This window comes from Pseudomonas sp. BSw22131 (assembly GCF_026810445.1).
Taxonomy (GTDB): Bacteria; Pseudomonadota; Gammaproteobacteria; order Pseudomonadales; family Pseudomonadaceae; genus Aquipseudomonas; species Aquipseudomonas huanghezhanensis.
Genome location: NZ_CP113949.1, coordinates 173,015 through 288,112, shown reverse-complemented (window position 1 = coordinate 288,112; position 115,098 = coordinate 173,015). Strand labels below are relative to the sequence as shown.

The following is a 115,098-nucleotide window of genomic DNA, read 5'->3' as shown; positions in this document are numbered from 1 at the left end:
AGCCCTCAAGCTCGCCTATCATGCGACTTAGTCGCTCGCGGGCAAGGGGTTCGTCATCAACGATCAGGACATTCATATTGCTCTGGCTTCCTGCGTGAGTCTCGCACAAGGATAGCGTAGACAGGTGAAGTGACGACCGTCACGGCGCTCCACGCTCAGACTGGCGTGAGGACCAAAAAGTGCCGTGATTCGAGCTCCGATGTTTGTCAGGGCCTGCTGTGTACCATTTGAAGTCTGACGCCCGGCCACCTCGTCGTAGGGATTACTGACACGCAATATGAACACCCCTCTCTCATAATCAGCTTCGACTCTGACGATCCCGCCCTCAACTCTAGGCGCAATGCCGTAGATCAACGCGTTTTCCAGTAATGGCTGCAAGGTTAGCTGGGGAATCGGCAAGTCGTCGGGAATTGCACTGACGTCCCAGTCCAACTGTAGACGCTCGCCAAGTCGATATTGCTCAATCGATAAATAACGTTTAGCCAACTCCATCTCTTCTCGCCAAGTGGTCAGGCTGCCGGGCTTGCCCAGGCTGGCTCGAAACAGGTCGGATAAATCCATGACCGCCTGCTCGGCCTTGACCGGATCGCTCGTCACCAGACTGGCGATGCTGTTGAGGGTGTTGAACAGGAAATGCGGACGGATGCGCGCCTGCAGCGATTCGATTCGCGCGCCCAGCTCCGCCTGTTGCTGTTTGCGCCACTGACTTTGCAGATAGAAGTAACGCAGCATCAGCGCCGACATGATCACAGCGATCAATGAATAACGCGCATAGCGCTCGACGTCGCGATCAACCGGCAGCTCACCGCTCAACTGGCAATAATCAGCCACCGCCGTACACGCCAGCGTCACACCGACCACCAACAGGCATCCCAACGCGCCGGCGAGGCCCGGGTGCAGCCGCGCAAGCCAGGGACGAAGCCCGCACAGCAACGCAGCAGACAGCAGCACGATCCATTGCACGAACAGCGACATCAGCGCCATGCGCACCCAATCGAAGCCTGCTTGCATAGGCTCGACCAACACCAGCACAAGCACCATCAACTCCGCCAGGACGACGAGCACGAGCAAGGCCTGGGGCAGGCACAGTTCGGGCAGGAAGAATTCTTTGGCGGCGCTCTGGCCCGGTTTTGTTCGCTGTTTTCGCATCGGCTCAGTCTCTGCCCTCGCCCCCTCAGCGGCAAGCTGTCGGGGATAAAAAAATGGCAATGCTGTTATTATCGCCGGCGCCTTTTTTCGAAATCGGCGCACGTCAATTTCCCCGTACAGCAACCAGCAGAGCAGCGAGCGAATCCATGAGCACCGACAAGACCAACCAGTCCTGGGGCGGCCGCTTCAGTGAACCCGTCGACGCCTTCGTCGCGCGCTTCACCGCCTCCGTCACTTTCGATCAGCGCCTCTACCGCCACGACATCCTGGGCTCCATCGCCCACGCCACCATGCTGGCCAAGGTCGGCGTGCTGACCGATGCGGAGCGCGATACCATCGTCGACGGCCTGAAGACCATCCAGGGCGAAATCGAAGCCGGGAGCTTCGACTGGCGCGTGGACCTGGAAGACGTGCACATGAACATCGAAGCGCGCCTGACGGACCGCATCGGCATCACCGGCAAGAAATTGCACACCGGACGCAGCCGTAATGACCAGGTCGCCACTGACATCCGCTTGTGGCTGCGTGACGAAATCGATCTGATCCTCGCCGAAATAACCCGCTTGCAAGAAGGCCTGCTGGGCCTGGCCGAGTGGGAAGCCGAAACCATCATGCCCGGCTTTACTCACCTGCAGACCGCACAGCCGGTGACGTTCGGTCACCACATGCTGGCGTGGTTCGAAATGCTCAGCCGCGATTACGAGCGTTTGATCGATTGCCGCAAGCGCACCAATCGCATGCCGCTGGGCAGCGCTGCGCTGGCGGGCACCACTTACCCGATCGACCGGGAATTGACGTGCCAGCTGCTGGGTTTTGAAGCCGTGGGCGGCAACTCGCTGGACAGCGTGTCCGATCGCGACTTCGCCATTGAATTCTGCTCGGCTGCAAGTATTGCGATGATGCACCTGTCGCGCTTCTCCGAGGAGCTGGTGCTCTGGACCAGCGCGCAATTTCAGTTCATCGACCTGCCTGATCGCTTCTGCACCGGCAGCTCGATCATGCCGCAAAAGAAAAACCCCGACGTTCCCGAGCTGGTACGAGGCAAAAGCGGTCGGGTGTTCGGGGCGCTGATGGGGCTGCTGACGTTGATGAAAGGCCAGCCACTGGCCTACAACAAAGACAACCAGGAAGACAAAGAGCCACTGTTCGATGCGGCCGATACGCTGCGTGACTCACTGCGCGCCTTCGCCGATATGATCCCGGCAATCAAGCCAAAACACGCGATCATGCGTGAAGCTGCGCTGCGCGGGTTCTCTACCGCCACCGATCTGGCTGACTATCTGGTTCGCCGTGGCCTGCCGTTCCGCGACTGCCATGAAATCGTTGGCCACGCCGTGAAATACGGCGTGGAAAGCGGTAAGGATCTGGCAGAAATGACCCTGGAAGAATTGCGCCGTTTCAGCGACCAGATCGAGCAGGACGTGTTCGCCGTCCTGACGCTGGAAGGCTCGGTCAATGCACGTGACCATATCGGTGGCACCGCGCCCAACCAGGTCAAAGCTGCCGTCAATCGGGGCCGGTCGTTGCTCATCCATCGCTGAACACTCAACGCCACCAAACAGACGCGCTACCCGAGGGTGGCGCGGTTTTCATTGCCAGGACATCGAGAACATCATGAGCGACATAATCGAAAAAAATGAAGAAGATGAAGAACAGTTCGCTGAAGCGACCCTGATCGAGGCAATCGAGAATCAGATCGAGAGCGACAACCCGCCAGCCGCCAAAGCGACGTTCAACAAGCTGACGCTGGTGGGCTACGAGCGCGATGACATTCTGGAAATGATGGCTCACGTACTTGCCGTCGAGATCGACGGGATCCTCAAGGAAGACCGACCGTTCAACACACAATGGTACGAGGCCGCCCTGCGTGCACTGCCGGAAATGCCGCCCGGCGTGAAGACCGACGAAGAATAAACGACGCTGCCTCTGAGCCAACTTGTTGGCGAAACGTCTTGCGCGTCGAATCAGTCATGCCGCCGCGCGTATGAATTCGCGCCTACAGATTGGGAACGCAGCAAAGCGCGATGTAGTCGGCTAGTGCTAGTTCTGTAGTAGCCAACGTGTTGGCGAGATGGCGTCATGGGCTGAATCAATCCCGACGTCTCGCGAATGAATTCGCTCCTACAGGGGCTCCATCCCCGCCCTCGCAACATTCCCCCTGCAAATCCTCCAGACGCTACTACACTTGCAAACGTCCCGCTGCCGCTTGACCAACGGGGCTTTCACGCCTGTCGATTTACATCGTCGCGTATCAACTAAAAAGTCTGGAGCGCCTATGTCGTTTACACCTGAATTGGTAGCCGAACTGGAAATCCTGTCGCTGTTCAATCTGGCCAATACCCAGGAGGGTCTCAAAGTCCATCACGTGGCCGCACCGTCGGCCATCGCCGCAGCAAAAAGGCTTCACGACAAAGGGCTGACGACCCAGGTCGACGGCGGCTATCTGACCAGCCTGGGGCTGGAAGCCGCAAAACATGCGCAGTCGTTGCTGACCATTCTGGCCATTACCCAGGAAGCGGCCTGATACAGGCCATCTCGCGAAACCTTCGCCCGGACGCATGAAATAAAGGTTTCGCGACCCCTTCATTTTCCGAGTGGCACGCCGATACCCATTGGCGCCACCTTAATAACAGCCGGTCGCCACGCCCCCAGCCAGCGCCGTTACTGTCGTCGCCCTGCCCGCCCCCTGCATTGCCGCTCGCCGGCCTGAGTCGCGATGAAGCGTAGTTTTGAAATTCGACCCGATCTGGACCAAGGCATCGACCGCAAGGTGCTGAGCCAGTTGCGAAACCGATTTCTGACCCTCAACGAAGGGCGGCTGTCTCGCGCCAATGAAGGCCTGTCGTCGCGCCAGCAATCGGTGCTGGCACTGCTTGCGCTGTTTTTTCATGTTAATCATCCCTTGCTGCCAGGCTATGTGTCGGGCAGCACGCCGGCGGGGGTTTGCGGCTATGACCCCGACGCTCATGCGCTCACCGAAGCACAGCGGCTGACGCGCTCATTCTCCTACAAGCCTCGACGCGGTAACGCGCCTGCGCCTATTCATGGTCTTTTCCTGATGGGCAGCCTCGGCACGCTGGCTCAGGCAGACCAGAGCGACATGGACGTGTGGGTGTGTCACGACTCAACGCTTTCAGCCGAGGCGGTGCAGGAACTGCGCAAGAAATGCCACGCACTGGAAGCCTGGGCCGCAACGATGGGCGCCGAGGCGCATTTCTTTTTGATCGACCCGCAACGCTTTGTCCTTGGCGAGCGGGATGCGCAACTCAGTGGCGAAGACTGCGGCACCACTCAGCATTATCTATTGCTCGACGAGTTTTACCGGACGGCCATCTGGCTGGCCGGGCGGACGCCGCTGTGGTGGCTGGTGCCCGTGTACGAGGAAGCACGCTACAGCGAGTACACGCACACGTTGCTGTCCAAGCGGTTTATTCGCGAGGACGAGATTCTTGACCTGGGTCCTATGGCGCACATCCCGCCCGGTGAATTTATCGGCGCCGGGCTCTGGCAATTGTTCAAAGGCATAGAGTCGCCCTACAAATCGGTGCTCAAGCTGCTGCTGACCGAGGTTTACGCCAGCGAGCATCCGCAGGTTCAGTGCCTCAGTCTGCGGTTGAAGCAAGCGGTGTTCGCCAATCAGGTCGACCTCGACGAATTGGACCCGTACATGATGGTCTATCGCCGGATCGAGGAGTACCTGCACGCTCGCGGCGAACCGGAACGCCTGGAGCTTGTGCGCCGCAGTCTTTATCTGAAGGTCAACAAGAAGCTGACCGGGCCCTCACGGGCGCGCAGCAGCAGCTGGCAGCGCCTGTTGCTGGAACGGCTGGCCAAAGAATGGCAATGGGACGAGCGACAATTGACGCTGCTCGACAGCCGCAGCCAATGGAAAGTGCGGCAGGTTTGCGTCGAGCGAAGAGCGTTGGTGACTGAGCTCAACTACAGCTATCGCTTCCTGACGCAGTTCGCGCGTACGCAAAATGCGGTCAGCTCGATTACCCGACGCGACCTCAATGTGCTCGGTCGTCGGCTGTACGCAACATTTGAACGCAAGGCGGGCAAGGTCGAATTCGTCAATCCTGGCATTGCGCCGGATTTGGCCGAAGACACGCTGACGCTTGTGCAATCGCCCAATAAACGCGAGCCCGGCCAGACGCAGTGGGCACTGTATAACGGCAATCTGGGCGTGCACGAGTGGGTGAACTTCTCGCCAATCAAACGCAGCCGTGAGCTGCTGGAACTGCTCACCTGGTGCCACCGCAACAGCGTGATCGATACCACTACGCGCCTTGCGCTGCATCCCGGCACCAGCGATTTAACCGAATTCGAACTGTTCAACCTGCAAGGCGCGCTTCAGCAAAGCGTCGCCTTGCCGCTTGAGCCCGTCAGCGAAGTCGCCTTGCTCAGCCCAAGCGCACCACGCGAAATCCTGTTGCTGGTAAACGTGGGTGTCGATCCGCTCAAGCACCACAAAGACCTGAACATCTTGATGACGACCGAGCGTACGGATTCGCTGAGCTACGCAGGCGTCAGGGAGAATCTGGTGCTGACGTTCGACCAAGTGACGCTCAACAGCTGGAATGAGGTGCTGGTCAACCGGTTCGATGGCCCCTATGCCCTGCTCGACTGCATGGTTGACCTGCTCAATGGTCAGGTGCCCAATCGACCAGAACCTGTGGTGCGCGTACGCTGCTTCTGCCACAACCGCGCTCATGCCATTGAGCAACGCGTCGAGGAGTTGATCAATACCGCGCAATTACTGCTCAAACGTGGCCTCAATCATCGGTATCTGATTCAGGTCCAGCAGCGCTATCACGTCCTGGAAATCATCCCCGGGCACGTCAGTCATGTCGTGCTTGACAGCCTGCCCGCGCTGTTTGACTACCTGAGTGAAGAACTGCCGTCGTACAGCCCGCTGCACCTCGATCCGCAGGCGTTGGACGACAGCGACCTGTCACTGCTCATCGCGCACGGGCAGCCGGAGTGCATACAGGTGTTCTACCGAATCAACGAATCGCAGGCTGATCTCTACGTGCTCGATGAGCACAATGCGGTGTGGCATCAGCACTTGCCCTATTACGATGAATCCAGCCTGTTGCTGCCGCTTCAACGGTTTCTGAACTCGCTCATGTACCGTCGTGGCGCCACGCTGCACCTCGAAAACCCGCTTGAGCCGTCCGCGCTGGAAATCCTGTATTACCGGCTCACCCCGGAAGGCGCCGGTCGCGCCCGACACGTCGAACGGCGCCAAGCGCCTGCGCTGACGGTGGACAGGGCTTTTTATGATGTGCAGGCGATTGTTGAAGAGGCATCACCAGGGCAAGTGAGCGTCACGCTGTACTGCAACAACAAAGAGTTTTCAGAGCTGGAGTTTGGCGAGCAGTTGTTCGACGTTGTCGCCAGAGAGATTCTTGACCGACGCACAGAGCCTGCGCGCTACCGCTGCTACATCACGGATCTGGACTTGTCCGGCTTACTCAGCGAAAAACGGGGCCAGACCATTCTGTTTCTGCGCTACAAAGCGCAATTGGAAAAGTCGCTCAACGAGGCAATGGACGGGCCTGAAGCCATCAAACCACTTTAGTAGCGAATTCATTCGCGAGACGGTGGCAATGGTTCACCCTTTGACACTGCCTCGCCACGACGTTGGCTCCTACAGGGTGTAAGTGGCGCGCCGGGCTTCGGACTCCGCCACAATCGCCCGACGTCGTTCGTCCGTCGCGGCGCGCCACTCGCGAATGTCTTCGACGTGGCGATAGCAGCCGGTACAAACTTTCTGCTCATCAAGCCGGCAGACACTGATGCAAGGCGACTTCACGGCCGGACTGACATTGCTGAACAGCGGCTTGGGAGCGCGGGGCGGGGTCGTAGCAGTGGCGGTCACGATCAATTTCCGTCGATGAGCTCAAAATCTATGTCGGCTCCGGCCTGGCTCTTGGCCAGACGCTGAAGCATTTCGCCCAGCAATTCCTCGCTCTTGTCGCATACCCAGCGCTTCTCTTCTTCGTCGTAATAGAAGCGGAAGCCACCGGCCGGCGCTGCCAGCCACAACTGACGCAAAGGCTCCTGACGACTGAAAATCAGCTGACTGCCGTTTTCGAATTTGACTGTCAGCACACCGGCCGAACTCTCAAGGTCCAGATCCAGGCCGCTATCGTCGAAGATATCCTCAAGCTTTTCTTGGGTGGCATCGACCAGGTCGTGAAAACGGGCTTCGGTCAAACTCATTGCAGGAACCTCGAAAGTGTCTACTGATGGCGCAGCGACGCAAGATACGGTCGCTCCGCAGCAATTGCAAAGCTTACCCGCCCAACTGCGGGTCGCGCCGCCAAAAATCCGCCCGATCAACGCAACATTCTCGCCAATCGCGTCAAAGCCCCGCCAGACGGGAAGTTCGGCACATAGGCAATCAGTCGGGTGGTCGGTATACTCGGGCGCAATTAATGCTTATACAAAGGATTTCGCCATGAAGCGCCTGATCTCTTCCTTAGCTGCGCTCCTAGCGGTTGCGTGTCTTGTTACTGCCTGTGGTCAAAAAGGCCCGCTGTACTTGCCGGATGACGACTCGTCTAACGCCAGCAGCGCTGAAGCCAAAACGCACCCGGCTCCGCACAAGCACACGACCAACTAGGGATTATTCATGGACGCCTTCAACTACCGCGACGGTGAATTGTTCGCGGAAGGGGTTTCGTTGTCTGCCATCGCCGAACGCTTTGGTACGCCAACCTACGTTTACTCCCGGGCTCATATCGAAGCCCAATACCGTGCATTTACCGATGCGTTGAGCGGCATGCCGCATCTGGTGTGCTTTGCGGTCAAAGCCAACTCCAATCTGGGCGTACTCAATGTCCTGGCGCGGATGGGCGCTGGTTTCGACATTGTTTCCCGTGGCGAGCTTGAGCGTGTGCTGGCCGCTGGCGGCCACGCCGATAAAATCGTGTTCTCCGGCGTAGGCAAAACCCGCGAAGACATGCGTCGCGCCCTCGAAGTCGGCGTCCATTGCTTCAACGTCGAATCCACCGACGAGCTTGAGCGCTTGCAAGTGGTGGCCGGGCAAATGGGCGTTCGTGCCCCCGTCTCGCTGCGCGTCAACCCTGATGTCGATGCCGGCACCCATCCTTACATCTCCACTGGCCTCAAAGAAAACAAATTCGGCATCGCCATCGCGGACGCCGAAGACGTTTACATACGTGCCGCACAGTTGCCGAACCTCGACGTTATTGGCGTCGATTGCCACATCGGCTCGCAACTGACCACGCTGGAGCCCTTCGTCGATGCGCTGGATCGCCTGCTGGCACTGGTTGATCGCCTTGCCGATTGTGGCGTTCTGCTGAACCACATTGATCTGGGCGGCGGCCTCGGCGTGCGTTATCGCGACGAAGAGCCACCGCTGGCCGGCGACTACATCAAAGCCGTGCGCGAGCGCCTTGAAGGACGCGACCTGACACTGATGTTCGAGCCGGGTCGGTTCATCGTTGCCAATGCCGGCGTGCTGCTGACTCGCGTCGAGTACCTCAAGCACACCGAGCACAAGGATTTCGCCATCGTCGATGCGGCCATGAACGACCTCATTCGTCCGGCGCTGTATCAAGCCTGGATGAACGTGACAGCCGTGCAGCCGCGCGAGGGCGCAACGCGCAGCTATGACATCGTCGGGCCGATCTGCGAAACCGGCGATTTCCTCGCCAAAGAGCGTGAGATGTCTCTGGCTGAAGGCGATCTGCTGGCGGTGCACTCTGCAGGCGCATATGGCTTCGTCATGAGCTCCAACTACAACACGCGCGGCCGTACTGCCGAAGTACTGGTAGATGGCCAGGCCGCTTTCGAAGTACGTCGCCGTGAAACCGTGACTGAGTTGTTTGCCGGCGAAAGCCTGCTGCCGGAGTAACCCCATGCTGCTGCGTTTTACCAAGATGCATGGCCTGGGCAACGACTTTATGGTGCTGGACCTTGTGAGCCAGCACGCTCACATCTTGCCCAAGCACGCCAAACAGTGGGGCGATCGCCACACCGGTATCGGTTTCGATCAACTGCTGCTGGTAGAAGCGCCGAGCAATCCGGATGTGGATTTTCGCTATCGAATCTTCAACTCCGACGGTTCCGAAGTCGAGCAGTGCGGTAACGGTGCGCGCTGCTTTGCCCGCTTCGTGCTCGACAAGCGCCTGACCGCCAAAAAGCAGATTCGCGTCGAGACCAAGAGCGGCATCATCGAGCTCGATATCCGCAATGACGGCCAGATCAGCGTCGACATGGGCGCTCCCCGGATGGTGCCTGCGGACATTCCGTTCGACGCGCCGGCTCAGGCAGACAGCTACATCGTTGAGGTAGACGGCCAGAATCTCCAGTTGGCGGCCGTGTCGATGGGCAACCCGCATGCGGTGGTGCGCGTTTACGACATCAACAATGCGCCGGTCCACACGCTTGGGCCCAAACTCGAACACCACCCGCGCTTTCCCGCTCGGGTAAACGTAGGCTTTTTGCACGTAGTCGATCGTCAGCGCGCGCAATTACGCGTCTGGGAGCGCGGTGCAGGGGAAACCCAGGCCTGCGGTACCGGCGCCTGTGCTGCCGCAGTCGCCGCAATCAGCCAGGGCTGGATGGATTCGCCGTTGCTGATCGATCTGCCTGGCGGGCGCTTGTCCATCGAGTGGGCAGGCCCTGGCCATCCCGTCCTGATGACCGGCCCGGCAGTGCGGGTTTACGAAGGCCAAGTACGTCTATGAGCGAGATCATCCAATGACCGACCAGCCTCAGGCTTCAACCGATACGCCTAGCGAATCGCCTGCCGATAACGCAGTGCCAAACCTTGAAGCCGAGGCGGTCGCGGCTTATCTGCAACAGCATCCGGAATTTTTTGCCGAGCACGATGAACTGCTGTCGGCCATGCGCATTCCTCACCAGCGTGGCGACACGGTGTCGCTGGTCGAACGCCAGCTCAAGCTGCTGCGCGAACGCAACATCGAGATGCGTCATCGGCTGTCGCAATTGATGGATGTGGCCCGCGACAATGACCGGCTGTTCGACAAGACCCGGCGCCTGATCCTCGACCTGATGGATGCAACCAGCCTGGAAGAGATCGTCATCGCCGTCGAAGACAGCCTCCGCCTGCAATTTCAGGTGCCGTTCGTGAGCCTGATCCTGTTCAGTGATAACCCGATGCCGGTTGGCCGCTGGGTCAGCAGCGAACAAGCGCATAAAGCCGTCGGCGGTCTGATCTCGGGCGGCAAGACGATTTGCGGCGCACTGCGTGAACACGAGCTCGAGTTCCTGTTCGGCGCCGAACAAAGCAAGGAAGTCGGCTCGACCGCGATCGTCGCGCTTAACCACCAAGGCCTGCATGGCCTGCTGGCCATCGGCAGCCGCGATCCGCAGCATTACAAAAGCTCAGTGGGCACGCTGTTTTTGAGCTACATAGCCGACGTGCTGGCACGCCTGCTGCCACGCCATACCAACGCCCTGCGCTCGGTTCGCTAGTCATGGAACGGCATCTGGACGCTTACTGCATGCACCTGCGCAGTGAGCGTCAGGTGTCGCCCCACACGCTCGAAGCCTACCGCCGTGACTTGAGCAAAGTGCTCGCCTTCTGCCAGAAACAAAACCTGACGACCTGGGCCGCGCTGGATATTCAGTCCATGCGCAGCCTCACTGCGCGCCTGCATCAGCAGGGTCAATCATCACGCAGCCTGGCACGGCTGCTGTCGGCAGTTCGCGGCTTCTATCAGTACCTCAATCGCGAAGGGATTTGCGAGCACGACCCGGCCAACGGTTTGTCCCCGCCGAAGGGCGAGCGACGGCTGCCCAAAACTCTGGATGCCGACCGCACGCTGCAACTGTTGGAAGGTGGCGTGGAGGATGATTTTCTGGCCCGCCGTGATCAGGCGATTCTTGAACTTTTCTATTCTTCTGGCTTGCGGTTATCCGAGCTCACGGGCTTGAACTGCGAGCAACTTGATCTGAGCGACGGCCTGGTCCAGGTGCTTGGCAAAGGCAGCAAAACCCGTGTGCTGCCGGTTGGCAGCAAGGCCCGTGAGGCGCTGACACAATGGCTGAAGCTGCGTGCCCTGGCCAATCCTGCGGACGATGCGGTTTTTATCAGCCAACAAGGCCGACGCCTGGGGCCGAGAGCGATTCAGGTGCGGGTCAAGGCGGCTGGCGAGCGCGAACTGGGGCAGAATCTGCATCCGCACATGCTGCGCCATTCGTTTGCGAGCCATCTGCTGGAGTCATCCCAAGACCTGCGCGCCGTGCAGGAACTGCTCGGGCACGCCGACATCGCGACCACACAAATCTATACCCATCTGGATTTTCAGCACCTGGCAACCGTGTACGACAGCGCCCACCCGAGGGCCAAACGCAAAGGTTCTTCTGACCATGAGCATTAAGCTGATTACGTTCGACCTGGACGACACGCTGTGGGAAACCGCTCCGGCAATTGTCGGTGCCGAGGCCATGTTGCGAGACTGGCTGGCTGCCCACGCACCAAAGCTGGGCCCTGTTGCGGTCGAACATCTTTGGGAAATTCGTTCGCGACTAATCGAAGCTGATCCCGGCTTCAAGCACCGGATCAGTGCGCTGCGGCGCCGTGTGCTATTTCATGCGCTGGAAGATGCAGGCTACGACCATGCGCAGGCGCAAGATCTGGCCGATCAGGCATTTGAGGTGTTTTTGCACGGCCGCCATCAACTGGAGATTTTTCCGGAGGCGGTGCCGACACTGGAGTTGCTAGCCAAGACCTACACCTTGGGCGTGATCACAAATGGCAATGCCGATGTACGTCGTCTGGGCCTGGCCGATTACTTTGCTTTTGCCCTGTGCGCAGAAGACATCGGCATCGGTAAACCTGATCCCGCGCCATTCGTGGAAGCTCTCAGGCGTGGCAACGCAGACGCTCGGCACGCCGTGCATGTCGGCGATCATCCGGGTGACGACATCGCTGGCGCGCAACAGGCCGGCATGCGGGCGATCTGGTACAACCCCAGTGGTAAGCCATGGGAAGCAGAAAAAGCCCCAGACGCCGAAATCAGCAGCCTGACCCAACTGCCAGAAGTCCTGGCGCGCTGGAGTTAAACGCACCGCTCGCTTACTGCACACTCATCACTGTGATCCTACGGAATAAAGTCTGTCGGATTTAACTCAGCAATTCCAGAGACTAGTCAGTGGGCTAATCAGAAATAAAGTCTGTCGCAACGCCATTTTTTAAGATTTTGAAGCCAGACCTACTAAATAAAGTCTGTCGTTAACATGCAAGCTATTGATTAAAAAGCTTTTTCAATAAAAGCCAGCAAATGTTCCGAGCGCAAGCACAATGGCGCTACGACGACCCAGAATGCCTTACGCCGTTAGGTGCCTAATGGAGAGTCTAACAACAAGCCATCCGACTACTCTTTTGGCCGATGTGAGGCTGTGATGACGGGCGGCAGTCGGCCAAAAGTGGACGGTGGACACGGTGATGGCAAATGGATAGCTTCGTTCGAGGGCTGCAGTCCTTGCCGTCAACCATGCTGCGTTTCTCCCAGAGCAATGTCTCATTTGCCGTGACCACTTCTAAACTACCTAACCGTTACGGAGCATATAAGACATGTCAAACATCGTCGCATGGACCCTGTTCTCCTTGGGTGTGCTCCATATTCCATTCGGTATTTTCAAGTTCAAAGCAGCATTCGCCGCCGCTGTAAATACTGGCTTCGTTGACCAGTTCAGGGCGCACGAAGATCGGCGTGCAGCCCTCTGGTTTACCATGCTGGGGCCGCTTTTTATGCTCGCAGGGCAGACAGCGATCCACGCCGTAGCCGTTGGCGATCTCGCGCTACTTAAAATTGTTGGCATCTATGTGCTGATGATCTCGATCATTTGCGTCATTGCTGTTCCAAAATCTGGGTTCTGGGCAACGCTCCTGGTTTCTCCGCTGATCATCGCGGCAGGGTATGGCTTGTATGCCTGACAAACGGTTCATCCTTCACGACAGGCAACAATCGACCCAGGCTGTGTGAAAACTCCCGCAATTGTCTAATCTTCTGATCGTCGAGATCGTAGCGGGGGCGATCATGAAGCGATTTATTGAAGGTGAGGCTCGGACGCAAGTCACCTTGCTGCCGGAGTGCCTGGACGATTACGTGACCCAAGAAAATCCAGTCCGTGTGGTCGACGTTTTCGTCGATGAACTCGACCTGGGCGCACTTGGTTTTGAGGGCGTCGATCCTGCCGCAACGGGTCGTCCAGCCTATCACCCAGCGGTGTTGCTGAAGATCTATATCTACGGCTATCTCAATCGGATTCAGTCCAGCCGCCGACTTGAACGTGAGGCCGAGCGCAACGTCGAGTTGATGTGGCTAACGGGGCGTTTGGCTCCGGACTTCAAAACCATTGCCGACTTTCGCAAAGACAACGGCAAAGCCATTCGCAGCGTATGCCGCCAGTTCGTAGTTCTTTGTCGCAACCTCAATCTCTTCTCCCAATCGATCATCGCCATCGACGGCAGCAAATTCAAAGCCGTCAATAATCGCGACCGCAACTTCACTCAGGGCAAGGTGAAGGCTCGCATGCAGCAGATCGAGCAGAGCATTGATCGATATCTGGCGGCGATGGATTCGGCGGATCGGGCAACGCCCGAGGTGGCCGAGGCCAAAGCAGAGCGGCTTAAAGAAAAGATAGAAACACTGAAAAAGCAGATGCAGAAACTCAAGGACATCGAGGCGCAGCTCCACGACAGTCCAGACCAACAGATCTCCCTCACCGATCCAGATGCACGCTCAATGGCTACGAGCGGCCGAGGCACCGGAACGGTTGGTTACAACGTACAAACCGCTGTCGACGACAAACACCATCTGATCGTTGCCCATGAGGTGACCAACGTTGGTAATGATCGTGGGCAACTGAGCAATATGGCGAACCAGGCGCGTGAAGAAATCAAGGCTGAATCGCTAACGGTGGTGGCCGACCGAGGCTATTACAAAGGTCTGGAAATCCTTGCTTGCGAGCAAGCTGGCATCACTACCTTCGTACCCAAGCCCCTCACATCTGGCAGCAAAGCCGAAGGCCGATTTGGCAAGCAGGACTTCATCTATCTTGCGGCGTCGGACGAGTATCGATGCCCTGCAGGGCAGTTACTAACCAGGCGACATTCGTCGACGGAAGACGGCATGTTATTGCATTGTTATTACTTCTCAGGCTGCCAGTCCTGCTCAATGCAAAAGCAATGTACGACGGGTAAGGAGCGCCGTGTGAAGCGCTGGGAACATGAGTCGGTAGTCGACGCGATGCAGGTTCGGCTAGAACATGATCCAGCGATGATGAGGGTTCGTCGACAGACCGTTGAACATCCTTTTGGAACGCTCAAGTGCTGGATGGGAAGTACCCACTTCCTGACCAAAACCCTGCCGAGGGTGAGCACTGAGATGAGCCTTCACGTGCTCGCCTACAACCTCAAACGAATGATGAGCATCTTCGGCATCGCAGGACTGCTTGAGGCGATCAGGGCGTGAACCCAGCCGCTTGGCTCGCAAGTTAGAAGCCGTTTGGGCCGCTGACGCGGCCCAAACGGCATTACGAACGTCTATGTCACTGACTAAGCTAATTCGCGCTTCCGCCCGCTGATTCCATAGGCAACCTTCGCGACTCTCAGTTTTCTAGGTGTTTAGCGCGTTTTCACACAGCCTGGACCCAAAGCAGCCATTCCCGCAACCGTTTGTGGTCGATGACCTTTTCCTTCGCGGATGCAAGTAGCATCTCCGGAGCACAGTCAGAAACTGACGGTCCACTCTTCTGCTAAGCTCGTGACCATACCGTTTCAAAGAGATGACCGGATGTCATTCGTAGACAAGTTTGTTGCTGAAATATTGTCTCTACAGGTTGCGTTGTATCATTCGCGTGCTCGATTGGAAGCGCGGACTGATAGCGAAGCTTTGCACGATCTCCGGATCGCAGTGAGGCGTATCAGGAGTTTGCTGCGGCCGATGCGCACCATGAGCGAGGTGGCGGCGCTGAACATTGCGGCAGCTGAGGTGGGAAGGATAACCACACCCACTCGCGATATGGAGGTGATGGTTCAGGAGCTGGAGACCAGGGGCTTTCTTGCCGAAGCTCAGTTCAGAAAAGCGCGCTTAGCATCTAACTACTCCAAGATTCTAAAAAGCCCTCATCTCAATAACTTGTTCATTCAATTGGACGAGTGGCCTACTATTTTTCGGTCAGTTGAAGTCAACGGCGGTTTGAAGCACGTCCAGCCTCAAATTGAAAAAGCGCTAAAAAAACAGATCGACCGGCTGCATGCTGCTGTGGATGACGCTGGATTTGATCGACATGAGTTGAGAATCCTGGTCAAGCGGACTCGCTATCTGACAGAGGCTTTTCCAAAACTGTCACCGCTTTCGGGTAAAGCGGCGAGTTCTCTCAAAGCCCTGCAATCGGCTTTGGGTGCCTGGCATGACCATTACCAGTGGTGCCAAAAGGCACTGATCGAATCTGATCTACTCCCGCTGGAAAAGGTATGGCAGCGCTGCGCAGCCACCGCACTCGATAAAGCAGAGGCCCAATTGGTCGATCTGGCGAAGCTGTTGCCAAAATCATCAGGCAAAAAAAAGCTGCCTGGAGGCAGCGGAAGAAACGAACACGCGTTGAATGACCTGAGTATTACTGGCGTAAGATTTCAAAACGATGACGATGTGTAGCCGCATCGAAGACAACGCCTTAAGAGATCTCTAATACAGGTCTATTTATGCTGATCGGCAAGGGATGGGCTGCGTTTACGCGATCTTCCAGTCTTTTCACGAAGGCTTCAGCTTCTGCATAGCTGCGAAATTTGACGCACCACGCGTCCATCCAGACCAGCCAGCCTTCGGGCGTGTTCGCTTCTTCGATTCTAATCTGCATCACTAGAGTCCCTTCGTGTGGTGGTTCAGGTCCACTACGAGTCTAATCAGTAAAGCTCGTACCCTTTCGAAATCCGAGTATTGAGTCGGACGCGATATGGGGAATTGATGAATCGGGTTCATCGAATGGTTTTTCTCAGCGAGTCAATGCCCTTTCTAATGGACTCGGCGTTCACGTCGAGCGTGGCTATGGCTCCTAGAGCTGTACTTGATACTCCCGTGGCCCCTCTCTGGTCTATCCACATCGCTATCGATTCGATGGCGTCGGCAAGCGCGAGCTGGTTCTCGTGAAGTTTTTCGAGAATCTCCGGCAAATGCGTGTTTGCTGGCATGGCGACAATTCCTCAACGCGAAGGGTAAGCGTAGCAGGGTCGCGCCAACTGCACCGGAGCATACCGGCAACATAAATCGTCTGGCCTGCCTGATAGAGGCAGTCGACTGTGGCGTGAACCGGCTTTGGAATTATAGACTTTCCCGAGTGACTGCTTTTGGCCGATTACTGCCCTCGCGAACGGTTGAATCTACACCCCATACGTACTTTCGCCGCCGGCAATCAATGCCCAAACGCCGCCACCCAGATGTGCCGTTCGCCCGTTTGAAGATTAGATAAAGCGCTCCGGTGCGATTCAGGGTGTAGGTGAGTCGCTCGACTTCGGCGTTAGAACTATCGCGCCGCCGATCACTTCAGTGGTCAGTACGTCGCCGATGCTCAGTCCTAAACTGGTGTGTAGGTCCGGACGCAAGTTAATGATGACGTCGCCACTTCCATCCGCAGGATCTTGGCATTTCACTGTCCAGCGTTGGGCTTCGGTAATGAAGTTACTCAGATTTTGGTCTTGGCGGGCAGAGGTCGCAGTCGTCGTGCTTGTTCGACCTGTAGCTATCTACGCTCGGATGCATTAATGCCCTATCCGTGGTCGAGGAGATCTTGCGGCTTGGAGCGACCCAGCACCGTAGACAGGTATGCTCTGGACTCGGGGTATTGGCACCGGTTTTCCAGGCAAGTCGAGAGTATGGGGATCATGGCGTACAGCTGGGCCATTGTGACCGGACCGCGCTGCGGTAAAGCGATCGAATCGCATGCCATTCGTAACATGCTCAGTAGCCGATAATCTCGGGCCTCCCAGTCAACATGGTGCTTGTTCACGTGCGCAGGTTTGGCGAAGGTTTGGCCTTCGGCTATCAGCCAGGTTTTGTCGTTTCGGTAAAGCCAGGCGTAGAGAGGAGGCATTTTGTTCCTCAAAGCCTGGACTCCCAGTTCAGGATACAAACCGTGCAGGTGTTGCCACTGACTCCTGTGCTCATCAGTCTCGCGGCGGTGCCTAGCTTTAAGTGCTATGGCGTAGGTCGCTGGATAGGCACGTAGCAGCTTATTGATCGTGGAGACAGTGATTTGAAACTCTTCACAAAGCACCTGTTTCGATACGCCCTCAGCCAGTTTTAAAAGCAGATCCTCTCTGAGCCGGCCTTTTAGTCGTTTTGGCCTGGGAGCGTTTTTGGCTGGAGCCCCAGAGCTTGATAGCGAGACTCGCTTATCAGGTAACCGCGATGGAGTGCGTGCCACTTGCTGGGCTGATCTGGCCACTTCGGCGTTGTAGGCCTCTAGAAACGAGTGCAGGTCATCAAATAGCCAATCAATCAGAATCAGATGTTTCAGAGGATGAATGCTTCTGCGGGGGGTACGGACAAACTGGTTCACAAATGACTCTGAGCTTCTTTTGTCTGTCGGCAATGATTCAAAGAGATGAAAGCGGCGAAGCTGCTCGGTGCGGTCGAGCAGTGATGCAGATCTGCTCCCCTGGAGTACAGCTGTTCGATAGGCCCTGGCGACGGCGCAAGGTTCGAAGGACGTCGCTCGGCCGATGGACGCAAGGTCGATGACATTGTCCGCCAAGGCCAAAAAAACTGGACGTGACCAGAGTTTCTGAGATGAGGCCTGTTCGATCAAGAATTCGTTGGCAGGTAGCGACCATTCAAACCGACCCGACCACCGTCTACTTTTGGTGGATGCCATGAGCCAAGCTTGATGGCGTGGACAGATCAGCACACCTGGATATTGGTGTGTGAGGTGCCAGTAAGCTATGCCATGGGCGTGCACATCCTCGCACATACAGTACGGACATGCTTTCAACGGGTGTTCAGCGCCGAAGCCGCTTGATACCAGGCCAAGTCGATATTTAATTGAATCAAGGCGATCGCTTTTTACAGTCATTAACGCGTCTTCAATTTTAACTTTATTTTGAAATGGAACAAATAGTGGGAATATTGTGTGATTAAGAAGAATAGATTCTGCACTGCCCAAGTATTCGAACCCAGTTCGTTCTAACGCTGAAATTCCGCAGGGAATATCATGTTTTATAAATTGCTGACGCAGTCCCAACACAGCGGTGGATGTCGTCGCAGGGTTTAAGTTACCCATTACCAGATGCTGTCGACTGCACAAACTGAACAGTGTTTCGTCGGGTAGCCAGTCCAGCCGAGGGAATGGCCTTGCCACCCACTCCTGCCCTGAAGCGGCGCTCATGCGGCCTCCTAATCGGGGTCAGAGGAGATTAGTATAGCGGCCGGCACCTCGTGCTTCGTATCCATTCCACCTAAACAGCGGATGGTTATTCACGAATCTGAGCTCTCATAACCGTAGGCATTTACCGTTAGTTTTTAATTTCTTTATCGTCTAGGTGGGCCAGTTTTTAGCCGTCCAAGCACCGAAAATACTGGAAATTCTGCATAAATCCGCCGTCGGAGGCGGAACATAGCTGATTTATTCCGGTTGTCAACTGCCATTTTTCGGCGTTACCATGCTGCGTTAAGTAACGGTTACTAAAGGCATTACTGGAACTGAAAGTGCACGACAAACAAGCGATGAAACTCTGCCTAATTTAGGGAGAGGCAGCTGCCAAAGTGCAGACAGCTAGAATTATATAGTTGCCGGCCTATTAATCAGGCCTGAGGAAAACAAAATGGAAACTGGATAGAAAACCCAGGAGCCAGATAGACAAAGGCCCAAGTGTGACCTTGGGCCTCTGAGGATAAGTCAGCTTTCGACTCCTGACGAATCCATTGTCCATTCACTAGCGTAGGGCGTCAAGCCCTGCACGGCTCCTCTCATCCCGAGAAAAGTAAATTGCGCGTGGGTGTAGCCCTTGGCGTGCCAACGCGTTATTGGACTGCATATTCATCCGATACAGGTGGACTGTTATACGTTGCCTGCTAAGGATTGAATGGACGATGGATAAAATTAGTGGATCTTAAAAAATCGTTGTTTCGCATTATGGCTCGACAAGGCCGCTTCAAGTGGGGAGATAGCTATGTAGCAGGAATTTACGCAGTTCCTGGTGAAGCCCCCAAGGGCTCTCGTATTTGCCGCCTTAACAGCAGGAAGCTTGGCCGAGCACTGCATCTTCTTTCTACACCTGAAAGGATCTTCGCCCAACTGGCTCTTTATAATCCCGACGTATTTGAGTTGCACGAGCAGAAAATGCTCAGCCCTATTCCACACGTTCATCCACTTCAAGGGCACCCCTTAGCTGCAGGACTGGAACTTCTGCCAGTGAAGGGAACCTCATTAGTAGCTGAGGAAGTCGGGCTTAAACACGCGACTGTAGTCGTGACCTACGGTGATGGTGAACGCCAGAGGGTTCCCCATCCCTACCTGGGCGATCTGCTTCTCTATATCCAACCGCAAAGCTCAGTTCCCTACGCTGTGAACTGGACAGTGAAGTTGAGTGCGATGGATTTTGATGAGGTCGCTCGGGGAAGCTTGAAGAGCTTGGCGAAACAGAAAGAAGACCGCGAGAAAGCTCGCTCGCGGCATGCCTTGGAAGAGGCGTACTACCATAGTGCAGGTATCAGGACTGTGAGGGTTTCTAGGGACCTGCTGGACCCAGTTTTGGTGGCCAACATGGATCTTTTATATGGCTATCATGATCGCGAAATCAGCCTCGAATCTAATCTTCTCGAGGACTTCTCGCACGACGTCGGTGACTGTGTCGCTCATGGGAGGCCAGTAGCGTCTGTTGCCTTAGCGTACGGACAGCGGTGGGGCCGGCGCGATCTGTTTTTGACGAAGATCTACAAAGACATATGGGAGCGTAAGCTACAGGTCAGTTTGTTTGACCCGATTCTTATCGATCATCCATTGGTGACGGATGCGCCGGATGTTCTGCAAGTCTATGGCTCACTTTTTGCCGGACTGCCCGAATGATAACTGGCTCCAAGCTGAAAGCACCTGAGGGATTTAGAGGGCTGACGAAGGATGTCGAATACTATTTTCTTGCAAGTGACGGCAAGGCGAATAGGGCGCGCCTTGTATTTTTTGATGAAAAAGGCACCACTGCGAGTTTGCTAACGTTTTCCCGGCCTGAATTTGATCTGGCGTTGACCAATGGTGATCTTTTGGAATGTGGCAGTGACGCCACACCTCCCTGGTTGCAGGCCATCAGGGGTATTTCAGTGGATCAATTGGAAAAGGATCGGGTAAGGCCAACGAAAAGCTACGATGAAATGGTAAACAAGCGTTACCTCGCCATAGCGGATTTGGTAGACGATGCTGAGGAGATCCTCTCCAGCGACAATCCCGAGTCGATCATCAATGCCTATGCCGCCAACCAGTCTCCCTCTCAGAACGCCGCCCGGTTGAGGTTTTGGTTTTTTACCTATCTGGTATTCGGCCGCTCGAAGTGGGCGCTTATGCCTAAGTTCGACCGTTGTGGGACAGGCAAGAGGGAACAGGCCGCAGACGGGCAAATGTTGGGACGGCCGCCTAGGTCGGGACGCAAATCCCGATTCCCCGCTACGCCCGAAATGCAGGCTTCTATTATCAATGGGTTCATCAATTACAATGATAAAACAAAATCTGACGCTGAGATTTTTGGTGCCGTGCTAGTAGGTGAGTTCGGTTGTATTCCTCTAACAACTTCAGAGGGAAGTAAGAAGTTCTATCATCCTGAAGGGAAGCCATTTCCCACAAAAGGACAGTATGACTACTATCTTGGTCAGGTGATAAGCACCAAGGCGTATAGGAAAGCACGCAGAGGTCCCAGCGGTGCTCGAGCAAAGTCTGGCATAGTTGGAAGCTTCGCTCACGATCTGGTCAATGTTAACCAACTTGTTGAGTTCGATGGTTATAACCCCAAAGGAAAGATATCTGGTTTGCTCGAAGGATCCGCTATGGATTCGGCTTGTATAGTTCGAGGGGTGTGTGGCCAGTCTGGAGCCGTCATTGCCTTGGGGTTTTCCGAAAACAAAGAGAGCATGGAAGCTTACCGTATGGCTTTGTTTTCGACGGCTGTAGGCAAGGTCAAATATGCCTCGTTATTCGGATTGACGCTCAGAGAAGGTCAGTGGCCCACTTTCGGACTGCCACAAAACATCGTCTTCGATCGTGGACCTGGCTCTACCATGGGCGTACCGACTCGTTCCGAAGCGGTCGCTCGTGACGAAATGATGAGTTGGTTATCCAGGCTTGAGCTAACTCCTACCCACTCGGGTCAGTCGAAAGCGACGGTTGAGTCGTCACATCCTCGGACCAAGTCTAATAATGATCAGCCAACACATTTTCATAGCTCGCTAAACTTCGTGGAGATGTGCAAGCGGCATATTCTGCAAGCTATTTACGATAATGACGCTTCTGATGCTGAGGGGAGGATGACGCCTGAGATGTTGGAGGTGGGCTTCAGTCCGACCCCACATAATATTTACAAGTTCTATAGTAATCTTGGTTACGATGCGGGAACGGAGGTTAGTTTTGACTACGCCGTACGAGAGTTCCTGACTCCTCATCCGGCGCAAATCAAAAGGAGTGGAGTTTATTTTTATGGCCGTAAGTACAACTCTTCAAAGCTGATTGATACCGAAGTTTTTGACAGGATTGCGCTCAATGGCCAGATACTTGTCACAGCTTATGTGATGACCATGTGTGTCAGACATATCTGGATCGAGTTAGAGGGTGTCTTGTACGAACTCGATTTTGTAAAGCCAGCGAGCGTCCATCCCAGCAGTGTCGACATTTCGCTCTCGGATCTTCAAGTGCTCAATGAGAATCGGCTGCGCGGAAAGGCGCAGCTTCGTGAAGAACAGCCCGCGATACTCCAGGATCGCAATGCCCAGTTTCTTCACGCAACAAGCAAAGCCTGGGACAGTGGTACTCGCAAGCTGGGGCGTCCTGCAAAGGGCGGAGCGGCCGAGCGTGATGCCACCGACCAGAAGCGGTTGATGGGGAAAGGCCATGACTAACATCTTTTCCACGCGCTTTGACGGACCGGACACGCCGGCTGATATCCGGCGGTTGGTTACAGTGCATCCTGACCCGGTGACCGGTCTTGAGGAGTTGAGCCCCGCATTGGCAGCTGAGCGTCTGTCAGAGGTCTTGAAGACGATTTTCCTTCCCAACCAGTTTTCTTTGGACTTCATCAAAGACAGTGTTGATCGTGCGCGCAGCTTTTCCGCCGATAATTTCTCCACCGATCGGCAATATCAGCAGCGGCTGTATAACCCCCCCGAGGATGAGGCGTTTCCTATATGCCTCACCGGCCTTGCTGGCGTTGGGAAGAGCCAAACTATCAGTGCGCTGATGAAAGTGATGCCTGGAGGTGCACCTTATACATCCGCCCATTTCCATGAACCACACATCCTAACCTCGCACTGGTACGCCAGCGCAAGGGGGAAGGCTGGCGGCAGGCAGTTGCTGGAAGACTTCCTAGGCGGTGACGCGACAGGAGTTAGAGCGAATACATCAAAGCTGCTCACGGAGTGCCGGCGTAGAATCAATCGTGATGGTGTATCACTAATGATGCTCGAAGAGATGCAGCATCAGAGCACCGGTCAAGGCGTAGCCCGGGTCACGGATATTCTCCTCACAGTGGCCGGGCTTGGGATTCCAATGATCTATGTGGCCAACTACAGCCTGGGTCACAAATTGCTGACAAGGAACAGTGAGGACAAGCAACGGCTTCTTTCCGAACCTCGCGTAATGCTGCCGGATCATCCTGACTCGAAGGCTTGGGAGGAATACGTTCGTGAATGTATCCGAGTGAGTGGACAGCGTGTATCTGCAGATCCAGCCGCCCTCATGCATGAGCTGTATCGGTGTACGTTCGGTATAAAGCGTTTGACGGTGCATCTGATCAAAACGGCTTATCTTGAAGCACGCGCAGACCGTCGCCATACGTTCGGTATTGAGGACATCACCAAGGCATACCTCTCCGCCTCCTACTCCAGCAGCAGACGCGACGTCGAAGATCTATTCCTCCTCAACCTTCAGAAATGTAAACCCGGATTCAGGCCCGACCTTCGTTGTCCGTTCCCCGTGCCGGTCCAATCGAACGTCTTGACCTTCACTAAGCAAGATCGTGCCGCACGGGTCAGCGAGAAGGTTTTCGTCGCAGCGTTGACGGCCGAGGAGCGCAAGAACTTCGAGCAGATCTATCCGCTAGGTTCAGCTTCCAATCCTTCTTTGAAGCCCGAGCGTGAGAAGAAACCGGCTTTACCCAAGCAGACTCGGGAGGGCTTGGAGGATGCGTACAGCCGACTGCTATTCGAGTCTAAGGGATCGCCTAAGCCTCGAGGGCCTGCAAAGTAAGCGCTATGAAAGCACTCGCACATCTGCTGAGCTGCTGCCAGCTTTATCTCAAGGGTATCGCCTGCAATAGCGCAGGCAACACCTGCGCTGCCGAGCCCATTAGCATCAATTCGTATGGGACCCTCAGGCAAACGTCTGCGATGATGACGTGGATACCGGCCGCTGACACGGACGTCCGCGGCATGGTCGCGCTGGTCCTCAGGCCAACTCAACAAGTGAAAGGAGTATGGCTTTGCCAAAAAATCTGAGCGTTCGCTACGTTGATGCGCTTCGTCAGTTGCCCCAGTTTCAGTGCAATGTCGCCAGTAGGGGTCCGCTGGTGCACGTACTAACGGGAGCGCGCGTATCCCCCTTAGGCAACCTTGCTGATGAAGAGGATACGGCCGGGATAATTGAAATCGAGTTTTCCAGTGGGCACAAAATCCAGGCTCACGGGCGTGCCTATTTTCAAATGGCCTTAAAGGAGGCTGCTGAAATCGAGATATGCATATCTCCATCCGATTTCGATATTCGGGATGGTCAACTGACAATGGTTCAAAGGCGTGCGGTGGATCTGGACGAGCACCTGCGGCGTAAACACTCCTTGGACAATTGACCATGTGCCCAAATCTTTCTGAAGAAGAAATGCGTCGAGCCTTGTTTGGACCTGCCGGAGCGGTTTCATCGCCGGCTCCTGAGGAACAGGACGAGACCCTTGCCTCAGCTCCATCGCCTCGCAAGCCGGTAACAAAACGTAAAGCGTCAGGATCGGCTGGCCCCAAAGTGGTGGTCACCTTGCGCGTTGGTAATGAATTTGAAGGGAAGACAGAGCTGTTCATCCATGAGGCGCACACCTTGAGCACGCTCCAAGCCGAGCTAGATGCAACGAAAACCGCTCGCAAGAAATTCAGATACATAGAGCTGGTGTCGGTTAAACCCGCGAGATAACAAGATCCTCGACGGATTCATATGAACAGTTCCCCCGACATCGCGGGATGTATCTATGATGGGTTAAGGCAAATGGCCATTCCGATGCGTTCCTGGGAGCCAGGGGAGGCGCTATAAACGGGTTTCGCCGTTACTCATATATGACGTTCAGAAGGATGCTGGCCGGTGAAAATCAGAAAGATCGTGATCAAGAACTTTCGTGGAGTGAAAACGCTTGATTGGAACGTGCCAGCTGCTGACATTTTTTGTCTCATAGGGAAAGGAGACTCCTCCAAGTCCACAATTTTGGAAGCCATCCGTTACACATTCCATCCCCAGTGGAATCTGGCCCTGAGCGACTCAGATTTTTACCAGTGCAAAATCGCTGATCCCATCATCATTGAGATCACGATTGGGCATTTAGCCGCAGACTTCTCCGCACTTAATAAGTATGGGCTGTACCTTCGGGGCTGGGATGCGGTAGCTCAGAAGCTGCTTGATGAGCCAGATGATCATCTGGAAAGCGTATTGACCGCCCGGCTAACCGTTGAGAAGGACTTGGAGCCGAAATGGGCAGTGGTGTGCGATCGCAACCCGGACGGGGTGCCCTTTAAACAGGCAGACAGAAACAAGGTCGGGGTTGGCCTCATCGGCGTATTCAGCGAACGAGAGCTTTCCTGGGCAAACGGAACTGCTCTTGCCAAGCTTACTGCGGCGCAGAGCTTGAGCGAGCTATTGGCCAATGCATCGAGGACCGCCAGGAGTTCGCTCGATGTCGACCGGGCTGTCACCCTGACAAACTTCGACACTGCAGCAACCAAATCGCAAGAGATTGCGAAGATCCTAGGTGTCCCTGTACTTGATGCCTATAAGGCCCATCTCGACTTGGCGTCCATCAACCTGAAAGTCGGCGGTCTTTCCCTGCATGACGGCGAAATCCCGTTGCGCCAGTTAGGTCTGGGATCTCGTCGCATGCTTCAGTGTGGAATCCAGAAAGCGGGTCTGGAGGAAGGCCATATCACCTTGTTCGATGAGTTGGAGTTCGGCCTCGAGCCCCATCGCATTACGCGTCTCATCAAGCACATAAGAGAGGACAAACGCGGGCAGTATTTCCTAACCACTCATTCGCCCATGGTGCTCCGCGAACTCACGGTGCAGGACCTTCATATCGTTCACAGCAAGGGCGGGGTCGTGACGATCGTCTCCGCTGCCGAGAAGGGCCTCGAAGAACATGAGGTTCAGGGGAAGATTCGCTCAAGCGCTGAAGCGTTTCTGGCCAAAAAGGTCGTCGTATGTGAGGGCGCTACCGAGGTGGGCTTCCTCAGGGGCTTTGACGATCACCAGCTCGAGAATGGGAAAGATCCATTGTCGTATCACGGTGTGGCGTTGTTGGACGCCAAAGGGGCCAGTAAAGTTAAGGACATGGCCATTGCCTTCAAAAAGCTTGGCTATGACGTGTCGGTGCTAGCTGATGGTGATGCCGAGAAACAGTTCTCAACCGCTGATGCTGCTGGTCTTGTGGCGATGGGAATCCCGACCTACGTCTGGAGCGACAAATTTTCGCTTGAGGAACGGGCGTTTGTGGATCTGCCCTGGGCTTACGTACTTGCTAGTTTGACGCTTGCCCAGGTCGAACTCTTCTACCCGTTATACGATCAAGTGCGGTCGAAGTATCAGGACGTGTTGGACCCAGACATCCGCGAGTGGCCGGATAGTCCCAAGTTACGAACTGCTATCGGTGCTGCAGCAAAGAGCGCGGGGTGGTTCAAGGACACCACTAGAGGCGACCTTTGGTTCAAGGTTGTGGGTGGAGCTTTCAATGATCCCGTGTTCGGGAGAACAAATCTCGCCGTAAAGATGGGAAAGCTTTGGGAGTGGGCGGAGCGTGTCTGAAGACCTCGCAATCAAGCTCAACGACTGTACCTCTAAGGGCTATGTAATCGCGCCAGCGGGGTTTGGAAAGACTCATCTCATCGCAATGGCGGTGCGAGCGTCCAGTGGCCGGCAGCTTATCCTGACGCACACTTTTGCCGGCGTGAATTCAATCAAAACCAAAATGGCGAGCTTGAGCGTTCGTGCTTCCCAGTACCAGGTCGATACGATCGCTAGCTGGGCACTTCGACTCTGTCTAGCGTACCCGAAGGCATCGGGGTGGAAAATTGAAAACCCGACTAGCAAGCAGTGGAGTAAGTTGTACGAGTGCTGCTCCCGTTTGCTGGGGAAGAGGTTCATTCGTAAGGCCGTGTCGTCCAGCTACATAGGTCTCTACGTCGACGAGTACCAGGACTGCTCAGACGTACAACATGATCTCGTCTGCAACCTGGCAGAATTTCTTCCAAGCCGACTGTTGGGAGACCCCCTCCAATCCATATTTGATTTTGACGATGGCAAGCCCGTTGATTGGGAAGTCAGCGTTTACCCCAAATTTGATTGCTTGGGACAGCTGGAGGTCCCTTGGCGGTGGGTCAAGGCGAAGAGTCCGGAACTTGGCGAATGGCTCAAAAATGTGAGGCGGAAGATCGAGCTAGGCCAAAAGATTGATCTGTCAGCCCATCTGCCACCGAGCGTAATTCGTGCATACACCCAGCCCGACTATCTCGCAGCTAAACAGTACTCAGCGCTCTGTGGGCTGTTGAACCATAATGAGAGCGTCATCGCCCTGCACGGTGGCGATCAGCAGTCCAAGAACAAAACGCATCTCTTGGCGAAAACCATGGCCGGACGTTTTTCCTCAATCGAGGAAATCGAAGGTAAAGATCTGCATTCGTTTATCAAAAAGCTTGTTGCCGTCAAGACTGTTCAGGCGGGGTTTCTCCTTGTAGTGAAATTTGCGATGAAATGTCTCACTGGTGTACCCAGTGCGTTGACGGCCGGAACCAGACGAGGCGAAGTAACCAAGCTGCGCAGGACCACTAAATACCCTTTGGTCCTTCAAGCTGCAAATGACTATCTGACTGACCCGTCCAGCAGCCATCTTAAGGCCTTCTTCGAAACATTGAAGAGCAACCCCGAAACATCAGCCTATCGCCGTGACTTACTCTATCGTTTCTTAAACGTGCTCAAGATTCATATTGATGGTCAAGCCACGACGCTCGTTGAGGCTGGCATTCTTTATCAGCGTGAGATGAGGCATTCGGGCCGACCGATCAACCACCGCAAGCTGATTGGTACTACGTTGCTGGTTAAAGGCCTTGAGTATGACCACGCCGTCATTCTTGATGCCGACTCGCTTGATGCGAAGGATTTGTACGTCGCGATGACCCGAGGAGCGAAATCTCTCACCATCATCGGGACAGTTCGACACTTGCCGGCATAAGGTATGGCTAAGGGCAATCCGGTAGTTGTTGAGGGAATCGAAAAGGGGCCAACCAAGCCACGCTTGGTTGGAGGTGCATTCGTGAGTTTCGTGGGCCAGCCCTCATCGGTTCGATCAGGGCCAGTTTCGCGTCATATGGCGTGGGCGTAGCACGAGACGGCTACCCACGACCTACCCCTTACGACAGTGAACTATACTCTCGCCAGTAATGCGAAATAACCTCCTGCCTTTTATATGTCCTTTTTCAATACCAAGACACATAGAAAAAGCGTCGCCTTAATAATGTGGTTCACATTATGAACCTCTCTGAATAGGAGCAGTGACTTTCTAATGAAACTCATGAATTGGATTTCATAGCACTTCTCCCGGCTCATGCCTTCCTTGCTCGGATAATACGTGATGCGTTGACTTGATTCCTTGTAGTCATACTTGTAGTGAGCGATCGCATTCCTAAGTTTGTTATCGATGGCATCAAGGTCTATTGCATAAAATGATTTGTCTATAAAATCGATTTTGTTGCCCAGGTCGACGTTGGCAAAGGCGTCAAGGCTTTCCAGCCCGGGCCTAGTACCCTTTTTGGTTTGCTTTAAAGATGGTTCGAACTGGTTGCAGTCACCACGTTTCAGTAGATTGTTAATACCAGCAATAAGTGTTATTTGACGTGAGAATACTTCAGCAAGGTCTTTGTAAAAGTTATTGCAAGTTTCAAAGTCTGCAGTCGACATCCTGGCTGGAATATCACCCAACTCTTCTGTATCTGCGTAGTCATAGAAGAGGGCGGGCCGAAACGCGAGGTCCATCGAAACTAATTTTGGATATAAAGACAGGCAATCGTTGTGTAAATTCTTAAGGAAGCCATTGCTCAAAATACTGTCGATGAACTCAATGGTTTTGTCGCGGTGATTGTCAAGTAGCCAGTAATAAATTTTAGGAGCCACATCACTGATCTCAGCGTTATGCTCATGTATTGTAAATGGCGAGGACATTATTGAAGTCGCAGAATACAGTGCTGCCAAAACATCTTGCTTATTTCTGGATGTTAAAGTTACTCCTGGAATCCTTGCACAAACTTTTTCAAAATTATCAAGATCACCTCTTTTGTACTGGGTAATGAGGCTGAACAGATCTCGTTGAACTGGATGGAGGTAATTCAGCATATGCAGTCGCTGATTAAGATGTGAGTACGCTCCCATACCGAGCTCTTGAGTCACACGAAGAAACGTAGTCATCCCCATCTTGTACTTCCCAACATAGACAGGAAAATCTAGGTGGAGGTCTACGAAAGGCTTTTCACCCTTGAATGGAGCCTCAAAACCCTCGACCTTCTCAGCCCCCTGCAGTTCGGCGTCAGCTTGCCCGAATACAAATGAAATCCTTTCCTCACATTTGGGGCAGGCGAACTGGAAGGGTTGGACGTCACGATTTGACATCCCTATCCGACAGTCGATTTCAGTCCCGCAGGTGATACACCTAAAACACTCACAAAGATTCATCTTGGCTCCCTATTATTCCCAAGACATGCCTCATTCCTAACTGGCGCATTCAGCCGGAGGTTAAAGGCCATGCCAGTGCCCAGCAGCTGAGCCTTGCTTATGAAAGTAGCTGCTCACTTTGCTTTGGAGTCATATAGGTGTGCTGCTGCGTCCAGTCAATGCTGGAAGGCGATCTACCAGCGCGCAGTGGGTATAGCCAAGACGCCTGACTGCAATGCTTGAGATCAAGGTAGTAGTTGGGGTGGTGGTCCCACATCGCAGATTCGTCAATCGGCGCCGTGCAGTTGTATTCGCTGAATTGCAAGTTTTTACTCTCATTGAGAAATTTGACGAAACCTTCTAGGCAACTATGGCCACCACCACCCATATGGCCATTGAGATAAAAGCGACCGCTATACCCCGCGGCAATGCTTAGTTTGTCGTCCTTGCATCTGAACATCAGCAAGGTACCGTCATGTCGGCCTGGATTACCTTCGGCATCCTCAGAGATGCAGAGCCGGACCAGCTTGATACTGATACCGGTGCCTCTGATAGCTGGCTCGAAAAACTCGCGATAGTCACCGCCAATTTCTGGGTAAGGGAACATAGAGCTAGAGCCGTTGATAAGCCACTCCAGGTTGCACCCATAGCGGTCGGCAATACGTATGGCCAGATCAAATGGCAACGCTTCACGACCGTCGACGCAGTTCATCAGCGTTGCCGGCGACGGTTCCCCCAAGGCCAAGGCCAAGTGAGGCAAATCGCTGCGCTCGCCCCAAGAAAAAACGTTGTCTTCGCGCAAGCGCGCAAATAGCGCTAGCAAGCGCTGGCCTGTAGAGCGCTGCCAGGATTCACACAAGGACGCCGCCTCAGGTTTGGGTGCTTTGAGAGATTCAAGGTAGCGCGCCAAACCAAACCGGGTTTCCCCCTCTAGCGAGCGTTCATGCCTGGCAGCTGACTGGAGCAGCAGTTGGTGCAAGTTATCAGGAAAGTCGCGAACGCTTAATCTGGCCATGGACGATACTCGCTGTCATTTTGAGGGCATTTTGCAGGCGTGGCGGCATAATAGCGACAAAATGACAGCAAGTGCTACCTATTACGGTTTGATCTGGATAATCACCTTACTAAGTCGATAATTGCATGGACTTGACCACTCATTTGCATTGCCACTGACCAGCCATTTGCATCCGTGCTGACGAACCGTTTGCTTTCGACTGGACCAGCACACGCCGTTGTGACGATCGGCAGAGAGCGGCCAGAAGCTGACCTTCAGACCAGGGAACATAAACTCGCTCCCGATTCTCGAGGCCATTGCAGCGAGTTCGAATAGGCCATATCCTCACGACGGTTTTGAAAGCTCCTGCCTCCCCTATCGCACATACGTGCACGGTAAATGCTTTCTCCTCCTCCGCTTGCGGAGGCGCGACAAATTCATGCATGGCCCTACATCAGCTTGATCTAGTGTCTGTAACCGGGGGAACCAGATGCACATGGATCGCTAATCTGGTGCCTCGTATGTCGATACCCGCGCTCTCCTCGCACGATGTAAAACTGCTATCGCAGATTCTTCACTCCACATCCAAATCTCTCGGCTGCGTCAGCAAGCTCGCCTCTCAGCGAGAAATGCTCAGCCAACTTCTCGGTTTCCATGATTGGAATGGGGCATGCGCAATGCTGCCTGCGCACCCACACGAGACTACGCATGTTGCTTTTGCCTTACTTGAGATACCGTCAGTAGTACCGAAGTCGTTCTTGAGCGTCGGCAGCGACGCGCCATGGCGCTTGCCCGAGAAGATTCGCGATTACCTGATCAACCAATCCTTCAATCCGACAAGCCTCACCGTCTCACACTACTCAAGACCTGATCCGGTAGGGTATGTGAAACCACGACACTGGTCTTACCTGTTCGCTCCGTTCCCCGGCCGTCTCCTGGAGCAGAAAGTGGCATTTGCTCCTCACGAGCCCGACTACGGCAACGGCAATCACACTCCTACCGTGATGACTTTTGCCAACGCTCAGGGCCAAGGTGCATTCACGGTCACTGTCTGGTCAATTACCCTTCACCCAGCCTCCCTACAGGCCACGAACTTCACCGGAGCGGTATCGATGCCGCTCTACAACACCTTCATTGAATCCATAACTGGCCGCACACCCGAACTGCGCCAGGCCTTCTGCCTGGTAAACAGCAGACAAAACGGCTTTGCATACGCAATCGCCAAGTGCGATGAAAGAGGCCACGAGCTAAGTGTCGTCGAACATATTCCGCACATGAATGGTGCCGAGGCCTGGGCAATGCTCGCACCGCACAACAAGGCGCTTGGCCTATCCCTACTGGATGTTGCCGATATCACAAGCGCGTGCATTGATGCGGACAGTGACTAGGTCGTGAATCTCCAAGCGGGCCCAGGCAATGGCAACCATCAACAATCGGCCATGTTCTGTAAGTCCGCTTCTGGTCGATTGCTATTTTTCGCGAATGACTGCAATGGGTTGTGGATTTCGTTCAGTCTTGAGAGTCAGGAATTGGCCGTTTTCTGACTGTGGCGACCAACTGAAAGCGACCAAAAGCCGACATTGGCGAAATCCCGGACTCAGCTCACATCGGTGGCCGCCGCGTTTCAAATAGCAGCCACCTCACACATCAAGAATATCCGTCAGTTATTCAAGAATTTGACCACCAGAGGATTCAATTCAGCGGAGCATTCCTCCGGCAACCACCCCCGGTGTCAGGATAGTTGTCGCCTCTCCGGTTTTTCCTAAAAAAGTATATCGGGGGCGGAAAGAGACTGGTCGTGCCGTACTATTCACCTGAACGCAGAGCCGCATTACTCAAGATGCTGCTTCACCCGCTGAACCTGTCGATGGCCGAGGTTTCCCGGCGCGAAGGGGTCAGCGAAATGTCTTTGTCCAACTGGCGCAAACAGCTCAGTTCTGAAGGAAGTGCAGTGTCCGAAAACAAGCCGTTGACCGAGAACTGGTCAGCCGAAACCAAGTTTGCTGTCGTGCTTGAAGCCGCCGGTTTGTCCGAGATCGACCTGGGTGAATACTGCCGCCGCAAAGGCCTTTACCCCGAGCAAATCACGGCCTGGCGACAAGCCTTCATCACCGGCCAGAAATCGGAAAAGGCCCTGCAAAAAGAAGAACGAGACCAGGCGCGCAAAGACAAGAAACGCATCCAGGAACTTGAGCGCGAACTGCGCCGCAAAGACAAGGCGCTCGCTGAAACAGCCGCGTTATTGGTGCTGCGAAAAAAGCTCAACGACTACTGGGGAACGACCGACGACGAGGCCAACTAACGTCTCTGCCAGAGCGGCAGTTACTCGTGGCCTGGCTGGGCGAAGCGGTCGCGGCGGGAGCCAGAAAAATCAGGGCCTGTCGGGAAGTTGGTCTGTCGCTGCGCACCTTGCAACGGTGGACTCAAACAGACGCTATCCAGACCGACGCCCGTACGACGGTCACACGGCCAACGCCACGAAATGCGCTGACCGAGGCAGAGCGACAGGCCATTGTGACGCTGTGTAACAGCCCGCAGTATGCCCACTTGCCGCCAAGCCAGATCGTGCCGCGACTGGCCGACCAAGCCTGTTATCTGGCGTCGGAGTCGACGTTTTATCGCGTCTTGCGCGCAGCGGGCCAGCAGCAACATCGAGGCCGTAGCCTGCGGCCCAGAAGACACGCAGCACCGACAACACACGCAGCCAACGCACCCAATCAGGTGTGGTCGTGGGACATCACGTATCTGCCGTCGCCGGTACGCGGCAAGTATTACTACCTCTATCTGATCGAGGATATTTACAGCCGCAAGGCCGTGGGCTGGGAGGTCTACGACGTGGAGAGCGGCGAGAAAGCCGCCGCACTGCTGCAACGCAGCGTGATAGGCGAGCAGTGTTTACGCGAACCGCTGGTGCTGCACTCGGACAACGGTGCACCGATGAAGTCGGTGACACTGCTGAGCAAAATGTACGACCTGGGCATCACCCGTCACGTGGCCGACCGCGTGTCAGCAACGACAATCCGTACTCGGAGTCGCTGTTTAGAACCCTGAAATACTGCCCGCAATGGCCGCAGGATGGTTTTGCCAGTTTGGATGCTGCTCGGGCTTGGGTGAGGGGTTTTATGCGCTGGTACAACAACGAGCACCGACATAGCCGCATCCGGTTCGTCACACCGGCTGAGCGGCATCGAGGACTGGATCATCAGGTCTTGGCCCAGCGACATGAGCTGTACGAACGAGCGAAGGAAAACAAACCGGAGCGTTGGTCAGGTCGGACGCGTAACTGGAAGCCGATTGGCACCGTGCTGCTGAATCCGGATCGAGAGCAACAGGTCGAGAAAAGAGCAGCATAGTTAGACGGTGACGCGACAACTACCTTGAAAAACGCCGACCAGTGCCCACAATTAGGCAAGACTTGGCCTTCTACATTGGTCGCGTACTCTTTCATTTGATCCACTTGAAACTGCCCCATTCCACCGTGCCCTCCACCGCCGATTGCCAGCACAGGCATGTTCAGTGGAGTCTTTGACAGCTCGACGTTTTCAGCGACCGATTGGTTAAGCGCTCGGTAGTATTCGAACGACGCGTTCAGCGTACTGGGCTTGGCGTATGACTTGGCGTACAGATCGAGCAGCTCAGGCGTGAAGACATCCTTGTTGGTCGCGTGTTCTTTGATGAAGTGCGAGAGGAACAGCTTTTCATGCCCTGTGATCAACTTTTCGGCCAACTGGTCGCCAGTGGCGAAGAAGCTAAAATGCCAGACCAGTGACTCACCCTGTGGTGAGAATGCCGGGAAATCGTAGATGCGCTTGTCGGGAATCGGTGCCTCCATGTAGACCAGTTTCTTTATCTGGCTTTGGTGGGTTACTGCCATGGGATAGGTGTTCCAGATACCGATGTCATGCGCAACCAAGTCAAACGGCTGGTTGCCGCTTAGCTGTGTCGCTAGGGCGAACAGATATTTCGAGACGTCAGTGCCGGTGTAACTGGTCTTGGGCGGTTCCGACTCGCCCAGGCCCGGTAAATCCACCGCAACGACGGTGTGAGTCTTCGCAAGTTCGGGCATCAAGCTGTGCCACTCATACCAGGCTTGACCAAATCCGTGGACCAGGTAAACCAAAGGCCCGGAACCGCCCTTCACATAGTGGAGCCTGACGCCGTCTACGGTTTTGAATTCACTCTTGAATCCCGCTGGAACAGGAAACTCTGCCGCTTGAGCCACGCATGGTAAAGCCAGGGTGATTGCGACTGCGGCGAGGGCCAATCTAATGCGCTTTTTCATTTTATTTCTCCATCGAGTTATGGCTGAAAATTACGACTATGCGAAGGCGTGCTATCCCCAGATCAATGACCGTGGATCTCCTGGGTGGTGTGCCGTTGACCTTGGGGAAAACCATGCGCCCGTGCCCGAAATGCAATGGCCAGGCTGATCAATAGCAACGCCAGCAACACGCCAGCAAATGCACTCGTTCCCCATTGGCCGAGTAACACGCCACCCAGCAGTCCACCGCCGGCAATAGCGCTGTTCCAGACCACTACGTTCATGGAGAGCGCAACGTCAGAGCCCTTACCTGCGGCGTCGGCGAGTGCTGTTTGCAGCAGGGTGGCCGCGCCACCAAAGGTCAGCCCCCAAATGAAGACACCCACGTAAATGGCGGCGGCGGAGCTTGAGAACACTCCAAGGAAAATCGAAACCGCTGCGAATGTCGCAAGGCTGGCCAGCACGGTTGTCCGCAGGTGCCGGTCTACCAGTCGGCCCGTGAGCCAGATACTCGCCAGCGCCGCGACACCGAATGTGAGCAATACCAAATCGACGTCACTGTTCAGCCCAGCCTTGGAAACGAAGGGCGCGACATAGGTGTAAAGAATGTTGTGGGCCAGCATCCAGGTGAAGACGACAGCCAATACCGAGCGGACGCCTGGGGTGAAAAACACCTGACGTAACGGCATGCGCTGTGAGGATGATTGGCCTGGGTAATCTGGCACTTTGATCAGCACCCAAACGATCAACACCAGGGTCATGCCGGACATCAACCCAAAGGCCATGCGCCAGCCCATGAATCCACCCAGCCAGGTTCCCATCGGCACACCCAACGACAACGCGATGGGCGTACCCACCATAGCCACCGCCAATGCGCGCCCCTGCAAATGAGGGGCGACCATGCGCCGTGCATAGCCCGTGATAAGGCTCCAGGCCAGCCCCGCTGAAACCCCGGCGAAAAACCGTGCGATCAGCGTCAGCCAGTAATCGGAAGACAGCGCTGTGAGGGTGTTGAATACCAGGAAGCCGACAATCGTCAGCAGCAGTACCGTCCTTCGGCGCCAGCTTTGCGTGGCAATGGTCAGCGGGATTGCCGCCAGCAACGACCCCAACGCATAGACAGTCACCATCTGTCCGGCCAGAGACGCAGAGACACCCAGGCCACTGCCAATTTCGGGCAGCAAGCCCGCTGGCAAGGTCTCGGTGACAATGCAAATGAAACCCGTCATCGCCAGTGCAAGTAAGGCCCCAAGCGGAAGCTTTCCGCCCTGTCGCTCATCTGTAGTCATTTGCCACCTCACATATATACCGATCGGTATAATATGGGGGCTATACCGCGATCTAGTCAACGACTTATATATCGATTAGTATTTAAGTGATCGAAAAGGAGGTTCATATGGCACAGATGGGACGTCCACGCACCTTTGACCGTAGCGTGGCGATTACTCAGGCGATGCATTTGTTCTGGGAGCACGGCTATGACGCAACATCACTCAGCCAGCTCAAGGCAAATATCGGCGGCGGCATCACCGCACCCAGCTTCTACGCTGCATTCGGCTCAAAGCAGGCGCTGTTCAATGAAGTGATGGAACGTTATCTGAACACCCACGGACGGGTGACCGATAGCCTGTTTGACACCACGTTCCCCCCGAGAGAGTCGATCGAACTCACGCTGCGGCGCTCCGCGAAAATGCAGTGTGAGCCCGACCACCCGACAGGATGCCTAGTGGCGCTGGGTCTTCTGAGTGCCTGCACGGATGAAAGCAAAGCCATCTCCCAGCCGCTGGCTGACGCAAGATCCTTGAACCGTGCAGGGATCGTGGCGTGTGTCGAACGCGCTATCGCATACGGGGAGCTGCGACCAACGGTTGTGCCCGAGGCATTGGCCACGGTGTTTGACAGCTTTCTTCTGGGAGTTTCGGTACTGGCCCGAGACGGTGTGCCACTCAAACAAATAGACGATGCCGTGACGCAAATCATGACTTTATGGGATGCGTCATGTATCGATCGTCCGGCTATTGGTTGATCGTACTTTGCACCATGTCGAAACCAATTCCGAATATAGCGTCCAGCGCTGGTTCCGGCGCATGAACAATATTGGTCGGGACTCGACGCACGCTTTTACTAACGATGGTTCGCTTATTTGTTTGCTCAACCCGCAGAAGGCGTAAGGCCTCCCTTGCGCTTGGCAAGATGAGCAACGGTGAACCAGCCTGAAGCCAACGCCAGCAGCAATGCACAGGTTGACAGAATCCCGCCTACCCAATTCGGCGCTGCATAACCGAAGCCTTGGGCGATCACCCAACCGCCCAGCCAGGCGCCGATCGCGTTGCCTAGATTGAACAACCCAATGTTCACGGACGCCGCGAGGTTGGGCGCCCCAGCGGCACGCGCCTTGTCCATCACCAGACGCTGAATCGGCGACACACTGGCAAAGCCGAATCCGGCCATCAGGAACACACACAAAGCCGACGCAACGCGGCTTTCCACGACGAAGAAAAACGCGAACAGCACCAGCGCCTGCCCCGCCAAGGTCACGTACAACAACGGCATTAAGGCGCGGTCGGCCAGTTTGCCGCCCAGCAAGTTGCCTATGAACAGTCCCAGGCCGAACAGAAAGAGGACACCGGTTACACCGTGGTCGGTGTAGCCCGACAACTCCGTCATCATGGGTGATATGTAGGTGATTGCTGTGAAGAATGCGGCAGGCCCGAGCACGGTAATGCCCATCGCCAGCAAAACTTGTACGTCTATGAAAGCTGAAAACTCGTGACGCAAACTGGGAGCCTTGTGTTGCTTACCCTTCGGCACCAGCAATGCCACGGCTAGCATCGCCACGACACCGATCACTGTGATCGCCAGGAAGGTTGCGCGCCAGGACACCATCTGCCCCAGCCAGGTGCCGGCGGGCGTGCCGATCAGATTGGCCAGCGTAAGGCCGCTGAACATGAAGGCAATGGCGCCGGTTCGTCGGTTAGGTGCCACTAGCTCTGAAGCGAGGATCGAGCCGATGCCGATAAACGCGCCATGGGTCAGCGAAGTGACGACTCGACCGGTCAGGGCCCAGGCAAAGGTCGGCGCAATCGCGGTCAGTAAATTGCCCACGATGAAGAATCCCATGAGCGACACCAACATGGTTTTCTGAGGCAACCTCGCGCCCAGAATGATCAGCAGCGGCGCCCCTACAAAAACCCCCAATGCATAGCTGGTCGCCATATAGGCAGCAGCGGGTATGGAAAGGTCGAACTCGACAGCGATCCCGGGTAGCAAACCGACGATGACGAACTCGGTGACACCAATGCCGAACGTAGCAATGGCCAGAGCCCAAATGGCAGCAGGCATGAAAAGTCCCTCTCAATTGAAGTGCAAAGTTGATAGAGAACTCTATAGGCATAGAACCTAATAGGAAATTAGGTACTATCAAGGGACATAGATACCAATTGGTAACCATAAAATGCCGAAAATCGATGATATTCACTTGGTGTTTGACGCCAACTGCGCGCCACGCAGGGTCATGGGCCTATTCGCCGTCAAGTGGGTCAGTATCGTGCTGCACGCACTCGATCGCTGGCCGGGTGGACGTTGTCGCACTGGGCAATTACAGAGGGCGTTGCCCGGTATTTCCAAGAAAATGCTGGTGCAGACACTGCGCGACGTGGAGGCGCGAGGACTGGTAACGCGCCACGTTCATAGCGTGGTGCCACCCAAGGTGGAATACGCATTAACGCCGCTTGGCAAAACTTTCGCCGAAGCAGTGGAAATGCTTTATCGCTGGGGAGAGGAACACCAAGAAGCCCTGGACGAACTGGAAACCAATATGGCCAGCGCTCAGGCACTTATCGAAGCATCTGGCGACGAGCCAGTGTCGGAGGAAAACTGACCAGCGATGTCCTGAATTTCTTAGCTGAGCGCAGAAGGCCTTCGTAAACCTCACAACCCATGGCCTTGCGGCTGTAAATATCCTCGATGTAGAGGGGCGTGCGCTGGGCTGTTGCCCAGCGTCTTGCCGTTCGATCGCACTCAAGGCATAGCACAGCAGTTCACGTTCAAGCTGCTGGATGCTTTTTTGTCATTTCAAGACTGTTCGCGTCCAACCCTCCACTGGTTCTGAACACGTTGCCCCCCCACTCCCAACCTTCCCCTGCTGCGGCTTATGCAGGGACATACGGCATGCATGCAACTTGACATGCGGAGCGTATGCCAAATAATATAAACACATACGCCGCGTATGAATTGCCTGGCGCACGGACAGATATCTTCAACCGAAGACAACCCACCCAACGCGCAAGCAATCAGGAGTATTTATGATCGACAGCCTCGCGGGATACCAGTCGCCGTCCATGATTACCGACCCGGCAACCCGGGAATCTCTCAATGCGTTTATCAAGAAGGTTCTGCAGGGGTTTTCCACCACTGGCTCGGACGTCGCCAAGTACTTCGCCGATCCGGACGTCGCGATCGCCGGCTCCGGCCTGGACGAGTACTTCATGGGCGCCGAGGCAGTGCAGAATGGAGTGACTTGGGTGACCACCTTGAACATCCGCTGGGAACCACGTCTCGTGGTGTCCTGGATGCGCGGAGACATTGCCTGGGCACAGATTCGCATCGACGGCCACACGCTTGAAAACGAAGAGCCAACGATCGTCCAATATGTGGCGACCGGAGTCTTTCAGCGCAATGCTGACGATTGGACCTGGCTGTATTGGGGCGGCGGCGAACCGCAGAAAGCAGCGCGGCTGTAATCAGCCAGACCTGCGGGTCCAAAAGGTCCCCAAGCCCTTTGCTGCAGCCCGTTGATTGTTGATCGCTGTCCTCAGTCGTCAATCAATCGAATGGATTGCGGCGAACGGTTCAATCAACTGCTGATTTTCCGCCCCTGTTTATCAGCCCGCCATCGGGATTGCACCGGAGGCCACAGATGCCTTTTTTCAGAACATATCCCTTCCATCTCGACAATGCTGCTCTCGAGAAGCATTGCCGACCCGCCGATTTTTTTGCCTGCGATACCTTGTTGCAAGAGGATGCCGGCGCGCCTGACGCTACGCAGTCCAATGAACCCTGCGAATTATCGACCTCCCCCGCCCGACCACGACAAGGTCCACAAGCAGTATCACCTGATTGCGGCTGAACGATAGCGGGATGTTCCGGACACTCGGGGAACCCTGAGAGCCGAGCCGGCATGTCCCCAGCCCTGCTCCGTTGCCATACCGGCGTGGGCCGATTCCGGCGATGGGCAACATACGATCCACGCAGGTGATTCCAAGGGGCGCTCTTTTCAGAGTGCCTTGGCCGTATCGCGCAGCAAATACTTCTGGATCTTGCCCGTCGAGGTTTTCGGCAGCTCGCCGAACACCACGGTTTTGGGCAGCTTAAAACCCGCCAGATGCTCACGGCAGAACTGAATGACGTCAGCCTCTCGCGTGTCCTCATGCCCGACTTTAAGCGTGATAAACGCGCAGGGTGTTTCGCCCCATTTGTCATCCGGGCGCGCAACCACTGCCGCTTCCAGGACCGCCGGATGGCGATAGAGGACGTCTTCAACTTCGATGGTGGAAATGTTCTCGCCACCGGAGATGATGATGTCCTTGAGGCGATCCTTGATTTCGACATAGCCGTCGGGGTGTCGAACCGCCAGGTCGCCGGTATGAAGCCAGCCGCCCTTGAAGGCTTCGGCCGTGGCTTCGGCGTTTTTCAGATAGCCCTTCATTACCGTATTACCGCGCATGAAAATCTCACCCAGGCTGGTGCCGTCGCAAGGCACGGGTTCCAGGGTTCGCGGGTCGGCGACCATCAGCCCTTCGAGGGTCGGGTAGCGTACGCCCTGGCGTGACTTGATCTTCGCTCGCTCGTTCAGCGGCTGTTCATCCCACTGCGCGTGCCAGGCGCAAACCGTCACCGGACCGTAAACCTCGGTCAGGCCATAAACGTGGGTGATCTTGATGCCCATTTCCTCGACCGCGCCAATCACCTTGGCCGGTGGCGCCGCGCCGGCCACCATGGCGCTGACCGGATGATCGATGGCGGTCTTGGCCGAATCCGGCAGGTTGACCAGCGCGTTGAGGACGATGGGCGCACCGCACAGATGGCTGACCCGATGCTCGTGAATCAGTGTAAGGATTTTTTGCGGATCGACCCGACGCAGGAACACATGCGTGCCGGCCAACGCGGTGACGGTCCACGGATAGCACCAGCCATTGCAGTGGAACATCGGTAAGGTCCACAGATAAACCGGATGGTTGCCCATGGCCCAAGTCATCTGATTACCCAAGGAATTGAGGTAAGCGCCACGGTGGTGATAAATCACGCCCTTGGGGTTGCCGGTAGTACCGGAGGTGTAGTTGAGGGAGATGGCTTGCCACTCGTCCTCGGGCCATTGCCAGGCAAACTGCGGGTCGCCTTCAAGGAGGAACGCTTCGTAGTCCAGTGCGCTGACGGCACTGCCTTCGCCGTACTCCGGATCGTTCACATCCACCACCAGCGGCGGATTGGAAAGCCCACTCAAAGCCTCAAGGATCACCGCGTGGAACTCACGGTCGGTGATCAACACCTTGGCCTCGCCGTGTTCCAGCATGAAGGCAATGGCCTGCGCATCCAGGCGTATATTCAGGGTATTGAGCACCGCGCCGATCATCGGCACACCGAAGTGCGCTTCGAGCATCGCCGGGATGTTGGGCAGCATGACCGCCACCGTATCGCCCTTGCCAATACCTCGCCCACTGAGCGCGCTTGCCAGGCGTCGACAGCGTTCATAGGTTTGTTGCCAGTTGCGCCGTACAGCGCCGTGGATCACCGCCGGATACTCGCCGTAGACAGAGGCCGTACGCTCGATGAAGCTCAGCGGCGAGAGGGCAATATGGTTAACTGACGAGGGCGCCAGGCCCGTTTCGAAAATCGACATGACGTTTTCCTGTGGGGAAGCGGCCAGCCGTGTAGCGATGCTGGCAACCTCCGATGGCTGATTGTTAGCTCTGATCAGGTTTCGATAACGTCCCCGCCTTATCCACGGGGACGCTGCAACGGCTCAGGCAGTCTGCTTGCTGTTTTTGCGCAAAAATGAGCGCCAGGTCATGGCCCAGTGTTGCGGGTCTTCCAGTGGCGCGCTTTTCATCCGGTGAATCGCTTGGTTATGCGGCGAGGTCTTGACGATCTCCGGGTTCGAGTAGGCCTCGTCGGAAATGTGCGCGAGCACGGCGATCCAGGTATCCAGCGCCTCCTTGCCATACATCTCGCCCGCCTCGGGCGTGAAAGGCTCCGGCACCAGCCACGGGTGATGGCTGCTCCACATCGGATCAATGCCGAAATCGCTCATGCGATTCTGCACGTCGTGGACGTCGACCCCGGTGTCCTCCTTGAGTTGCTCAAGGCTATAGCGCGTCATCTCCATCCGCGGGCTGGTGGCCTCGGGGTGGGAACGGGTGACGCCGCGTATCGCCAGTAAACCTTTTTCCATGTAGTTGTTGGCCAGAACCGAGATATCGGACGCTTCGGCCATGCCTTGCGCACCCATGGCGCGCGACCAGGCATAGGCCTTCAGAATCACCGGAACGTTGCCCCAGAACTCACGGATCTTGCCGGCGCTCTGCGGACGATCGTAATCCAGGCTGTAGCGCTCACCGTCGAACGCCACCACCGGTGCAGGCAGGAACGGCGCGAGTTCCGCCGAACACCCATAAGCCCCCACCGCCGGGCCGCCGACTCCACTTTTTGGTGCGCCAAACGTCTTATGCAACATGAACATGCACGCATCGAAACCGAGTTCGCGTGCCCGAATCTTGGTCATCGCACCGTTGAAATTGGCGTGGTCGTAGAAGCACAGACCACCCGCCTCGTGCACCACCTGCACCCACTCGCGGATTTCCGGGTTGTAGACGCCCATGTCATCGGGGTTGTTCACCATCAACGCGGCGGTGCGATTAGACACGGCGGCTTTGAGGGATTCGAGGGACGGGTAACCGTTATCCTCGATCATCAACGTGATCACTTTGAACCCGGCTGCAGCGGCGGTCGCCGCACTGCTCGGGTGAGTTTGGATCGTGGTGATGATTTCGTCACGCTGCGCCAGTTCGCCACGGGACGCGTGATAGGCACGGGTCACGGCGCAGTTGGTGTAAGCCGCGTCGGCACCGCCTCCAGCCTGGAAGATGAACTGATCCATCCCGGACAATTCACGCAGGATCGTGTCCATTCCATGCACCACTTCCAGCGCGCCTTGCAGGGTATCTTCGTCCTGATACGGATGTACGTGAGTGATTTCCGGGCGCCAAGCCATCGCCTCGTTGATCTGCGCGTTGTACTTCATGGTGCAGGTGCCGAACAGGCTGATGTTCATCATGCCCAGGGTCTGTTGCGACAAACGCAGGTAGTGGTAAAGCACCTCGGGCTCGGACATTTCCGGCAACGCCGGTTTGCGCGTGCGGCGCATATTTGCGGGAATCAAGCCGTCGGCACTGCCGACAGCGGCTTGCACCTCGGCTTCCACGTCAGAAAAAATCACGCCGCGACGGCCAGGATAGCCCATCTCCAGAATGACCGGTTCGCTCCAGACGGGGGCGTGGTATTCCTTGAGTGTTGTGTTCATTGTGCGATTACCTTTTTGAATGCAGCGGTCAGACGCTCAAGGTCTGCCTGGGTGTGAATCTCGGTGACGCAGTAAAGGGCGCTGGCGCCCAGCTCCGGGAAGTCCTGTGTCAAGTCTTTGCCGCCGAAGATCCCGAGAGCGAGAAGCCGCTTGTTGATGTCCTTCACACTGAGTCCGGTCGCGTCGAAATTCACCACGAATTCCTTGAAGAAACCGCTTGGAAACGTCACACGCACGCCTGGAATCTCAGCCAGCAGCCTCGTGGCATAGTGAGCCCGCTGCAGGATGACATTGCCCACGTCTTCAAAGCCTTGGGGGCCCATCATTGCCATGTACACGGCATTGGCGATGGCCCACATGTACACCGAGTGCCCGGTCCAATCGTTTCCCTTGTCACGCAAGCCGTATGAAGATTGCTCGAACAGGCTCAGGCCAAAACCATATTCACCAGGCTTGGTGGTCTCGCCGATGCTGATGAACAGCGTCGGGTACTGGTGGGCGTAGAGTTCTTCGTCGCGGGTCGCAATGAAGCCGCTGACGCCGCCGCCGCAATTCATGTGTACGCCGAGCGGCTGCGTGGTACCGACCACGATGTCGGCGCCGAAATCGATCGGTGCCGCCAGCACGCCCAAGGAGATAGGGTCGACGCCGACGATCACTTCCGCGCCCACCGCATGGGCAATCGCCGCAATCTCGGCACCTTGTTGTTCGATCACCCCGAAGTAGGACGGGGTTTCGAAATACACGGCAGCCGTTTGCTCGCCGATCGAGGCGCGAAGGTGATCAAGGTCGAGCAAGCCGGTTGCCGGATCATAGTCGACGAGGCGTACGACAATGTGGCTCGGCATGTCGACCGGTTCGCAGTAGTTGCGAATGATCGAAAGCCGCTCCGGGTCGATGGCGCGGACCACCGCCACTTCGTTGCGCCCGGTGATGCGTGTGGCCATGCGAATGGCGTGGCCCGCGGCGCAGCCCCAACTGCGCACCGGCAGGCCCACCAGGTCCATGTTCAGCAACTCGCCGAGCTGACTGCAGAACTCAAACCAGGCCTGGTTGCGCCCATGATCGGAGCTTGGCTCGCCGAACACCGACGTCAGCCACTCGTTGCGGCGCACAACCTCGTCGCACGCCGCCGGAACGTGGTGCTGCCAACAGCCGGCGCCCAGAAAGTTGAGATTTTGCTCGCACGTTTTGTTCTTCGATAGCGTACTGACCAGGTGCCGACGCAGCTCGCTCTCGTTGAGTGCCGGCGGCAGGTTGATCGGACGTTGCAGGCGATGGCCTTCGGGAATTTGCTGGAACAGTTCCTCGATGCTGGCGACGCCGATTGAATCGAGCATCTCCTGCTTGAGGGCGGGAACGGAGTTCGCCATGTAGGGGTGGGCAACATGATTACTCATGGGGTTATCCTCGTTTTTCGGATGGAACAAATGATCAGGATCGAACCCTGAAAAAGACGGACCGGTCGGGTCCTGTGTGCACGCGTATATGGCCACTGAGCATGGCGTCGATTTCGGCGTCGCCGGTGTCGACGCGCAGGCAGCCGGCGTCGAGGGAGATGAGCTTGTCCATCGAGGTGATCACGATGATGTTTTCGCGCCCGGTGCGGCGGATCACCTCGGCGCTGAGCTGTTGATTGCCGCGTCCGAACAAGCTGCCATGGCCGCCAAGCACGCCGACGATGATCCGTGTCTCATGGCCTTCCATCAGGCTGATCAACGCTTGCTCGTTGAGGTCGGCGCCTATCAGCGCGCCGTCCATGACCGCATCGACGCCAAGCAGCGTCGACGGCAGGCCGAGTTCGGTCATCACCCGCCGTGTCGTGGTGCCGGGCCCCAGCAGGTAAAGGCAGCCGACTTTCATCTGGCGGACGACCTGCCGGGCCACGGCGTCGAGCGCCAGGTTTTCATTGAGGACGGAACCGGCCTTGGCGTTTTGCACCAGGTGACGCTCGCGCGGACTGAGCGCGTAGCCATACAGGCGCGCCGACATCTGATCAGTGCGCATGGCGGCCTCATCAATGTCCATGACCTCGGCCTCGCGAAAGCGCACCTTGGACTCGCCGGCCATGACACGTGCCGCGAGGCTCCCTGCGTTCTCGGGATTGGTGGCGAAGACGGCGGAATACATTTTCACGCCCGTCGGGATACCGAGGATGGGCACTCGATCGCTGACCATTTCCAGCACATCACGCGCAGTCCCATCGCCCCCGGCGAACAGCAACAGATCGACGGCGGCGTCTGCCATGACGAGCGCAGCCTTGCGAGTGTCTTCGGGCCGGCTCGATCCTGGTGAGGGGCGGTAGACGACGACAGGTTCAAGACCGGCGGCGCGGGCGATGTCTTCGCCCAGCGCCCCAGCGCCGGTGATCAATAGAAATGGTGTGGCCGAGGTCGCCAGACGCTTGAGCGCGAGAGCAGCCCGTTCGCTTGAGACCGGCCGCGCGCCACGGCGTATCGCTTCCTGCAGAACCTCAGGACCATCGGTGCCCTTCAAGCCCACACGCCCGCCCATGCCGGCGACTGGGTTGACAATCAGTCCGATGGTTTTGCGCTGGTTGGTGCTGAGGCGTGAAATATCGGAGTCGCGCTGCCCACGCATTGATCAGTATCCTGTGCTGAATGAAGGCGTTTCAGCGCCTGAGCAGTACACTGCCAAGACACATTGCATACGCCGCGTATGTCAGTCACAATACGACATGCACAGCGTATGTCAACTCACATACGCAATGAATGTTATTTTTGATAAGGAAGAGGACTGATGGCGCAGAAGCGTGCGGACATGATTACCGAGACCCGCGGCAAGCTGATCAAGGCGGCGCGGGACGCATTCGCTGCGAAGGGCTATGCGGACAGTTCGATGGATGATTTGACCGCTAAAGCCGGGCTGACCCGTGGCGCGCTTTACCATCACTTTGGTGACAAGAAAGGCTTGCTACAGGCCGTCATCGCCCAGATTGATGAAGAAATGGTGGCGCGACTGTCGGTCATCATTGCGAAGGCCAACACCACATGGGACGGCTTTATCGATGAATCCATCGCTTACATCAAGATGTCTCTTGAACCTGAAATCCAGCGAATTGTGTTCCTCGACGGCCCGTCGGTCTTGGGCGATCCATCGCAATGGCCAAGCCAGAATGCCTGTATCCGCAGCACTCAGCGCAGCGTCCAAAAGCTGATCGATGAAGGCACGATCCGAGCGGTCAACACCGAAGCGACCGCACGCCTGATCATGGGCGCGCTGCTCGGCGCGTCCTTGTGGATTGCCAATGCCGAGGATCCGCAAAAGGCTTCCGAACATGTAGCCGAAAGCTTCCTGGCATTGGCTTGCGGATTGCTGCTGGAAAATAAAACGGCGCATCAGAAGTAATCTGGCAGTTCGGCGGACGCCGTTTCTGCGCAAAACGCTGCCGCTGACGAAGCCTTTGCAAAACTGGGCGAAATATTCACAAACGCCCGAGAGCTTCGTTACTCACTCTGGATCGATAGCGAACCTTTGTGACAGGCGGAAACCAGACAGAAGCCGTCATTCACTTTCGATGTAAAGCCTTGCATGGCCTAGCCGATGATCATCGCAATGCAGTTCATTCATGTCGCCTTGATCTGGGGATTCAATAGAGGCGGCAAGGAGATAAATGCTCTTTTCCTATTCCGTCTAGAATTCCTGACGTAAAGTGCTTTTTTGCCAGTTAATGTCTAGGAAAATAGATGCTATGCGACTCAACATTCTATCGGATCAAGTGCTCGCCGCCACAGTAGGGGCACACCTTCAAACGCTGCGGTTGAAGAGGAACATCAGCCTTGAGACGGTAGCGGAGAACGCGGCGATCAGCCGGCAGACTCTTCACCTGATGCTCAATCAAGGCAAAGGCACCTTGATCAATCTGATCGCCGTTTTGCGCGCCCTCGGCGAGTTGGAGCGCCTGAGTTCGTTGTTGGAGGAGGTGCGGCCCAGTCCGCTACAAATCATGCGCATGGAAGGTAAAAAGCGACAGCGCGCCTCCGGCTCTCGTGTTACCTCCGACGAAGCCAGGGCGGAGGTTGTTCACTCCAGCAAGCACAAAAACCGCGATTGGTGATGACAAAGCCAGCAGTCCATCTCCGACTTTTTTGTTGATGGTGGATAGCTTACTGGGTCGCGCATCTTGCCAAGATCAACGTGGTTGATCTCGTGAACCTATTGCCGCCTGTCGATACCTGGCGGTGCATTCTTAACGCGCTGAGGCTGAGGTTGAGGACCTTTTCGCTTTGGTCGCTCAAAATTACAGCAGGGATAATACACCGGCCGCCAATCCCACATCCCCCAAACTTCTTTAGCTGGGAAAGGGCAACTCCACTCCCCCAAACCGAGTTTATAGTTCTCTTCAACGAAATGTGTTGACTCTTGATGGCCTGCAATATAAGTCGACCAAAGAGACTCGACCGGCCGCATTTCGTCCCCGTAAGCTTTCACATCACGGACGAAGTCAGCAAAACTTTCATAGGTTTCGACTAAAGCTTGAATAATAAACTCCGTTGGTTCATCAGGTGGGAGCCTGTTTATAGACCTCGCTTTCTTGACAATGCCCAGCCGCCTTTCAATTTTATCTCCCACATGCCTGTCGGATTCAGAATCACAGACTCTTTGCTCGAAGACTTCGTCTTGATGGATTTTTTCATATAAGACGGCGAGAACCGCCTCCTCCGAAAGGTGATGGGTGAATGAAAGAAGGTCTGTAAAGATCTGAGCTTTTTTCAACTCAAAAGGATCTGTGTTCAACGTCACAGGGCTGTCCTTTAGATGTCGTCCCCCACAGGCCTTCCACATCACCCCCAGATCATGACCTCCATGGGAAAACTGCTTGTCACAAGCCGGGCAACATTTGACTAACTCTACATTGTGCTCCGAACAGACTTTCAGTTTAAAACAGTGAGCACGCCGCCAGAAAGAAAATCCTAAGCGTTCAATATCTTCTGCAACACAAACCGGGCAAAAACCTGATGGCCTTCTATTTGAATCATAGCAACTTGAAAAACTTATATATTCGTTCCCAGAGTAAGAGATATTTTGGATATTTTTAAAAATTGCCGTGAAAGGATAGTTAGTATGCCTATGCAGCATCTTGTTTAAGCCGTAACAGCCAAACCATCCCAGTGCTTCGGCAATTTTCGAAACATCTCCCCGTGAGGGGCTTTTTGGAAACTTCCGAAACACTTCCGTGGAAGAATGTTTTCCTTTAATAAAAAGAGTTCTTTCCACAAAGGAACGCATAGTCTCCTCTGGCTGAATCGCTAGGATCATTTTGGGCTTTCAAACGTTGAGCTTCGCCCAGAGTAGGGAGGAGCGGAGGAAAGCGTCGCTAGCTACCGAACCCGTGGGGCACAGGAGCTAGCGACAGACTTTATTTAGTTCCGACAGACTTTATTTCGTAGGATCAACTGTAGGAGCGCGCTTGCCCGCGATTGCATTTCGTCAGTCACCGCAACAACCGGTGAAACATCTCAATCGCGGACAAACGCGCTCCCAAAAGGGCATCAAACTTGAGGCAAAAAAAAGCCCGCAGCGACAGCGGGCTTCTTCTCAGCAAGGTATCTGACACCCCTTAGATAGGGCGGCTACCGTACTTGTTGTCAGGCTTCTTGGGCGGGTCAGCGACCACGTTGGCCTCAACTTCCTGCACCTTGCCACCACGGGCGAGGAACTCTTCCATCGCGCGGGCCAGAGCGTCACGCTCTTTGTTTTTGGCCTCTACGCTAGGCAACTCATCAACCGAGACAGCAGCCTTGGCCTTGCCTTTGGCAGGTGTAGAGGAGACTTCGGCACCATCATCAGCTTCCGAGCCATCCTCTTCGGGAGCAGCGGCAAGCTCCTCACCGTCTTCACCTTCCAGTTCGTCTTCCAGACCTTCGTTATCGTTGTCGTCGTCGCTCATGTTCTACCTCATGACTTGCGAAAGCAGATTAGTTATAGCCCAGCTGCGCTTACTTTCTAAGACAGGTGGAAAAATTCAACGTCCGCCGTTAACCGGCGGTCATGCCCATTCACCCTGGAGGGTGGCAAGGACGTTGCGCGCACCGCCAGCATCGCGATGTTCGCCTAGATAAACACCTTGCCAGGTTCCTAGCGCCAGCCTTCCGGCCGTCACCGGCAGAACAAGTTGGCAGCCTAGCAAACTGGCCTTGAAGTGCGCAGGCAGATCGTCGGGACCTTCGTCGTCATGTTCATATGCGTCCACGCCCTGAGGCACCAGACGATTGAAAAAACGCTCGAAATCACGTCGCACTGCCGGGTCGGCGTTTTCGTTGATGGTCAACGACGCCGAGGTATGCTGCAGCCACAAATGCAACAGTCCGACTCGACATTCACGCAGCTCGGGGAGACCTGCGATGATCTCGTCGGTCACCAGATGAAATCCGCGAGGCCTTGCCCGCAGGGTGATTCTGGTCTGCTGCCACATACAGTTCTCCGCCCTTCGGCGCGCATTCTAACGCGCTGGAAAAAAAAACAAAGCGCGTAATTAACGACGTTGTTTGTAAGCGTGTTGCCAACGCTGGTATCCGTTCGCGATAAGAGTCACACCCACTTCCTATAACGGCTTATTGGTGCAACAACGAGCTGGCAATGGCGTGTGCAGACAGCGTATCGACAAACGCCAGACAAAAAAATGCCCGGTCGCCCGGGCATTTTTTCAAGCGCGGTTACAAGTTGTAGCCACGTTCGTTGTGTTGCGCAAGATCGAGGCCGACTGCTTCTTCCTCTTCGGTTACACGCAGGCCCATGACCGCGTCCAATACCTTGAGGATGATGAAGGTCACGATGCCGGTGTAGATGACCGTAAAGCCTACGCCTTTGCACTGGATCCAGACTTGTGCAGCGATGTCAGTCACGGTGCCGAAGCCGCCCAGCGAAGGGGCTGCGAATACGCCGGTCAGGATCGCGCCAAGGATACCGCCGATACCGTGAACGCCGAATGCGTCCAGGGAGTCGTCGTAGCCCATTTTACGTTTGAGGGTTGTGGCGCAGAAGAAGCACACAACACCTGCAGCCAGACCGATGATCAGGCCGCCCATTGGGCCGACCGTACCAGCCGCTGGAGTGATAGCCACCAGACCTGCAACCACGCCCGATGCGATACCCAGTGCGCTTGGCTTACCGTGAGTCAGCCATTCAGCGAACATCCAGCCCAGCGCAGCAGCAGCGGTAGCAATCTGCGTTACAAGCATGGCCATACCGGCGGTGCCGTTGGCAGCAGCAGCAGAACCTGCGTTGAAGCCGAACCAGCCGACCCAGAGCATTGCCGCGCCGATCAGGGTGTAGCCCAGATTGTGCGGTGCCATTGGGGTGGTCGGGAAACCTTTACGTTTGCCCAGCACCAGACAGGCCACCAGACCAGCAATACCCGCGTTGATGTGAACAACGGTGCCGCCCGCGAAGTCGAGTACGCCCCAGTCCCACAACAGACCACCGACGCCGCTCCAGACCATGTGCGCGATTGGCGCATAAACCAAGGTGAACCAGATGGCCATGAAGATCAGCATCGCGGAGAACTTCATGCGCTCTGCGAACGCGCCGACGATCAGCGCCGGGGTGATGATCGCGAAGGTCATCTGGAACGTGACGAACACGGCTTCCGGGAACAATGCAGCCGGGCCCGTGATGCTGGCCGGCGTGATGCCCGCCAGGAATGCTTTGCCCATGCCGCCGAAGAAAGAGTTGAAGTTGACGACGCCTGCTTCCATACCGGTGGTGTCAAACGCAATGCTGTAGCCGTAAACGACCCACAGGATGCTGATCAGGCCGGTGATGGCGAAGCACTGCATCATCACAGAAAGAATATTTTTGGAGCGGACCATGCCGCCGTAGAACAGTGCCAGGCCCGGAATGGTCATGAACAGCACCAAAGCGGTGGAGGTGAGCATCCAGGCGGTGTCGCCTGAGTTGAGGACTGGGGCTGCCACCTCTTCCGCCGCCATGGCCAGGCCAGGGGTGACGAGGGACAACAGGGCTCCTAGCCCTGCGAATTGACGCAGAGTCATATTGTTTTCTCCTGGGGCGTTGGGGTTGGCCGCTTAGATTGCGTCGGTATCGGTTTCGCCGGTACGGATGCGAATTGCCTGTTCCAGATTGACCACGAAGATCTTGCCGTCGCCGATCTTGCCGGTGTTGGCTGCCTTGGTTATCGCCTCGATAACGCGGTCCAGATCCTTGTCATCGATCGCAACATCGATCTTCACCTTGGGAAGGAAGTCGACTACATACTCCGCACCGCGATACAGCTCGGTGTGGCCTTTCTGACGTCCGAAGCCTTTGACTTCAGTTACTGTGATGCCCTGCACGCCGATCTCGGACAACGACTCGCGTACGTCATCCAACTTGAACGGCTTGATGATGGCAGTGACTAGCTTCATGAAACTTTCTCCCGAATTGGTGGACTTGCCCCAGGAAAACAAACCCGACTCAAGTCTAAGCGCAGTGTCTGGCTTTGTAACGCGTCGATAGCCTTAAACAGACCAGATCAACGCCAGCAAACCGCTTCTGACGAAACACTTCCCCGCTCCGCCTGTCGCACTGGATTGGTCACAGCGACTGCTTCAGTGCATGGGTCATATGCCTCTAAGCAGAAAGCTTGCCATTTCAGCAAATCCCATTGATTACAGGACTTCTTTGCCTGAAGGTGCAGGACATAACCCCATCACCAAGGATGCGCGCACAACAACAGTGCATGCGCGCACGAGCGAATGCGCGATAACCGTGCAACCGTTTGCCCCTCAAAAGACTATAGACGCTGCGTGATACACTGCCGCGCATCTGATTTCAGGGAAGCCCCTCATGCTCGCGCCCAAAGATTTTCTCGATGCCGTCAGCGGCCACGCTTCACGTTTGCTCAACGGCGAAACCCCGGTACAGCGCAACGAAATCGAGACCCAGTTCAAAGCCCTCCTGCAAAGCGGTTTCAGCAAACTGGATCTGGTCAGCCGGGAAGAATTCGACAGCCAGATGATCGTCCTTGCCCGCACCCGCGCACGCCTTGAGGCACTGGAAGCGAAGATGGCAGAGATGGAAGCGCAGTTGGCGAAGCAGCCGAAAGCGGCAGGGGCTGAGCAGCAGGATTAAGCGTTGAATCCCGAGGTGCTCAGGCGCAGTGCGAGAGGCGTTGAACCTGCGCTTTTATGGCTGACCCACGTTCTGTTTCCGTTTTACGCAGGTCGTAGGTCGTAGGTCGTAGGTCAGTTGCAGGTTCAGCCAGAACGCCGGGGTTGTTTCAAAACACGCCGCGAGACGCAACGCCACGTCAGCGCTCATACCTCGTCTCTGAAGCACAATGTCATTTATCGTAGGAGTGGAAACGCTCAAAGCTCGAGCGAGTGCCGCAGCGCACCGCGCGCTATCTCTTTAGACATACACAAGATTGGCCCTAAAGACCTGTCTAAAGTGCAGCAATTGCTCCAAAGAATCCAAGTGATCTATTACCAAAGGGCGATCGTCATTCTGATATTTGCAGATCGCCTGCGTTGCATAGAGCATCCATTGACTAAGATCGGGGGTGTCCAGCTCTCTGCGCCGATCAATGAGTGCCGGCTGATCCATGCTCAGAGACCACTTGGCGTCCTCCACATGTCGGCGGTCTCGAACCACGACGAAGCCAAACTGGTGTTCCAATAAGCTGGTCAGCTCACTTGCCACTGCATGTTTTGCCACTTATCACCACGATCTGACGTGTGTCCATGCACTACTTCTCCCAGAGGCCCATGATCTGACGCGCAATTTCAAGCGAGGTGTATGACTCAGTATCAAAAGTGCTGTCCGCATAAGCAGCAAGCGACCGCGCACTCTGCTCGTTGGGGTGAACCACGCACGCCTGGTATTCTTCAACGAAGGTCTCGGTGCGGCTGGTGCACCTCTGCTGCAGAACCGCATCAGGTGCGACGATGTGTATGTGCCTCACCGCATCGCCGAAGCACATCCTGAAAATCTCCTTAGCTCACTGAGGTAGATAGCCATTGAGTGATGATCCTTCCCTACACGACTAAACCACCCCCAGACTTGGTTTTGCTCAGCCCGCCTGTGTTCTTTCAGCACTATAAATAAAATTCGCCGCGCTCAAAGATTGAAAGTAACTTCGCGATATATCCGCGAATAGGCCAGCAAGCGAAGTTTTTGACTTATCACGATACGCAAGTGAAATATCCAGGTTACCTATGACTGGGAAATCCTCAGCCTCTCCTAGTATGCGAAACTCTTCACCTACGGTGCTCAACAAAACCGCTGAAACATAACAACCCGATGACAAAGCCGCAACAATACCGGAATGACTTGTACTGTGGTAACTGATTCTATAAGGTTTTCCTACTCGATTAAGGGCACTCAATATTAAATCCCTATCTCCGCACCCCTTAGTGAAAAGAGCCAGTGGGATTGGTTCTTTCTCAAAAACTAAGCTATCTCGAGCACTAACCCATGTCAAAGGCTCTGAATGTAGTAACTCTGAGGGAATGCTAGCAGGACAGCCCTGCGTCAGCACCACATCAAGTTCACCAGCCTCGTAGCTCTGCCAGAGCTCATTGCTATATCCGCAGTGAACTTCAATCTCAATGTCAGGAAAACGATCCGAACAGCATTTTATAATTTCAGAAAAGTAGCTGGATGCGTATGTATCTGAAGAACCTACTCTAACAATTCCTGCGTAAGATTTATCTGTCAGCTTTGCCACAGCCTGATCGTTAACTTCTAAAATCTTCACCGCATATGCCAACATGCGATCCCCATGAGCCGTCAGCTCAAGGCTACGCCCTCCCCTGATAAAAAGGTCTGAGCCTAGCGAACCTTCAAGCTTTTGAATTTGTTGACTCACTGCGGACTGCACACGGCATAATTTCTGAGATGCTTTCGAAAAACTTCTAAGCTCGGCAACAGTTACAAACGATCGCAGCTGATTCATGTCTAAATTCATACCGATACTCCCTTATCACAGCATGTGATAGGTTGTATCATAATTATTAACAAGCCCGCAGTCAATGCATGCCTTATTATTGGTTCCCAAACTAAAAGGGAGCATAACCGTGGCATCGAAAATTATAGGAAAAATCAAGGTAGATGACTGTGATCTCGAGAAAGATATTAAGTATCTGAACTCAGTCACTAAGCAACCAGAGGAATATGACGAGTTCGGGCAGGGATACTGGAAAAATCTGTCGCTATATAATGCAAGCGGCGATGCTAGTGACACCCAATACCGAAACACCGATAAATGCTTACCTACTGAGTATGCGACTCAGTGCCCTAGCATCCAAAAACTTGTTCAGCAGCACTTCAAGCTTGACAATCTCAAGATGATTCGAGCCAGAAGCCTCGTGGATGGATTAGTTATACCGCATCGGGACTTCGTTGAATTAGATAAGAAAATCACCTACTTTCGAGTATTTGTAGCACTTGAAAAAAATGAGGAGGCCTTTCATTCAGACGAACATGGTGTCTTCCAAATGAAAACAGGAGAGGTTTGGTTTCTAGACGCCGGTATCAGCCATGCGGCTGTTAACTTCGGGCTGAAAAGTCGGATGTTCCTTTGCTTGGACTTCATGTACGAGGGTGAGTTTGAATATACGGATATTTTCACCGACCGATCTGTACTTGAAGACTATCGCAGCTCGTTTTATATTTCTCGCAAACCTTTCATAAATTCACAAAAAGAAGAACTTATATCTGCAACCTCAAAGATCTTAGATCGCTTCACGTTCAAAGACGTAGTATTTGCTCTCTCAAAATATCATTTTATTTATGACCTACCTGTATCGTCTTGCTACGACTGGATCATTAGCGCAGCAGAGCAAAAAAACAATATTGAAATCATCAAAAAAGCGAAATCGTTACGCAAGTATCTCATTGAAAAAAGAGATATGGATGAGCGCTACTCAATAAACGACTGGAACATCTAGGCTGGAGCTCCACTATGAATGCGTTGGAAAGATATTCCCCCTTACTATTTCTTCTGATGTGGAGTAGTGGAGCTATATTTGTAAAACTAGGTCTCGAAGATGCCTCGGTTTCGGTTTTTTTGACCGTTCGCTCTATTGGAGCTACGGCAGCACTTTTCATGGTTTTTTTATTTATCACGAGAGGAACAGGAGCCCGATCACTACTTCTACCAAAACCTTTACTGATTAGAGCGATACTTATCGGAATACTTTTACAAGTAGGATATCAATCTGCATATTTCTTGGCGCTGAATTATAAAATAACTCCTGGTGTCCTAGCAATCATTTTAGGCCTCCAGCCAATTCTAACTCCAATGTTCGCAAATGAAAAAATCGGCAGGCTTGGGTATTTTTATCTGAGCCTTGGTTTAGTTGGTTTAATAACTGCAATATTAGGGGCTCGTGAAATTGGGGCCGTAACTGGACTCGGCCTGCTTTTTGGACTAATTTCCGTGGTTGCTATAAGTATTGGCTCAGTCATGCAGAAGCGATCTGTAATTAACCCTATTGCCTCAGCATTCTATCAAACTCTAACTGCGTCTTTCGTGTTTTTAGCAGCACTTCCATTCACCACGTTAAAACTGAATTTAACTCCCGAATTTATATTTTCTGCCAGCTGGATGATAGTTGTAGTTTCGACACTAGCAGTCCTCCTGTTATTTCGTATGCTGGCAAAGGATTCAGCAAGCAAGGTAGGTGTACTTTTTTACATGGTGCCGGTGGTTACGATTTTATTGGATTATTTAACGTTTGGTAATACAGTTTCGTGGATTACATTCGCCGGAGCTCTACTAATTATCATAGCCGTTAAAGGATTCGGCAAAGTTCACTTCACAAATGCTCCATCCCTATCCATTCAAACGAAAAAAACTTCCTCCTAATATTTTTCTGGAACTCCATCGCTGCCTGATAGGTTATGGGTTCCACCACCATGCCCTTGCCTCAGGTCTTAAATCAGTGAGCGCGGTCAGGTGGTCAGGTTGTGGGATAGATACGCTAAGCAAGCATTGACGTCAAACCCAACGGTTCCAGATGCTCTCCCTTGAGAATTTCCCTTGGGTGCACGGGCGCATTCCGTTCTTGGTCATTTGATTTACCTCAGTGGTAATTGACGATTTCAACGTTCTCCGGACCATGACTTCCCCAGATAAAGCTAATACGCCATTGGGCGTTATACGTATGCTGTGCTGTCCGTTGCGATCACCGCCCAGCGCTTCGAGGCGATTACCTGGGGGAGGCCTGAGATCCAGTAACGAGGTAGCAGCGTCAAGCATCACAAGCTTACGCTCCACGACCGACAGGATGATGACCACACACGTGTTTCGCACTGCCGAAAGAGCGATTCAGTATCCGTACATTTGAAGCTTACGATCATCAGCAATGCTTAACGTTATTCGTTAAGCGTGGAGTGTAAGGGCGCAAGGAAAATTGGCCCAGCTCATCAATACGTCGCAAGACGCCATCTCATGGAGTCCTAGCCCTTCGCCATTCAGAACGCGGAAACTGGGCCGGAGTGTGGCCGCCTACGTTCAGTATCGACAGGACACATGCAGTAGAACTTGCGTGGCTACCTCCGCGTCTTCGCTGACTATCCTTGAGCACGCCGCAGGACGCGGTGCCTCATCAAGGAAAGTCATGTCCCTCGCCATTGTCCTCAGCCGCGCCCAAGTCGGTGTCCAAGCCCCTGCCGTCACCGTCAGGTCCTGCCTTAGGTGGTGGTTGTGACATTTGGAAACAAATACAACTGATCGAAAATAGGCGCAACTGACGTGGCACCGGATATCGCCACTGCTTTTTTCAATAGGCTAGCGAATACGTGACTTCGAGGCGAGTCTTCCTCAGGGTACGACATTAATATCAGCCGTGATCTTCAGGTAATGCATTCAGTTTGCGAGCCTACCGCGTCATAGTCTGTTCTTGACGATCCGAATCGCCCTCGTGATAATAAATTCGAAATTGAAACAATATGCGCAATGGATAGCTCATTCACTCTAGGGCCTTACACGCAATGGATTGTATAAATGTAAAAAATCTGTCTAAAACCTATCGAATAAAAGAACCTTCGGAAGGGCCGCTCGGTTGGCTGACAAGTTTGGTATCTCCCCAGAGTTCGGAAAAGACGGCTGTTGACGATATTTCATTTACTGTCAAGCAGGGTGAGGTCGTAGGCTTTCTCGGTCCTAATGGCGCAGGTAAAACCACTACATTAAAAATGCTGTCTGGGCTGCTCTATCCGACGTCCGGGCAAATATCGGTTCTCGGCTATAAACCGCAAATGCGCAGCAAGGAATTTCTCAAGTCCATCTCGCTGATCATGGGGCAACGTCAACAGTTGATCTGGGACTTGCCGGCCATGGAAACTTTCCGGCTGAATCAGAAAATATTCGAAATCCCCGATGAACAGTTCAAACAGACCTATGGCTATCTGGATGAATTGCTTAAGGTATCAAAGTTGGCCAAGGCGCCGGTGCGAACCCTGTCGCTTGGCGAGAAAATGAAGTGTGAGCTGGTCGCATCGTTACTTCATGACCCCAAGGTTCTTTTTCTCGACGAGCCGACTATCGGACTCGATGTCGGGGTGCAAAAGATAGTTCGTTCATTTATTCGGGACTATAGCCGCGAGCGCAATGTTAGCGTTCTGCTGACGTCGCATTACATGCAGGATATTGAAGCCCTGTGTGAGCGAGTCGTTGTCGTTTCCGATGGCAAGATCTCCTTCGATGACACCCTGGAGTCGCTGCGTAAACGCATGTCGGATCACCGGATCATCACGGTGGAATTGTCTGAAAGCGTCATGGCTTCGGCACTTGGCCGGTACGGTCTGGTGCGCTCCGCAGACGGCTTTGTGCATGAGTTGCTGGTGCCGGCTGTCGAGGTGGTGGGTGTCTGTTCGCAGGTTCTCGCCGAGCAGCCGGTCATCGACATTTCCATTGGTGATCCACCGATCGAAGAGGCTCTGCTGAAGCTGTTCATGGCCTCTCAGGCCGACGCCGGGCAAAAGGTCAAGGGTGCGCCCGGGGAGTGTGTCGCGTGAGCCGGTTTGCCATGAAAGTTGCAGGCGTTGCGCACACAGCCATTCGTCGCAAGCTTGCGCATCGCGCAGAGTTGTTTGTATTGGTATTCGCCTCTTTGGTGCCGTTGTTCATGATGGTCATCTGGATGGGTATTGCAAAGGACACCGCACTGGAAGGTTTTACCCCGGCCAGGTTTGCCGCTTACTTTGCGTTGGTATTTCTGGTTGGCGAAATCGTCTCCAGCACAGCTGCTGAAGAAGTAGAGAGCGACATTCATTCGGGGGATATTGGCAGTTTCCTGTTGAAGCCGTTCAATATTGCTCTCTATTACCTTTTGGGTGAAATGGCTTCGGCGATGATCAGAGTCATACCGATATTTTTCCTGGTGGCTGGCGTATTCCTATTTTCCGAATCGGGTAAGTATTTGCACCTGAGCTATCTGATGCCTGCACTGCTCGGAGTCATACTGGGTTTTGCCATCAACTATTTACTTTATTTCATCGGCGGCCTTGCGGCGTTCTGGTCCGATCAGGCAAGTGCCTTTGATCTGGTGTTGACTTACATGCTTACATTGTTTGGTGGGGTCCTCGCACCGTTGACGCTTTATCCGGGGTGGATGCAGTCGGTACTTGAGTGGTCACCATTTCCTTATATTATTAGCTTTCCAATCAGAATCATCATGGGGGAGCTGACAAACGAACAGTTGGTGAACGGATTGTTGTTTCAGGTTGTGCTTGTTACTGCACTTTCGTTGTTGGCTCACTTTATCTGGGCCAAAGGTGTCAAACGTTATTCGGTGTTCGGATAATGAGGACGCTGAGCGCAGTCAAGGCGCTTCTGACAGCAAGGTTGCAGGCAAATATGAAAGATCGCGTTCCGGTCTTTGTCAGTCTGTTGAATACAGCTTTACTGGGATTGTCCGTTTATGTTGTTATCGAGATTTTCTTTGGAAATGTCGAGACAATTGGTGGTTGGAATAAACAGCAATCGATTGTGTTGTACGGTGCTTTTATCCTTATTCGTTCCTTTGTACAAATGGTGGTATTGCCCAACTGCGAGGCCGCCTCGAAGTTGATTATCAGCAAGTCCATTGATACTTACTTGTCCAAACCGGTTGATGTTCAAACCATTCTGGCCTTTGGGCAGTTGCGCCTGTGGCATATTTTCGGGGTCCTGCTGGGGCTGGGTCTGATGCTGGGTGGCAGTCATGCGCAGGGGCAACTGACGTTGCAGACGCTCGGCGCTTTCCTGGTCTTCTTGGTTCTCGCGTGTGCGCTGGTTTATTCGGTCTGGCTTAGCATTGCCAGCCTTGCGTTCTGGACCAAGAAAACCGGCAACATTTCCCACCTGTTGTTCATGTTTCTGACAACCGGACGGTTCCCCTCTGGCGCGTACCCGGAGTGGATCCAGGTCGTAATCATGACCGTAGTCCCTGTCTTTTTCATCATGGAGGTGCCCGCGCAATCAGCGATGGGGATGACGACGGGGCGGTCTTTAGGGGGCGCTGTCCTGGCGACTCTGGCCTTCTTGCTGTTGTCTCGATTGCTCTGGCATTGGGGGATCAAGAAATACCTCCAAGAAGGCGCCTGACACTCGGAAACACCGAAATTTAGATAATAAGAAATGAATGATATGGACAACTTTCTGGATTTATTCGCCGATCAGGTTCGGCTCGCGCCTGGTGCCATTGCAGCTTCGGATGGCTTCAGCAGCCTGAGCTATCAAGATCTTGACGAGATATCCGACGGCTTCGCCCCCGGCCAGATCATTCTGAATGTCTCGCTGCGCGATATCAGCCCGGACATTATCTGGCAGGCGTTCAACGTCTTCGATGATGTGGAACATTGCATGAAGGCCAATACCTCGCCCCAACTGGCGGAACAGAAATACGGCGACCGCTCGTTCGTGCATGGCACGCTCGCCACATCCGGAACAATCCGAGCTTGATTGACCGTTCGAGTCCGCTGATTTTTTCACCATTCGGGTTGGGTGTTCTGGACCTTGTGGTGGGTCAACTGTTCATCGACAAGTGCCTGGACGCCGGCGCCTATACCAACATCGCGGACTTCATTCCCGATACGCGACGTTGGGCCACGTCCCACGGCTGAACTGGATCTCGTAACTGACGATCAGCCGTTGTCCGCGTTTTCAGTAGCAGATGGAAAGCTTTATCCCTACGCTTAGGGAGGGAGGCTCCCGGATTATGAGGTGCCCAGAACTCCCGACAGATGGCGTTGTAAATTTCTCGCTCGTCAGGCTTGTGAATTTCCACATAGATCACCGGCCGAACACTGACGGCGTCATCACTGATGCAGGGCTTCCCGGTCGTGTTCTTTTAGTGGGTGCTTGAAGCGGCGTATCGCTTTAATCGCTTTCACCGGGACACATGCAGTAGAACTTGCAAGGCCCCCTTCGCGTCTTCGCTGACTATCATTCTTTGCACCGCAGGACGCGGTCTGCTGCCATCAAGGAATGATCCATGTCACTCGCCATTGTTCACAGCCGTGCCCAGGTCGGCGTCGAAGCCCCAGCCGTTACCGTTGAATGCCATCTTGCGAACGGTCTGCCGACGCTGACGCTGGTCGGTCTGCCTGAAGGCGCAGTCAAGGAAAGCAAAGACCGTGTTCGCAGCGCCATTCTCAACTGCGGGCTGGAATTTCCGGCACGGCGCATCACGCTCAATCTTGCCCCCGCCGACCTGCCCAAGGACGGCGGCCGATTTGATCTGGCCATTGCTCTCGGTTTGCTGGCCGCCAGCGCTCAGGTGCCAGCGCTGGCGTTGCAGCAGGTCGAGTGCCTGGGCGAGCTTGCACTGTCCGGGGCGATCCGGCCGGTCCAGGGCGTGCTCCCCGCCGCGCTGGCCGCCCGCGAAGCAGGACATACGCTGATCGTCCCCGCCGTGAACGCCGAAGAAGCCTGTCTGGCCTCGGGTTTACGCGTGATTGCCGTCAACCATTTGCTTGAGCTTGTCGCTCACCTGAACGGCCGCACGCCCATTGCGCCCTACCAGTCCAAAGGGCTGATCCTGCAAACGCGCCCCTATCCCGATCTCAGCGAAGTGCAAGGCCAGACTGCCGCCAAACGCGCACTGCTGGTGGCTGCCGCGGGGGCGCATAACCTGCTGCTCAGTGGGCCGCCCGGCACCGGCAAAACGTTGCTGGCCAGTCGTCTGCCAGGCCTGTTACCGCCACTAGATGAATACGAAGCCCTAGAAGTCGCGGCCATTCAGTCGGTCGCCAGCCACACGCCGCTGACCAGTTGGCCACAGCGACCGTTTCGTCAACCGCATCACTCGGCATCGGGTCCGGCCCTGGTCGGTGGGGGCAGCCGCCCGCAGCCGGGGGAAATTACCCTGGCGCATCACGGCGTGCTGTTTCTGGATGAGTTGCCCGAGTTCGACAGGCGTGTGCTGGAGGTGCTGCGCGAGCCGCTGGAGTCAGGTCATATTGTGATTTCACGAGCGCGGGACCGCGTACGATTCCCGGCGCGCTTCCAGTTAGTTGCGGCGATGAACCCTTGCCCATGCGGCTATCTGGGTGAACCGACAGGGCGCTGCCGTTGTTCGACCGATCAGATCCAGCGCTACCGAAACAAACTGTCCGGCCCGTTGCTGGACAGGATCGACTTGCACCTGACCGTCGCTCGTGAAACCACTTCACTGACACCCACGCCCCAAAAAGGGGACGACAGTGCCAGCGCATCGATCCTCGTCGCTGAGGCTCGTCAGCGCCAGCAAAAACGCCAGGGCTGCGCCAATGCATTTCTCGACCTGCCCGCCCTGCGCCAACATTGCGCACTGAGTGCTGAAGACGAAGCCTGGCTCGAAACCGCCTGCGAGCGACTCACATTGTCGTTACGCGCCGCTCACCGCTTGCTCAAAGTCGCCCGAACCCTGGCCGACCTTGAACGCGTGGACTCCATCGCGCGCTGCCACATCGCCGAGGCGTTGCAGTATCGGCCGTCGAGTAACTAACGAACCCAAATTTGAATCTGTAGGAGCGCGCTTGCCCGCGATTGCGGCGGGTCAGCCACATAGATGTCCACCGACACACCCTAATCGCGGGCAAGCACGCTCATACAAATTTGAACTGCAGGCTCACCGAAACCGATCTACCTCGCGACGCAAATCCGCAGCCAGGCCATTCAGCTCTTGCGCGGTTATAGCCAGGTTAGACACCACTTCACGCTGCTCGCTGTTGGCCAAGGCGATGCTTTGCAGGTTGCTGCTGAGCAAGGTGGCGGTGTTGCTTTGTTCTTGGGTGGCCGTGGTGATGGCCGCGAACTGATCGCCCGCCGACCGGCTTTGCTCATCGATCTGAGCCAGCGCCGCAGCAACCTTGGCATTGCGTGTGAGACCTTCCTGCATCAGCGCCTTACCTTGATCCATGGTGCTGATGGCGTTGCCGGTTTCCTGCTGGATGCTGGTGATCATGCCGGAAATCTCGTCAGTAGCCTGACGCGTACGAGACGCCAGATTACGCACCTCGTCGGCCACAACGGCGAACCCGCGCCCCTGCTCGCCGGCACGTGCCGCCTCGATGGCGGCATTGAGCGCCAGCAGGTTGGTTTGCTCGGCAATCGAGGTAATGACGCTGACGATACCGCCGATCTCCTGCGAGCGCTGCCCCAAGGTGTCGATCACCGTTGCGGTACTGCTCAGCGAGCCGGCAATTTGCTCAAGTGACGCCGACGCCTCCTGCATCGAAGCACGACCAATGCGGGTTTGCTGGGTATTACCCTGCGCAAGGCGTTCGGTATGACTCATGTTGTCGGCGATGTTCAGCGCCGTAGCACTGAACTCCTCGACGGCGCCGGCCATGCTGGTGATTTCCCCCGACTGCTGCTCCATGCCTTCATAGGCGCCGCCAGACAGGCCGGACAAGGCATGCGCCCGCCCGCTGACTTCCTGCGCAGCGATGCGAATGTGCGACACCATCGTCGACAGCGCTTCGCCCATCTTGTTGAAGCTAGTCGCCAGTTGTCCGATCTCATCGTGGCTGGTTACATGTGAACGCACGCTCAGATCGCCCGCACCCAGCGCTTCAGCCTGATTGACCAAATCGGACAATGGCTTGAGTTTGCTGCGCAACAGCCAGATCGCAGCACCCACGGCAATCAGCATCGACAGCAAACTGCCGATGGCCAACTGGGTTCCGACGCTCCAGGTCACTGCGCTGATTTCCGCCTGCGGCATGCTCGCCAGAATCGACCACGGACCTCCAGGGAAGGGGGCGGCGACGGTGTAGATTTCATTACCGCTGTCCCGCCATAGCCGGCCTTTTCCGGGCGTTTTAACGAAGTCAGCGAGGGTTTTTCTCGCCTCATCCAGATCGCTCACACCTGCGGGCGGCACCAGCCATTGGTTCTGCTCATCCAGCAGGGCGAGTGACCCTGTGGAGCCAATGCGAAAGCTTTTCAGGTTATCGAACTGCGCTTTCTGCGCATCGGTGTAATCAAACCCTACAAACAGCACGGCAATCACCTTACCGCCTTGGTCACGCACTGGGGTATACTGAGTCATGTAGGAGCGGTCGAACAGCAAAGCGCGCCCTACGTATCCTTGCCCTGCCAGCAATCGCTCATACGCCGGATGCTTGTGATCAAGCAACGTACCCATGGCCCGCGAGCCGTCCTGCTTGGTCAGCGACGTGCTGATACGCACGAAATCATCGCCGCTGCGCACAAAGACAGTGGCGACGCCTGCGGTCATTTTGCGAAAGTCATCGACTTCGGTGAAGTCGTTGTTCAGAGGCGTGCCGTTCAGCAGCAACGCAGGTGTCTGCAACGACGCGACTGCGATCTGCTGATCGGCCTGCAAGGACAGCCCACTGCCGAAGCGCTTCTCGAATAACCCGCTCAAGCGCTGGGTGCTTTCACGCAGGGTGCTGTGGAACGTGTTGAGCTGATCAGCAAGCAACCTTGCCTCGCTGCCCATGTGCTCCTCGCGGATTGTCAGATTGGCGGTGTCCAGCGAGCGCAAGGCAAAAAGCGTACTACCGCTGATCACGACCGCAAGAATCACCGCCAGAGCGACCCCCAATTGAGAAGCAATACGCGTGCGAGGTTGGGGCATGGAAACTCCTTGAACAGGCGACCGGGATCGTCAAGATCTCGGGTGCGCGTTCGAATTGATTTTTAACGAGCGGGTTCGTAAGCCATCTTGGACAAGCAGACCGAACATCACGGATTCGGCCTACATCAGAAATACTTGAGTCCTACGCGAGATTAACGACCGTAAACGCGAAGAAATTGGATTACCGGTCATTTCAGGATCGTCACTTCCGGCAGTACCATCGCCTGGACTTCGCTTTGTAAAAAGTCACTCAGCCTGGCCAGCCGTTCGCCACCTGGTCGCGTTTTCGGCCAAACCAGATAATAGTTTTCGCCGCTGACCACGGCTGTACGCCACGGCAAACTCAAGCGTCCCTGGGCGACGTCTTCGGCCACCATCAACAAATCACCCATCGACACGCCATACCCGCGCGCGGCCGCAATCATGCCCAGCTCAAGCGTGTCGAACACCTGACCGCCCTTGAGCGAGACCTGATCAGATAACCCCATGCGTTCCAGCCAACTGCGCCAGTCACGCCGATCCGGGGTCGGGTGCAACAGCTCGGCGCTCGCCAGACGTTCGACATCCCAAGGCCGATCCTCAAGCAGCGTTGGCGCGCCCACCGGAATAATCAGCTCGGGAAACAGGTACGTCGCTTCCCAGTCCGGCGGAAAATGCCCTCGACTCAGCAACACTGCGCAATCAAAAGGCTCTTGGGTGAAGTCGACGTTGTCGATGTCCATCCAGGCACTGGTGAGTTGCACCTCGTTGCCCGGCTGCAGGTGACGAAAGCGGCTGAGTCGTGCGAGCAACCAGCGCATGGTCAGGGTGGAAGGCGCTTTCATGCGCAAAATGCCCTCTTCGGCGAACAACGTGCTGCAAGCCCGCTCCAGCGCAGAAAACCCTTCGCGTATCCCCGGCAACAAGGTACGTGCCGCTTCGGTCAGTTGCAGATTGCGACCGTTGCGCTGAAACAAGCGGCAGGCAAAGTGATCCTCTAGCGTGCGGATATGACGGCTGACCGCGCTCTGCGTGATCGACAGTTCTTCGGCGGCACGCGTGAATGAGGCATGCCGGGCGGCCGCTTCAAATGCGCGCAACGCGTAGAGCGGTGCAAGGCTTCGAGACATGGGCGCTTTACCTTTTTGCCGGGCGAACGACGACGATCACTGTAGCTGAAACCGGGCATGAGTTTTACTCATGATCAGGATCGGATTTATCCCTTTGTGCCAACGCGCCTCAACCACCAGAATGGCGGGCTTCAAGATGCCTGCAAACCCGAGCGCCACGACCATGTACCCACACGCCTTCAAAGAACTCTGGATCATCCTGCGCCTGGCGGGACCGCTGATCGCATCCCAGATGGCGCACATGCTGATGGTCTTCACTGACACAGTGATGATGGGCCAATTAGGCCCGCAAGCCCTCGCAGGTGGCGGCCTGGGCGCTGCGAGCTATAACTTCGTTTCTTTTTTCTGCGTGGGCGTGATGGCCGCCGTCGGCACGCTGGTCGCCATTCGTCATGGCGCCAATGATCCCGCAGGCGTGACCCGACTCGCGCAAGCGGGGCTCTGGCTGGCATGGGGCATGGCGTTGGTGGCGGCACTGATTCTCTGGAATCTGGAGCCGATCCTGCTCAAATTCGGCCAGGTCGAAGCCAACGTACACATGGCCAGCGAGTTTTTGATCACTTTGCCCCTTGCACTGCCCGGCTTGCTGAGCTTTATGGCCTTGCGCGGATTCACCAGTGCGCTGGGGCGCGCGGGCCCGGTCATGGCGATCAGCCTTGGCGGTGCTGCAGCTAACTTCGCCCTCAACTACGCCTTTATTCATGGCCTTTTCGGGCTGCCGCATTGGGGCCTGATGGGCATCGGGCTGGTGACGGCTATTGTCACCAACGCAATGGCAATCATCCTCGCATTGCACATCCGCTATCACAGGGCGTATGCGGCGTATCCGATTCATGTCGGCTTCATGAATCTCTCGCGCAACTGCCTGAAAGAGCTGTGGCGCCTGGGCTTGCCAATTGGCGGCACGTACGCCGTTGAGGTCGGCCTGTTCACCTTCGCAGCCTTCTGCATGGGCGCGATGGGCAGCTCGCAGATGGCCGCGCACCAGATTTCCCTTCAGTCCGTGTCGATGGCGTTCATGATTCCGGTAGGGATTTCATACGCCGTGACCATGCGCATCGGCCTGCACTACGGCGCCGGCAATCTGCTGCTGGCCCGCACCGCCGGACGCATGGGCATCGCGTTCGGTGGACTGGCGATGCTGGGGTTTGCGTTTTTGTTCTGGTTTGCGCCGCATGCGGTCATCAGCCTGTTTCTCGATATCCACAACCCGGCGTATCAGGACACCGTGGAACTGGCCGTCAAACTGCTGGCCATCGCAGCCTGGTTTGAATTGCTGGACGGCACACAAACCATCGCCATGGGCGCTATTCGTGGTTTCAAGGACGCCAAGACCACGTTTTTGATCGGATTCGCGAGCTATTGGATAGTCGGCGCACCCGCTGCGTGGGGTTTCGGTTTTCTGGCCAATCAGGGCGCCGTGGGTGTCTGGTGGGGGCTGGCGCTGGGCCTGCTGTGTTCAGCGGTGGCACTGACCTATGCGTTCGAACGCAAAGCTGGCAGGTTGCTTCGCAAAAAGGCGTCACGCATGGCGGTGATGGGCTAAGGATGATGGGGGCGGTGCGACGGAGCGCGTAGCGGCCCTGAAACCTGACACATCGGCCCCTCTGAAATACCGGGTATGCAGGATTGACTGCCGGTCCCCGGCAGATCGTCAGCAAGCTGGACTCCCACGCCTTCGGCAGAATCAGATCCCAGGAAAAGCAGATCGGCTCTCGGCCCCGCGGCGTGCTGCGCGAAAGCGAGACGCTTCACCAACACGTTGGCGTCTACAGAGCTTGCTTGGCCTGCGCCTTGCCTTGTCCGTACACCAAGTAACCGATCAACTCAGGCAACGGCAGCGGGTGGCTGATCAGATAGCCCTGCACCTGGTCGCAGTTGAAGCTGCGCAACAACGCCAGTTGTCCGGGTGTTTCCACACCTTCGGCCACGACTTCAAGGCTGAGGTTGTGTGCCAGGTTTATCATGGCGTGGACCAGCTTGCGGTTCTCTTCACGCTGCTCCATTTCACCCACGAAGCTCTTATCGATCTTGAGCAACGTGATCGGCAGGCTGTTGAGATGGACGAAAGACGAGAACCCGGTGCCAAAATCATCCAGCGAAAACCGCACGCCCAGGCGACCCAGCGCATCCATGGTCTGTTTCACCAGATCACTGCGGCGCATGACCGCGGTTTCAGTCAGTTCAAACTCCAACCATTGCGCATCGATGCCACGGTCAGCGATCAGACGGCTGAGCGTCGCAAGCAGCTGGTTGTCCTGAAACTGGCGGAAAGAAAGGTTGATAGCCATGTGCAGCGCAGGGATGCCCTGCTCGCGCAGGGTTTGCATATCGCGTAGGGCACGCGAGATGACCCAGTAACCCAGCGGCACAATCAGCCCGCTTTGCTCGGCCAGCGGCACGAACTCACTCGGTGGTAGAAGGCCCCGCTCGGCGTGGCGCCAACGCACAAGTGCTTCAAGGCCCAAAATCTTGCCGCTGCCCAGACACAGGCGCGGCTGATAATGCAGTTCCAGCTCATCTCGGCGCAGCGCCCGGCGCAGCTCGCTTTCGAGGTCCGCGAGGCTGCGTGCATTGCGATTGATACGTTCATTAAAGACATGAAAAGTGCAGCCCTGCGTACCCTTTGCCTGCTGCATGGCGATGTGCGCGTGCCACATCAAAGGGTCGGCACCGTTCTGCGCTCGGGCATGGGCGATGCCCAGACTGCAGCCGATCAACAGGCTTTCACCGTCGATCCAGTAAGGCTCGGACAAGGCTTCGGTGATGCGCTCAGCTATCCATTCGGCTCGATTCGGCGCGCGGCGGGTATCGATCAACAGCGCGAACTCGTCACTGCCCAGGCGGGCCAATTGATCGCCGGCCTCCAATTGGGCATTCATGCGTGCAACCACTTGCAGGATCAGTCGATCACCCGCCTGATGCCCCAAGGCGTCATTGGCCCGACGAAAGTTGTCCAGGTCAAGATGCCCCAGCGCCAGGCCGCTCCCGTCGGCTTCTGCCAGACGTGCTGCCAGCAGTGTCTGAAACCCCTGACGATTGGCGATGCCTGTCAGCGGGTCCTGCTCGGCTAGGCGTTGCAGCGTGTTTTCCAGCAAGCCCCGCTCGCGCACATGACGCAGGCAACTTCGCATGCTGTTTGCATCAAGGGAGTCACGCACGAGCCAGTCGGCAACACCCAGCGGCTCGCAGTCAGGCTGGGCGTCGAGCAACAGCACGACGGGCAATTTGCATTGGCCGGCTGCCGGCTGCATCAACGGCGTGGTGAACAGAACAGTGTTGTGCGGGATGTCCAGTGGGTCGCCGACAGATCCCCAGTCCGGCACGCAGACGAGGACAGTGGTTTCTCCCAGTGGAGCCAGGCACTCGCGTAACAACGCTGACCATTCCGGCGTTTCGGCCAGAAGCAGCAAACGCAAGGGTTCGACAGGCGTAGACAAGCTAGCTCCCTACACAAACAGAAGACGTTGGCGCCCCTCGAACGAGGGTCGTCAAACGCGGCTTCTCGCCGCGTGATGCGCAAATGTAACAAAACGGCGAAATATAGATAGCTTGCTGCATCACATGTCAGACGGTCACTGCACAAACCGCCGAGCCTGTTAAAATGCACACCCATTTCGCAAGCGACTCCCTTTTCGTCATGTCCCGACTCAATCCCCGGCAACAAGAAGCCGTGAACTACGTCGGCGGCCCTCTTTTGGTGCTCGCCGGTGCGGGTTCCGGCAAGACCAGCGTGATCACACGCAAAATCGCCCATCTGGTGCAGAACTGCGGTATCCGAGCGCAATACATCGTCGCCATGACCTTCACCAACAAAGCCGCACGCGAGATGAAAGAGCGCGTCGGTACGCTGCTCAAAGGTGGCGAAGGACGTGGCTTGACGGTGTCGACGTTTCACAACCTGGGCTTGAACATCATCCGCAAGGAGCATGTACGTTTAGGTTACAAACCGGGCTTTTCGATCTTTGACGAGACCGATGTCAAAGCGCTGATGACCGACATCATGCAGAAGGAATACTCGGGCGAAGACGGCGTCGACGAGATCAAGAACATGATTGGCTCGTGGAAAAACGACCTGATCCTCCCCCCTGAAGCGCTGACCAACGCGCGCAACCCCAAAGAACAAACCGCCGCTATCGTCTACACCCACTACCAGCGCACGCTAAAAGCGTACAACGCGGTGGATTTCGACGACTTGATCCTGTTGCCGGTAAAGCTGTTCGAAGACAACGCCGACATTCTCGAAAAGTGGCAGAACAAGGTCCGCTATCTGTTGGTGGACGAATATCAGGACACCAACGCCAGCCAGTATTTGATGGTGAAGCTGCTGATCGGTACGCGTTGCCAGTTCACCGTAGTGGGCGACGACGACCAGTCAATCTACGCTTGGCGCGGTGCTCGCCCCGAAAACCTGATGCTGCTCAAGGATGACTATCCGTCCCTGAAAGTGGTAATGCTGGAGCAGAACTACCGCTCCACCAGCCGTATTTTGCGCTGCGCCAACGTGCTGATCTCAAACAACCCGCATGCCTTCGAAAAGCAGCTGTGGAGCGAGATGGGCCATGGCGACGAAATCCGTGTGATCCGCTGCCGCAACGAAGACGCCGAAGCCGAGCGCGTCGCCGTCGAGATCCTTAGCCTGCATCTGCGTACTGACCGGCCCTACAGCGATTTTGCAATCCTGTATCGCGGCAACTACCAGGCAAAGCTGATCGAACTCAAGCTGCAGCATCACCAGGTTCCGTATCGCTTGTCGGGTGGCAACAGCTTCTTCGGCCGTCAGGAAGTGAAAGACCTGATGGCGTACTTCCGCCTGTTGGTGAACCCGGATGACGACAACGCCTTCTTGCGCGTGATCAACGTGCCGCGTCGGGAAATCGGCTCGACCACTCTGGAAAAGCTGGGCAATTACGCCACCGAGCGCAAGGTCTCGATGTACGCCGCTACCGATGAAATCGGTCTGGGCGAACACCTTGATGGCCGTTTCACAGACCGCCTCAAGCGCTTCAAGCACTGGATGGACGGCGTGCGTCAGCAATGCGCGCAAAACGACCCGATTGCCGCATTGCGCAGCATGGTCATGGACATCGATTACGAAAACTGGATTCGTCAAAACAGCTCCAGCGACAAAGCTGCCGATTACCGCATGGGCAACGTGTGGTTCTTGATCGAGGCGCTGAAGAACACGTTGGAGAAAGACGAAGAAGGCGGCATGACCATCGAGGAAGCCATTGGCAAACTGGTGCTGCGCGACATGCTCGAGCGCCAGCAGGAGGAGGAAGACGGCGCCGAAGGTGTGCAGATGATGACGCTTCACGCATCCAAGGGCCTGGAATTCCCCTACGTGTTCATCATGGGCATGGAGGAGGAAATCCTCCCTCACCGCTCCAGCATCGAAGCCGACACAATCGAAGAAGAACGCCGCCTGGCTTATGTGGGCATCACGCGCGCCCGGCAGACGCTGGCCTTCACCTTCGCGGCCAAGCGCAAACAGTACGGCGAAATTATCGACTGTTCACCGAGCCGGTTTCTTGATGAGCTGCCCCCGGACGATCTGGCTTGGGAAGGCAACGACGACACACCTACAGAAGTAAAGGCCGTTCGCGGCAATACGGCATTGGCGGATATTCGCGCCATGCTCAAACGTTAATGTTCGCTGCGCACTTGCGCGCCTGAGGCACCCCACGTGGAAGCACTGCACAAGAAAATTCGCGAGGAAGGCATCGTCCTTTCCGATCAGGTATTGAAGGTTGATGCGTTCCTCAACCATCAGATCGACCCGGCGCTGATGCAGCAGATAGGCGACGAATTCGCCGCGCTGTTCGCAGACTCGGGCGTTACCAAGATCGTCACCATCGAAGCCTCGGGGATTGCTCCCGCCGTCATGACGGGCCTGAAACTGGGCATTCCGGTGATCTTTGCGCGCAAGCATCAGTCGCTGACGCTGACTGAAAACCTGCTGTCGGCCACGGTTTATTCGTTCACCAAGCAGGTCGAAAGTACGGTTGCGATTTCCCCGCGCCACCTGACCAGCAGTGATCGCGTGCTGATCATCGACGACTTCCTCGCCAACGGTAAGGCGTCACAAGCGCTGATCTCGATCATCAAACAGGCGGGCGCCACGGTCGCCGGGCTCGGGATCGTGATCGAGAAGTCATTCCAGGGTGGCCGTGCGGAACTGGATGCGCAGGGATATCGCGTTGAGTCGCTGGCGCGGGTCAAATCGTTGAAAGATGGCGTAGTGACGTTCGTCGAGTGACAGCTCTGCACCCCTGTATGAGCGCGCTTGCCCGCGAAGACGGCGTAACATTCGATGCATGTCTGCCAGCGGGACAATCGTTTTCGCGGGCAAGCGCGCTCCTACATTCAGGCGCTTCAACTGGCGGCAAACAAACACTTTCGGAGAGCAGATATGATCATTGGCGAACGATTGAGCGTTGAAGCGTTTTTCGACGAACAGACATCGACCATCAGTTATCTGGTCGTCGACCGCCCCACCCTTAAAGCCGCGCTGATCGACAGCGTGCTCGACTACAACCCGAAATCGGGACACACCGGCACCGCCTCCGCCGACCGGCTCATCGCCAGAGTGCGTGACCTGGGCGTGTCGGTGGAGTGGATTCTGGAGACCCACGTGCATGCCGATCACGTGTCCGCTGCGGCCTATCTAAAGGAGCATCTGGGCGGTACGGTTGCCATCGGCGATCAGATCACCCGCGTGCAAAAGGTCTTCGGCAGGCTGTTCAACGCTCAAGGCGACTTCGCCCGCGATGGCAGTCAGTTCGACCAATTGCTGGAGGACGACGCGCACTTTCAGATTGGCTCATTGCACGCCCGGGCCATGCACACACCGGGTCACACACCAGCCTGCATGACGTATTTGATAGAGGCCGACGGTGAAACCATCGCATTCGTAGGCGATACACTATTCATGCCCGATTACGGTACGGCGCGCTGCGATTTCCCCGGTGCCAGCGCCCGAACGCTGTTCCGCTCGATTGGCAAAATCCTCAAGCTGCCGCCACAAACGCGCCTCTTCATGTGCCACGACTACCTCCCAAACGGCCGCGAGTTGATGTACATGACGACAGTGGCCGAACAGCGCGCCAACAATATCCACATCCACGAAGGCATCGACGAGGATTCATTTGTCGAGATGCGTGAAAAGCGCGACGCCACGCTGGACATGCCGGTGCTGATCCTGCCTTCGGTGCAGATCAACATGCGCGGCGGTAATTTGCCTGAGCCTGAAGAAAACGGCGTTCGCTATTTGAAGATTCCTCTCAATGCCCTGTAAGAACGCTGCGCTGTGAACGAACACCAACTATTAGGCGCAAGCCTTGGCAGCCTCGTCGGCCTGATTCTGGCGTTGACCGGCGCAGGCGGCGGGATTCTCGCCGTACCGTTGCTGGTGTTCGGCCTGGGGCTGACGATGACCGAGGCGGCGCCGGTAGGTTTGCTGGCGGTAGGTCTGGCGGCGTGGGTGGGCGCGTTACTGGGCCTGCGCCAGGGAATCGTGCGTTATCGCGCAGCCGGATTCATCTCCGGCATCGGCATCCTCATGACGCCCCTTGGGTTGTGGCTTGCCCATCAGCTTCCCAATCGCCCGCTTTCTTTCGGTTTTGCGCTGATATTGCTGTACGCCTGCCTGCGCATCTATAGGAAGGCCTCGCATCATTTGCAGCATGGACAACCTGTGGCGCGGGCAGCCTTTTTGCCGTGCGTGCTCAACCCGCAAGTGGGCCGCCTTCGCTGGACGCTGCCATGCGCCCGATCACTTGCGGCCACCGGTGTCTTTGCCGGATTGCTGTCTGGGTTGCTGGGCGTCGGGGGGGGATTTGTCATCATTCCGGCGTTGACCCGCTATACCGATCTGGACATGAAAAGTATTGTCGCGACCTCACTCGCGGTGATCGCGCTGGTTTCGACAGGCAGCGTGATGGCCGCAACGGTCAGCGGTGCGATGCATTGGGCGGTGGCCCTGCCCTTTGCGGCTGGTGCCGTGGCGGGCTTGGTCGTGGGATTGCAAGCGGCCAGGTACCTCGCAGGGCCAAGGTTGCAGCAGGTGTTTGCGCTGGCCGGCTTTGTCGCAGCAGCTCTCATGGTCTACAAGGCACTTGCGTGAGGGCCGGTAAACGCTGCGCTGCTGGCATTCCATTCCGGCGGCAAGGCATAGCAAGCCAGATGGCGCTCCGTTTGCCCGCAAAGCTTTGATTCTGGCAAATCTGTAGGAGCGAATTTGTTCGCGATCTGACGCGTAGCGGCTGTAAATCCTGCCCGCGCGGTGTTTCAGGACAGCTAGGGAAACTGGTTTCAGGGCCGCTTCGCAGCCCATCGCGGCCTCGCGTTGCTCGTGCGCCCCTACAGATATTTGCGGCGTCCCTGGGAGTTTGATTCTGGCCAAAGGCCGTTGGACCAAATGGGCGGAATCGCGGTTTTCCCGCATAGCTCTTGGCCCGAAGCCTCAGTCTGCCGTTGCCTGCAACCCCGCCAACACCAGCCGCTGATATAGCTCTTCACGCAGGCCCTGCGGTTGATCCAGTTGCATGCGCGCCAAGTGTGCCGGGAAGGTGTCGGGCCCGGGCGCCTCAAGTGTGGCTTTGCCAAGCGCGATAATGTCCCGCAGCTTGAACTTGCTTTTCAGCCAGTTCAGCGCCCGTAGCAAATCACGCTCCTCTGTCGTGAAATCACTCCCCAACGGGTACTCGGTGAACAACTGGGGGTACATGCCACGGATTGCCTGCAAGCGCTCGGGCGTATTTTGACTGAACAGCGGATCAAGCCGAAAATCCTTGGGCAGCTTGCCAGCCTTTTGCGCCTGTTCGATCAACGCTGGTTGAAACCGTGAGTCGCTTATATTAAGCAGCGCCTCGATCACCACGGCATCCGTCTTGCCACGCAAATCAGCGATTCCATATTCAGTGATGACGATGTCGCGCAGGTGCCGGGGAATGGTCGCGTGGGCATAATCCCAGACGATGTTCGACGTCACGTCCCCGCCCGACTCACGCCAACTGCGCAGGATCAGAATCGAACGCGCGTCTTCCAGCGCGTGCGCCTGAGCCACAAAGTTGTACTGCCCGCCCACACCGCTGACCACGCGGCCGTCAGCCAATTGATCAGAGATAGCGGCCCCCAGCAGCGTCACGGTGAACGAGCTGTTGATAAACCGGGCATCACGTCGCTGCAGGCGCTTGAGATCCTCGTCGCCATACAACTCGTTGATGTAGCTGATGGCCGTCATGTTGATCTGCGCCAGCTGTTCGGGAGAAAACTCGCGCAGTCGCTCATAGAAACTGCGCGGGCCGAGGAAGAAGCCGCCATGCACCAATACGCCATCGGGATGAAGCGCTTCGTCAAGTAAGCCACTGTTAGCCTGACGCTGCTGCTCGACGGTTGAGTAAACCTTGCGCCGGATGATGCCCGCGTCCAGCAACACCAACAGCCCGTTGACGAACATTTCGCTGCAACCGTAAAGCCCCTTCGAGAAAGGCATCACACCGCCTTCACGCTCGATCAATGGCTTCCACGTAGAAATACCGTCCAGCTGCGACAGGCACTCGCGATAGGTCTCGTTGTCGGCTTGGCGCGCCAGTAACGCCGCCGTCAGCGCATCGCCCATCGAACCGATGCCGATCTGCAAAGTGCCGCCGTCGCGCACGAGGGTGCTGGCATACAAGCCAATGAAATGGTCTTGAATGCCTACCGGCATGTTGGGGGTCGAAAACAGGGTGGTTCGCTCTTCGTAGTCGATCAGCAGGTCAAACGTATCGGCGCTGACCTGCGCATCGCCCGGCATCCAAGGCAAATCCGCGTGGATCTGCGCCAGTGTCAGGATCGTTTCGCCCGCCGCGCGGCGCTTTTCGACCATGGCCAGCAGGTCGAGGGTCACGTCCGGGTTGCAGCTCAGGCTCAGGCATTCTGGGATTTGCGGATTGCGGGCCACCAATTGCGCGATCAGGTTCACGCCATTGGCGTTGATGTCGCGAGCTGCGTGGCTGTAATTGCTGCTGACATAGCTTTGCTGGGCGGACTCACTATTGAGGAGGCTACCCGGCTGCATGAAGAACTGCTCGACATGGACATTGGGCGCAAGGTTATCGGCACGCAGATCGGCCAGAAAATCCAGCTCGGGGTAATCACCGAATACGCGCTCCAGAAACGGCTCGAGAAACCGCCCCTGCAAGCCATCGCCAGCGGGTGGGCGACCGAGGCACAGGGCGGTGTAGATGGTCAGTTGGCGGCCGGGAAGCGTCTTGATGCGTGCATACAGCGCATTGACGAAGCGATTGGGCTTGCCCAAACCCAGCGGCATGGCCGTGCGAATGTGGCTCGGCAGTGTCGCCAGAATGTGATCGACAGCTTGCTCGATCGAGCAGGAATTCGGCATCCGGCCTCTCCTGAATTGTTATTGAGTGTAGCTTGGACCCGCTCAGTTTCTCCTCGTTTCGGTGGACACGAGTTTATCGTCGATGAAACGCAGATGCTGGAAGGCGCCACCACTAGGGCCATACACCCAATGTGTGATTTTCGCAGCATTGCGGTGGGGTACGCCGTTGGGGCCAAGCGCCGGCCCTTCGCTGCTTTCCTGATCAGGCGCACCGCACTTTTCGCGAACGGTCTGGGCAGAATCGCCGTTGCTGATCAGCGAAGTCCCGCAGCGCATCGTGGCGCTCGCGTCGAAGGCCAGCACCTGCAACAAAAAAAGCCAGCTCACTGCTTTAGGGGACACACGCATCATGGCACCTCGTTAAAGCCCGGACATTTTCTTGATGGCGCCCTTCAACTCGTCATCCGAACAGTCCGCACAGGTGCCTTTCGGGGGCATGGCATTGATGCCGGTAATGGCTTTGGCAAGAATGCCGTCCAGACCGCCCTGTTGGTCGGCACGATCCTTCCAGGCTGCGGTGTCGCCAATTTTCGGCGCGCCCAACAAGCCAATGGCATGGCAGGCGGTGCAGTGCTTGCCGATGATGTCGTCGGGCGCTCTGGCGGCACTGGCACTGGCGGATGCCGTGATCCCGGTGCCCGCGCATTCCTTGCCCTGGATGCAGACCTGGCCTACTGGTTCGAGTCGTTTGGCGATGTCATCGTTGGTCGCAGCCTGTGCGCCCAATGCCCATAAAACCAGGACGCCCGCGGCAGCCAATATCGTATGGGCAGGATTCACGTTCTCGACCTCATGGTGACTCACTCTCGCCTGCGGCCCCGCAATGGCGGCTAAAAATTCGCTGGTGTGGCTGCGCTGATGAGTCGTGCAGGGACGTCGAAAGGGTTGCGGAATCGATGGGGTCGGGTGCTTTCAAAATAGTAGCTATCGCCAGCCTCGAGCACATAGGTGTCGAGCCCGACAACCAGCTCAAGACGGCCTTCCACCAGAATCCCGGTTTCCTCGCCTTCGTGGACGAGCATCGCATCGCCCGTGTCGGCGCCAGGCGGATAGACCTCGGTGAGAAAAGCGATAGCCCGACTCGGGTGGGATTTGCCGACTAACTTCATGGTCACCGCGCCGTCCGAGATATCGATCAGCTCGCTGGCTTTGTAGACCACTTGTGTGGGGTTTTCTGGCTCGAGTTCCTCTGAAAAGAACTCCACCATGGACATCGGTATGCCACCCAGCACCTTACGCAGCGAACTGATCGAGGGGCTGACGCTGTTCTTCTCGATCATCGAAATGGTGCTGTTGGTCACGCCCGCTCGCTTGGCGAGTTCACGCTGGGACAGACCTTTGAGTTTACGAATGGATTGCAGTCGTTCACCGACGTCCAATGCGGCAGTCCTCCTGAAGATCAAGCTGGGTCAAGTGGTTGCCATGATGGCAACAGCGTTCAGTATTTACAACACTTGAGCCCGCTGCCCGATCAGCAAAGGGGCTGGCGGCCACAGGTGACCGACCAGAGGGAAAGAAGGATTTCGCCGAACGGGTTGTCAGCCCTCGGAATAGAGCCTCGGCACACGCCGCAGATTGCAGAAAATCTGATACGGGATCGTGCCCGCCTTGGCTGCCACTTCGCTGGCCAGGATATGTTTGCCCCAGAGTTCGACCCGGCTACCCAGCCCTGCCTTGGGAATATCGCTGAGATCCACACACAGCATGTCCATCGATACCCGTCCCAGCAATTGACTGCGCTGACCGTCAACCAAAACTGGCGTACCGGTCGGCGCATGTCGGGGATAGCCGTCGGCGTAGCCCATCGCAACCAGGCCAATGCGCATTGCGCGATCGGTCACGAACGTACCGCCATAGCCCACGGGTTCACCGGCTGGCAATTCGCGCACGCAGATGACTTTTGACTCAAGCGTCATCACCGGCTGCAATTGATCAGCCATTGCTTGCGAATGCTCGAACGGGGTCGCGCCGTAGAGCATGATGCCCGCACGCACCCAGTCGCTCGGGATATTGGGCCACGCCATCGTGGCCGGCGAGTTGCGCAAGCTGACCTCAGCGATCAAGCCTTGGCGCGCAGCTTGAAACACCGCCAACTGCTCATCGCTGCGAGCACAATCGGGCTCATCTGCACGGGCAAAGTGGCTCATCAGGACGATTTTCGCGACTTTACCGCTGGCCTGCAGACGATGATAAGCAGCGTGATAATCGGCGGGGTGCAAACCGACGCGGTGCATGCCCGAGTCGAGCTTGAGCCAGATATGCAGAGGTTTGCCGACGGCAGTGGCCTCAATGGCATCGAGTTGCCAGAGCGAATGCACCACGCACCAGAAGTCATGCTCGACGATCAACGCTAGCTCGTCGGCTTCGAAAAAACCTTCCAGCAACAGGACTGGCGCTTTGATTCCTGCCTGACGCAGCTCCAGCGCTTCCTCGATACAGGCAACGGCAAAGCCATCGGCTTCGGACTCCAGCGCTTGTGCTACGCGCACAGCGCCGTGCCCATAAGCGTCGGCCTTGATGACCGCGAGAGACTTGGCCCCTGCGTTTTCACGGGCCAGTCGGTAGTTGTGGCGCAAGGCCTGAAGATCAATTAAAGCGCGAGCTGGACGCATGAGGGGGCTTCTAGGCAAAGGACGTTAACTGTGGGAGCGCGCTTGCCCGCGAGGACTTGGATCGGGCCGACGCACATCCGTCCGACGTCATATTGCTCTCGCGGGCAAGCGCGCTCCTAAAGGGCTTATGAGGCTTACGGCAGTGCTGCGACCACCGTCATTTCCACCAGAATTTCCGGCTCACACAGTTTGGACTCAACCGTTGCGCGCGCAGGCGCCAGGCCTTTGCTCAACCACTTGTCCCACACGCTGTTCATGCCAGCGAAATGCGCATCGATGTCCTTCAAGTAAATCGTCACCGACAGGATACGGCTTTTGTCAGTACCGGCCAGGTCCAGCAAACGCTCGATATTGTTGAGCGTCTCGCGGGTCTGCTGCTCGATACCCGCCGCCATGTCATCACCCACTTGGCCTGCGAGGTAAACAGTACCGTTGTGGACGACGATCTGACTCAGTCGCTCATTGGTGAGCTGGCGCTGGATGGACATTTTTTGCGATCTCCTTGGTGCTGCCGTAACGAGAAATATCGAGGCCTTCGGCACTGATTTGCGGGGCTTTGCGGGCAATCAAATCAGCCAGCAAGCGCCCGGAACCGCAGGCCATGGTCCAGCCGAGTGTGCCGTGCCCCGTATTGAGGAACAGGTTGCGATAAGGCGTGGCACCGACGATGGGCGTACCGTCCGGCGTGGTCGGGCGTAACCCCGTCCAGAAACTGGCTTGAGCCAGATCACCGCCGTGAGGATAAAGGTCGTTGACGATCATCTCCAGCGTTTCGCGGCGACGAGGATTGAGCGACAGGTCGAAACCGGCGATCTCCGCCATGCCGCCGACGCGAATACGGTTGTCGAAACGGGTGATCGCTACCTTGTAGGTCTCATCGAGGATGGTCGAGGTCGGCGCCATGGCGGCGTCGGTAATCGGCACTGTCAGCGAGTAGCCCTTGAGCGGGTAGACCGGCGCCTTGATTCCCAGCGGCTTGAGCAGCTGCGGCGAATAGCTGCCGAGCGCCAGGACGTAGCGGTCAGCGGTTTCGAGCTTGCCGTTGATCCACACGCCGTTGATGCGGTCGCCTGCGAAGTCGATGGATTCTATGGATTGACCAAAGCGGAACTCGACGCCCAGATCCGTTGCGATTTCGGCAAGACGGGTAGTGAATACCTGACAATCGCCGGTCTGGTCATTCGGCAAACGCAACGCGCCAGCCAGGATGTTGCTGACACTGGCCAAGGCCGGCTCGACCCGGGCGATCCCCGCACGATCAAGCAGCTCATACGGCACGCCGGCCTGCTGAAGCACGGCGATGTCTTTGGCGGCGTTATCGAGCTGTTCTTGAGTACGGAAGAGCTGCGTAGTCCCAAGACTGCGGCCTTCGTAAGCAATGCCGGTTTCAGCGCGCAGTTCGTCGAGGCAATCGCGGCTGTATTCGGACAGCCGAACCATGCGCTCCTTATTCACCGCATAACGGTTCGCGGTGCAGTTGCGCAGCATTTGCGCCATCCACAGGTACTGGCCGATGTCGGATGTGGCTTTGATTGCCAGGGGTGCGTGGCGCTGGAGCAACCATTTGATCGCCTTGAGCGGCACACCCGGAGCGGCCCAAGGGGACGCATAACCCGGCGAGACCTGGCCGGCGTTGGCAAAACTGGTCTCCATGGCAGCGGCTGGCTGACGATCAACGACCGTCACTTCAAAGCCTTCGCGCGCCAGATAATAAGCACTGGTGGTACCGATTACGCCACTTCCAAGGACCAGAACGCGCATGTTGATTACCTCATCGCGGATATCCGCTGACGTTTTCAAGTTTTAAGCAAGGATGTGGGCAGTATAAAAAGCAATCAGCAGTGCCTTTCACTATATAAACGCCTATATTCAGCTTTTATTCTTGGCAACAATGTCTTTCGCAGAGGGGCTCTCACATGCGCACACAGCACCAGTCCAAGCGTGAGCTGGACAAGATTGATCGCAACATCCTGCGCATTCTTCAGAGCGACGGCAGAATCTCTTTCACGGAGCTGGGCGAACGCGTGGGTTTATCGACCACGCCCTGTACAGAGCGGGTCCGAAGACTTGAGCGCGAAGGCATCATCATGGGCTACAACGCCCGCCTCAATCCGCAGAACCTCAAGGCTAGCCTGCTGGTGTTCGTCGAGATCAGTCTGGACTACAAATCGGGCGACACTTTCGAGGAATTCCGCCGAGCGGTCCTCAAACTGCCTCATGTGCTGGAGTGTCATCTGGTTTCAGGCGACTTCGATTACCTGGTGAAGGCGCGAATCTCTGAAATGGCGTCTTATCGCAAGCTGCTGGGCGACATCCTGCTCAAACTGCCGCACGTGCGTGAGTCCAAGAGCTACATCGTGATGGAAGAAGTGAAAGAGAGCCTGAGCCTGCCTATTCCGGAGTGAGTAGTGCCCCCGACAAACCGGAGCTCGCCCACCTTCATTCAAACGTAGACTTTGTTTGAGCGAGTGGGCGGCATTCCGACTTGCCCGCGAAAAAGACGACACATCCCGCGCAGGCTGTACCGGATGCCGCTATTATTTCTGGCCAGAAGCGTGCCCGGGGCGCCACAAAGAGTGCCCCGAAAATCCTACACCAACACCTGCCGCGTGGTCGCGATGTACTCGTGCACCTGCGCCTCGATGCGCGGATGAATGAGCGTTTCGGGCCTTCTGCCATTTGGGCAGGGCAAGGTCTTGGTGGTGCCGAACAACCGGCAGATCAGCGGGCGCTCTTCGTACACGGTGCAGCCCTGAGGGCCAAGATGGACGCAGTTGAGCTCATTCAGGGCAGCCTCTTGCTCAGCCGCAGTCTTGCGCGGCAAGCGGGCCATTTCTTCGGATGAAGTGGTCACCGGCCCACAGCAATCATGGCAACCGGGTACGCACTCAAAAGACGGAATCTGACGGCGCAGGTCGCGGATTTTCTGGCTGTTGCAGCTCATTGCGTGATCACCGGAAGAAAGTGTGGGTATTTTCCTCCATTTGCCGCCGATGCGACAGCAGTACGGCACTTGCCTTGCCCGCCGACGGACTCGCGGCTACCCTCCGTAAAATTTTCCAAACACCATTTCCGGGAATAACACATGAACGCCCGCGTTCAGCAGCCGACCGACACGATTCACGCCGCCTCCTATTACGCCGCCAGCAGCCATCCGCAGCCGGATCATCCGGCGCTGACAGGCGAGCTCAACGCAGATGTGTGCGTGGTAGGTGGCGGGTTTTCCGGCCTCAACACCGCTATCGAACTGGCTGAGCGTGGCCTGAGCGTGGTGTTGCTGGAGTCCCGCAAAATCGGCTGGGGCGCCAGCGGGCGTAACGGCGGTCAATTGATCCGTGGCGTGGGTCACGGTGTTGAGAGATTCAAAAACGTCATCGGCGATGAGGGCGTCCGGGCACTCAAGTTGATGGGTCTGGAGGCTGTGGAAATCGTGCGTCAGCGTATCGAGCGCTACGGCATCGATTGCGACATGACTTGGGGCTACTGCGATCTGGCCAACAAACCGCGCGAGCTGGCAGGTTTTGCCGAGGATGCCGAAGAGCTTCGCAGCCTCGGCTACGTACATTCGCTCCAGTTGCTGCAAAAGGGCGAGATGGCGACTGTGATTGGGTCCGACAAATACGCGGGCGGCATGATTGACATGGGCTCGGGGCATTTACACCCGCTGAACCTGGCATTGGGCGAAGCTGCGGTTGCGAAGGCCCTGGGCGTGCAGGTTTTCGAGCATTCGACTGTCACGCGTATCGAGTACGGTCCGCAGGTCCGGGTGCATACAGCGCAAGGGTTAGTCCGTGCCAAGACGCTGGTGTTGGGTTGCAACGCCTACCTCAAGGATCTGGACCCAGGACTCAGTGGCAAGGTCTTGCCCGCAGGCAGTTACATCATTGCCACCGAACCCCTGAGCGAGGCACAGGCGCATCAGCTTCTGCCACGCAACACGGCCGTGTGCGACCAGCAGGTCGCCGTGGATTATTTCCGCCTTTCGGCTGATCGACGCTTGCTGTTCGGCGGCGCATGCCACTACTCCGGTCGTGATCCGCAGGACATCGCTGGCTACATGACGCCGAAAATGCTCAACGTCTTCCCGCAACTTGCCGGGGTGAAGATCGATTACCAGTGGGGCGGCATGATCGGCATTGGCGCCAACCGCCTGCCACAGATCGGGCGACTGAAGGATCATCCCAACGTCTTTTACGCGCAGGCCTACGCCGGTCACGGCCTCAATGCCACGCACCTGGCGGGGAAGTTGCTGGCTGAGGCCATAACAGGCCTGCACGGCGGCGGTTTTGAACTCTTCAACAAAGTCCCGCATATCACCTTTCCCGGTGGCAAACATTTGCGTTCGCCGCTGCTGGCGTTGGGGATGCTGTGGCACCGCTTGAAGGAGCTGCGCTGAGTGCGCAGCTCCATATTCACTTCCTCCAAAACGGCTTGATCCCTTCCGCGCGCGCCTGCTCGGAGGTCAGCCCAATGTCTTTGAGCTGGTCGGCATTCAAATTCAGCAGCGCCCGGCGTGTACCCCTTCTGCGCTGAAACAGCGTCCACATACTGAGGCTGGACGAACCGCTCACCGTCAGCGGGCGGACTTGCCCATCGACCAGTTCCTGGCTGTAAAGCGCTAACCGCACATCGCTCAACCCGTTCATTTTTCGGCACCTCATCATGTGTTCGTGTGGTTTTATGATGAGCGCGTAAGCCAAACCATTACAGATTCAAAAAACCTCTATTATTTTCATACAGATCACACCCTACGCACGCTGAATGGTGTAATTTCACGCCATCTGTATGGGTTTATGTGAGTTTTCTGTGGGAGGTCGCAATGACTCTGTATGTCAATCTGGCCGACCTGCTCGGCTCGCGCATTGAAAGCGGCTTCTATCGACCCGGTGACCGGCTGCCATCAGTGCGTGCGTTGAGCGTCGAGCACGGCGTCAGTTTGAGCACTGTGCAGCAGGCTTATCGAATGCTGGAAGACAACGGCCTGGCCTCCCCCAAACCCAAATCGGGCTATTTCGTCCCGGCCGGGCGTAAGGCCCCGGCGCTCCCGGCCGTAGGGCGTCCGGCGCAGAGACCTGTGGATATTTCTCAGTGGGACCAAGTGCTGGAACTGGCCACCGCCACGCCCGACCCTAAAGTCATACAGCTGGCGCGCGGGATGCCGGACATCACCAGTCCGACCCTGCGACCGCTGACACAAGCGCTTGGCAAGATCAGTCGGCGCATGGACATGCCGGGGCTGTATTACGACAACATCTACGGCACGAAGGCATTGCGCGATCAGGTGGCACGGCTGTTACTGGATTCGGGCACCAACGTCGGACCGGATGATCTGGTCATCACTACCGGTGCTCAGGAAGCGTTGTCTGTGAGCATCCGATCGGTCTGTGAGCCTGGAGACATCGTCGCCGTGGACTCGCCCAGCTTTCACGGCGCAATGCAGGCACTTAAAGGGTTGGGGATGAAGGCTCTGGAAATTCCGACCGACCCGATTACCGGCATCAGCATCGAAGCCCTGGGGCTGGCCCTGGAACAGTGGCCGATCAAACTCATACAGCTGACCCCCAACTGTAACAACCCGCTCGGCTACATCATGCCCGAGGAGCGCAAACGCGCATTGCTCACGCTTGCACAGCGCTACGACGTGGCGATCATCGAAGACGATGTCTATGGCGACATTGCCTACACGTACCCGCGACCACGCACGATCAAATCCTTCGACCAGGATGGACGTGTCCTGCTGTGCAGCTCATTTTCGAAAACACTCGCCCCCGGCCTGCGCGTGGGCTGGGTCGCGCCGGGGCGATATCTGGACCGGGCGTTACACATGAAATACATCAGCACCGGCTCCACCGCTACGCAACCGCAACTGGCAATTGCCGAGTTTCTCAAGGATGGCCACTACGAACCCCACATGCGCCGGATGCGTGCGCAGTACCAGCGCAGTCGCGATCAAATGACAGATTGGGTCACGCGCTACTTTCCAGAGAGCACTCGCATCAGTCGCCCGCAAGGGGGGTTCATGCTCTGGGTAGAGTTGCCCGAGGACTTTGATGCCCAGCGCCTGAATCGTGTGCTTCATGGGCAGGGCGTACAGATTGCGGTTGGCAGTATTTTTTCCGCGTCCGGAAAATACAGAAACTGCTTACGCATGAACTTCGCTGCCAAGCCAACAGCGGCTATCGAGGAGGCGGTGCGAAAAGTCGGTGCGGCCGTTGCGGCGCTAATGATTCAAACGGATTGACCAGCGGTTAACTTTTTTCCGCTTGATGCGGTCTTATCGCAGTGATGTAACTTCTGGATAACTCCGTTGACCTACAAATGGGCCACGCCCTTCCTGATACTTTGCGCCCTGTTTCTCAGTGGATGCGCACACTCCCCTATAGCCGAGCGGCCCAGCCAGGCGCTTCCCGCGATGGATTCCTCGTTCGGACGCTCGATCATGGCGCAGGCTGCACCGCATGAAGGGCGGTCCGGGTTTCGCTTGCTGCCCAACAGCACCGAAGCATTCATGGCCCGCGCCGAGCTGATTCGCAACGCTAAAACCAGTCTGGATCTGCAGTACTACATCGTCCATGACGGCCTTAGCACCCGCGCGCTGGTCGATGAGCTGTTGAGAGCGGCAGACCGTGGCGTGCGCGTGCGGATTCTGCTTGATGACACCACCAGCGACGGGCTGGATCAGGTCATCGCCACGTTGGCCGCGCATCCCAACATACAGATTCGCCTGTTCAACCCGCTCAATCTTGGCCGCAGCACAGGCGCCACACGCAGCCTGGGGCGGCTGTTCGATCTTTCACTGCAACACCGACGAATGCACAACAAACTCTGGCTGGCCGACAGCGCCGTGGCCATCGTGGGCGGCCGCAATCTGGGCGATGAGTATTTTGACGCCGAGCCCAATCTGAATTTCACCGACATCGACATGCTCAGCGTTGGCCCGGTAGCCGAACAACTCGGGCACAGTTTCGATCAGTACTGGAACAGCACGCTAAGCAAACCCATTGATGATTTCGTCTTCTGGCCACCTGACGCCAAAGACCTCGCCAAGGCCCGCAAGCGGCTCGCCGAATCGCTGGAGTTGTCCCATGAGCACAACAAGGCGCTGTATGAGCGGCTCATGGGCTACAAGACCGAACCGCGCCTGAAAACCTGGCTCAACGAGCTGATCTGGGCACACAACCAGGCGCTGTGGGACGCACCTACCAAAGTGCTGTCGCACGGCGAACCTGATCCGCATCTGCTGCTGACCACGCAACTGGCGCCTGATCTGGTGGGCGTCAATCAGGAACTGATGCTGATCTCGGCCTATTTCGTCCCCGGACAACAAGGTCTGGTGTACCTCACCGGGCTGTCGGACAAAGGTGTGTCGGTCAGCTTGTTGACCAACTCGCTGGAGGCCACCGACGTGCCCGCCGTGCATGGCGGGTATGCGCCGTACCGCAAGGCATTGCTGGCGCATGGCGTGAAGTTGTTCGAACTGCGTCGCCAGCCAGGCGACGTCGGGAACGCTGGCGCAAGCGGTCCGCGCTTCTTCAAGAAGGGCTCGTTCACCGGGGGTTCGGATTCAAGCCTGCACAGCAAAGCGATGATTTTTGATCGCCAGAAAGTGTTCGTTGGCTCGTTCAATTTTGACCCGCGCTCAGTGCTGTGGAACACCGAAGTCGGCGTGCTGGTAGACAGCCCGGAGCTGACTGAATACCTACGGGAATTGGCGCTGCAGGGTATGTCCCCAGCCACCAGCTATCAGGCAAAACTGGAGAACGGGCACGTGGTCTGGGTCACTGAGGACAACGGCCAGATCCACACGCTGCACAAAGAGCCCGGTGACTGGTGGCGCCGCTTCAACGCCTGGTTCGCCAGCGCAGTGGGGCTTGAGCGCATGCTTTAAGCCGTGGCCGGCTCGATACCGAACGCCCGACGACGTCGCGCCAGGATCACCAGACCAAAGGCGCCTGCTGCCATCAACAACGGCAGCGACTGCCCGCTGATCCACTGACTGCCAGCACCGGCCAGCAACGGTCCAAGCAGACAACCAATACCCCACAGTTGAGCCACATGGGCGTTCGCGCGCACCAACGCATCATCACGATAACGCTCGCCAATCAGAATCAGCGACAACGTGAAAAGCCCGCCCGCGCTGGCACCAAACAACACCCAGATCGGCCAGATCAGTTGCGTGTCCACTAGCAACGGAATCAGCAGGCTGGCAATCATCAGCGCCAGCGCACAACCGGAAAACAACCGACGCCGGGAAACCCGATCCGCCAGGGCCCCGATGGGCAACTGCAGCAAGGCATCGCCAACCACCACCGTACTGACCATCGCCAAGGCGATTTCCGGGGTAAAACCCTGCTGCAGGCAATAGACCGGCAGCAGGGTCAGGATCATCGCCTCGAAACCTGCAAACAGCGCGATGGCCCACGCAATGGCCGGCAGCCGGTTACAAAACGCCCACAGACCGCTCAGCGTCACGTTAGCCGAGTGAGCGCTGGGCGCACCTGTCCGGCCCATCAGCAAAAATGGTGAGACCGCCAGCAACAGCGTTCCCACCCAGAAACCATAATCGGCATCGGTGCCGACAAACCCGAGCAGGACAGGGCCCGCCAGTTGGCTCAGGGCATAGCTGCTACCGTACAGCGCAACCAGCTTGCCGCGCAGGCGCTCGATCACCAGTTGGTTGATCCAGCTTTCACCGAGGATAAACACAATGGTCAGAATGACGCCGAGCATCAACCTCAGCGCCAGCCAGATCCAATAATTGGGAAGGATTGCGAGCAGCCCGACGGAAATCGAGCCACCCCACAGACAGAAGCGCATCAGCGCCGGGGTGCCGAGCCATGCAGCAAGACGACTGGCGAGGCTTGCACCCATCAACACGCCAATCGCTGGCATTGCTGCCACTACACCGATGGCAAACGCGCCGTAACCCCATGCTTCCAGTCGCAGCGACACCAGCGGCATGCTGACGCCCAGCGCCAGCCCCACACTCAGGACTGACGCCAGCACAGCAAAGTACGTACCCCAACGCATTACCGCGCTCCTGTGGTTTTAAAAGACAGAGACAAAACAGCCGGGCTTTCGTGGGAAAACCCGGCTGCTAAATCTCTGTGATCGTCATGCTGCAGGAGTGCGCTTGCCCGCGATTGCGGTGAGCCCAGCGCCTACGATGCTGAATGTGCCAAGCCCATCGAGGGCAAGCGCGCTCCTACAAACTCAACAGTTGGACACCCTGTCTTTTACAACTTAATCCAGGTTGCTTTCAGCTCGGTGTATTTATCGAACGCGTGCAGCGATTTGTCGCGACCGTTACCCGACTGCTTGAAGCCACCAAACGGCGCAGTCATGTCGCCACCATCGTATTGATTCACCCACACACTGCCCGCACGCAACGCTTTGGCAGTCAGGTGCGCCTTGGACAGGTCCGCCGTCCAAACCGCAGCAGCGAGGCCGTACGGCGTGTCGTTGGCAATCTGGATGGCCTCTTCAGCCGAATCAAATGTCAGCACCGACAGCACCGGGCCGAATATTTCTTCCTGCGCGATCTTCATGGCATTGGTCACGCCATCGAAGATGGTTGGCTCAACGTACGTGCCGCCGGTCTCCTGCATGATGCGCTTGCCGCCTGCGACCAGTTTGGCGCCATCGGCATGACCAGATTCGATGTACGACAGCACGGTGTTCATCTGTTGCGTATCCACCAGCGCACCAACGTTGGTGGCCGGATCCAGCGGATTGCCAGGCTTCCAGGCCTTCAGCGCCTCGATCACCATCGGCAGGAATGTGTCTTTGATCGAACGCTCCACCAGCAACCGCGAGCCGGCAGTGCAGACTTCGCCCTGGTTGAACGCAATGGCACTGGCGGCGGAATCAGCTGCTGCCTGCAGGTCCGGCGCGTCGGCAAACACGATGTTGGGGCTCTTGCCACCCGCTTCGAGCCAGACGCGCTTCATGTTCGACTCGCCCGAGTAAATCAGCAGCTGTTTGGCAATTTTCGTCGAACCGGTAAATACCACGGTGTCGACATCCATGTGCAGCGCCAGCGCTTTGCCAACGGTGTGGCCGTAACCTGGCAGCACATTGAGCACGCCCGCCGGAATGCCTGCCTCGACGGCTAGCTGCGCGACACGAATGGCAGTGAGCGGGGATTTTTCGGAGGGTTTCAGGATGACCGAGTTGCCACTGGACAAGGCAGGGCCCAGTTTCCAGGAGGCCATCAGCAGCGGGAAATTCCACGGCACGATGGCCGCCACGACGCCGATCGGCTCGCGGGTGACAAGGCCTAACTGATCATGCGGAGTAGCGGCGACTTCGTCGTAAATCTTGTCGATGGCCTCGCCGTTCCAGCTCAACGCCTGTGCGGAGCCTGGAATGTCGATGCCATAGGAGTCGCCGATTGGCTTGCCCATGTCGAGGGTTTCAAGCAGCGCGAGTTCTTCCATGTTTTCTCTGATCAGCGCAGCGAACCGGATCATGACGGCTTTGCGCTTGACCGGCGCCAGACGCGACCACACGCCAGAGTTGAATGTAGCGCGCGCGCTGTCTACTGCGCGTTGAGCATCAGCGGCGTCGCAACTGGCGACGTGGGCAAGCAAGCGACCATCGACCGGGCTGATGCAGTCGAACGTGGCGCTGGAGGATGCGTGGGTATATTCACCGTTGATGAAGGCGCGGCCTTCGATCTTCAAATCCTGGGCACGTTTTTCCCAGTCAGCATGAGTCAGGGTAGTCATGAAACATTCCTCCTCTTATGAATATGGCGCGTCCCGGCGCTGAAAAAATAGCGCTGCCGGACTCGCTCAGACGTTGTGCCGAAACGGGCAAAGGCGTTTGCCACCCTAAACCAGCGTCAGGGGAATTTCCAATATATTGGACACAAACCCGCAAAAACTGGCCGTGGCGTGCATTTTATTCAACAGGCCAATGCGGCACTATCACGGGGCTTGCCCTCTCCAACGCTTGACGCAAAAAGCACTTCAGGAGCCAGAGACATCATGAGTATCGAAAGCATCGTCGACTTCAGCGCCGTCAGCACCGAACCGGAACGCTATCGGCCCGCCGCAGAAAAAGTGCTCAAGGGCGACCCGGAGCAGACGCTGTACAACCATTACAACAGTCCGTGCGGGCAGATGAGCGCAGGCGTCTGGGAAGGTGCAGCAGGCCAGTGGAAAGTGAGCTACACCGAGCATGAGTATTGCGAAATCGTGCAAGGGGTCTCGGTTTTACGGGACGAAGACGGAAACGCGAAAACCCTGCGCTCAGGAGACCGCTTCGTGATCCCGGCAGGCTTTACGGGCACATGGGAGGTGCTGGAGCCGTGCAGGAAGATTTATGTGGTGTTTGAACAGAAGGCTTGATTGCCAAAAGTTGCCCACAAAAAAGCCCGCATCACTGCGGGCTTTTTCGTAAGAGGCAAAAATCAATTACTTGATTTTGGCTTCTTTGTAGATCACGTGCTTACGAACAACCGGATCGAATTTTTTAATTTCGATTTTATCCGGAGTAGTGCGCTTGTTCTTGTCGGTGGTGTAGAAGTGGCCGGTGTTAGCGGTCGACACCAAACGGATCAATTCACGCATGATTCTCTCCCTTAGACCTTAGCGCCAGCACGGCGAATTTCGGCCAGAACGACCGTAATGCCACGCTTGTCGATGATGCGCATGCCTTTGGCAGATACGCGCAGACGTACAAAACGTTTCTCTTCTTCAACCCAGAAGCGGTGATGCTGCAGGTTTGGCAGGAAACGACGACGGGTTTTGTTGTTTGCGTGGGAAATGTTATTCCCAGTCACCGGACCCTTACCGGTAACTTGACAGACTCTCGACATGCCTCAGCCCTCTAAAACCACATGCCCAACCCGGCATGGGTTGGCCGCTTAATCTCTCAGTCATTTGGCGCCAGGCGCCGCGTTTCTTCAGGGGTCTTACCGGCCACACCTACGATGAAGGAAGCGGGCCCCTAGAAAAGAGCGCTGCTTTATACCAGAAACACTCAACAGCAACAACAGCGATGACGCTTTACCCGCGCAAAGAACAAGCATTGCTGGCCGACAGAGCCAGCGGCAAGGGGCGGCGAGCAATTACACCGCTCGTCGCGCCAGACTGATTGTCCTGCGCTGACGCATGGTCTAGGGTAACTCACTCACCAGACTGCGCCAGCAGATGGCCCCTACTGATCAGCAGGAACATCGCCATGCGTCTCGCTTTATTACCTTTTTTGCTCGCGCCCCTGATCGCTCCGTTGACGGCCCAGGCCGCGACGACACTGAGCGTTTGCACCGAAGCCAGCCCCGAAGGTTTCGACGTAGTGCAGTACAACTCCCTGACCACCACCAATGCTTCGGCCGATGTGCTGATGAACAGACTGGTGGATTATGACGCCCACACGCGCAAGCTGGTGCCGAGCCTCGCTGAAAGCTGGACGGTCCGGCCTGACGGGCTGACTTACGACTTCAAGCTGCGCAGCGGTGTGAAGTTTCACACAACCGACTATTTCAAGCCCACTCGCGAGCTGAATGCAGACGACGTAGTGTTCAGTTTCCAGCGCATGCTTGACCCGGCAAATCCTTGGCACAAGGTGGCCGTGCAAGGCTTTCCTCACGCGCAATCGATGCAGTTGCCTGCGTTGATCAAGAAGATAGAAGCGCCCGACGCCAACACCGTGCGATTCACCCTTGACCACCCGGACGCCACATTCCTTGCCACGCTGAGCATGGGCTTTGCTTCCGTTTACTCATCGGAGTACATGGCTCAACTGATGAAGGCCGGCACGCCGGAGAAGCTCAACAGCCAGCCGATCGGCACCGGGCCTTTCATTTTCAAACGCTTCCAGAAAGACGCAGTCGTGCGTTACGAGGCAAACCCTCACTACTTCGCGGGTAAGCCGGGCGTCGACGCGCTGGTGTATGCGATCACCCCGGACGCCAACGTTCGCCTGCAACGTATCAAGCAGAACGAATGCCAGATAGCGCTTTCACCCAAGCCGCTGGATGTCGCCGAAGCAAGCAAGGATCCTGCGCTGAAAGTCGAGAAAACCGACGCGTTCATGACCGCATTCCTGGCAATCAACAGCCAACATCCCCCATTGGACAAGCCTGAAGTGCGGCAGGCGATCAACTTGGCGTTTGATAAACCGACGTACCTGAAAGCCGTTTTCGAGGGCTCAGCCAAAGCCGCCAATGGCCCCTTCCCGCCCAATACCTGGGGGTATGCCAGCGAGCTTCCGGGATACAAGCTCGACATTGCGAAAGCCAAGGATCTGCTGGCGAAGGCCGGTCTGAAAGACGGATTCAGCACCACCGTCTGGACCCGTCCGACGGGCAGCACACTGAACCCCAACCCCAACCTCGGCGCGCAGTTGCTGCAAGCGGATCTGGCGAAGATAGGCATCAAGGCCGAGATCAAAGTTATTGAATGGGGCGAGCTGATTCGCCGCGCCAAAGCAGGCGAGCATGACCTTCTTTTCATGGGCTGGGCGGGCGACAACGGCGATCCTGATAACTTCCTGACGCCTCAGTTTTCATGCGCCGCCGTGCAATCAGGTACTAACTTTGCGCGTTACTGCGATAAAGAACTGGATACGCTGATTCGTGAGGGCAAAACCACCAGCGACCAAGACAAGCGCAGCAAGATTTATCAAAAGGCCCAAGCGTTGATCCAGCAGCAGGCGCTCTGGCTGCCGCTGGCGCACCCGACCGCTGCAACGCTGACGCGCAAAGGCGTGGCGGGTTATTCAGTCAGCCCGTTTGGCCGACAGGACTTTTCCAAAGTGACGGTGAAGTAACGTCACGCCAGCTATTACGAGACTTGCCCGAAGCGGTGGCTGGGTTCACATCTGCGAACCCAGCCATCGTTGTTCAAGCAAAAGGCTCACTACCCGCGCTCACATCATTCCGCATTCCGCCATGGACAGCGGATCACCGTCACCAATGATCAGGTGATCCAGTACCGCCACGTCCACCAGCGCAAGCGCCTCTTTCAACCGATGGGTCAGCTCGCGGTCCGACTGACTGGCGTCCGTGACGCCCGAGGGATGGTTGTGGCAGAGAATCAGGCTTGCCGCGTTGTTGGCCAGTGCGCGCTTAACCACCTGCCTGGGATAGACCTGCGCGGTATTGATCGAGCCGTAGAACAGTATTTCGAACGTCAGCACGCGGTGCTTGTTGTCCAGAAAAAGACAGCCAAATACCTCGTGCGGCTCGTGCCTTAGCAATGCCTTGAGGTAATTGCGCACCTGGAGCGGGCTTTCCAGCGCAGAATCACGCTTGATGGACTCAGCCATGTGCCGACGCGCCATCTCCATCACGGCCTGCAATTGAGCGTACTTCGCTGGCCCCAGCCCAAGCTCGCCGCTGAAAGTGACCAGACTGGCATCAAGCAGCGCGCGCAAGCTGCCGAACTGGTTGAGCAGGTGCCGCGACAGATCGACTGCGCTGCGCCCCGCCACCCCCGTACGCAGGAAAATCGCCAGTAATTCGGCGTCGGAAAGGCTCGCCGCGCCACGCTCAAGAAGCTTTTCACGCGGACGTTCGGCCACCGGCCAATCACGAATACTCATAGCACCTCCATGTGTGTGGGCGCCGCTGTTCCCGTGCGGTCGCTGTGCTATCTTAGCCCATCTTTTTTACGCGACGATCGGCCTGGGGAGGCGTCTTGATTGCCGCGTGTTAACCGACCAAAAGGCAGGCCTATGCAGCGGCTGTATCGGAAACGCATTGTTCTCGGCGTGGGCGGCGGCATTGCGGCCTATAAAAGTGCCGAGCTGGTGCGACGCCTGCGCGACCAAGGCGCAGAAGTGCGCGTGGTCATGACCAGGGGCGGCGCCGAATTCATCACCCCTTTGACCATGCAGGCATTGTCCGGGCACCCCGTTCATATGGATTTGCTCGACCCGGCTGCAGAAGCCGCCATGGGCCACATCGAACTCGCCAAGTGGGCCGACATGGTGCTGATCGCACCAGGTACGGCGGACTTGATGGCCCGTCTGGCACAGGGCATCGCCAATGACCTGTTGACCACCGTGGTTTTGGCGACCGACGCCATTGTCGCGGTCGCCCCCGCCATGAATCAGGCCATGTGGCGCGACCCTTCCGTCCAGGCCAACGTCAATCTGCTGGAAACACGCGGTCTGCGTATGTTTGGGCCAGCCAGCGGCAGCCAGGCCTGCGGCGACGTTGGTTATGGACGGATGCTTGAACCCAACGATCTGGCGCAATCGGCTGCCGACTGCTTTCAGCGTCTGTCGCTGACGGGCAAGCATGTGATCATCACCGCAGGTCCGACCCAGGAAAACATCGATCCGGTGCGCTACATCACCAACCACAGCTCCGGAAAGATGGGCTTTGCGCTGGCTGAAGCAGCTGCAGAAGCCGGCGCACGCGTCACGTTGATCACCGGCCCGGTCCATCTACAGACCCCTGACCGCGTATCGCGAATCGACGTCGTCAGTGCCCGCGACATGCTCGGTGCCTGTGAGGCTGCGATGCCATGCGAGCTTTTCATCTCTTCGGCAGCGGTTGCCGACTACCGCCCGGAAGTCGTCGCGCCGCAGAAATTAAAGAAAGATCCCACCAGCGGTGACGGTCTTTTGCTGCAGATGGTCCGCAACCCGGACATCCTCGCGACCATCGCCCAGCGCGAAGATCGCCCATTCAGCGTCGGATTCGCCGCTGAAACCGAACACCTGCTCGACTACGCTGCCCGCAAGCTCAAGGACAAGAATCTTGATCTGATCGTCGCCAACGATGTCGCCAACCCCAGCATTGGCTTCAATAGCGAAGAAAACGCCTGCAGCGTGATCGACCGAGCGCTGCACGCCACGCTCTTCTCCCAAACCAGCAAGGCCAAGATCGCCCGCCAGCTGGTGACCTTTATCGCCGACCGAATGAACCAGGTTTAATCACGTATGCATGCTCTACAAGCCAAGATCCTCGATCCGCGCATCGGTACACAATTCCCACTCCCTGCGTACGCCACGACAGGTTCCGCCGGCCTCGACCTGCGCGCGATGCTCAAGGAAGACACGGTACTTGAGCCCGGCCAGACACTGCTTATTCCGACCGGATTGTCGATCTACATTGGTGATCCGGGGCTGGCCGCGCTGATTCTTCCGCGCTCTGGCCTGGGCCACAAGCACGGCATCGTGCTGGGCAATCTGGTGGGACTGATCGACTCTGACTACCAGGGCGAGCTTATGGTGTCGTGCTGGAACCGCGGAGATACCGCGTTCAACATCGCCATCGGCGAACGCATGGCTCAGCTGGTTCTGGTGCCCGTTGTGCAGGCTCATTTCGAACTGGTTGAAACGTTCGATGAAAGCCAGCGCGGCACCGGGGGGTTTGGTCACTCGGGCAGCCACTGAGACCCGGGCAACCAAGCGGTTCATAGCGACCGGGGCGCGCCGCCAATCTCCCCGATTGGCTGGGCAACACTCAAATCGATCCAGGACCAGTGAGCAGGGAGAGTCACGTGAAAGGCATCAAGCGCAACGCCAAGGTGTCGGGACGAACAGACAGCGCTGACGTTCCGGTCGAGGATTCCAACCTGAGTCTGTCCACACCGGGTTTGCTGCCTTCGGTGATCGGCCTGATCGCCGCCGCGATTCTCTTGTGGTTGGGACTGCTGAGCCAGCCGCAACAGCAGGATCAACTGGCACAGGCGTGGGGCAGCGCGCAGGCCGGAGCAGTCAACAAGGCCTTGCATCAAATCCACGCCGACACCCAGGCAGCCGCCCGGGACGGTGCGCTGGCCCAAGCCCTGCAAGCCAACGATTCCTCGCAGATCGCTGAGCTCCAAAACCACCTTCGCTTTCGTGATGGTGTTGTCGGTGCGCGCCTGAGTCCTGCGGGCTATAACGACATCGACAATCAAGGCGCACTGCCCGTCAGCTTCGCCACGCTGGATATGCTCAACAAGGCGGCGAAGGGCGGTGCCCCCGCGCCCGAGGCACGGAAAGTAGGGGACGCCTGGCTGATATACAGTGCCGCGCCACTCAGATCAGGCCCCGACGCACCCGTCATGGGCACGCTCTTGCTGGCGTTCTCTCCACAGCGCCTTCTGGATGCTCTGCCGCAAATCCCGGACGACATTGGACAGATCGAACTGACCCAACAATTTGGCAACGCGGCCGCTCAGCCATTCCTGACACGCGGACAAGGAGATGGCAGTCAGCCGCTGGATTTCGACACCGGCTATGCCAACTGGAAACTGCAATTCACACCGGGTTCCGCACTGCAATCTTCGCCGCCATACTGGATGCTGATCGCTGCTGCGATTGTGGCTCTTGGCGGCGTTTTGCTCGGGCTTTATCTGAACGAAAGCGCTCTGAAACGCCGCGTCAGCGCCGACGCCCGTCAACTGGATCAGCTCATCCAAGAACTCTCCGGAGGAAAAGCCGTCAAATCCTTCGGTTTGAGCTTGCCCGCCCTTCACGGACTCGCCCAGACCCTCGCCAGATTCTCGTTGCGCAATCAGCAAGTGGCCTCAAACGCCGCGGGAAACGCCAGCGCATCGGCGGCACCCAACGGTTTTTCGACAAGCAGCGATAGGCCATCCTCACTCGACGTCATGTACGCCGAACCGACCGATCCGCTGTTCCAAAACACCGACATTCTCGATATCGACATTCTCGACGAAAACCTGGACTTCCTGAGATCGGAGCACTTCCAAGCCATGAACAGCACAGCATCGATAGCCCCGCAATTTCCTGACAGCATCTTCCGCGCTTACGACATTCGCGGTGTGGTCGGCGATACATTGAGCGCTGAAACCGCCTACTGGATCGGTCGCGCCATTGGCTCCCAAAGTATCGAACAGGGCGAACCGAACGTTTCTGTAGGTCGCGACGGTCGTTTGTCAGGACCAGAGCTGGTTCAGCAGTTGATTCAAGGCCTGCATGACGCCGGCTGCCACGTCAGTGATGTCGGCCTGGTGCCAACGCCCGCTCTTTACTACGCAGCCAATGTGCTGGCTGGCAAGACCGGCGTCATGCTGACCGGCAGCCACAACCCGAAAGACTACAACGGCTTCAAGATCGTCATCGCTGGCGATACGCTTGCCAATGAGCAGATCCAGGCGCTGCACGACCGCATCAAGCACAACAACCTGCCAGCCGCGAAAGGCAGCATCACGCAGGTCAACATCCTTGATCGCTACTTCACCCAGATCAAAGACGACATCGTCCTGGCGCGCAAACTCAAGGTTGTCGTGGATTGCGGCAACGGCGCAGCGGGCGTCATCGCGCCTCAGCTGATCGAAGCACTGGGTTGCGAAGTGATCTCCCTCTTTGCCGAGGTGGACGGCAACTTCCCTAACCATCACCCGGATCCCGGCAAGCTGGAAAACCTTCAGGACCTGATCGCCAAAGTGAACGAAACCGGTGCCGATCTGGGTCTGGCGTTCGACGGCGACGGTGACCGTGTTGGCGTCGTGACCAACAAGGGCAACGTGGTTTATCCGGACCGCCTGCTGATGCTGTTCGCCCTGGACGTCCTGAAACGCAACCCCGGTGCCGACATCATTTTCGACGTCAAATGCACCCGTCGCCTGACACCCTTGATCAGTCAACATGGCGGCCGTCCTGTCATGTGGAAGACCGGCCACTCGCTGATCAAAAAAGAGATGAAAAAAAGCGGCGCACTGCTGGCTGGCGAAATGAGCGGCCACATCTTCTTCAAGGAGCGCTGGTTCGGTTTCGACGACGGCATCTACAGCGCAGCGCGCCTGCTGGAAATCCTCAGCCAGGAATCCCAGAGCGCCGAAGACCTGTTCGAAACGTTCCCGAACGACATCTCGACGCCTGAAATCAACATCAAGGTGACCGACGTCACCAAATTCACCATTATTGAGGCGCTCGAGAAAGACGCTCAGTGGGGCGATGCCAAACTGACCACCATCGACGGCGTGCGTGTGGACTACCAGAAAGGCTGGGGCCTGGTTCGCGCTTCCAATACCACGCCGGTGCTGGTATTACGCTTCGAAGCCGAAACCGAAGAAGAGCTGCAGCGCATCAAGGACGTGTTCCACGCTGAGCTGAAAAAAGTAGCACCGGACCTCGAACTTCCTTTTTGATCAACCTTTTTGAGTGGAGCCCAAATGACCCTCGAACGTGATGCCGCCACCAATGCCGCCAAGGTCCTTTCCGAAGCCTTGCCTTATATCCGACGCTTTGTCGGCAAGACATTGGTCATCAAGTACGGCGGCAACGCCATGGAGAGCGAAGAGCTGAAGACCGGCTTTGCGCGCGACATCGTGTTGATGAAAGCTGTCGGCATCAACCCGGTGGTGGTACATGGCGGGGGGCCGCAAATTGGTGACCTGCTTAAACGCTTGTCGATCGAGAGCCACTTCATTGACGGGATGCGTGTCACCGACGCGCAGACCATGGACGTTGTGGAAATGGTCTTGGGCGGTCAGGTCAACAAAGAGATCGTCAACCTGATCAACCGTCACGGCGGCAGCGCCATTGGCCTGACCGGTAAAGACGCCAATCTGATCCGCGCCAAACGCCTGACTGTTACCCGTCAGACCCCCGAGATGACCAAGCCTGAAATCATCGACATCGGCCAGGTCGGCGAGGTGGTGGGTATCAATACCGACCTGCTGAACATGCTGGTGAAGGGTGATTTCATTCCGGTCATCGCGCCGATAGGCGTAGGTGCGGACGGCGAGTCCTACAACATCAACGCGGATCTGGTTGCAGGCAAAGTCGCTGAGGCCCTGAAAGCCGAGAAGCTGATGCTGCTCACCAACATTGCCGGACTGATGGACAAGGAAGGCGAGGTGCTGACCGGGCTGACCACTGAACAGGTCAATGCCCTGATTGCCGACGGCACGATCTACGGCGGCATGCTGCCCAAGATCAAATGTGCGCTGGAAGCTGTGCAGGGTGGTGTGACCACTTCTCACATCATCGACGGTCGCGTGCCCAACGCGGTGCTGCTCGAAATCTTCACCGACACCGGTGTAGGTACGCTGATCAGCAACCGCAAGCGTCACTGATTGCTCAACGCTGAAACGACCCCGGCCGGTGTTGCACCGCTCGGGGTTTTTTATTGCCTGTCTCATCAGACTTTATGCCTGACACAGCTGGCCCCACGCCCGTCACAGAGCCTTCCTACTCTTCGAGTCGATTCCGACGACATCGCTGACTTCAGGTTTTAAACAACGTGAATGCTCTCTTTTTCACTTATTTGTTTAACCTCTGAGGTCCCACATGTCTGTTATCCACCCCCCCACACTACTCCCCCAAGAGCCCGACGATCCGCTGCCGGAGTTGCAGTTCGCCTTCGAACCCATGCAGAGCATCTCTAAGGAGCTGCTTTTCTCATTCGCATCCGGACAGCGCCTTGAGGGGTACGCCCCGCTTGAAAACGTCGCGCCGTTCGACGGTGTCTACAACATTGAAGGTCTGCTCTTTGTCACGTTTGAAGACGCGGTTTACCAGGTAGACCTCGACGCTACCCGCTATGCCTTCGAGATCATAAAGCCCTACGTACCGTATGCGCCTGTCCCAGAGCAAGATCCCGACCTGGATCAGCAACTGCAGGAATGCCGGCTTCGCTACGAAGCGTCCACCCGAGCATGGCAGTTGCACCACATTGATGAACTGCCTACGGGCCAAGTGCCTGCTAAAGCGAGAGTGAACCGCCTTCCCGTACAGGTCGATGGGTTGTTACGGGATGAAGATGTCATCACCCTCGAAGCCACTACGCGAGAATTCCTGCAAGAGCAGTCGAACGCAGCATCCGATAATCCGGCAACAACCCGCGACACTCGCTCACTATTCCATCTGCTGTCACATACCTTGCTGGCTGAGCAAGGCACCGCTGACATTTCGCAGGCTGCAATCAGGACTGTGTTCGAGAACATGCTCAGCTCACCGACAGCCAACCAACTGAGCCAGAAGCTGCTGCGCGCATTGGGCTGGTTCGGCGGGCTTACAGGCGAAGAAGCCGACACGCACATCAGCAAGCAGTTGATCTGGGCAGCACTCATGCTGGAACTTGATCCGGTGGCAGGGCAACTGCAGGGGTTTGTCGCGGGTTATTGCACCGAGGATCCTCATCACTGGGGCCTGTCGTACGGTCACCGCCGTGCGCAATTGCGGGTGCATCTCAAACGGCGCACATGGACAGATGCTGAACCCAATGAAAATGCGGCCTGCCTGGCGGCTCACATACTGACTCCGGCCATGCCGGACTTCGCCGTTATGCACATCCCCGAAACGCTGAAGTATGGCACCGTTCCTTGGGTCAACTTTACCCACGGGGTTGCCCTCGCCAATGCAATCGACCCGATCCGATCTACCCCGCTCACTTATGAGCAACTGCTGCAACTGGCGCTGGACCTGAGCCAGGATGCCACACAGGATGAGATAACGCTGATCGCCGCTACTCGGCTAGCACCGACGCTGCAATGGGCTTACGCGCACGATGTCCTCACGAGAACTCCGAGACGCGAACCTACCGCCCTTGAAATAACGCACGCGGTAACTGCACTCGATGAGCATATTTCACGCGTTGAAGCGGCAGTCAAGGCAATCGCGCGTGAGATGCCGGATCGTCTTGCAATGGCCAATCAGGTATTCGCAGACCGCTTTGGCTTTAGTGCAGATTCATTGAAGGGACAGTTGATGGTTCCAACTTCGTTCGGCAAGCGTCTTGAGCTGTCACTGCGAAGTTTGGTCTTTTCCCCCCCAGAACCATCCAACTCACCAGCAGAGCGTTACACCGGACGCTATACGCTTCTGGATGTATTCATGGCTGGCCATATGAAAAACGGGGTTGACCTCTTTGAGCCGTCGCTGGTCGGGGTCCAACACCGTGAATTAAGGGAGAGCAGCATAAATCGAGACCTTAAGCGACTTGAAGGAATCGACATGCCAGCATTGTATGAGGATGCATTCGACCGCTACGCCCTCGACGCCAAATCAAGCTACCCCGTGCTTATCGAACAAACACTTTCGACAATGCCGAGCCGGGACAGGGCTGCAATAAACGCAGGGAGGGTAAGCATTTACTCGCTGCGCCTGGAAACCGGTAAGACGGTGCAGTCAGAAGAAGAGCAAGACCGACAGAACAGTCGTGGAAGGTTTGGATTTATCGTCGGCTGCGAATACCACGGTGACCATTTTTTTTATGAGGTCTTTCCGCTGACAGGCGCACTCATACGTCATACAGGTAGAAGCACATTTCCGACCGCATTCGAGGTTGAGCCCCGCCCCCCCGGTAGCAGGAACATCCATCAAAAAGGGAAGCTGCTCGATCTGGACTGGAACCCCTACGCCGAACTGGTAAGTCCGCGCAAAGGAAAAACGTCGACAGTCATCCCCCACTTGATCGCTACATTCGATCCCACTGGCGAAAACATTAATTACGCACCGCTCGCCACGATGCGCCTCACGAGGATTGCCGAGTATGCAGCCGCTCAAAATCTGTTTTTCAATGAAGGGCTGAGCCGCGACTACCATCGTCATGAAAGCCATTCGGAAAAGATTGCCAAACAATACCCGCCTGTTCTCCAGAGTTTCGAGATTATCGTGCCTGGACTCGCCTGCGCGAGATCGCTGGCGACCAAAGAGGCGGCCGTGTTGACCTGCTCCTTGGAAGCAGCGGGGATATTGCTGTATCCCGTGATCAGGTTACTTGGCGGCACGGTGAAGTTTTTGACAGGGACGTTGAAATTTGGAATCCGGCTTGTACTCCCAAAGTTTGCAGGCATTACTGCTTCGGCCTTGAAACTGACAGGGGCACACATCTGGCAGGGGATGAATCCGAAGATCCTGATCACCCTTGCGCGAACCTCTTTGAACGCTCGCAAATCACGACAAAGCTTCTTGATGGGGGTGCAGGCCCTGACCCAGCGTTATCGTCTCAGATTCCCTACACACCAGGCGGAGCAATACACCCACGTTGGGAGTTTGTTCTCAAGCGTCAACGCTCGCAGTTGGCGGCCCCCGCTACCCTCGGACCAGCTTGCAAGACTCGGCGGCGTTACCAATGTACCAATCAGATCGCTTTCGACCTCCACTTCGTCAACACGAGTTGGTTATCACTTGATCAACCCGTTTACAGGTCTGGCCTACGGTCCCAGGCTGATAAAAATAAAATGCGGATTTAAGCCCCCACAACGCGTTAACAACCGCATTGGCTATCCAATGTCAGGCCGTGGCTCGGTATCGGCACTGCTGCCAAGACCGGTTTCCGGAGTGAAGGGGAACAAAATTAAAACCCGGAAAGAACTCGATGAAGCGCTGGCGAAAAAGGGCTCATTGGCGGGCAATCTTCTGGACGATATTCGTGCGGAATTCGACGAAGGTGCTGATCTTTATACCTATAAACAAGACGATGGAACGGAGAGTCTGATGGTGCAGGACATTGGTCAGCAAACGTACGCCGATCTCTTCACCAACGGCACGGTGAATGTTGGGAAAACTTACGACTATAAAGTGCTCAACAGTTGGGGGACGCTCAAGGACGAAGCAGCGGGCGTGCAACGCGTCTCAATAGATCGTATTACATCGGGGAGGACAAATCTGGTCCCCGCCCGGGTCCAGTCGGCCAAGCAGGCTATCGAGGAGGGAGTTCCGCTTCTGCCCGTTGACGTGCGCAGAACAGGGGCTGGCTATGTCGTCGTCAACGGCAATCATCGAGTCGAAGCGGCGAAGCAACTTGGGCTGCGCGACATACCTATCAACGTCGTTGATTGAAAACTTCCCGCTGCAGCTTCAGGGCTGCAGCAATTTCTGCAATCGGGCCCGGTCCACTTCATAAGCTGCATCGGCTTGCTGCCGAGTGGTCTGATAACGCTGGATATCGCCTTTGAGGTTTTGCTGCTGGTCACGTAGGTCGTCCATTTGATCGATCAGCGTCTTGGGCACCTGTCGCCCCGCTCGCTCCTGATCGGCCGCCTGGCTTTGCAGCGAAGCTTGCTGGGCGACAAGGCCTTGAACGTTGCCTTGGGCAACGGCGATCAGAGCGTCCAGTTCGGCAAGCCTGCGTGTGCGGGCACGATCAATATCGGCAAGACTGGTGTAGAGGTGGGTAAGTTGAGCATCCGCGTCAGCCTGGACTTTGGCCGCCTGCGCCTGACGGACTTCTTCGGCTGACGGCGCAGGGGGGATCACCTGAATCACACGACCGCGTTGATTCAATACTTCATAGCCTTTGCCAACGTACTCGGGCGGCACACCCTGCGTGTCCATCACCGTTACACCCCGACTGTCGACGTAACGGTAAAGCAAGATAGACGGGTTATCGGCCGCCTCTACAGGCGTGAGGGCACTCACGCCCCACGAAAGACAAAACACTACGGCGCCCAGCTTGAGCATAAAACCCCATCCTCTGGCGACTCAGATTCCGTACTGAGCCCGGTAAGCTTCTACAGCGGGCAAATGCTGCTTGAGCTGTGGATCGTCCGCCAGGTATTCGAGCACCTGATTGAGCGAAACGATGCTCACAACCGGAATGCCAAAATCACGCTCGACTTCTTGGATCGCCGACAGCTCAGCGTTGCCTCGCTCTTGGCGATTCAACGCGATCAACACACCCGCAGCCTTCGCGCCTTGATGGTTGATGATCTGCATCACTTCGCGAATCGCCGTACCGGCGGTGATGACGTCGTCGATGATCAACACTTCGCCTTCAAGCGCCGCTCCCACCAAGCTGCCACCTTCGCCGTGATCCTTGGCTTCCTTGCGATTGAAGCACCACGGCAGGTCGCGCCCGTGATGCTCAGCCAACGCCACTGCTGTGGCTGCCGCCAGAGGGATACCCTTGTAGGCTGGACCAAACAGGACGTCGAATGAAATACCACTTTCAACCACTGCGGACGCGTAGAAACGTCCCAGTTGCGCCAAGGCAGAACCGCTGTTGAATAGACCGGCATTGAAGAAGTAGGGACTGGTGCGTCCAGACTTGAGAGTGAACTCACCGAAACGCAAAACCCCACGTTCGATGGCAAAACGGATGAAATCGCGCTGATACGCCTGCATGAAAAAAGCCCCGAATACCACGGATTTAGCTAATTAGGTAGAGCTCGGGTATCATACACGCACGTGATTTTTGGGGCCATTTATGCGGATCATCAGTGTGAACGTAAATGGCATTCAGGCCGCAGTCGAGCGTGGTTTGCTCAGTTGGCTGCAAGCTCAGAATGCCGACGTCATCTGCCTTCAGGACACCCGCGCCTCCGCCTTCGAACTGGACGATCCAGCCTTCCAGCTGGATGGCTACTTCCTTTATGCCTGCGAGGCTGAAGTCCCTACCCAAGGTGGCGTGGCGCTTTACTCGCGGTTGCAGCCGAAGGCGGTCATCAACGGGCTAGGGTTTGAGACAGCCGACCGCTACGGGCGTTACCTGCAGGCAGATTTCGACAAAGTCAGTATTGCAACGTTGCTGCTTCCTTCGGGAATGAACGGCGACGAAGACTTGAACCAGAAATTCAAGCTCATGGATGACTTCGGCAAATATCTGGACAAGCAACGTCGCAAGCGTCGCGAGTACATATATTGCGGCTCGCTGTATGTCGCTCAGCAGAAGCTAGACATCAAGAATTGGCGCGATAGCCAGCAATCTCCGGGCTTCCTTGCGCCGGAGCGTGCATGGATGGACGAAATCGTGGGCAACATGGGCTATGTCGATGCCCTGCGCGAATTCAGCCGGGAAGGCGATCAGTACAGTTGGTGGCCAGATAACGAACAAGCCGAGATGCTCAATCTGGGCTGGCGGTTCGACTACCAGTTGCTGACCCCAGGCCTGCGCCGCTTCGTACGCAGCGCTCGCCTGCCACGTCAACCGCGCTTCTCGCAGCACGCGCCGTTAATCGTGGATTACGACTGGACGCTGACAATCTGACGTCCCGACGCACGCAAAAAAGCCGACTTCATGTCGGCTTTTTTTCGCGTGCTGATCGGCGAGCACTTAGTCATCAAGAGTAAAAACTTATTTCACCAGCCGCCAAATAAACGGATAGCGGTAAGCGACACCATCGTTGGCCTTTATACCCGCAATGATGGTCAGCACCAGCGCAACGGTGCCCACCAGCATCAACAACGGGAAGCCAACGACCACGATCATCAGCAGAAAGCAGATCATAGTCGCGATGGAAACCGTGATCTGGAAATTCAGTGCTTCCTTGCCCTGCGCATCGATGAACGGGTCGGTTTCTTTCTTGAGCTGCCAGACAATCAGCGGCCCCAACAGATTACCGAAAGGAAATACCAAACCAAAGAACGCCGCAAAATGACACAGCATCGCCCACTGGCGAGCTTCCTTACTCGGCAACGGCAGCGGAGGCTGGCTGTCAATCATGGCGCGTTCCCTGGAGTAATAAAGCGTTAGTCGGCCAATGCGGCTTTCTGCAATTCGAACAACTCGGTCATGCCTTTCTGCGCCAGCGCCAGCATTGCATTGAGCTCTTCAGGCTGGAACGGCGCGCCCTCTGCGGTGCCCTGCACTTCGATAAAGCCACCGGCGCTCGTCATGACGACGTTAAGGTCGGTTTCGGCCGCCGAGTCTTCCAGGTAATCCAGATCCAGCACTGGCTCACCTTGATACATGCCCACGGACACAGCTGCGATCATCTGCTTGAGCGGATCGCCAGCCTTGAGGCCACCGCGCTTCTTGATGGTCTTCAGCGCATCAACCAGCGCAACCATGGCGCCGGTGATCGACGCAGTACGGGTACCACCATCAGCCTGAATCACGTCGCAATCGACATACAACGTGACGTCGCCCAGCTTGGACATGTCCAGGGCAGCGCGCAGCGAGCGACCGATCAAGCGTTGAATTTCCAGGGTGCGGCCGCCTTGTTTGCCACGGCTGGCTTCACGCTGATTACGCTCGCCGGTAGCACGCGGCAACATGCCGTACTCGGCGGTCAACCAGCCTTGGCCCTGACCTTTGAGAAAGCGCGGCACACCGTTTTCGACGCTGACGGTGCAGATCACTTTCGTGTCACCGAACTCGACCAGCACAGAACCCTCGGCGTGCTTGGTGTAGTTGCGGGTGATGCGGATCGAGCGGAGCTGATCGGCAGCGCGACCACTTGGACGTTTCATCTGGGATACCTGTACTGAGACGGAAAACTGCCGAGCATTATAGAGGCGACTACCTGCCCTGGGCATAGCTAATCGATACGCGATGACCACTGGCAGCATTCGGCAGCCCGGAAAGTCTAAGCTTCACAACGTTGTGAGGATCATGCATCGCCTTGCACACAGCGTTATTTGGGCGCATACGCCGCACTGCGCTACAATCCTGCGCCTTTGTAGCCCGTCGATTTGTCACGACGTCAATTCGGGCGAATCTCGCCCGATGCCGGCTTTTCCCATGCCTGACTTTTTTGAGGTAATTCCCATGGTGCACAGCATGACTGCTTTCGCCCGAGCCGAGCGCGCCGGCAGCCAAGGCACCCTCACTTGGGAATTGCGCTCAGTCAACCATCGCTACCTTGAGCCTCACCTGCGTCTGCCGGAGTCGTTTCGCGATCTGGAGGGTGCTGTGCGCGAAGCGCTGCGTCAGGGTCTGTCCCGTGGAAAAGTGGAATGCACGCTACGTTTTACCGAGGAAACTGCTGGCAAGCCGCTGCAGGTAAATCGCGAGCGAGCCGGGCAATTGATCGCTGCGGCAGAAATCGTTGCCAGCCTGATAAAACAGCCATCAGCCCTGAACCCTCTCGAAGTCCTGGCCTGGCCGGGCGTGCTGGTGGCTGATGCCGCTGACCCGCAAGCCCTGAACAACGACGCATTGGCTCTCTTCAACGATGCGCTTGAAGAGCTGAAAGCGGGCCGCGCGCGCGAAGGCGCAGACCTCGCCAGACTTCTCGACGAACGGCTTGGCGCCATCAACACCGAAGTCGCGACCCTGCGCACGCTGGTGCCGCAGATGCTGGCAACACAGCGCCAGAAGGTGCTCGACCGCTTCAACGATATGAAAGCCGAGCTGGACCCGCAGCGTCTGGAGCAGGAAATGGTCCTGCTGGCGCAAAAAAGCGATGTCGCCGAAGAGCTAGACCGTCTCAGCACCCACGTCACCGAAGTGCGTCGCGTGTTGAAAACAGGCGGACAAGCCGGGCGCCGCCTGGATTTCCTGATGCAGGAACTCAACCGCGAAGCTAATACACTGGGCTCCAAAGCCTTTGATCCTCGTAGCACTCAGGCTGCGGTCAACCTCAAGGTGTTGATCGAGCAGATGCGCGAACAAGTGCAGAACATTGAGTAAGGCCAACCCCGACATGACACACAGCACCGGCACCCTGTACATCATTTCCGCCCCTTCCGGCGCGGGCAAGACAAGCCTGGTCAATGCCCTGATCAATGCTCAGACTCAGATTCGCGTGTCGGTGTCTCACACCACGCGTGCCATGCGTCCGGGCGAAGTAGACGGCGTGAACTACCACTTTGTCGACCGCGCCGAGTTCGTGCGGATGATCGACCACGGTGACTTTCTCGAGCAGGCGGAAGTCTTCGGCAACCTGTATGGCACTTCGCAAAGCCGCCTTCAGCAAACGCTGGACGAGGGCCATGACCTGATTCTGGAAATCGACTGGCAGGGCGCCGAGCAAGTGCGCAAACTGATGCCGCACGCCCGCTCGATCTTCATCCTCCCGCCGACCCAGCAGGCACTTCGCCAACGCCTGACCAATCGCGGCCAGGACAGCGACGAGATAATCGAAGGCCGTATGCGTGAAGCGGTCAGTGAGATGAGTCATTACGTTGAGTACGATTACATCGTCATAAATGACGACTTCGCTAGCGCGCTCGAGGACCTCAAAGCCATTTTCCGAACCAATCTGCTGAGTCAGGAACATCAGCAGCAACGTTTCGGTGAGTTGCTGGCCCAGTTGTTGGCTTAAAGCTGCAAGAATGTATCCGTTTCGCTGCTTTTTCTTGTGGCTTGAAGCTTAAAGCTTAAGGCTGATGAAATCTTTCCTTCCCTAAACGCTGGTGATTTTTTAAACTGCTGAGTCCGCTCGCCCAACCGGGCAACGCGCATATCGCATTTGCTACGAGGAATACCCATGGCTCGCGTAACCGTTGAAGACTGCCTAGAACACGTGGATAACCGTTTTGAGCTGGTCATGCTCTCTACCAAACGTGCTCGTCAACTGGCAACCGGCGGCAAAGAACCAAAGCTGGCCTGGGAAAATGACAAGCCTACCGTCATGGCACTGCGCGAAATCGCCGCTGGCCTGATGGATTACGCTGTGATCGCAGAAGCCGAAATCGTTGAAGATGAGCCGCTGTTCGCGGCCTTCGAGGACGAGTCCAACGAGGCCGTTTAAGCCTATGCCAGGTCGACGTAGTACGGCGCAGGGTCACTGTCAGCGGCGAGGATACTCACCATGCCGAGCATAGACGCCCTCGCCGATCGCCTCTCGACCTACCTCGGCAAAGACCAGGTCAATCTGGTTCGCCGGGCGTATTTCTATGCCGAACAGGCTCACGACGGCCAACGCCGTCGAAGCGGCGAAGCCTACGTCACGCATCCACTGGCGGTGGCCAATATCCTTGCTGACATGCACATGGACCATCAGAGCCTGATGGCCGCCATGTTGCATGACGTGATCGAAGACACCGGCATCGCAAAAGAAGCGCTCTGTGCGCAGTTTGGTGAAACTGTGGCCGAACTGGTCGACGGCGTCAGCAAACTGACCCAGATGAACTTCGAAACCAAAGCCGAAGCTCAGGCCGAAAACTTCCAGAAGATGGCCATGGCCATGGCACGCGATATCCGCGTGATTCTGGTCAAGCTCGCAGACCGCCTGCACAACATGCGCACACTGGAAGTCTTATCCGGTGAAAAGCGCCGCCGCATCGCCAAAGAAACCCTCGAAATCTATGCGCCCATCGCCAACCGCTTGGGCATGCACAGCGTGCGTATCGAATTCGAAGACCTGGGTTTCAAGGCGATGTACCCCATGCGCTCCTCGCGCATTGGCCAGGCCGTCAAACGTGCACGGGGCAATCGAAAAGAGCTGGTTAACAAGATCGAAGAATCTCTGAGCCACTGCCTTGCAGTCGACGAGATCGAGGGCGAAGTCAGCGGCCGTCAGAAGCACCTGTACGGCATCTACAAAAAGATGCGCGGCAAGCGTCGGGCATTCAACGAGATCATGGACGTTTATGCGTTCCGCATCATCGTCGACAAGGTGGACACCTGCTATCGCGTCCTTGGCGCTGTACACAATTTGTACAAGCCGCTGCCTGGACGTTTCAAGGATTACATCGCAATCCCTAAAGCCAACGGCTACCAGTCGCTGCATACGACGCTGTTCGGAATGCATGGCGTGCCCATAGAAATCCAGATTCGCACTCGCGAAATGGAAGAAATGGCCAATAACGGGATTGCGGCACACTGGCTGTACAAGTCGTCCGGCGATGAGCAGCCAAAAGGCACCCACGCACGCGCACGCCAGTGGGTAAAAGGCGTGCTGGAAATGCAGCAACGTGCCGGCAACTCGCTGGAATTCATCGAAAGCGTCAAGATCGACCTGTTCCCTGACGAGGTGTATGTGTTCACGCCCAAGGGACGAATCATGGAGCTGCCCAAAGGCTCCACGGCCGTCGATTTTGCTTACGCCGTCCATACCGACGTTGGCAACAGTTGCATCGCCTGCCGGATCAACCGCCGACTGGCGCCGTTGTCTGAACCGCTGCAGAGCGGCTCCACAGTCGAAATTGTCAGCGCCCCGGGCGCACGGCCAAATCCTGCCTGGCTTAACTTCGTGGTCACCGGTAAGGCGCGCACGCATATCCGCCATGCGCTCAAGCTGCAACGGCGCTCCGAGTCCATCAGCCTGGGGGAGCGGCTGTTGAACAAGGTGCTTAACGGGTTCGAAACCAACCTGGAGAAAGTACCCGCCGAGCGCGTGGGACTGATCCTTGCCGAGTACCGGGTCGAGGTCATTGAAGACCTCCTCGAAGACATCGGCCTGGGTAATCGCATGGCGTATGTCGTTGCCCGCAGGTTGCTGGCCACCGAAGGCGAAGAACTGCCCAACGCCCAAGGTCCGCTGGCGATTCGCGGCACTGAAGGGCTGGTCCTCAGCTATGCCAAATGCTGCACGCCTATCCCGGGCGATCCTATCGTCGGGCACCTGTCTGCGGGCAAAGGCATGGTGGTGCATCTGGACAATTGCCGAAACATCAGCGAACTGCGCCACAATCCGGAAAAATGCATCCAGCTGTCCTGGGCCAAGGATGTCACGGGCGAATTCAACGTCGAGCTGCGTGTCGAGCTGGAACACCAGCGCGGCCTGATCGCGCTGCTGGCCAGCAGTGTCAACGCGGCGGACGGCAACATTGAAAAAATCAGTATGGATGAGCGCGATGGCCGCATCAGCGTGGTCCAACTGGTGGTCAGCGTGCACGACCGCGTACACCTGGCCCGCGTGATCAAGAAACTACGCGCCCTCACCGGCGTGATCCGCATCACCCGCATGCGCGCGTAGCCACCCCCCGTTAACAGGAGTTCTTCATGAGCAAGACCGTCATTACCAGCGATAAAGCGCCTGCTGCCATCGGCACGTACTCTCAGGCAATCAAAGCTGGCAACACTGTCTACATGTCCGGACAGATCCCACTCGATCCAAAGACCATGGAACTGGTTGAAGGCTTCGAAGCCCAGACCGTTCAGGTGTTTGAAAACCTGAAGTCGGTTGCCGAAGCGGCCGGCGGCTCATTTAAGGACATCGTCAAGCTGAACATCTTCCTGACGGACCTGAGTCACTTTGCCAAGGTCAACGAGATCATGGGCAAGTATTTTGAACAGCCTTACCCTGCTCGCGCGGCGATTGGTGTAGCGGCTTTGCCCAAAGGCGCCATGGTTGAGATGGACGCCATTCTCGTTATCGAGTAAATCCCTCGCGGAGCGCTTTGCGTTCCGCCACCCCCTCTGAGAAAAGGAAGGACTCCGCTTATGCGCGTTGCGTTCGCCCTCTCGCTGCTGGCCGCACTTTTGAGCGGCTGCGCCAGCCATTCCAACCCTAGTCCTGACGGGGCCTGGATCAACCAGACAGCCATCGATGCAGCCGCTGAAGGCGGAAACCTGCGTCAGGCCTTGCTTGCCCACGGGCCGAATCTTGAGTGGAACATCGACACCAAGGGCGGCAAGGCAATCGCGTCGAACGGCTTTGAGCTCAGTGAAGGCAAGATTGTCAGCGCCGCCGACGGCAAGTTGCGCATCGACTTTTATGGCAATTCTTTTGAAGACTTGACGCTCAAAGGAGACGCATTGGTCCAGACCGCCACCGACTCCGGCCCCGAGCAGCGCTTCAAAGCACCGAAGGAAGCCGCACCTGCCGGCGCTCAGCCAGGGACCAGCTTCGAACGCGGTCTTTACAGTGCCTACCTAGGCGGCAAATGGTCCATCGTCCAAGGCGAGGGGCAAGGCGGCGTGGTTGAATTCCAGCCTGATGGCAGCGTGTCCGGCCTGCCGGGCAATGACCGTTATGCGCTATGCCTGGCTGGCGACTGTGCAGCCATGAGTGGCGAATACGACAGCATGTGGCTTGAAAAGAACGAGCAGGGCAACCCTTGGATATTCGTTCGCAGTGGTAATCAGCTGGAAATTTTCCAGGCAGTGAACAACGCCAAAGCTGATGAAATGCCAGATCTGCGTCCTGGCGCCAGCCAGTGGGTGTTGCAGAAGAACTGATTGACTGCGCTTCATAGCTTTTAGAGCGCGCTTGCCGCGATGAGTGAGGTCCGTACGACGGGCCTTCCTGGCAAGTGCGCTTCTACAAGGTCGGTCAGGCGCTCACGCCTCAGCCTTCAACATCGCCTCATACCCTTCCCGATAACTCGGATAACGCAACGTCCAGCCCACGGCTTTGGCGAGCGTGTTGCTGCAACGCTTGCTCCCGGCGCGGCGTATGCTGGTCTCTTCAGACCACTCGGTTACGCCCAATCGTTGGCGCATCCATTGCACCACGTCAGACAACGGATCAGGCGCATCGTCCACGCCGATGTAGCAGTCTTCCAGCGCAACGCCTTGCTCATCCGCCTGCAGCAGAAACGCCAAAAGCCCAGCCGCATCGTCGGCGTGTATCCGGTTGCCATATAAAGGCGGGTTGATTGCCACGCTGTAGCCCTGACGCACTCGGTTCATCAAGTCGCTGCGGCCCGGCCCGTAGATGCCGGTCAGCCTGACCACGCTTGCTGCAAACCCGCTATTAAGTGCGACTTGCTCGGCCTCAAGCATTATTTCACCGGAAAACCCGCTGGCCAGCGTCGGCGAGCTTTCATCCACCCACTCTCCCTGCTGCTGGCCGTAGACGCTGCTGCTGGAGACAAAGATCAGACGTTTTGGCCGCTGACCACTGCGATGGGTCCAGTCAATCACGTGACGCAACCCATCTACATAAGCCGCCCTATAGCCGGCTTCATCGCGGTCGGTGGGCGTCGCGCAGTACACCAGATAATCGATCTCACCCGCGGGCCACTGTGCAGGCATCCGGGTGTCGAAAAGGTCTGCACTGACGCCAACGACATGCTCCGGCAGACGCTCAATCGAGCGGCGTAGCCCGTAAACAGTCCAGCCATGCGGCAGCAACTGCAAAGCCAAGCGACTGCCGATATCGCCGCAACCGGCGATCAAAACGCGAGGGGCCGCCATGTTAAATCTCCAGATCAGATGGGGTTCCGATCGCGTAAACAGGCCGTACAACTGACCGGCGAGACGCGATTGAAAGAAAAAAAGAAACTCTGTTACTTTCGTTAACGAGAATTACTTGCAATAATGCTGGCCCTTTGTTCTCCTCCGCTCGCCTCGCGCCAGCGCGACGTCTCGAGAACGAACACCTATTTTTCACCTCAGGTCCGGTCAGCATGATACCTATCCCAGCCCCCGCTTCACCTATCAAGCTTCCACACCTGCCTCGTGCAATGCGCGGTATCGCAGCAATGCTGTTCAGCCTGATGCTGACACCGGTCGCTCTGGCAGATGCCACCGCGCCAACGCAACCCACCTCTGTACAATCAGCGGCGCCGACTTCTACACCGATTGACACCGCCGCCGCCCCTCCCGTTCAAGCGCCTGCCGCTCCAGCCGAGTCAATGGAAGCTGCGCCCGAGGAGAATAGTCTGGGCATGTCCCACGACCTGTCGCCGTGGGGCATGTACAAAAACGCGGATGTCGTGGTCAAGGCCGTGATGATCGGTCTGGCAATTGCCTCGATCATCACCTGGACTATCTGGATATCCAAAGGCTTCGAACTGCTGGGCGCCAAGCGCCGTCTGCGGGGTGAAATCGCCAATCTGAAGAAAGCCCGCACGCTGGACGAAGCCAGTGCCAGCGCCAGCAAACAAGGCACCCTGGCCAATCTGCTGGTGCATGACGCGCTCGAAGAAATGCGCCTGTCGGTTAACAGCCGCGAACGCGAAGGTATCAAAGAGCGTGTGAGCTTCCGCCTCGAAAGGCTGGTGGCCGCGTGTGGCCGCAACATGAGCATGGGCACCGGCGTGCTCGCCACGATCGGCTCTACCGCGCCCTTCGTGGGTCTGTTCGGCACCGTGTGGGGCATCATGAACAGCTTCATCGGCATCGCCAAAACCCAGACCACCAACCTTGCAGTCGTAGCGCCCGGCATCGCCGAGGCCTTGCTGGCGACCGCGCTGGGTCTGGTTGCAGCGATTCCGGCCGTTGTCATCTATAACGTCTTCGCCCGCTCGATTGCAGGCTACAAAGCGCAGGTGTCCGACGCCTCCGCACATGTGCTGCTGCTGGTCAGCCGTGATCTGGATCACCAACCTGTTGCTGAGCGTAGCCAGACGCCGCACATGGTAAAAATGGGGTAAACCATGGGCCTGCATCTGAACGAAGGCGGCGATGATCTCGTCGAAAACCACGAAATCAACGTCACGCCGTTCATCGACGTGATGCTGGTCCTGCTGATCATCTTCATGGTGGCAGCCCCGCTGGCAACCGTAGACATCAAGGTCGACCTGCCTGCTTCCACGGCAAAACCTGCACCGCGACCCGAGAAACCGGTGTTCCTCAGCGTCAAGGCTGACCAAAGCCTGTACCTGGGCGACGAGAAAGTCGCACGCGAGCTGATCGGTCCAACGCTCGACGCCAAGACCAAAGGCAAAAAAGACACGACGATCTTCTTCCAGGCCGACAAAGGCGTGGATTACGGCGATCTGATGGAAGTCATGAACGCGCTGCGCAGTGCCGGGTATTTGAAAGTCGGGCTGGTCGGTCTTGAGACGGTTGGTAAGAAATGATCAGTAGGCGCCAAAAACTGACGCGCTATAGCGGTAGTCTGTTGTTGGTGCTGGCGGTCCATGCCATTGCGATCATCGTCGCCTTGCGCTGGCCCACTTCGCAGGCCATCGAGCTACCACCGGCGGCGATGATGGTCGAGTTGGCACCCATTCCCGAGCCTGCGCCCCCGCCACCGCCAAAGGTGGTGCAGCCGCCACAGCCTCCAGCGCCTGAAGAGCCGCTACCGATCCCGCCGATTGCCGAAGCGCCAAAACCGGAAATCGCGATTCCCAAACCGGTCAAGCCCAAGCCCAAGCCCCAACCACCCAAGCCGGTAAAAAAGATCGAGCCACCGAAGGAAGAAAAGCCAGCTGACGAAAAGCCGGTAGACACGCCTCCTTCCAACGCCAAGCCGGAGAAATCAGCAGCGCCACAAGCGGCGCCTCCTGCACCGCCGAGCAATGCATTGCCCAACTGGCAGGGCGATCTGTTGCGTCACTTGAGCAAATTCAAGCGCTATCCGGAAGATGCGCGTCGGCGCGGCACCCAAGGCATCAGCCGCTTGCGCTTCGTGGTCGACAAGGACGGCAACGTACTTTCTTACGAAATTGCGGGGGGATCGGGCAGTGCAGCACTGGATCGCGCCACGCTTGAAATGATTCGTCGAGCGCAGCCGCTGCCCAAGCCTCCGGCCGAATTGCTCAACAATGGCTCGTTAGAAGTGGTCGCACCGTTCGTTTACTCGCTGGATAAACGCTGAAACCTTGATTTTGTTAAACCGATTGGGCTGATAACGTGCGTCTATCGATTGCACCCGCTATGCTGGGGCCGCAGCTTAATGGACGCACGTTATGACCCTTACAGAATTGCGCTACATCGTTACCCTCGCTCAAGAGCAGCACTTTGGCCACGCGGCCGAGCGCTGCCATGTGAGCCAGCCTACCTTGTCGGTGGGCGTCAAAAAGCTGGAAGATGAACTCGGCGTGCTGATTTTCGAGCGCAGCAAGAGTGCTGTACGTCTTACGCCGGTTGGCGAGGGCATCGTGGCTCAGGCACAAAAAGTGCTCGAACAGGCCCAAGGCATTCGTGAACTGGCCCAAACCGGGAAGAATCAGCTCACTGCTCCTCTCAAGGTCGGCGCAATCTATACCGTAGGGCCTTATCTGTTCCCGCACCTGATTCCACAACTGCATCGGGTCGCCCCGCAAATGCCGTTGTACATCGAAGAGAATTTCACCCACGTATTGCGCGACAAGCTGCGCAACGGGGAGCTCGACGCGATCATCATCGCGCTGCCGTTCAACGAAGCCGACGTTTTGACGCTGCAGCTATACGACGAACCTTTCTATGTCCTGATGCCTGCCGATCATCCCTGGACGCAGAAAGCCACCATTGACGCCTCGGCGCTCAACGACAAGAGCCTGCTGCTGCTTGGTGAAGGCCATTGCTTCCGCGATCAGGTGCTTGAAGCATGCCCAACGCTTGTCAAAGGCGGGGACAGCGCAAAACACACAACGGTTGAGTCAAGCTCGCTGGAAACCATCCGCCACATGGTGGCTTCGGGACTGGGTGTTTCGATCCTGCCGATGTCCGCAGTCGACAGCCATCACTACGCGCCCGGCGT

The 115,098-nt window shown here is 56.6% G+C and carries 108 protein-coding genes and 5 pseudogenes (2 of these 113 only partly in view); 63 read left to right on the top strand and 50 right to left on the bottom strand.

Translation table 11 applies throughout. The features are described from left to right. Positions 1-76: the start of a LytR/AlgR family response regulator transcription factor gene (locus OYW20_RS01240; protein WP_268798930.1), read on the bottom strand. It extends 671 nt beyond the left edge of the window; the window shows 76 of its 747 coding nt (coding positions 1-76); it begins with the start codon at positions 74-76; the stop codon falls past the left edge of the window. Continuing rightward, complete coding sequence (locus OYW20_RS01235) at positions 73-1,149, bottom strand: sensor histidine kinase (protein WP_268798929.1); 1,077 nt, start codon at positions 1,147-1,149, stop codon at positions 73-75. The genes OYW20_RS01240 and OYW20_RS01235 overlap by 4 nt, the downstream gene beginning before the upstream one ends. Positions 1,150-1,295: 146 nt before the next feature. On the opposite strand from OYW20_RS01235, the gene argH reads away from it, so the two are divergent. The 4 genes from argH to OYW20_RS01215 all read left to right on the top strand — a co-directional run bounded on the left by argH (position 1,296) and on the right by OYW20_RS01215 (position 6,733). Then, positions 1,296-2,690 carry an argininosuccinate lyase gene (gene argH, locus OYW20_RS01230; protein ID WP_268798928.1) on the top strand — a complete coding sequence of 465 codons (1,395 nt, stop codon included), beginning with the start codon at positions 1,296-1,298 and terminating at the stop codon, positions 2,688-2,690. A gap of 73 nt (positions 2,691-2,763) precedes the next feature. Next, positions 2,764-3,063 (top strand): hypothetical protein, encoded by a 300-nt coding sequence (locus OYW20_RS01225; RefSeq protein ID WP_268798927.1) that lies wholly within the window; start codon positions 2,764-2,766, stop codon positions 3,061-3,063. Between the two features lie 361 nt (positions 3,064-3,424). Continuing rightward, positions 3,425-3,673 (top strand): TIGR02647 family protein, encoded by a 249-nt coding sequence (locus tag OYW20_RS01220; protein WP_268798926.1) that lies wholly within the window; start codon positions 3,425-3,427, stop codon positions 3,671-3,673. Between the two features lie 192 nt (positions 3,674-3,865). Continuing rightward, positions 3,866-6,733, top strand: coding sequence for a class I adenylate cyclase (locus tag OYW20_RS01215; RefSeq protein WP_268798925.1), 2,868 nt, complete (start codon positions 3,866-3,868; stop codon positions 6,731-6,733). 69 nt (positions 6,734-6,802) lie between these two features. Here OYW20_RS01215 and OYW20_RS01210 read toward each other — a convergent pair whose 3' ends face one another. Then, a complete protein-coding gene (locus tag OYW20_RS01210; RefSeq protein ID WP_268798924.1) occupies positions 6,803-7,033 on the bottom strand; it encodes a DUF1289 domain-containing protein in 231 nt (76 codons plus the stop codon). Positions 7,034-7,035: 2 nt separating this feature from the next. Beyond that, positions 7,036-7,377, bottom strand: a complete 342-nt coding sequence (cyaY, locus tag OYW20_RS01205) for an iron donor protein CyaY (RefSeq protein ID WP_268798923.1) — start codon at positions 7,375-7,377, stop codon at positions 7,036-7,038. 238 nt (positions 7,378-7,615) lie between these two features. Between cyaY and lptM the strand changes: the two genes are divergently transcribed. From lptM to OYW20_RS01160, 9 genes are all read left to right on the top strand, one after another. Continuing rightward, positions 7,616-7,780 (top strand): LPS translocon maturation chaperone LptM, encoded by a 165-nt coding sequence (gene lptM / locus OYW20_RS01200; protein ID WP_268801245.1) that lies wholly within the window; start codon positions 7,616-7,618, stop codon positions 7,778-7,780. A 9-nt stretch (positions 7,781-7,789) separates the two neighbouring features. Then, complete coding sequence (lysA, locus tag OYW20_RS01195) at positions 7,790-9,037, top strand: diaminopimelate decarboxylase (RefSeq protein WP_268798922.1); 1,248 nt, start codon at positions 7,790-7,792, stop codon at positions 9,035-9,037. A gap of 4 nt (positions 9,038-9,041) precedes the next feature. Further along, positions 9,042-9,872 (top strand): diaminopimelate epimerase, encoded by an 831-nt coding sequence (gene dapF / locus OYW20_RS01190; RefSeq protein WP_268798921.1) that lies wholly within the window; start codon positions 9,042-9,044, stop codon positions 9,870-9,872. A 13-nt stretch (positions 9,873-9,885) separates the two neighbouring features. Then, on the top strand, positions 9,886-10,623 hold the full coding sequence (locus tag OYW20_RS01185; protein WP_268798920.1) for a DUF484 family protein: 738 nt from the start codon (positions 9,886-9,888) through the stop codon (positions 10,621-10,623). A 2-nt stretch (positions 10,624-10,625) separates the two neighbouring features. After that, entirely contained in the window at positions 10,626-11,531 is a 906-nt protein-coding gene (gene xerC / locus OYW20_RS01180; protein ID WP_268798919.1) for a tyrosine recombinase XerC, read from the top strand. Beyond that, positions 11,521-12,216 carry an HAD family hydrolase gene (locus OYW20_RS01175; RefSeq protein WP_268798918.1) on the top strand — a complete coding sequence of 232 codons (696 nt, stop codon included), beginning with the start codon at positions 11,521-11,523 and terminating at the stop codon, positions 12,214-12,216. Before xerC ends, OYW20_RS01175 begins: the two co-directional genes overlap by 11 nt. 511 nt (positions 12,217-12,727) lie before the next feature. Continuing rightward, positions 12,728-13,090: a DUF6463 family protein gene (locus OYW20_RS01170; protein ID WP_268798917.1), complete on the top strand. Its 363-nt coding sequence runs from the start codon at positions 12,728-12,730 to the stop codon at positions 13,088-13,090. A gap of 103 nt (positions 13,091-13,193) precedes the next feature. Beyond that, positions 13,194-14,630: an IS1182 family transposase gene (locus OYW20_RS01165; protein ID WP_268798916.1), complete on the top strand. Its 1,437-nt coding sequence runs from the start codon at positions 13,194-13,196 to the stop codon at positions 14,628-14,630. Between the two features lie 321 nt (positions 14,631-14,951). Continuing rightward, positions 14,952-15,815, top strand: coding sequence for a CHAD domain-containing protein (locus OYW20_RS01160; RefSeq protein ID WP_268798915.1), 864 nt, complete (start codon positions 14,952-14,954; stop codon positions 15,813-15,815). A gap of 19 nt (positions 15,816-15,834) precedes the next feature. Here the strand turns inward: OYW20_RS01160 and OYW20_RS01155 are convergent, their stop codons facing one another. The 3 genes from OYW20_RS01155 to OYW20_RS01145 form a co-directional block, all read right to left on the bottom strand. Then, complete coding sequence (locus tag OYW20_RS01155; RefSeq protein ID WP_268798914.1) at positions 15,835-16,017, bottom strand: hypothetical protein; 183 nt, start codon at positions 16,015-16,017, stop codon at positions 15,835-15,837. Positions 16,018-16,135: 118 nt separating this feature from the next. Continuing rightward, complete coding sequence (locus tag OYW20_RS01150; RefSeq protein WP_268798913.1) at positions 16,136-16,348, bottom strand: hypothetical protein; 213 nt, start codon at positions 16,346-16,348, stop codon at positions 16,136-16,138. Between the two features lie 575 nt (positions 16,349-16,923). Beyond that, positions 16,924-18,540, bottom strand: coding sequence for a TnsD family Tn7-like transposition protein (locus tag OYW20_RS01145; RefSeq protein WP_268798912.1), 1,617 nt, complete (start codon positions 18,538-18,540; stop codon positions 16,924-16,926). Between the two features lie 717 nt (positions 18,541-19,257). Here OYW20_RS01145 and OYW20_RS01140 point away from each other — a divergent pair. Genes OYW20_RS01140 through OYW20_RS01130 form a run of 3 tightly spaced genes read left to right on the top strand, consistent with a single transcriptional unit; the run spans position 19,258 to position 23,595 of the window. Beyond that, positions 19,258-20,220 (top strand): PDDEXK family nuclease, encoded by a 963-nt coding sequence (locus OYW20_RS01140; protein ID WP_268798910.1) that lies wholly within the window; start codon positions 19,258-19,260, stop codon positions 20,218-20,220. After that, positions 20,217-22,250 (top strand): transposase, encoded by a 2,034-nt coding sequence (locus tag OYW20_RS01135; RefSeq protein WP_268798909.1) that lies wholly within the window; start codon positions 20,217-20,219, stop codon positions 22,248-22,250. The genes OYW20_RS01140 and OYW20_RS01135 overlap by 4 nt, the downstream gene beginning before the upstream one ends. After that, entirely contained in the window at positions 22,243-23,595 is a 1,353-nt protein-coding gene (locus OYW20_RS01130) for a transposase (RefSeq protein ID WP_268798908.1), read from the top strand. The genes OYW20_RS01135 and OYW20_RS01130 overlap by 8 nt, the downstream gene beginning before the upstream one ends. Before the next feature lie 43 nt (positions 23,596-23,638). Here OYW20_RS01130 and OYW20_RS26055 read toward each other — a convergent pair. Beyond that, a pseudogene (locus OYW20_RS26055) lies at positions 23,639-23,758 on the bottom strand (NAD-dependent deacylase); the annotation flags it as partial. A gap of 69 nt (positions 23,759-23,827) precedes the next feature. On the opposite strand from OYW20_RS26055, the gene OYW20_RS01125 reads away from it, so the two are divergent. The 4 genes from OYW20_RS01125 (at position 23,828) to OYW20_RS01110 (ending at position 27,817) form a co-directional block, all read left to right on the top strand. Further along, complete coding sequence (locus OYW20_RS01125; RefSeq protein WP_268798907.1) at positions 23,828-24,190, top strand: hypothetical protein; 363 nt, start codon at positions 23,828-23,830, stop codon at positions 24,188-24,190. Between the two features lie 2 nt (positions 24,191-24,192). Next, positions 24,193-24,522 (top strand): hypothetical protein, encoded by a 330-nt coding sequence (locus tag OYW20_RS01120; protein ID WP_268798906.1) that lies wholly within the window; start codon positions 24,193-24,195, stop codon positions 24,520-24,522. A 165-nt stretch (positions 24,523-24,687) separates the two neighbouring features. Further along, positions 24,688-26,394, top strand: coding sequence for an ATP-dependent nuclease (locus OYW20_RS01115; protein ID WP_268798905.1), 1,707 nt, complete (start codon positions 24,688-24,690; stop codon positions 26,392-26,394). Next, positions 26,387-27,817 carry a UvrD-helicase domain-containing protein gene (locus OYW20_RS01110; protein ID WP_268798904.1) on the top strand — a complete coding sequence of 477 codons (1,431 nt, stop codon included), beginning with the start codon at positions 26,387-26,389 and terminating at the stop codon, positions 27,815-27,817. Before OYW20_RS01115 ends, OYW20_RS01110 begins: the two co-directional genes overlap by 8 nt. A gap of 230 nt (positions 27,818-28,047) precedes the next feature. Here the strand turns inward: OYW20_RS01110 and OYW20_RS01105 are convergent, their stop codons facing one another. Next, positions 28,048-29,247 (bottom strand): hypothetical protein, encoded by a 1,200-nt coding sequence (locus OYW20_RS01105; protein WP_268798903.1) that lies wholly within the window; start codon positions 29,245-29,247, stop codon positions 28,048-28,050. A gap of 160 nt (positions 29,248-29,407) precedes the next feature. Then, positions 29,408-30,304: a FitA-like ribbon-helix-helix domain-containing protein gene (locus tag OYW20_RS01100; RefSeq protein WP_268798902.1), complete on the bottom strand. Its 897-nt coding sequence runs from the start codon at positions 30,302-30,304 to the stop codon at positions 29,408-29,410. Positions 30,305-30,804: 500 nt separating this feature from the next. Here OYW20_RS01100 and OYW20_RS01095 point away from each other — a divergent pair, with 500 nt between their 5' ends. Further along, positions 30,805-31,671, top strand: a complete 867-nt coding sequence (locus tag OYW20_RS01095; protein ID WP_268798901.1) for a hypothetical protein — start codon at positions 30,805-30,807, stop codon at positions 31,669-31,671. A 410-nt stretch (positions 31,672-32,081) separates the two neighbouring features. After that, a pseudogene (locus tag OYW20_RS01090) lies at positions 32,082-33,636 on the top strand (IS3 family transposase). Between the two features lie 83 nt (positions 33,637-33,719). Here the strand turns inward: OYW20_RS01090 and OYW20_RS01085 are convergent. Both OYW20_RS01085 and OYW20_RS01080 read right to left on the bottom strand, forming a co-directional pair. Beyond that, positions 33,720-34,349 (bottom strand): annotated as a pseudogene (locus OYW20_RS01085) (alpha/beta hydrolase); the annotation flags it as partial. A 278-nt stretch (positions 34,350-34,627) separates the two neighbouring features. Then, positions 34,628-35,833 carry an MFS transporter gene (locus OYW20_RS01080; RefSeq protein ID WP_268798900.1) on the bottom strand — a complete coding sequence of 402 codons (1,206 nt, stop codon included), beginning with the start codon at positions 35,831-35,833 and terminating at the stop codon, positions 34,628-34,630. Between the two features lie 107 nt (positions 35,834-35,940). Here OYW20_RS01080 and OYW20_RS01075 point away from each other — a divergent pair, with 107 nt between their 5' ends. Next, positions 35,941-36,570, top strand: a complete 630-nt coding sequence (locus tag OYW20_RS01075; RefSeq protein ID WP_268798899.1) for a TetR/AcrR family transcriptional regulator — start codon at positions 35,941-35,943, stop codon at positions 36,568-36,570. Positions 36,571-36,695: 125 nt separating this feature from the next. On the opposite strand, the gene OYW20_RS01070 is transcribed toward OYW20_RS01075, so the two are convergent. Further along, complete coding sequence (locus OYW20_RS01070; protein WP_268798898.1) at positions 36,696-37,886, bottom strand: MFS transporter; 1,191 nt, start codon at positions 37,884-37,886, stop codon at positions 36,696-36,698. A 112-nt stretch (positions 37,887-37,998) separates the two neighbouring features. Between OYW20_RS01070 and OYW20_RS01065 the strand changes: the two genes are divergently transcribed. Continuing rightward, positions 37,999-38,424, top strand: coding sequence for a winged helix-turn-helix transcriptional regulator (locus OYW20_RS01065; RefSeq protein ID WP_268798897.1), 426 nt, complete (start codon positions 37,999-38,001; stop codon positions 38,422-38,424). A gap of 424 nt (positions 38,425-38,848) precedes the next feature. After that, a complete protein-coding gene (locus OYW20_RS01060; protein WP_268798896.1) occupies positions 38,849-39,286 on the top strand; it encodes a nuclear transport factor 2 family protein in 438 nt (145 codons plus the stop codon). Positions 39,287-39,819: 533 nt separating this feature from the next. On the opposite strand, the gene OYW20_RS01055 is transcribed toward OYW20_RS01060, so the two are convergent. The 4 genes from OYW20_RS01055 to OYW20_RS01040 form a co-directional block, all read right to left on the bottom strand. Next, positions 39,820-41,442, bottom strand: a complete 1,623-nt coding sequence (locus tag OYW20_RS01055) for an acyl-CoA synthetase (protein ID WP_268798895.1) — start codon at positions 41,440-41,442, stop codon at positions 39,820-39,822. 123 nt (positions 41,443-41,565) lie between these two features. Further along, on the bottom strand, positions 41,566-43,122 hold the full coding sequence (gene gcvPB / locus OYW20_RS01050; RefSeq protein ID WP_268798894.1) for an aminomethyl-transferring glycine dehydrogenase subunit GcvPB: 1,557 nt from the start codon (positions 43,120-43,122) through the stop codon (positions 41,566-41,568). Beyond that, positions 43,119-44,522: an aminomethyl-transferring glycine dehydrogenase subunit GcvPA gene (gene gcvPA, locus OYW20_RS01045; protein ID WP_268798893.1), complete on the bottom strand. Its 1,404-nt coding sequence runs from the start codon at positions 44,520-44,522 to the stop codon at positions 43,119-43,121. The genes gcvPB and gcvPA overlap by 4 nt, the downstream gene beginning before the upstream one ends. A gap of 34 nt (positions 44,523-44,556) precedes the next feature. Further along, a complete protein-coding gene (locus tag OYW20_RS01040; RefSeq protein ID WP_268798892.1) occupies positions 44,557-45,723 on the bottom strand; it encodes an ATP-NAD kinase family protein in 1,167 nt (388 codons plus the stop codon). A gap of 159 nt (positions 45,724-45,882) precedes the next feature. Between OYW20_RS01040 and OYW20_RS01035 the strand changes: the two genes are divergently transcribed. Further along, positions 45,883-46,491, top strand: coding sequence for a TetR/AcrR family transcriptional regulator (locus OYW20_RS01035; RefSeq protein ID WP_268798891.1), 609 nt, complete (start codon positions 45,883-45,885; stop codon positions 46,489-46,491). Between the two features lie 343 nt (positions 46,492-46,834). Beyond that, positions 46,835-47,200, top strand: coding sequence for an XRE family transcriptional regulator (locus OYW20_RS01030; RefSeq protein WP_268798890.1), 366 nt, complete (start codon positions 46,835-46,837; stop codon positions 47,198-47,200). A 98-nt stretch (positions 47,201-47,298) separates the two neighbouring features. Here the strand turns inward: OYW20_RS01030 and OYW20_RS01025 are convergent, their stop codons facing one another. The 5 genes from OYW20_RS01025 to glnK all read right to left on the bottom strand — a co-directional run bounded on the left by OYW20_RS01025 (position 47,299) and on the right by glnK (position 51,509). Continuing rightward, positions 47,299-48,372, bottom strand: a complete 1,074-nt coding sequence (locus OYW20_RS01025) for a TniQ family protein (protein WP_268798889.1) — start codon at positions 48,370-48,372, stop codon at positions 47,299-47,301. Positions 48,373-48,703: 331 nt separating this feature from the next. After that, positions 48,704-49,033 carry a transcriptional regulator SutA gene (sutA, locus tag OYW20_RS01020; protein ID WP_268798888.1) on the bottom strand — a complete coding sequence of 110 codons (330 nt, stop codon included), beginning with the start codon at positions 49,031-49,033 and terminating at the stop codon, positions 48,704-48,706. Positions 49,034-49,132: 99 nt separating this feature from the next. Next, on the bottom strand, positions 49,133-49,558 hold the full coding sequence (locus OYW20_RS01015) for a secondary thiamine-phosphate synthase enzyme YjbQ (RefSeq protein WP_268798887.1): 426 nt from the start codon (positions 49,556-49,558) through the stop codon (positions 49,133-49,135). Positions 49,559-49,799: 241 nt separating this feature from the next. Then, the gene (locus OYW20_RS01010; RefSeq protein WP_268798886.1) at positions 49,800-51,137 is read right to left on the bottom strand and encodes an ammonium transporter; all 1,338 of its coding nucleotides are present in this window, start codon (positions 51,135-51,137) and stop codon (positions 49,800-49,802) included. A gap of 33 nt (positions 51,138-51,170) precedes the next feature. After that, positions 51,171-51,509: a P-II family nitrogen regulator gene (gene glnK / locus OYW20_RS01005; RefSeq protein WP_002555808.1), complete on the bottom strand. Its 339-nt coding sequence runs from the start codon at positions 51,507-51,509 to the stop codon at positions 51,171-51,173. 421 nt (positions 51,510-51,930) lie between these two features. Here glnK and OYW20_RS01000 point away from each other — a divergent pair, with 421 nt between their 5' ends. After that, entirely contained in the window at positions 51,931-52,215 is a 285-nt protein-coding gene (locus OYW20_RS01000) for an accessory factor UbiK family protein (protein ID WP_268798885.1), read from the top strand. 19 nt (positions 52,216-52,234) lie between these two features. On the opposite strand, the pseudogene OYW20_RS00995 reads toward OYW20_RS01000, so the two are convergent. From OYW20_RS00995 to OYW20_RS00980, 4 genes and pseudogenes are all read right to left on the bottom strand, one after another. Continuing rightward, a pseudogene (locus OYW20_RS00995) lies at positions 52,235-52,476 on the bottom strand (HigA family addiction module antitoxin); the annotation flags it as partial. 18 nt (positions 52,477-52,494) lie between these two features. Further along, positions 52,495-52,800, bottom strand: a complete 306-nt coding sequence (locus OYW20_RS00990; protein WP_268798884.1) for a hypothetical protein — start codon at positions 52,798-52,800, stop codon at positions 52,495-52,497. Between the two features lie 31 nt (positions 52,801-52,831). Then, on the bottom strand, positions 52,832-53,065 hold the full coding sequence (locus OYW20_RS00985; RefSeq protein WP_268798883.1) for a hypothetical protein: 234 nt from the start codon (positions 53,063-53,065) through the stop codon (positions 52,832-52,834). A gap of 90 nt (positions 53,066-53,155) precedes the next feature. Next, the gene (locus tag OYW20_RS00980) at positions 53,156-54,052 is read right to left on the bottom strand and encodes a LysR substrate-binding domain-containing protein (RefSeq protein WP_268798882.1); all 897 of its coding nucleotides are present in this window, start codon (positions 54,050-54,052) and stop codon (positions 53,156-53,158) included. 109 nt (positions 54,053-54,161) lie between these two features. Here OYW20_RS00980 and OYW20_RS00975 point away from each other — a divergent pair, with 109 nt between their 5' ends. Together OYW20_RS00975 and OYW20_RS00970 are read left to right on the top strand one after the other, a co-directional pair. After that, entirely contained in the window at positions 54,162-55,034 is an 873-nt protein-coding gene (locus OYW20_RS00975) for an aspartyl/asparaginyl beta-hydroxylase domain-containing protein (RefSeq protein WP_268798881.1), read from the top strand. A gap of 14 nt (positions 55,035-55,048) precedes the next feature. Then, positions 55,049-55,954, top strand: a complete 906-nt coding sequence (locus OYW20_RS00970) for a DMT family transporter (RefSeq protein ID WP_268798880.1) — start codon at positions 55,049-55,051, stop codon at positions 55,952-55,954. A 217-nt stretch (positions 55,955-56,171) separates the two neighbouring features. Here OYW20_RS00970 and OYW20_RS00965 read toward each other — a convergent pair. Beyond that, positions 56,172-56,448 (bottom strand): annotated as a pseudogene (locus tag OYW20_RS00965) (type II toxin-antitoxin system RelE/ParE family toxin). A 633-nt stretch (positions 56,449-57,081) separates the two neighbouring features. Here OYW20_RS00965 and OYW20_RS00960 point away from each other — a divergent pair. Genes OYW20_RS00960 through OYW20_RS26045 form a run of 5 tightly spaced genes read left to right on the top strand, consistent with a single transcriptional unit; the run spans position 57,082 to position 60,195 of the window. After that, on the top strand, positions 57,082-58,107 hold the full coding sequence (locus OYW20_RS00960; RefSeq protein ID WP_268798879.1) for an ABC transporter ATP-binding protein: 1,026 nt from the start codon (positions 57,082-57,084) through the stop codon (positions 58,105-58,107). Continuing rightward, positions 58,104-58,895 (top strand): ABC transporter permease, encoded by a 792-nt coding sequence (locus tag OYW20_RS00955; RefSeq protein ID WP_268798878.1) that lies wholly within the window; start codon positions 58,104-58,106, stop codon positions 58,893-58,895. The genes OYW20_RS00960 and OYW20_RS00955 overlap by 4 nt, the downstream gene beginning before the upstream one ends. Positions 58,896-58,948: 53 nt before the next feature. Beyond that, positions 58,949-59,677, top strand: a complete 729-nt coding sequence (locus tag OYW20_RS00950) for an ABC-2 family transporter protein (RefSeq protein WP_268798877.1) — start codon at positions 58,949-58,951, stop codon at positions 59,675-59,677. A gap of 42 nt (positions 59,678-59,719) precedes the next feature. Then, positions 59,720-60,034: a hypothetical protein gene (locus tag OYW20_RS26050; RefSeq protein WP_408005448.1), complete on the top strand. Its 315-nt coding sequence runs from the start codon at positions 59,720-59,722 to the stop codon at positions 60,032-60,034. Next, positions 60,031-60,195 carry a hypothetical protein gene (locus OYW20_RS26045; protein ID WP_408005535.1) on the top strand — a complete coding sequence of 55 codons (165 nt, stop codon included), beginning with the start codon at positions 60,031-60,033 and terminating at the stop codon, positions 60,193-60,195. Before OYW20_RS26050 ends, OYW20_RS26045 begins: the two co-directional genes overlap by 4 nt. On the opposite strand, the gene OYW20_RS00940 is transcribed toward OYW20_RS26045, so the two are convergent. After that, positions 60,135-60,359, bottom strand: coding sequence for a P-loop NTPase family protein (locus OYW20_RS00940; RefSeq protein WP_268798876.1), 225 nt, complete (start codon positions 60,357-60,359; stop codon positions 60,135-60,137). The two genes, OYW20_RS26045 and OYW20_RS00940, sit on opposite strands and share 61 nt — an antisense overlap. Before the next feature lie 207 nt (positions 60,360-60,566). Here OYW20_RS00940 and OYW20_RS00935 point away from each other — a divergent pair, with 207 nt between their 5' ends. After that, positions 60,567-62,060: a YifB family Mg chelatase-like AAA ATPase gene (locus OYW20_RS00935; protein WP_268798875.1), complete on the top strand. Its 1,494-nt coding sequence runs from the start codon at positions 60,567-60,569 to the stop codon at positions 62,058-62,060. A 123-nt stretch (positions 62,061-62,183) separates the two neighbouring features. Here the strand turns inward: OYW20_RS00935 and OYW20_RS00930 are convergent, their stop codons facing one another. Together OYW20_RS00930 and OYW20_RS00925 are read right to left on the bottom strand one after the other, a co-directional pair. Beyond that, positions 62,184-64,160, bottom strand: coding sequence for a methyl-accepting chemotaxis protein (locus OYW20_RS00930; protein ID WP_268798874.1), 1,977 nt, complete (start codon positions 64,158-64,160; stop codon positions 62,184-62,186). Positions 64,161-64,348: 188 nt separating this feature from the next. Continuing rightward, complete coding sequence (locus OYW20_RS00925) at positions 64,349-65,269, bottom strand: LysR substrate-binding domain-containing protein (protein WP_268798873.1); 921 nt, start codon at positions 65,267-65,269, stop codon at positions 64,349-64,351. Between the two features lie 163 nt (positions 65,270-65,432). On the opposite strand from OYW20_RS00925, the gene OYW20_RS00920 reads away from it, so the two are divergent. Next, complete coding sequence (locus OYW20_RS00920; protein WP_268801244.1) at positions 65,433-66,815, top strand: NorM family multidrug efflux MATE transporter; 1,383 nt, start codon at positions 65,433-65,435, stop codon at positions 66,813-66,815. 223 nt (positions 66,816-67,038) lie between these two features. On the opposite strand, the gene OYW20_RS00915 is transcribed toward OYW20_RS00920, so the two are convergent. Next, entirely contained in the window at positions 67,039-68,709 is a 1,671-nt protein-coding gene (locus OYW20_RS00915; protein WP_268798872.1) for a putative bifunctional diguanylate cyclase/phosphodiesterase, read from the bottom strand. Between the two features lie 200 nt (positions 68,710-68,909). Between OYW20_RS00915 and rep the strand changes: the two genes are divergently transcribed. From rep to OYW20_RS00895, 4 genes are all read left to right on the top strand, one after another. Next, entirely contained in the window at positions 68,910-70,919 is a 2,010-nt protein-coding gene (rep, locus tag OYW20_RS00910) for a DNA helicase Rep (RefSeq protein ID WP_268801243.1), read from the top strand. 36 nt (positions 70,920-70,955) lie between these two features. Then, the gene (locus OYW20_RS00905; protein WP_268798871.1) at positions 70,956-71,528 is read left to right on the top strand and encodes a xanthine phosphoribosyltransferase; all 573 of its coding nucleotides are present in this window, start codon (positions 70,956-70,958) and stop codon (positions 71,526-71,528) included. 153 nt (positions 71,529-71,681) lie between these two features. Further along, entirely contained in the window at positions 71,682-72,566 is an 885-nt protein-coding gene (locus OYW20_RS00900) for an MBL fold metallo-hydrolase (protein WP_268798870.1), read from the top strand. A gap of 12 nt (positions 72,567-72,578) precedes the next feature. Then, positions 72,579-73,394, top strand: a complete 816-nt coding sequence (locus tag OYW20_RS00895; protein ID WP_268798869.1) for a sulfite exporter TauE/SafE family protein — start codon at positions 72,579-72,581, stop codon at positions 73,392-73,394. Between the two features lie 339 nt (positions 73,395-73,733). Here the strand turns inward: OYW20_RS00895 and OYW20_RS00890 are convergent, their stop codons facing one another. The 7 genes from OYW20_RS00890 to dadA all read right to left on the bottom strand — a co-directional run bounded on the left by OYW20_RS00890 (position 73,734) and on the right by dadA (position 80,032). Then, on the bottom strand, positions 73,734-75,659 hold the full coding sequence (locus OYW20_RS00890) for an acetyl-CoA hydrolase/transferase C-terminal domain-containing protein (protein WP_268798868.1): 1,926 nt from the start codon (positions 75,657-75,659) through the stop codon (positions 73,734-73,736). A gap of 42 nt (positions 75,660-75,701) precedes the next feature. After that, positions 75,702-76,010, bottom strand: coding sequence for a DUF2845 domain-containing protein (locus OYW20_RS00885; RefSeq protein ID WP_328284802.1), 309 nt, complete (start codon positions 76,008-76,010; stop codon positions 75,702-75,704). 9 nt (positions 76,011-76,019) lie between these two features. Next, positions 76,020-76,439 carry a c-type cytochrome gene (locus tag OYW20_RS00880; protein ID WP_268798867.1) on the bottom strand — a complete coding sequence of 140 codons (420 nt, stop codon included), beginning with the start codon at positions 76,437-76,439 and terminating at the stop codon, positions 76,020-76,022. A 50-nt stretch (positions 76,440-76,489) separates the two neighbouring features. Next, positions 76,490-77,038, bottom strand: a complete 549-nt coding sequence (locus OYW20_RS00875) for a cupin domain-containing protein (RefSeq protein ID WP_268798866.1) — start codon at positions 77,036-77,038, stop codon at positions 76,490-76,492. Positions 77,039-77,197: 159 nt separating this feature from the next. Next, entirely contained in the window at positions 77,198-78,271 is a 1,074-nt protein-coding gene (gene alr / locus OYW20_RS00870) for an alanine racemase (protein ID WP_268798865.1), read from the bottom strand. A gap of 134 nt (positions 78,272-78,405) precedes the next feature. Further along, positions 78,406-78,759, bottom strand: coding sequence for a RidA family protein (locus OYW20_RS00865; protein WP_268798864.1), 354 nt, complete (start codon positions 78,757-78,759; stop codon positions 78,406-78,408). Then, positions 78,731-80,032 (bottom strand): D-amino acid dehydrogenase, encoded by a 1,302-nt coding sequence (gene dadA / locus OYW20_RS00860; RefSeq protein ID WP_268798863.1) that lies wholly within the window; start codon positions 80,030-80,032, stop codon positions 78,731-78,733. The genes OYW20_RS00865 and dadA overlap by 29 nt, the downstream gene beginning before the upstream one ends. A 155-nt stretch (positions 80,033-80,187) precedes the next feature. Here dadA and dadR point away from each other — a divergent pair, with 155 nt between their 5' ends. Further along, complete coding sequence (dadR, locus tag OYW20_RS00855; protein ID WP_093466232.1) at positions 80,188-80,676, top strand: transcriptional regulator DadR; 489 nt, start codon at positions 80,188-80,190, stop codon at positions 80,674-80,676. A 185-nt stretch (positions 80,677-80,861) separates the two neighbouring features. On the opposite strand, the gene OYW20_RS00850 is transcribed toward dadR, so the two are convergent. Beyond that, positions 80,862-81,215, bottom strand: a complete 354-nt coding sequence (locus OYW20_RS00850; protein ID WP_268798862.1) for a YkgJ family cysteine cluster protein — start codon at positions 81,213-81,215, stop codon at positions 80,862-80,864. Between the two features lie 141 nt (positions 81,216-81,356). Between OYW20_RS00850 and OYW20_RS00845 the strand changes: the two genes are divergently transcribed. Next, positions 81,357-82,667, top strand: coding sequence for an NAD(P)/FAD-dependent oxidoreductase (locus OYW20_RS00845; protein ID WP_268798860.1), 1,311 nt, complete (start codon positions 81,357-81,359; stop codon positions 82,665-82,667). 16 nt (positions 82,668-82,683) lie between these two features. On the opposite strand, the gene OYW20_RS00840 is transcribed toward OYW20_RS00845, so the two are convergent. Next, entirely contained in the window at positions 82,684-82,917 is a 234-nt protein-coding gene (locus tag OYW20_RS00840; RefSeq protein WP_268798859.1) for a DUF1127 domain-containing protein, read from the bottom strand. A 173-nt stretch (positions 82,918-83,090) separates the two neighbouring features. On the opposite strand from OYW20_RS00840, the gene OYW20_RS00835 reads away from it, so the two are divergent. Both OYW20_RS00835 and OYW20_RS00830 read left to right on the top strand, forming a co-directional pair. Further along, the gene (locus tag OYW20_RS00835) at positions 83,091-84,512 is read left to right on the top strand and encodes an aminotransferase-like domain-containing protein (RefSeq protein ID WP_268798858.1); all 1,422 of its coding nucleotides are present in this window, start codon (positions 83,091-83,093) and stop codon (positions 84,510-84,512) included. Positions 84,513-84,578: 66 nt separating this feature from the next. After that, positions 84,579-86,159 carry a phospholipase D family protein gene (locus OYW20_RS00830; RefSeq protein WP_268798857.1) on the top strand — a complete coding sequence of 527 codons (1,581 nt, stop codon included), beginning with the start codon at positions 84,579-84,581 and terminating at the stop codon, positions 86,157-86,159. Here the strand turns inward: OYW20_RS00830 and OYW20_RS00825 are convergent. Continuing rightward, positions 86,156-87,301: an MFS transporter gene (locus OYW20_RS00825; protein WP_268798856.1), complete on the bottom strand. Its 1,146-nt coding sequence runs from the start codon at positions 87,299-87,301 to the stop codon at positions 86,156-86,158. The genes OYW20_RS00830 and OYW20_RS00825 overlap by 4 nt on opposite strands. A 206-nt stretch (positions 87,302-87,507) precedes the next feature. Further along, positions 87,508-89,001 (bottom strand): aldehyde dehydrogenase, encoded by a 1,494-nt coding sequence (locus OYW20_RS00820; RefSeq protein WP_268798855.1) that lies wholly within the window; start codon positions 88,999-89,001, stop codon positions 87,508-87,510. Positions 89,002-89,262: 261 nt separating this feature from the next. Between OYW20_RS00820 and OYW20_RS00815 the strand changes: the two genes are divergently transcribed. Beyond that, positions 89,263-89,625, top strand: coding sequence for a cupin domain-containing protein (locus OYW20_RS00815; protein WP_268798854.1), 363 nt, complete (start codon positions 89,263-89,265; stop codon positions 89,623-89,625). Between the two features lie 66 nt (positions 89,626-89,691). Here the strand turns inward: OYW20_RS00815 and rpmG are convergent, their stop codons facing one another. Both rpmG and rpmB read right to left on the bottom strand, forming a co-directional pair. Beyond that, positions 89,692-89,847: a 50S ribosomal protein L33 gene (gene rpmG / locus OYW20_RS00810; RefSeq protein WP_010225867.1), complete on the bottom strand. Its 156-nt coding sequence runs from the start codon at positions 89,845-89,847 to the stop codon at positions 89,692-89,694. A gap of 11 nt (positions 89,848-89,858) precedes the next feature. Continuing rightward, on the bottom strand, positions 89,859-90,095 hold the full coding sequence (gene rpmB / locus OYW20_RS00805) for a 50S ribosomal protein L28 (protein ID WP_037016669.1): 237 nt from the start codon (positions 90,093-90,095) through the stop codon (positions 89,859-89,861). A 365-nt stretch (positions 90,096-90,460) separates the two neighbouring features. Here rpmB and OYW20_RS00800 point away from each other — a divergent pair, with 365 nt between their 5' ends. Beyond that, positions 90,461-92,050 carry an ABC transporter substrate-binding protein gene (locus OYW20_RS00800; protein WP_268798853.1) on the top strand — a complete coding sequence of 530 codons (1,590 nt, stop codon included), beginning with the start codon at positions 90,461-90,463 and terminating at the stop codon, positions 92,048-92,050. 99 nt (positions 92,051-92,149) lie between these two features. Here OYW20_RS00800 and radC read toward each other — a convergent pair whose 3' ends face one another. Further along, complete coding sequence (gene radC / locus OYW20_RS00795) at positions 92,150-92,824, bottom strand: RadC family protein (RefSeq protein WP_268798852.1); 675 nt, start codon at positions 92,822-92,824, stop codon at positions 92,150-92,152. A 132-nt stretch (positions 92,825-92,956) separates the two neighbouring features. Here radC and coaBC point away from each other — a divergent pair, with 132 nt between their 5' ends. The 5 genes from coaBC (at position 92,957) to OYW20_RS00770 (ending at position 101,974) form a co-directional block, all read left to right on the top strand. Further along, positions 92,957-94,165, top strand: coding sequence for a bifunctional phosphopantothenoylcysteine decarboxylase/phosphopantothenate--cysteine ligase CoaBC (gene coaBC / locus OYW20_RS00790; RefSeq protein ID WP_268798851.1), 1,209 nt, complete (start codon positions 92,957-92,959; stop codon positions 94,163-94,165). A 6-nt stretch (positions 94,166-94,171) separates the two neighbouring features. After that, positions 94,172-94,627, top strand: coding sequence for a dUTP diphosphatase (gene dut / locus OYW20_RS00785; protein ID WP_268798850.1), 456 nt, complete (start codon positions 94,172-94,174; stop codon positions 94,625-94,627). Between the two features lie 107 nt (positions 94,628-94,734). Beyond that, positions 94,735-97,335 (top strand): phosphomannomutase/phosphoglucomutase, encoded by a 2,601-nt coding sequence (locus OYW20_RS25980; protein ID WP_408005446.1) that lies wholly within the window; start codon positions 94,735-94,737, stop codon positions 97,333-97,335. 24 nt (positions 97,336-97,359) lie between these two features. Further along, a complete protein-coding gene (gene argB / locus OYW20_RS00775; RefSeq protein ID WP_268798849.1) occupies positions 97,360-98,265 on the top strand; it encodes an acetylglutamate kinase in 906 nt (301 codons plus the stop codon). 214 nt (positions 98,266-98,479) lie between these two features. After that, positions 98,480-101,974: a ParB N-terminal domain-containing protein gene (locus OYW20_RS00770; protein WP_268798848.1), complete on the top strand. Its 3,495-nt coding sequence runs from the start codon at positions 98,480-98,482 to the stop codon at positions 101,972-101,974. Positions 101,975-101,992: 18 nt separating this feature from the next. Here the strand turns inward: OYW20_RS00770 and OYW20_RS00765 are convergent, their stop codons facing one another. Together OYW20_RS00765 and pyrE are read right to left on the bottom strand one after the other, a co-directional pair. Continuing rightward, entirely contained in the window at positions 101,993-102,595 is a 603-nt protein-coding gene (locus OYW20_RS00765) for a DUF4124 domain-containing protein (RefSeq protein WP_268798847.1), read from the bottom strand. Positions 102,596-102,616: 21 nt separating this feature from the next. Next, positions 102,617-103,258 carry an orotate phosphoribosyltransferase gene (pyrE, locus tag OYW20_RS00760; RefSeq protein WP_268798846.1) on the bottom strand — a complete coding sequence of 214 codons (642 nt, stop codon included), beginning with the start codon at positions 103,256-103,258 and terminating at the stop codon, positions 102,617-102,619. An 82-nt stretch (positions 103,259-103,340) separates the two neighbouring features. Between pyrE and OYW20_RS00755 the strand changes: the two genes are divergently transcribed. Beyond that, positions 103,341-104,120, top strand: coding sequence for an exodeoxyribonuclease III (locus OYW20_RS00755; RefSeq protein WP_268798845.1), 780 nt, complete (start codon positions 103,341-103,343; stop codon positions 104,118-104,120). 87 nt (positions 104,121-104,207) lie between these two features. On the opposite strand, the gene OYW20_RS00750 is transcribed toward OYW20_RS00755, so the two are convergent. Together OYW20_RS00750 and rph are read right to left on the bottom strand one after the other, a co-directional pair. Then, entirely contained in the window at positions 104,208-104,576 is a 369-nt protein-coding gene (locus OYW20_RS00750) for a DUF4870 domain-containing protein (protein ID WP_268798844.1), read from the bottom strand. A gap of 26 nt (positions 104,577-104,602) precedes the next feature. After that, positions 104,603-105,325 carry a ribonuclease PH gene (gene rph, locus OYW20_RS00745; protein WP_268798843.1) on the bottom strand — a complete coding sequence of 241 codons (723 nt, stop codon included), beginning with the start codon at positions 105,323-105,325 and terminating at the stop codon, positions 104,603-104,605. A 298-nt stretch (positions 105,326-105,623) separates the two neighbouring features. Between rph and OYW20_RS00740 the strand changes: the two genes are divergently transcribed. From OYW20_RS00740 to OYW20_RS00715, 6 genes are all read left to right on the top strand, one after another. Further along, a complete protein-coding gene (locus tag OYW20_RS00740; protein ID WP_268801240.1) occupies positions 105,624-106,487 on the top strand; it encodes a YicC/YloC family endoribonuclease in 864 nt (287 codons plus the stop codon). 13 nt (positions 106,488-106,500) lie between these two features. Next, positions 106,501-107,121: a guanylate kinase gene (gmk, locus tag OYW20_RS00735; protein WP_268798842.1), complete on the top strand. Its 621-nt coding sequence runs from the start codon at positions 106,501-106,503 to the stop codon at positions 107,119-107,121. A gap of 165 nt (positions 107,122-107,286) precedes the next feature. Beyond that, the gene (rpoZ, locus tag OYW20_RS00730; RefSeq protein WP_002551500.1) at positions 107,287-107,550 is read left to right on the top strand and encodes a DNA-directed RNA polymerase subunit omega; all 264 of its coding nucleotides are present in this window, start codon (positions 107,287-107,289) and stop codon (positions 107,548-107,550) included. A 60-nt stretch (positions 107,551-107,610) separates the two neighbouring features. Next, positions 107,611-109,719, top strand: coding sequence for a bifunctional GTP diphosphokinase/guanosine-3',5'-bis pyrophosphate 3'-pyrophosphohydrolase (gene spoT / locus OYW20_RS00725; protein WP_268798841.1), 2,109 nt, complete (start codon positions 107,611-107,613; stop codon positions 109,717-109,719). A 26-nt stretch (positions 109,720-109,745) separates the two neighbouring features. Then, complete coding sequence (locus OYW20_RS00720; protein WP_268798840.1) at positions 109,746-110,126, top strand: RidA family protein; 381 nt, start codon at positions 109,746-109,748, stop codon at positions 110,124-110,126. Positions 110,127-110,186: 60 nt separating this feature from the next. Beyond that, on the top strand, positions 110,187-110,924 hold the full coding sequence (locus OYW20_RS00715; RefSeq protein WP_268798839.1) for a hypothetical protein: 738 nt from the start codon (positions 110,187-110,189) through the stop codon (positions 110,922-110,924). 102 nt (positions 110,925-111,026) lie between these two features. Here the strand turns inward: OYW20_RS00715 and OYW20_RS00710 are convergent, their stop codons facing one another. Beyond that, positions 111,027-111,884, bottom strand: a complete 858-nt coding sequence (locus OYW20_RS00710) for an SDR family oxidoreductase (RefSeq protein WP_268798838.1) — start codon at positions 111,882-111,884, stop codon at positions 111,027-111,029. 212 nt (positions 111,885-112,096) lie between these two features. On the opposite strand from OYW20_RS00710, the gene exbB reads away from it, so the two are divergent. The 4 genes from exbB to OYW20_RS00690 form a co-directional block, all read left to right on the top strand. After that, positions 112,097-113,065, top strand: a complete 969-nt coding sequence (gene exbB, locus OYW20_RS00705; RefSeq protein ID WP_268798837.1) for a tonB-system energizer ExbB — start codon at positions 112,097-112,099, stop codon at positions 113,063-113,065. 3 nt (positions 113,066-113,068) lie between these two features. Beyond that, entirely contained in the window at positions 113,069-113,494 is a 426-nt protein-coding gene (gene exbD / locus OYW20_RS00700; RefSeq protein ID WP_268798836.1) for a TonB system transport protein ExbD, read from the top strand. Next, on the top strand, positions 113,491-114,234 hold the full coding sequence (locus OYW20_RS00695; RefSeq protein WP_268798835.1) for an energy transducer TonB: 744 nt from the start codon (positions 113,491-113,493) through the stop codon (positions 114,232-114,234). Before exbD ends, OYW20_RS00695 begins: the two co-directional genes overlap by 4 nt. Positions 114,235-114,325: 91 nt before the next feature. Next, a protein-coding gene (locus tag OYW20_RS00690) for a hydrogen peroxide-inducible genes activator (protein WP_268798834.1) crosses the window boundary here: on the top strand, positions 114,326-115,098 show its 5' portion. Its footprint extends 151 nt past the window's final position; 773 of the gene's 924 nt are visible here — the first part of the coding sequence; the start codon lies at positions 114,326-114,328; its stop codon lies off the right edge, out of view.

Bases quoted from the DNA above. Each gene is read 5' to 3' on its own strand.
- OYW20_RS00770 (WP_268798848.1), top strand. From the start codon at position 98,480: ATGTCTGTTATCCACCCCCCCACACTACTCCCCCAAGAGCCCGACGAT.
- OYW20_RS00815 (WP_268798854.1), top strand. From the start codon at position 89,263: ATGAGTATCGAAAGCATCGTCGACTTCAGCGCCGTCAGCACCGAACCG.
- rpoZ (WP_002551500.1), top strand. From the start codon at position 107,287: ATGGCTCGCGTAACCGTTGAAGACTGCCTAGAACACGTGGATAACCGT.
- gmk (WP_268798842.1), top strand. From the start codon at position 106,501: ATGACACACAGCACCGGCACCCTGTACATCATTTCCGCCCCTTCCGGC.
- OYW20_RS00715 (WP_268798839.1), top strand. From the start codon at position 110,187: ATGCGCGTTGCGTTCGCCCTCTCGCTGCTGGCCGCACTTTTGAGCGGC.
- OYW20_RS01220 (WP_268798926.1), top strand. From the start codon at position 3,425: ATGTCGTTTACACCTGAATTGGTAGCCGAACTGGAAATCCTGTCGCTG.
- OYW20_RS00750 (WP_268798844.1), bottom strand. From the start codon at position 104,576: ATGATTGACAGCCAGCCTCCGCTGCCGTTGCCGAGTAAGGAAGCTCGC.
- pyrE (WP_268798846.1), bottom strand. From the start codon at position 103,258: ATGCAGGCGTATCAGCGCGATTTCATCCGTTTTGCCATCGAACGTGGG.
- OYW20_RS00920 (WP_268801244.1), top strand. From the start codon at position 65,433: ATGTACCCACACGCCTTCAAAGAACTCTGGATCATCCTGCGCCTGGCG.
- dapF (WP_268798921.1), top strand. From the start codon at position 9,042: ATGCTGCTGCGTTTTACCAAGATGCATGGCCTGGGCAACGACTTTATG.
- OYW20_RS01170 (WP_268798917.1), top strand. From the start codon at position 12,728: ATGTCAAACATCGTCGCATGGACCCTGTTCTCCTTGGGTGTGCTCCAT.
- OYW20_RS00960 (WP_268798879.1), top strand. From the start codon at position 57,082: ATGGATTGTATAAATGTAAAAAATCTGTCTAAAACCTATCGAATAAAA.
- gcvPB (WP_268798894.1), bottom strand. From the start codon at position 43,122: ATGAACACAACACTCAAGGAATACCACGCCCCCGTCTGGAGCGAACCG.
- OYW20_RS01165 (WP_268798916.1), top strand. From the start codon at position 13,194: ATGAAGCGATTTATTGAAGGTGAGGCTCGGACGCAAGTCACCTTGCTG.
- OYW20_RS00930 (WP_268798874.1), bottom strand. From the start codon at position 64,160: ATGCCCCAACCTCGCACGCGTATTGCTTCTCAATTGGGGGTCGCTCTG.
- OYW20_RS01135 (WP_268798909.1), top strand. From the start codon at position 20,217: ATGATAACTGGCTCCAAGCTGAAAGCACCTGAGGGATTTAGAGGGCTG.
- rph (WP_268798843.1), bottom strand. From the start codon at position 105,325: ATGAAACGTCCAAGTGGTCGCGCTGCCGATCAGCTCCGCTCGATCCGC.
- OYW20_RS01095 (WP_268798901.1), top strand. From the start codon at position 30,805: ATGTCGATACCCGCGCTCTCCTCGCACGATGTAAAACTGCTATCGCAG.
- OYW20_RS01130 (WP_268798908.1), top strand. From the start codon at position 22,243: ATGACTAACATCTTTTCCACGCGCTTTGACGGACCGGACACGCCGGCT.
- glnK (WP_002555808.1), bottom strand. From the start codon at position 51,509: ATGAAGCTAGTCACTGCCATCATCAAGCCGTTCAAGTTGGATGACGTA.
- OYW20_RS01030 (WP_268798890.1), top strand. From the start codon at position 46,835: ATGCGACTCAACATTCTATCGGATCAAGTGCTCGCCGCCACAGTAGGG.
- OYW20_RS01160 (WP_268798915.1), top strand. From the start codon at position 14,952: ATGTCATTCGTAGACAAGTTTGTTGCTGAAATATTGTCTCTACAGGTT.
- OYW20_RS00950 (WP_268798877.1), top strand. From the start codon at position 58,949: ATGAAAGATCGCGTTCCGGTCTTTGTCAGTCTGTTGAATACAGCTTTA.
- OYW20_RS01215 (WP_268798925.1), top strand. From the start codon at position 3,866: ATGAAGCGTAGTTTTGAAATTCGACCCGATCTGGACCAAGGCATCGAC.
- exbD (WP_268798836.1), top strand. From the start codon at position 113,069: ATGGGCCTGCATCTGAACGAAGGCGGCGATGATCTCGTCGAAAACCAC.
- OYW20_RS00890 (WP_268798868.1), bottom strand. From the start codon at position 75,659: ATGCCGAATTCCTGCTCGATCGAGCAAGCTGTCGATCACATTCTGGCG.
- OYW20_RS01105 (WP_268798903.1), bottom strand. From the start codon at position 29,247: ATGTCAAATCGTGACGTCCAACCCTTCCAGTTCGCCTGCCCCAAATGT.
- OYW20_RS00695 (WP_268798835.1), top strand. From the start codon at position 113,491: ATGATCAGTAGGCGCCAAAAACTGACGCGCTATAGCGGTAGTCTGTTG.
- OYW20_RS00835 (WP_268798858.1), top strand. From the start codon at position 83,091: ATGACTCTGTATGTCAATCTGGCCGACCTGCTCGGCTCGCGCATTGAA.
- lysA (WP_268798922.1), top strand. From the start codon at position 7,790: ATGGACGCCTTCAACTACCGCGACGGTGAATTGTTCGCGGAAGGGGTT.
- exbB (WP_268798837.1), top strand. From the start codon at position 112,097: ATGATACCTATCCCAGCCCCCGCTTCACCTATCAAGCTTCCACACCTG.
- gcvPA (WP_268798893.1), bottom strand. From the start codon at position 44,522: ATGAGTAATCATGTTGCCCACCCCTACATGGCGAACTCCGTTCCCGCC.
- dadR (WP_093466232.1), top strand. From the start codon at position 80,188: ATGCGCACACAGCACCAGTCCAAGCGTGAGCTGGACAAGATTGATCGC.
- OYW20_RS00850 (WP_268798862.1), bottom strand. From the start codon at position 81,215: ATGAGCTGCAACAGCCAGAAAATCCGCGACCTGCGCCGTCAGATTCCG.
- cyaY (WP_268798923.1), bottom strand. From the start codon at position 7,377: ATGAGTTTGACCGAAGCCCGTTTTCACGACCTGGTCGATGCCACCCAA.
- OYW20_RS01065 (WP_268798897.1), top strand. From the start codon at position 37,999: ATGCCGAAAATCGATGATATTCACTTGGTGTTTGACGCCAACTGCGCG.
- OYW20_RS00755 (WP_268798845.1), top strand. From the start codon at position 103,341: ATGCGGATCATCAGTGTGAACGTAAATGGCATTCAGGCCGCAGTCGAG.
- OYW20_RS01080 (WP_268798900.1), bottom strand. From the start codon at position 35,833: ATGACTACAGATGAGCGACAGGGCGGAAAGCTTCCGCTTGGGGCCTTA.
- rpmG (WP_010225867.1), bottom strand. From the start codon at position 89,847: ATGCGTGAATTGATCCGTTTGGTGTCGACCGCTAACACCGGCCACTTC.
- OYW20_RS00980 (WP_268798882.1), bottom strand. From the start codon at position 54,052: ATGAATTTAGACATGAATCAGCTGCGATCGTTTGTAACTGTTGCCGAG.
- coaBC (WP_268798851.1), top strand. From the start codon at position 92,957: ATGCAGCGGCTGTATCGGAAACGCATTGTTCTCGGCGTGGGCGGCGGC.
- OYW20_RS01070 (WP_268798898.1), bottom strand. From the start codon at position 37,886: ATGCCTGCTGCCATTTGGGCTCTGGCCATTGCTACGTTCGGCATTGGT.
- sutA (WP_268798888.1), bottom strand. From the start codon at position 49,033: ATGAGCGACGACGACAACGATAACGAAGGTCTGGAAGACGAACTGGAA.
- radC (WP_268798852.1), bottom strand. From the start codon at position 92,824: ATGAGTATTCGTGATTGGCCGGTGGCCGAACGTCCGCGTGAAAAGCTT.
- OYW20_RS01145 (WP_268798912.1), bottom strand. From the start codon at position 18,540: ATGAGCGCCGCTTCAGGGCAGGAGTGGGTGGCAAGGCCATTCCCTCGG.
- OYW20_RS00845 (WP_268798860.1), top strand. From the start codon at position 81,357: ATGAACGCCCGCGTTCAGCAGCCGACCGACACGATTCACGCCGCCTCC.
- rep (WP_268801243.1), top strand. From the start codon at position 68,910: ATGTCCCGACTCAATCCCCGGCAACAAGAAGCCGTGAACTACGTCGGC.
- OYW20_RS01025 (WP_268798889.1), bottom strand. From the start codon at position 48,372: ATGCGTTCCTTTGTGGAAAGAACTCTTTTTATTAAAGGAAAACATTCT.
- OYW20_RS00720 (WP_268798840.1), top strand. From the start codon at position 109,746: ATGAGCAAGACCGTCATTACCAGCGATAAAGCGCCTGCTGCCATCGGC.
- rpmB (WP_037016669.1), bottom strand. From the start codon at position 90,095: ATGTCGAGAGTCTGTCAAGTTACCGGTAAGGGTCCGGTGACTGGGAAT.
- OYW20_RS26050 (WP_408005448.1), top strand. From the start codon at position 59,720: ATGGACAACTTTCTGGATTTATTCGCCGATCAGGTTCGGCTCGCGCCT.
- OYW20_RS00740 (WP_268801240.1), top strand. From the start codon at position 105,624: ATGGTGCACAGCATGACTGCTTTCGCCCGAGCCGAGCGCGCCGGCAGC.
- OYW20_RS01185 (WP_268798920.1), top strand. From the start codon at position 9,886: ATGACCGACCAGCCTCAGGCTTCAACCGATACGCCTAGCGAATCGCCT.
- alr (WP_268798865.1), bottom strand. From the start codon at position 78,271: ATGCGTCCAGCTCGCGCTTTAATTGATCTTCAGGCCTTGCGCCACAAC.
- lptM (WP_268801245.1), top strand. From the start codon at position 7,616: ATGAAGCGCCTGATCTCTTCCTTAGCTGCGCTCCTAGCGGTTGCGTGT.
- OYW20_RS01075 (WP_268798899.1), top strand. From the start codon at position 35,941: ATGGCACAGATGGGACGTCCACGCACCTTTGACCGTAGCGTGGCGATT.
- OYW20_RS00900 (WP_268798870.1), top strand. From the start codon at position 71,682: ATGATCATTGGCGAACGATTGAGCGTTGAAGCGTTTTTCGACGAACAG.
- OYW20_RS00710 (WP_268798838.1), bottom strand. From the start codon at position 111,884: ATGGCGGCCCCTCGCGTTTTGATCGCCGGTTGCGGCGATATCGGCAGT.
- OYW20_RS01015 (WP_268798887.1), bottom strand. From the start codon at position 49,558: ATGTGGCAGCAGACCAGAATCACCCTGCGGGCAAGGCCTCGCGGATTT.
- OYW20_RS01225 (WP_268798927.1), top strand. From the start codon at position 2,764: ATGAGCGACATAATCGAAAAAAATGAAGAAGATGAAGAACAGTTCGCT.
- OYW20_RS00985 (WP_268798883.1), bottom strand. From the start codon at position 53,065: ATGTGCTTCGGCGATGCGGTGAGGCACATACACATCGTCGCACCTGAT.
- OYW20_RS01060 (WP_268798896.1), top strand. From the start codon at position 38,849: ATGATCGACAGCCTCGCGGGATACCAGTCGCCGTCCATGATTACCGAC.
- OYW20_RS00970 (WP_268798880.1), top strand. From the start codon at position 55,049: ATGAATGCGTTGGAAAGATATTCCCCCTTACTATTTCTTCTGATGTGG.
- argH (WP_268798928.1), top strand. From the start codon at position 1,296: ATGAGCACCGACAAGACCAACCAGTCCTGGGGCGGCCGCTTCAGTGAA.
- OYW20_RS00800 (WP_268798853.1), top strand. From the start codon at position 90,461: ATGCGTCTCGCTTTATTACCTTTTTTGCTCGCGCCCCTGATCGCTCCG.
- OYW20_RS00865 (WP_268798864.1), bottom strand. From the start codon at position 78,759: ATGTCCATCCAGCGCCAGCTCACCAATGAGCGACTGAGTCAGATCGTC.
- OYW20_RS01175 (WP_268798918.1), top strand. From the start codon at position 11,521: ATGAGCATTAAGCTGATTACGTTCGACCTGGACGACACGCTGTGGGAA.
- OYW20_RS01055 (WP_268798895.1), bottom strand. From the start codon at position 41,442: ATGTCGATTTTCGAAACGGGCCTGGCGCCCTCGTCAGTTAACCATATT.
- OYW20_RS00935 (WP_268798875.1), top strand. From the start codon at position 60,567: ATGTCACTCGCCATTGTTCACAGCCGTGCCCAGGTCGGCGTCGAAGCC.
- dut (WP_268798850.1), top strand. From the start codon at position 94,172: ATGCATGCTCTACAAGCCAAGATCCTCGATCCGCGCATCGGTACACAA.
- dadA (WP_268798863.1), bottom strand. From the start codon at position 80,032: ATGCGCGTTCTGGTCCTTGGAAGTGGCGTAATCGGTACCACCAGTGCT.
- OYW20_RS00885 (WP_328284802.1), bottom strand. From the start codon at position 76,010: ATGATGCGTGTGTCCCCTAAAGCAGTGAGCTGGCTTTTTTTGTTGCAG.
- OYW20_RS01155 (WP_268798914.1), bottom strand. From the start codon at position 16,017: ATGCAGATTAGAATCGAAGAAGCGAACACGCCCGAAGGCTGGCTGGTC.
- OYW20_RS01150 (WP_268798913.1), bottom strand. From the start codon at position 16,348: ATGCCAGCAAACACGCATTTGCCGGAGATTCTCGAAAAACTTCACGAG.
- xerC (WP_268798919.1), top strand. From the start codon at position 10,626: ATGGAACGGCATCTGGACGCTTACTGCATGCACCTGCGCAGTGAGCGT.
- OYW20_RS00765 (WP_268798847.1), bottom strand. From the start codon at position 102,595: ATGCTCAAGCTGGGCGCCGTAGTGTTTTGTCTTTCGTGGGGCGTGAGT.
- OYW20_RS01040 (WP_268798892.1), bottom strand. From the start codon at position 45,723: ATGCGTGGGCAGCGCGACTCCGATATTTCACGCCTCAGCACCAACCAG.
- OYW20_RS00820 (WP_268798855.1), bottom strand. From the start codon at position 89,001: ATGACTACCCTGACTCATGCTGACTGGGAAAAACGTGCCCAGGATTTG.
- OYW20_RS00925 (WP_268798873.1), bottom strand. From the start codon at position 65,269: ATGTCTCGAAGCCTTGCACCGCTCTACGCGTTGCGCGCATTTGAAGCG.
- OYW20_RS01235 (WP_268798929.1), bottom strand. From the start codon at position 1,149: ATGCGAAAACAGCGAACAAAACCGGGCCAGAGCGCCGCCAAAGAATTC.
- OYW20_RS00825 (WP_268798856.1), bottom strand. From the start codon at position 87,301: ATGCGTTGGGGTACGTACTTTGCTGTGCTGGCGTCAGTCCTGAGTGTG.
- OYW20_RS01035 (WP_268798891.1), top strand. From the start codon at position 45,883: ATGGCGCAGAAGCGTGCGGACATGATTACCGAGACCCGCGGCAAGCTG.
- OYW20_RS01100 (WP_268798902.1), bottom strand. From the start codon at position 30,304: ATGGCCAGATTAAGCGTTCGCGACTTTCCTGATAACTTGCACCAACTG.
- OYW20_RS01000 (WP_268798885.1), top strand. From the start codon at position 51,931: ATGCTCGCGCCCAAAGATTTTCTCGATGCCGTCAGCGGCCACGCTTCA.
- OYW20_RS01010 (WP_268798886.1), bottom strand. From the start codon at position 51,137: ATGACTCTGCGTCAATTCGCAGGGCTAGGAGCCCTGTTGTCCCTCGTC.
- OYW20_RS01120 (WP_268798906.1), top strand. From the start codon at position 24,193: ATGTGCCCAAATCTTTCTGAAGAAGAAATGCGTCGAGCCTTGTTTGGA.
- argB (WP_268798849.1), top strand. From the start codon at position 97,360: ATGACCCTCGAACGTGATGCCGCCACCAATGCCGCCAAGGTCCTTTCC.
- OYW20_RS00840 (WP_268798859.1), bottom strand. From the start codon at position 82,917: ATGAACGGGTTGAGCGATGTGCGGTTAGCGCTTTACAGCCAGGAACTG.
- spoT (WP_268798841.1), top strand. From the start codon at position 107,611: ATGCCGAGCATAGACGCCCTCGCCGATCGCCTCTCGACCTACCTCGGC.